The organism is Salisediminibacterium halotolerans (assembly GCF_003814815.1).
Taxonomy (GTDB): Bacteria; Bacillota; Bacilli; order Bacillales; family Salisediminibacteriaceae; genus Salisediminibacterium; species Salisediminibacterium halotolerans.
Map to the genome: position 1 here is coordinate 399,393 of NZ_RKQQ01000003.1, position 98,992 is coordinate 498,384.

General features: G+C 46.5%; 92 protein-coding genes, 1 other RNA gene and 2 riboswitches (1 of these 95 running past the window's edge). Of the genes, 44 read left to right on the plus strand and 49 right to left on the minus strand.

Features of this window, described 5'->3' with window-relative positions:
- Positions 1–54, minus strand: the 5' portion of a protein-coding gene (locus EDD67_RS13885) for a hypothetical protein (protein WP_154718751.1). The gene continues 120 nt to the left of window position 1, outside the view; only the first 54 of its 174 coding nucleotides appear in the window; it begins with the start codon at positions 52–54; its stop codon lies beyond the left edge, outside the window.
- Between the two features lie 201 nt (positions 55–255).
- Between EDD67_RS13885 and EDD67_RS07745 the strand changes: the two genes are divergently transcribed.
- From EDD67_RS07745 to EDD67_RS13890, 3 genes are all read left to right on the plus strand, one after another.
- Positions 256–1,155 (plus strand): chemotaxis protein, encoded by a 900-nt coding sequence (locus tag EDD67_RS07745; RefSeq protein ID WP_277872120.1) that lies wholly within the window; start codon positions 256–258, stop codon positions 1,153–1,155.
- 128 nt (positions 1,156–1,283) lie between these two features.
- Positions 1,284–1,409 (plus strand): protein YhfH, encoded by a 126-nt coding sequence (yhfH, locus tag EDD67_RS07750; RefSeq protein ID WP_371859255.1) that lies wholly within the window; start codon positions 1,284–1,286, stop codon positions 1,407–1,409.
- A gap of 100 nt (positions 1,410–1,509) precedes the next feature.
- Positions 1,510–1,659, plus strand: coding sequence for a hypothetical protein (locus EDD67_RS13890; protein ID WP_154718750.1), 150 nt, complete (start codon positions 1,510–1,512; stop codon positions 1,657–1,659).
- A 321-nt stretch (positions 1,660–1,980) separates the two neighbouring features.
- On the opposite strand, the gene EDD67_RS07755 is transcribed toward EDD67_RS13890, so the two are convergent.
- Both EDD67_RS07755 and EDD67_RS07760 read right to left on the minus strand, forming a co-directional pair.
- Positions 1,981–4,275 (minus strand): thiamine pyrophosphate-dependent enzyme, encoded by a 2,295-nt coding sequence (locus EDD67_RS07755; RefSeq protein ID WP_121439567.1) that lies wholly within the window; start codon positions 4,273–4,275, stop codon positions 1,981–1,983.
- Complete coding sequence (locus tag EDD67_RS07760; protein ID WP_093072260.1) at positions 4,275–5,288, minus strand: 2-oxoacid:acceptor oxidoreductase family protein; 1,014 nt, start codon at positions 5,286–5,288, stop codon at positions 4,275–4,277. Before EDD67_RS07760 ends, EDD67_RS07755 begins: the two co-directional genes overlap by 1 nt.
- Before the next feature lie 282 nt (positions 5,289–5,570).
- On the opposite strand from EDD67_RS07760, the gene EDD67_RS07765 reads away from it, so the two are divergent.
- From EDD67_RS07765 to EDD67_RS07775, 3 genes are all read left to right on the plus strand, one after another.
- The gene (locus tag EDD67_RS07765) at positions 5,571–6,212 is read left to right on the plus strand and encodes an HD domain-containing protein (protein ID WP_121439566.1); all 642 of its coding nucleotides are present in this window, start codon (positions 5,571–5,573) and stop codon (positions 6,210–6,212) included.
- A gap of 65 nt (positions 6,213–6,277) precedes the next feature.
- Positions 6,278–6,799 carry a type 1 glutamine amidotransferase domain-containing protein gene (locus EDD67_RS07770; RefSeq protein WP_121439565.1) on the plus strand — a complete coding sequence of 174 codons (522 nt, stop codon included), beginning with the start codon at positions 6,278–6,280 and terminating at the stop codon, positions 6,797–6,799.
- Between the two features lie 109 nt (positions 6,800–6,908).
- Complete coding sequence (locus EDD67_RS07775; RefSeq protein WP_121439564.1) at positions 6,909–7,856, plus strand: alpha/beta hydrolase; 948 nt, start codon at positions 6,909–6,911, stop codon at positions 7,854–7,856.
- Here EDD67_RS07775 and EDD67_RS07780 read toward each other — a convergent pair.
- On the minus strand, positions 7,811–9,073 hold the full coding sequence (locus tag EDD67_RS07780; RefSeq protein ID WP_277872123.1) for an MFS transporter: 1,263 nt from the start codon (positions 9,071–9,073) through the stop codon (positions 7,811–7,813). The two genes, EDD67_RS07775 and EDD67_RS07780, sit on opposite strands and share 46 nt — an antisense overlap.
- Complete coding sequence (locus tag EDD67_RS07785; RefSeq protein ID WP_121439562.1) at positions 9,019–9,417, minus strand: hypothetical protein; 399 nt, start codon at positions 9,415–9,417, stop codon at positions 9,019–9,021. The genes EDD67_RS07780 and EDD67_RS07785 overlap by 55 nt, the downstream gene beginning before the upstream one ends.
- 146 nt (positions 9,418–9,563) lie before the next feature.
- Here EDD67_RS07785 and EDD67_RS07790 point away from each other — a divergent pair, with 146 nt between their 5' ends.
- The 10 genes from EDD67_RS07790 to moaA all read left to right on the plus strand — a co-directional run bounded on the left by EDD67_RS07790 (position 9,564) and on the right by moaA (position 20,250).
- Positions 9,564–11,849 (plus strand): DEAD/DEAH box helicase, encoded by a 2,286-nt coding sequence (locus tag EDD67_RS07790; protein ID WP_121439561.1) that lies wholly within the window; start codon positions 9,564–9,566, stop codon positions 11,847–11,849.
- A 21-nt stretch (positions 11,850–11,870) separates the two neighbouring features.
- The gene (locus EDD67_RS07795) at positions 11,871–13,145 is read left to right on the plus strand and encodes a ribonuclease H-like domain-containing protein (protein WP_121439560.1); all 1,275 of its coding nucleotides are present in this window, start codon (positions 11,871–11,873) and stop codon (positions 13,143–13,145) included.
- A gap of 26 nt (positions 13,146–13,171) precedes the next feature.
- Entirely contained in the window at positions 13,172–15,085 is a 1,914-nt protein-coding gene (locus EDD67_RS07800; protein WP_121439559.1) for a DUF294 nucleotidyltransferase-like domain-containing protein, read from the plus strand.
- 1 nt (position 15,086) lies between these two features.
- Positions 15,087–15,824, plus strand: a complete 738-nt coding sequence (locus tag EDD67_RS07805; protein WP_121439558.1) for a 3'-5' exonuclease — start codon at positions 15,087–15,089, stop codon at positions 15,822–15,824.
- Positions 15,825–16,067: 243 nt separating this feature from the next.
- Positions 16,068–16,631 (plus strand): SLOG family protein, encoded by a 564-nt coding sequence (locus EDD67_RS07810; protein ID WP_121439557.1) that lies wholly within the window; start codon positions 16,068–16,070, stop codon positions 16,629–16,631.
- Between the two features lie 62 nt (positions 16,632–16,693).
- Positions 16,694–17,026: a cell division regulator GpsB gene (gpsB, locus tag EDD67_RS07815; protein WP_093072249.1), complete on the plus strand. Its 333-nt coding sequence runs from the start codon at positions 16,694–16,696 to the stop codon at positions 17,024–17,026.
- Positions 17,027–17,038: 12 nt separating this feature from the next.
- On the plus strand, positions 17,039–17,446 hold the full coding sequence (locus tag EDD67_RS07820; protein ID WP_307723711.1) for a reverse transcriptase-like protein: 408 nt from the start codon (positions 17,039–17,041) through the stop codon (positions 17,444–17,446).
- A 51-nt stretch (positions 17,447–17,497) separates the two neighbouring features.
- An RNA gene (rnpB, locus tag EDD67_RS07825) (RNase P RNA component class B) lies at positions 17,498–17,873 on the plus strand.
- Positions 17,874–17,968: 95 nt separating this feature from the next.
- Complete coding sequence (locus EDD67_RS07830; RefSeq protein WP_121439833.1) at positions 17,969–19,117, plus strand: THUMP domain-containing class I SAM-dependent RNA methyltransferase; 1,149 nt, start codon at positions 17,969–17,971, stop codon at positions 19,115–19,117.
- A gap of 113 nt (positions 19,118–19,230) precedes the next feature.
- Positions 19,231–20,250, plus strand: coding sequence for a GTP 3',8-cyclase MoaA (moaA, locus tag EDD67_RS07835; protein ID WP_121439556.1), 1,020 nt, complete (start codon positions 19,231–19,233; stop codon positions 20,248–20,250).
- Between the two features lie 97 nt (positions 20,251–20,347).
- Here moaA and EDD67_RS07840 read toward each other — a convergent pair whose 3' ends face one another.
- Positions 20,348–20,653: an iron-sulfur cluster biosynthesis family protein gene (locus tag EDD67_RS07840; RefSeq protein ID WP_093072247.1), complete on the minus strand. Its 306-nt coding sequence runs from the start codon at positions 20,651–20,653 to the stop codon at positions 20,348–20,350.
- A 122-nt stretch (positions 20,654–20,775) separates the two neighbouring features.
- Between EDD67_RS07840 and EDD67_RS07845 the strand changes: the two genes are divergently transcribed.
- From EDD67_RS07845 to parC, 7 genes are all read left to right on the plus strand, one after another.
- Positions 20,776–22,296, plus strand: a complete 1,521-nt coding sequence (locus tag EDD67_RS07845; RefSeq protein ID WP_121439555.1) for a carboxypeptidase M32 — start codon at positions 20,776–20,778, stop codon at positions 22,294–22,296.
- A 111-nt stretch (positions 22,297–22,407) separates the two neighbouring features.
- Complete coding sequence (locus EDD67_RS07850) at positions 22,408–23,397, plus strand: ABC transporter ATP-binding protein (protein ID WP_121439554.1); 990 nt, start codon at positions 22,408–22,410, stop codon at positions 23,395–23,397.
- Positions 23,394–24,944 carry an ABC transporter permease/substrate-binding protein gene (locus EDD67_RS07855; RefSeq protein ID WP_121439553.1) on the plus strand — a complete coding sequence of 517 codons (1,551 nt, stop codon included), beginning with the start codon at positions 23,394–23,396 and terminating at the stop codon, positions 24,942–24,944. The genes EDD67_RS07850 and EDD67_RS07855 overlap by 4 nt, the downstream gene beginning before the upstream one ends.
- 24 nt (positions 24,945–24,968) lie before the next feature.
- Entirely contained in the window at positions 24,969–25,397 is a 429-nt protein-coding gene (locus EDD67_RS07860) for a universal stress protein (protein WP_093072243.1), read from the plus strand.
- Positions 25,398–25,411: 14 nt separating this feature from the next.
- On the plus strand, positions 25,412–25,822 hold the full coding sequence (locus tag EDD67_RS07865; RefSeq protein ID WP_093072242.1) for a CoA-binding protein: 411 nt from the start codon (positions 25,412–25,414) through the stop codon (positions 25,820–25,822).
- A 170-nt stretch (positions 25,823–25,992) separates the two neighbouring features.
- The gene (gene parE / locus EDD67_RS07870) at positions 25,993–27,969 is read left to right on the plus strand and encodes a DNA topoisomerase IV subunit B (protein ID WP_121439552.1); all 1,977 of its coding nucleotides are present in this window, start codon (positions 25,993–25,995) and stop codon (positions 27,967–27,969) included.
- 3 nt (positions 27,970–27,972) lie between these two features.
- Positions 27,973–30,456, plus strand: a complete 2,484-nt coding sequence (gene parC / locus EDD67_RS07875; RefSeq protein ID WP_121439551.1) for a DNA topoisomerase IV subunit A — start codon at positions 27,973–27,975, stop codon at positions 30,454–30,456.
- Between the two features lie 229 nt (positions 30,457–30,685).
- Here the strand turns inward: parC and EDD67_RS07880 are convergent, their stop codons facing one another.
- From EDD67_RS07880 to EDD67_RS07890, 3 genes are all read right to left on the minus strand, one after another.
- Complete coding sequence (locus EDD67_RS07880) at positions 30,686–31,087, minus strand: DUF2203 domain-containing protein (protein ID WP_158638194.1); 402 nt, start codon at positions 31,085–31,087, stop codon at positions 30,686–30,688.
- 82 nt (positions 31,088–31,169) lie between these two features.
- On the minus strand, positions 31,170–31,904 hold the full coding sequence (locus EDD67_RS07885) for a Cof-type HAD-IIB family hydrolase (protein WP_121439549.1): 735 nt from the start codon (positions 31,902–31,904) through the stop codon (positions 31,170–31,172).
- Between the two features lie 18 nt (positions 31,905–31,922).
- A complete protein-coding gene (locus EDD67_RS07890; protein ID WP_093072237.1) occupies positions 31,923–32,135 on the minus strand; it encodes a hypothetical protein in 213 nt (70 codons plus the stop codon).
- A gap of 254 nt (positions 32,136–32,389) precedes the next feature.
- Here EDD67_RS07890 and EDD67_RS07895 point away from each other — a divergent pair, with 254 nt between their 5' ends.
- Positions 32,390–32,713, plus strand: a complete 324-nt coding sequence (locus EDD67_RS07895) for a hypothetical protein (protein ID WP_121439548.1) — start codon at positions 32,390–32,392, stop codon at positions 32,711–32,713.
- On the opposite strand, the gene EDD67_RS07900 is transcribed toward EDD67_RS07895, so the two are convergent.
- The gene (locus tag EDD67_RS07900) at positions 32,710–33,090 is read right to left on the minus strand and encodes a hypothetical protein (RefSeq protein ID WP_121439547.1); all 381 of its coding nucleotides are present in this window, start codon (positions 33,088–33,090) and stop codon (positions 32,710–32,712) included. The two genes, EDD67_RS07895 and EDD67_RS07900, sit on opposite strands and share 4 nt — an antisense overlap.
- Before the next feature lie 25 nt (positions 33,091–33,115).
- Positions 33,116–33,628: a flavodoxin domain-containing protein gene (locus tag EDD67_RS07905; protein ID WP_162843797.1), complete on the minus strand. Its 513-nt coding sequence runs from the start codon at positions 33,626–33,628 to the stop codon at positions 33,116–33,118.
- Between the two features lie 175 nt (positions 33,629–33,803).
- Here EDD67_RS07905 and EDD67_RS07910 point away from each other — a divergent pair, with 175 nt between their 5' ends.
- Positions 33,804–34,025, plus strand: coding sequence for a hypothetical protein (locus EDD67_RS07910; protein WP_123875819.1), 222 nt, complete (start codon positions 33,804–33,806; stop codon positions 34,023–34,025).
- Between the two features lie 211 nt (positions 34,026–34,236).
- Here the strand turns inward: EDD67_RS07910 and EDD67_RS14115 are convergent, their stop codons facing one another.
- The 5 genes from EDD67_RS14115 to ilvA all read right to left on the minus strand — a co-directional run bounded on the left by EDD67_RS14115 (position 34,237) and on the right by ilvA (position 37,700).
- The gene (locus EDD67_RS14115) at positions 34,237–34,530 is read right to left on the minus strand and encodes a DUF2187 family protein (protein ID WP_121438652.1); all 294 of its coding nucleotides are present in this window, start codon (positions 34,528–34,530) and stop codon (positions 34,237–34,239) included.
- 93 nt (positions 34,531–34,623) lie between these two features.
- On the minus strand, positions 34,624–34,959 hold the full coding sequence (locus EDD67_RS07920) for a retropepsin-like aspartic protease (RefSeq protein ID WP_093072233.1): 336 nt from the start codon (positions 34,957–34,959) through the stop codon (positions 34,624–34,626).
- On the minus strand, positions 34,956–35,402 hold the full coding sequence (locus EDD67_RS07925; protein WP_121438651.1) for an MOSC domain-containing protein: 447 nt from the start codon (positions 35,400–35,402) through the stop codon (positions 34,956–34,958). The genes EDD67_RS07920 and EDD67_RS07925 overlap by 4 nt, the downstream gene beginning before the upstream one ends.
- A gap of 70 nt (positions 35,403–35,472) precedes the next feature.
- Positions 35,473–36,327, minus strand: a complete 855-nt coding sequence (locus EDD67_RS07930) for a CvfB family protein (RefSeq protein WP_121438650.1) — start codon at positions 36,325–36,327, stop codon at positions 35,473–35,475.
- Positions 36,328–36,437: 110 nt separating this feature from the next.
- A complete protein-coding gene (gene ilvA / locus EDD67_RS07935) occupies positions 36,438–37,700 on the minus strand; it encodes a threonine ammonia-lyase IlvA (RefSeq protein WP_121438649.1) in 1,263 nt (420 codons plus the stop codon).
- A 152-nt stretch (positions 37,701–37,852) separates the two neighbouring features.
- Here ilvA and EDD67_RS07940 point away from each other — a divergent pair, with 152 nt between their 5' ends.
- Together EDD67_RS07940 and EDD67_RS07945 are read left to right on the plus strand one after the other, a co-directional pair.
- The gene (locus tag EDD67_RS07940) at positions 37,853–38,503 is read left to right on the plus strand and encodes an MtnX-like HAD-IB family phosphatase (protein WP_121438648.1); all 651 of its coding nucleotides are present in this window, start codon (positions 37,853–37,855) and stop codon (positions 38,501–38,503) included.
- Entirely contained in the window at positions 38,503–39,576 is a 1,074-nt protein-coding gene (locus EDD67_RS07945; protein ID WP_121438647.1) for an iron-containing alcohol dehydrogenase family protein, read from the plus strand. The genes EDD67_RS07940 and EDD67_RS07945 overlap by 1 nt, the downstream gene beginning before the upstream one ends.
- Here the strand turns inward: EDD67_RS07945 and EDD67_RS07950 are convergent.
- Genes EDD67_RS07950 through EDD67_RS07960 form a run of 3 tightly spaced genes read right to left on the minus strand, consistent with a single transcriptional unit; the run spans position 39,562 to position 42,489 of the window.
- Positions 39,562–40,293: an exonuclease domain-containing protein gene (locus EDD67_RS07950; RefSeq protein ID WP_121438646.1), complete on the minus strand. Its 732-nt coding sequence runs from the start codon at positions 40,291–40,293 to the stop codon at positions 39,562–39,564. The two genes, EDD67_RS07945 and EDD67_RS07950, sit on opposite strands and share 15 nt — an antisense overlap.
- A 5-nt stretch (positions 40,294–40,298) precedes the next feature.
- Positions 40,299–41,222: a DUF294 nucleotidyltransferase-like domain-containing protein gene (locus EDD67_RS07955; protein ID WP_121438645.1), complete on the minus strand. Its 924-nt coding sequence runs from the start codon at positions 41,220–41,222 to the stop codon at positions 40,299–40,301.
- Position 41,223: 1 nt separating this feature from the next.
- Positions 41,224–42,489, minus strand: a complete 1,266-nt coding sequence (locus EDD67_RS07960; RefSeq protein ID WP_093072225.1) for an ammonium transporter — start codon at positions 42,487–42,489, stop codon at positions 41,224–41,226.
- Positions 42,490–42,707: 218 nt separating this feature from the next.
- On the opposite strand from EDD67_RS07960, the gene EDD67_RS13900 reads away from it, so the two are divergent.
- Complete coding sequence (locus tag EDD67_RS13900) at positions 42,708–42,860, plus strand: hypothetical protein (protein ID WP_154718730.1); 153 nt, start codon at positions 42,708–42,710, stop codon at positions 42,858–42,860.
- 253 nt (positions 42,861–43,113) lie between these two features.
- On the opposite strand, the gene EDD67_RS07965 is transcribed toward EDD67_RS13900, so the two are convergent.
- Positions 43,114–44,028 carry a DMT family transporter gene (locus tag EDD67_RS07965; RefSeq protein WP_121438644.1) on the minus strand — a complete coding sequence of 305 codons (915 nt, stop codon included), beginning with the start codon at positions 44,026–44,028 and terminating at the stop codon, positions 43,114–43,116.
- Positions 44,029–44,197: 169 nt separating this feature from the next.
- Between EDD67_RS07965 and EDD67_RS07970 the strand changes: the two genes are divergently transcribed.
- The gene (locus EDD67_RS07970) at positions 44,198–45,283 is read left to right on the plus strand and encodes an acyltransferase family protein (protein ID WP_093072223.1); all 1,086 of its coding nucleotides are present in this window, start codon (positions 44,198–44,200) and stop codon (positions 45,281–45,283) included.
- Positions 45,284–45,313: 30 nt separating this feature from the next.
- Here the strand turns inward: EDD67_RS07970 and EDD67_RS07975 are convergent, their stop codons facing one another.
- On the minus strand, positions 45,314–46,390 hold the full coding sequence (locus EDD67_RS07975; protein ID WP_242005907.1) for a serine hydrolase domain-containing protein: 1,077 nt from the start codon (positions 46,388–46,390) through the stop codon (positions 45,314–45,316).
- A gap of 195 nt (positions 46,391–46,585) precedes the next feature.
- Positions 46,586–46,664: riboswitch (glycine riboswitch) on the plus strand.
- 84 nt (positions 46,665–46,748) lie between these two features.
- Between EDD67_RS07975 and EDD67_RS07980 the strand changes: the two genes are divergently transcribed.
- The 8 genes from EDD67_RS07980 (at position 46,749) to EDD67_RS08015 (ending at position 55,622) form a co-directional block, all read left to right on the plus strand.
- Positions 46,749–47,024: an ACT domain-containing protein gene (locus EDD67_RS07980; protein ID WP_121438643.1), complete on the plus strand. Its 276-nt coding sequence runs from the start codon at positions 46,749–46,751 to the stop codon at positions 47,022–47,024.
- Between the two features lie 18 nt (positions 47,025–47,042).
- The gene (locus EDD67_RS07985) at positions 47,043–48,404 is read left to right on the plus strand and encodes a PFL family protein (protein WP_093072221.1); all 1,362 of its coding nucleotides are present in this window, start codon (positions 47,043–47,045) and stop codon (positions 48,402–48,404) included.
- 318 nt (positions 48,405–48,722) lie between these two features.
- Entirely contained in the window at positions 48,723–49,841 is a 1,119-nt protein-coding gene (gene proB, locus EDD67_RS07990) for a glutamate 5-kinase (protein WP_093072220.1), read from the plus strand.
- Positions 49,838–51,085: a glutamate-5-semialdehyde dehydrogenase gene (locus EDD67_RS07995; protein ID WP_121438642.1), complete on the plus strand. Its 1,248-nt coding sequence runs from the start codon at positions 49,838–49,840 to the stop codon at positions 51,083–51,085. Before proB ends, EDD67_RS07995 begins: the two co-directional genes overlap by 4 nt.
- Positions 51,086–51,157: 72 nt before the next feature.
- Positions 51,158–53,005, plus strand: coding sequence for a translational GTPase TypA (gene typA, locus EDD67_RS08000; protein WP_121438641.1), 1,848 nt, complete (start codon positions 51,158–51,160; stop codon positions 53,003–53,005).
- A gap of 312 nt (positions 53,006–53,317) precedes the next feature.
- On the plus strand, positions 53,318–53,824 hold the full coding sequence (ectA, locus tag EDD67_RS08005) for a diaminobutyrate acetyltransferase (RefSeq protein WP_121438640.1): 507 nt from the start codon (positions 53,318–53,320) through the stop codon (positions 53,822–53,824).
- 74 nt (positions 53,825–53,898) lie between these two features.
- Positions 53,899–55,197, plus strand: coding sequence for a diaminobutyrate--2-oxoglutarate transaminase (gene ectB, locus EDD67_RS08010; protein WP_093072216.1), 1,299 nt, complete (start codon positions 53,899–53,901; stop codon positions 55,195–55,197).
- A gap of 32 nt (positions 55,198–55,229) precedes the next feature.
- Positions 55,230–55,622: an ectoine synthase gene (locus EDD67_RS08015; RefSeq protein ID WP_093072215.1), complete on the plus strand. Its 393-nt coding sequence runs from the start codon at positions 55,230–55,232 to the stop codon at positions 55,620–55,622.
- Positions 55,623–56,029: 407 nt separating this feature from the next.
- Here EDD67_RS08015 and EDD67_RS08020 read toward each other — a convergent pair whose 3' ends face one another.
- A complete protein-coding gene (locus EDD67_RS08020; RefSeq protein ID WP_123875821.1) occupies positions 56,030–56,335 on the minus strand; it encodes a hypothetical protein in 306 nt (101 codons plus the stop codon).
- 107 nt (positions 56,336–56,442) lie between these two features.
- Between EDD67_RS08020 and EDD67_RS08025 the strand changes: the two genes are divergently transcribed.
- Positions 56,443–57,477 carry an AbrB family transcriptional regulator gene (locus tag EDD67_RS08025; protein ID WP_280524549.1) on the plus strand — a complete coding sequence of 345 codons (1,035 nt, stop codon included), beginning with the start codon at positions 56,443–56,445 and terminating at the stop codon, positions 57,475–57,477.
- 10 nt (positions 57,478–57,487) lie between these two features.
- The gene (locus tag EDD67_RS08030; protein WP_121438638.1) at positions 57,488–57,883 is read left to right on the plus strand and encodes a thiol-disulfide oxidoreductase DCC family protein; all 396 of its coding nucleotides are present in this window, start codon (positions 57,488–57,490) and stop codon (positions 57,881–57,883) included.
- An 18-nt stretch (positions 57,884–57,901) separates the two neighbouring features.
- On the opposite strand, the gene EDD67_RS13905 is transcribed toward EDD67_RS08030, so the two are convergent.
- From EDD67_RS13905 to EDD67_RS08040, 3 genes are read right to left on the minus strand one after another with little or no spacing between them, the layout of a single operon-like run.
- On the minus strand, positions 57,902–58,057 hold the full coding sequence (locus EDD67_RS13905; protein ID WP_154718729.1) for a hypothetical protein: 156 nt from the start codon (positions 58,055–58,057) through the stop codon (positions 57,902–57,904).
- A gap of 26 nt (positions 58,058–58,083) precedes the next feature.
- Entirely contained in the window at positions 58,084–58,977 is an 894-nt protein-coding gene (locus EDD67_RS08035) for a 5'-3' exonuclease (protein ID WP_121438637.1), read from the minus strand.
- The gene (locus EDD67_RS08040; protein WP_158638122.1) at positions 58,974–59,471 is read right to left on the minus strand and encodes a DNA-deoxyinosine glycosylase; all 498 of its coding nucleotides are present in this window, start codon (positions 59,469–59,471) and stop codon (positions 58,974–58,976) included. The genes EDD67_RS08035 and EDD67_RS08040 overlap by 4 nt, the downstream gene beginning before the upstream one ends.
- Positions 59,472–59,634: 163 nt before the next feature.
- Here EDD67_RS08040 and EDD67_RS08045 point away from each other — a divergent pair, with 163 nt between their 5' ends.
- Positions 59,635–60,333 (plus strand): hypothetical protein, encoded by a 699-nt coding sequence (locus EDD67_RS08045; protein WP_093072209.1) that lies wholly within the window; start codon positions 59,635–59,637, stop codon positions 60,331–60,333.
- A gap of 90 nt (positions 60,334–60,423) precedes the next feature.
- Here the strand turns inward: EDD67_RS08045 and EDD67_RS08050 are convergent, their stop codons facing one another.
- The 14 genes from EDD67_RS08050 to msrA form a co-directional block, all read right to left on the minus strand.
- A complete protein-coding gene (locus tag EDD67_RS08050) occupies positions 60,424–61,494 on the minus strand; it encodes a branched-chain amino acid aminotransferase (RefSeq protein ID WP_121438635.1) in 1,071 nt (356 codons plus the stop codon).
- 144 nt (positions 61,495–61,638) lie between these two features.
- Positions 61,639–63,024, minus strand: coding sequence for an argininosuccinate lyase (gene argH / locus EDD67_RS08055; RefSeq protein ID WP_121438634.1), 1,386 nt, complete (start codon positions 63,022–63,024; stop codon positions 61,639–61,641).
- A gap of 66 nt (positions 63,025–63,090) precedes the next feature.
- A complete protein-coding gene (locus tag EDD67_RS08060; RefSeq protein ID WP_093072206.1) occupies positions 63,091–64,314 on the minus strand; it encodes an argininosuccinate synthase in 1,224 nt (407 codons plus the stop codon).
- Between the two features lie 76 nt (positions 64,315–64,390).
- Positions 64,391–65,314 (minus strand): ornithine carbamoyltransferase, encoded by a 924-nt coding sequence (gene argF, locus EDD67_RS08065; protein WP_121438633.1) that lies wholly within the window; start codon positions 65,312–65,314, stop codon positions 64,391–64,393.
- Positions 65,307–68,561, minus strand: a complete 3,255-nt coding sequence (gene carB, locus EDD67_RS08070) for a carbamoyl-phosphate synthase (glutamine-hydrolyzing) large subunit (protein WP_121438632.1) — start codon at positions 68,559–68,561, stop codon at positions 65,307–65,309. The genes argF and carB overlap by 8 nt, the downstream gene beginning before the upstream one ends.
- Positions 68,540–69,637 carry a carbamoyl phosphate synthase small subunit gene (locus EDD67_RS08075; RefSeq protein ID WP_121438631.1) on the minus strand — a complete coding sequence of 366 codons (1,098 nt, stop codon included), beginning with the start codon at positions 69,635–69,637 and terminating at the stop codon, positions 68,540–68,542. Before EDD67_RS08075 ends, carB begins: the two co-directional genes overlap by 22 nt.
- Entirely contained in the window at positions 69,634–70,833 is a 1,200-nt protein-coding gene (locus EDD67_RS08080; RefSeq protein WP_244922840.1) for an aspartate aminotransferase family protein, read from the minus strand. Before EDD67_RS08080 ends, EDD67_RS08075 begins: the two co-directional genes overlap by 4 nt.
- Entirely contained in the window at positions 70,826–71,626 is an 801-nt protein-coding gene (argB, locus tag EDD67_RS08085; RefSeq protein WP_121438629.1) for an acetylglutamate kinase, read from the minus strand. The genes EDD67_RS08080 and argB overlap by 8 nt, the downstream gene beginning before the upstream one ends.
- A 14-nt stretch (positions 71,627–71,640) precedes the next feature.
- Positions 71,641–72,867 carry a bifunctional glutamate N-acetyltransferase/amino-acid acetyltransferase ArgJ gene (gene argJ, locus EDD67_RS08090; protein ID WP_121438656.1) on the minus strand — a complete coding sequence of 409 codons (1,227 nt, stop codon included), beginning with the start codon at positions 72,865–72,867 and terminating at the stop codon, positions 71,641–71,643.
- Between the two features lie 32 nt (positions 72,868–72,899).
- A complete protein-coding gene (argC, locus tag EDD67_RS08095) occupies positions 72,900–73,937 on the minus strand; it encodes an N-acetyl-gamma-glutamyl-phosphate reductase (RefSeq protein ID WP_121438628.1) in 1,038 nt (345 codons plus the stop codon).
- A 144-nt stretch (positions 73,938–74,081) separates the two neighbouring features.
- Complete coding sequence (gene cls / locus EDD67_RS08100) at positions 74,082–75,530, minus strand: cardiolipin synthase (protein ID WP_121438627.1); 1,449 nt, start codon at positions 75,528–75,530, stop codon at positions 74,082–74,084.
- 70 nt (positions 75,531–75,600) lie between these two features.
- On the minus strand, positions 75,601–76,569 hold the full coding sequence (locus EDD67_RS08105; RefSeq protein ID WP_121438626.1) for a ring-cleaving dioxygenase: 969 nt from the start codon (positions 76,567–76,569) through the stop codon (positions 75,601–75,603).
- Between the two features lie 84 nt (positions 76,570–76,653).
- Complete coding sequence (locus tag EDD67_RS08110) at positions 76,654–77,595, minus strand: serine hydrolase domain-containing protein (RefSeq protein ID WP_158638121.1); 942 nt, start codon at positions 77,593–77,595, stop codon at positions 76,654–76,656.
- A gap of 13 nt (positions 77,596–77,608) precedes the next feature.
- On the minus strand, positions 77,609–78,124 hold the full coding sequence (gene msrA, locus EDD67_RS08115) for a peptide-methionine (S)-S-oxide reductase MsrA (protein WP_121438655.1): 516 nt from the start codon (positions 78,122–78,124) through the stop codon (positions 77,609–77,611).
- 258 nt (positions 78,125–78,382) lie between these two features.
- Here msrA and EDD67_RS08120 point away from each other — a divergent pair, with 258 nt between their 5' ends.
- Positions 78,383–78,676: a hypothetical protein gene (locus tag EDD67_RS08120; protein ID WP_121438624.1), complete on the plus strand. Its 294-nt coding sequence runs from the start codon at positions 78,383–78,385 to the stop codon at positions 78,674–78,676.
- A gap of 80 nt (positions 78,677–78,756) precedes the next feature.
- Here the strand turns inward: EDD67_RS08120 and EDD67_RS08125 are convergent, their stop codons facing one another.
- Entirely contained in the window at positions 78,757–79,179 is a 423-nt protein-coding gene (locus tag EDD67_RS08125; RefSeq protein WP_093072195.1) for an organic hydroperoxide resistance protein, read from the minus strand.
- Positions 79,180–79,310: 131 nt separating this feature from the next.
- Here EDD67_RS08125 and EDD67_RS08130 point away from each other — a divergent pair, with 131 nt between their 5' ends.
- A complete protein-coding gene (locus tag EDD67_RS08130; protein ID WP_158638120.1) occupies positions 79,311–80,159 on the plus strand; it encodes an alpha/beta hydrolase in 849 nt (282 codons plus the stop codon).
- A 19-nt stretch (positions 80,160–80,178) separates the two neighbouring features.
- Here the strand turns inward: EDD67_RS08130 and EDD67_RS08135 are convergent, their stop codons facing one another.
- The 4 genes from EDD67_RS08135 to EDD67_RS08150 form a co-directional block, all read right to left on the minus strand.
- A complete protein-coding gene (locus EDD67_RS08135) occupies positions 80,179–81,255 on the minus strand; it encodes a C45 family autoproteolytic acyltransferase/hydrolase (protein WP_121438622.1) in 1,077 nt (358 codons plus the stop codon).
- A gap of 72 nt (positions 81,256–81,327) precedes the next feature.
- The gene (locus tag EDD67_RS08140) at positions 81,328–82,221 is read right to left on the minus strand and encodes a hypothetical protein (RefSeq protein WP_121438621.1); all 894 of its coding nucleotides are present in this window, start codon (positions 82,219–82,221) and stop codon (positions 81,328–81,330) included.
- An 89-nt stretch (positions 82,222–82,310) separates the two neighbouring features.
- On the minus strand, positions 82,311–84,926 hold the full coding sequence (adhE, locus tag EDD67_RS08145) for a bifunctional acetaldehyde-CoA/alcohol dehydrogenase (protein WP_121438620.1): 2,616 nt from the start codon (positions 84,924–84,926) through the stop codon (positions 82,311–82,313).
- 180 nt (positions 84,927–85,106) lie between these two features.
- Positions 85,107–86,018, minus strand: a complete 912-nt coding sequence (locus EDD67_RS08150) for a hypothetical protein (RefSeq protein WP_121438619.1) — start codon at positions 86,016–86,018, stop codon at positions 85,107–85,109.
- A gap of 145 nt (positions 86,019–86,163) precedes the next feature.
- Here EDD67_RS08150 and EDD67_RS08155 point away from each other — a divergent pair, with 145 nt between their 5' ends.
- Positions 86,164–87,765 (plus strand): ABC-F family ATP-binding cassette domain-containing protein, encoded by a 1,602-nt coding sequence (locus EDD67_RS08155; RefSeq protein WP_121438618.1) that lies wholly within the window; start codon positions 86,164–86,166, stop codon positions 87,763–87,765.
- A gap of 57 nt (positions 87,766–87,822) precedes the next feature.
- Here EDD67_RS08155 and EDD67_RS08160 read toward each other — a convergent pair whose 3' ends face one another.
- From EDD67_RS08160 to EDD67_RS08180, 5 genes are all read right to left on the minus strand, one after another.
- Positions 87,823–88,137, minus strand: coding sequence for a DUF952 domain-containing protein (locus EDD67_RS08160; RefSeq protein WP_158638119.1), 315 nt, complete (start codon positions 88,135–88,137; stop codon positions 87,823–87,825).
- Between the two features lie 193 nt (positions 88,138–88,330).
- Positions 88,331–92,059 (minus strand): helicase-exonuclease AddAB subunit AddA, encoded by a 3,729-nt coding sequence (gene addA / locus EDD67_RS08165; RefSeq protein WP_242005905.1) that lies wholly within the window; start codon positions 92,057–92,059, stop codon positions 88,331–88,333.
- Entirely contained in the window at positions 92,056–95,538 is a 3,483-nt protein-coding gene (addB, locus tag EDD67_RS08170; RefSeq protein WP_158638118.1) for a helicase-exonuclease AddAB subunit AddB, read from the minus strand. The genes addA and addB overlap by 4 nt, the downstream gene beginning before the upstream one ends.
- A gap of 110 nt (positions 95,539–95,648) precedes the next feature.
- Positions 95,649–96,320, minus strand: a complete 672-nt coding sequence (locus tag EDD67_RS08175; RefSeq protein WP_121438615.1) for a TVP38/TMEM64 family protein — start codon at positions 96,318–96,320, stop codon at positions 95,649–95,651.
- A 55-nt stretch (positions 96,321–96,375) separates the two neighbouring features.
- On the minus strand, positions 96,376–97,497 hold the full coding sequence (locus tag EDD67_RS08180) for an NAD(P)/FAD-dependent oxidoreductase (protein ID WP_093072185.1): 1,122 nt from the start codon (positions 97,495–97,497) through the stop codon (positions 96,376–96,378).
- A gap of 149 nt (positions 97,498–97,646) precedes the next feature.
- Positions 97,647–97,826: riboswitch (Lysine riboswitch) on the plus strand.
- Positions 97,827–97,939: 113 nt separating this feature from the next.
- Between EDD67_RS08180 and dapA the strand changes: the two genes are divergently transcribed.
- Positions 97,940–98,821 (plus strand): 4-hydroxy-tetrahydrodipicolinate synthase, encoded by an 882-nt coding sequence (gene dapA / locus EDD67_RS08185; protein ID WP_121438614.1) that lies wholly within the window; start codon positions 97,940–97,942, stop codon positions 98,819–98,821.
- The last annotated feature ends 171 nt before the right edge of the window (positions 98,822–98,992 follow it).

Genomic DNA, 98,992 nt, shown 5'->3' on the forward strand with positions numbered 1-98,992 from the left:
AGCTAAAACCAAGATCATCGTAAACAGTCCGGGAAAACCCCATTGCTTTAACATGAAAATCCCCCAATCCAGCATAACTGTTATCATTAACATTATATAAATAATAAAAAAAAGAAGCAATTAAAATTTGTCGATTTTGTGAAAATGCCGCAAAATTTTACGGAAATGTAATCGCATATACGCGCATTACATGGTACTCTGTACTCAGGATAAAAGACAGGTGAAAGAAAAGTCACCGCTAGGAGTGAGTGTGAAGTGAGCAGAGACGAAAAAGGGATATTGTTAGAAAGCGGCACGAATGAATTAGAAGTGATCATGTTTACGGTCGGAAGCGGGACCTTCGGAATTAATGTTATGAAAGTCCGAGAAATTTTACAGCCTGTCGATGTTACACTCATGCCGCATATGCACCCGCATGTGCAAGGGATTATCCGCCTGCGTGAAGAAATCATTCCTGTGATTGATTTGGCTAAGGCGATCGGTTTTTCCCAACCGGAACAATCGTCTGCGGATAAATTGATTGTTGCGGAGATGAACCAAATGAAAGTGGCCCTGCATGTCCATTCAGTATCGCGTATTCACCGGATTTCTTGGGAACAAATTGAAAAAACCGGAACACTCGGGCAAGGGCTTGACGATGTAACGATCGGCGTTATTAAAATGGAAGCTAATATGATTTTGATGCTGGACTACGAAAAAATTGTTTATGATATTTTGCCTGAAAACGGGATGAAGTCAGCAGCGGTTGATACGAGCCGAGCCGCAAAGCGAAAAAATAAAACCATTTTGCTGGCGGAAGATTCATCCATTTTACGTGAATTGCTTAAGAACACATTGACCGAAGCCGGTTATGAAAAGTTAATGTTTACTCAAGACGGCAAAGAAGCGCTTGAGACGCTTGATTCAAGTCATGACAAGGGGGAGATCGATGCGGTCATTACAGATATTGAGATGCCGCTGATGGATGGTCATCATTTAACTAAATTGTTAAAAGAGGAACGCGGCCGCCGGGAGCTGCCCGTATTGATTTTTTCATCTCTTATTACAGGTGATTTGTATCATAAAGGGGAACGCGTCGGCGCTGATGCTCAGATCAGCAAGCCGGAAATCGCCAATCTCGTCGAAGAGCTTGATAGACTGTTGGCGGTGAAGTAAGAGAAGTAAGAACTGTATTTTTACAGTTCTTTTTTTATTGTCGAGATTGTTGCAAAACAATGTTGTGTATTAACTATTGTTATAGTACAATGTAAACAACAAATTAAAGGAGGGCGAAAAAGATGTTAATGTCGAGCGTCGAATTTTTTCAAAAATTGCCTGCAAAACAATGCAGCACGTGCGGAGAAAAGATTGAAGAAATGCATGAATGCTATTCGAACGAATGCGAAAAGTGCTCATCTGCGAAGCTGTAAGCAGCAGCTGACAGAAGCAGGATCATCTTTTTTGCCGCTGACGTGAGAAAAGAGCTGTGATCATCCTAATGATCACAGCTCTTAGAGTGTGGACAAAGTCATGACATCAATCGATATCCTATTAAAAGGAACGGATGACGACGCAACGTCCGTCTTCTTTCACCTGAAGGTATCACTGCGACATCGGCTCAAAAAGACTTCGCCGTGTCTTACTAGTCCGCGGGCGAGCGCCGAGCCGCTTCGGGCTTAGCCCTGCAGGGTCTCGCTTGTCTCCCTATCCCGCAGGATTAAGCCGGGATGCTGGGTCATCCTGCTTGTTTCAAACAGCGCAGTGTCAATTTTGTTCTGCTAAGTAAGAAAGCCACGCAACCGCTTTCTCCGACGCCTCCGGGAAAGCAAGAGACGAAGATCCGCATTCGGCGATCTAAGACCGCCGAATGCTAGCTGAGTCCTTGCCCGGGGCAAGCGGAGGTTAGCGGTTGCGTGGCTTACGTCAAAATAATCGTTATCCTACAACTTGAGAGCTGTGATCATCCCAATGATCACAGCTCTTTTTGGGTTTCTGTGCAGTCTAAATAAGAGGTGTTTCGTGTTTTGTCTTCAGGATTTTCCAGCGGCGCTCTACTTCTTCTTCAAATGAGCTGAGCAACTTGTTGTTTTCCTCTTTGAGCAAGTGTTTGGTTTTACCCATATAGCCGAGCCATTCGGACAAATCAACACGTTTTTTCTTTGCTTCAGGGTCATACGTGATCAAAGTTTCGCCGCGTTCGATTTCATAAAGAGGGAAGAAACACGATTCAACCGCAGCTTTCATGATTTTTTCACCGTCGCGGTCGTTGCTCTTCCAGTTAAGCGGACAAGTGATCAGCAGCTTGCCGTAAACGAGTCCCTCGTTTTGCGCATACCATTGTGCTTTCGCTGCTTTTTTGATGAGATCTTGCGGGTACGCTTCAGTGCCGGTGAAAACATACGGAATATTTGTCGCAGCCATAATTTGCGCTGTATCTTTATGGTGGAACGCTTTGCCTTGTTTTTCTTTGCCGACGCCGGTAGTGCTTGTCATATGGCCGATCGGTGTCGAGTAGGACATTTGTGATCCGGTGTTCATATACCCTTCATTATCATACTCTAAAATGATCATCTTGTGGTTTCTCAAGGCAGTACCGATCGCTGATCCCATCCCGATATCCATGCCGCCGTCGCCGGTCACCATGACAAAGGTGAAGTCGTCATCAATATCTACTTCGCCGCGGTCTTTCATTTCAAAGAAAGCTTCAACGGTTCCTGAAAGAGTCGCCGGACCGCTTTGGAAAAGGTTGTGAATAAACGGCTGTTTATGCGAACTGTACGGGTAGGCCGTCGTGACGACGTAGCCGCAGCCGGTGTGAAACAAGATGACAGCATCCCCTTCAATCCCCTTGAAAAACAGCTCGAGTCCGGGGAAAATTCCGCAGCCCGGGCAGGCGCCGTGACCCGATGCGAACCGTTTCGGTTTCGTCGTTAATTGACGCAAAGGCGGCACTTTAACTTTCAGTTTGTTCGTTTCTTCATCTTCCGTGACTTTGATTAAACCGGAGTTGTAAACATCTTTTGTTTGCGGTTCGATGACCGGCTGCAGTTTCAGTTCTTCTTTGCCGGGGACGATGCCGTAGTAATCAAACGGTTTTTCTATTTCTCCGGTTGCCGCGGCGTCGATGGCGAGCTGGAAGAAGGCTTCCGCGTCATCGGCGTAAAAATCTTTGCCGCCGAGGCCGAATACACGGCTTAACACTAACGTGTTATTGTCCGGGTCTTCTTGCAGCGCAGATTTAATTTCGTGCGTCAGATTGGCGCCGTTTGCGCCGTATGAATCGGCGCGCTCACCGACAAGCACCGCTTTGACATTTTTCAATGCCTGGCGGATATCTTCAGACGGGAACGGACGGATGACGTTTGGACTGATAACGCCGGCTTTAACACCTTCGTTTCGAAGGCGGTCGACCACGTCTTTTGCCGATTCCGCCGCAGAGTTTAATAAGAACAAGGCTACTTCTGCGTCTTCCATGCCGTATTGATCAAGAATGCTGTAGCTGCGTCCGGAAATTTCTTCGTATTCTTCGGCGACTTCTTTATAAACATCGTAAGCACGATAAAGAGCTTCCGACTGCTGAAAATGATTGTTCAGCAAATCGTCGCCGTTCATGTGCGCGCCGATCGTTACCGGCTGTTCTTTATTAATCGACGTCGGATATCCTTCCGGAGCTTCGCCGACAAACGCTTGGACCGGTTCGCGGTCTTTGAATAAATCGACTTTTCGCTTTTGGTGAGATGTGAAAAAGCCGTCGTAAGCGACTATAACCGGAAGGCGAACATCGCTGTGTTCAGCAATCTTCAGCGCCATAATATTTAAATCGTAAACTTCCTGCGGCGTGCGGGCTGTTAAGATGACCCAGCCGGTATTTAAACCGTAGTATAGATCAGAATGATCGCCGCGGATATCGAGCGGTCCGCTGACAGCGCGGGTGACGAGGTTTAACACCATCGGAAAGCGCAAGCCGGACTGTGCGGGGAGCTGTTCGATCATATACAAAAAACCGTTCGCGCTTGTGGCGTTAAAGACCCTTGCGCCGGTGGTGGCAGCGCCGAAACAAATACCGGCCGATCCGTGCTCGCCGTCGGCGGCAATCAATTCAATGTCATGCATGCCTTTCGAAGCCATCATGTCCAAATATTGAGCGACTTCCGTTGACGGTGTGATCGGAAAGTATCCCATCACGTGATAGTTAATTTGCGCTGCGGCCATCGCAGCCATCTCGTTTCCGGATTCAAACGTTTGAACTTGTTCCGGCTTTGTTTTTTTCGTGACATTCTTTTCAGTCATCGCCATTATTTCATACCTCCTGATACGAGCGGAAAGTTATGCTTTACACGGTGTTCATCGGCATAGCCTTTTTCTTCAACCATATCGGCGAGCGCGTCGGTCGGGCAGGCGTCGACACATTTGAGGCAGCCTTTGCAGTACTGGTAATCAATCCCTTTTAAAAACATTTGCGGTCGGCCTTTTTTATCTTCTCCTTGTTCCCAAACAAAGCAGTAATCGGGACAAACCGTATCGCACTGAGCGCAATGAATACAGCTGTCGGCACGATACTCCGGCAAATAGCCTGTGCGCGAACCGCTCAAATCTTTTTCGATACTGTTTGCTTGAGCGCTGATAATGCCGCCGATTTCCTGGGTTTCATAACCTAGACGCGGCTGCGGCCGGGTGAAAGATTTATTTACAGCTTCTGCTGGAACATCGAACGTTTTAAACTGTACTTCATTGTATCCGCGGTCAAACGTACGCAAATTCGGTTCGACAAGGTGCGGATATTTTTTTTCAAATGTCGTGCGGATGACACCGCGCATATGCTCAGCATCGAGGAAATCGAGAATGCGGTAAAGCGCCCCGAGCATGGCGGTATTCACTTTCGTTTTTTCTTCGTTGGCGATTTTTAACGCGTCAACTTGAGCGACCGTTCCGTACTCAAGCCCTAAATCCTGCTTGATCGTTTCAAAATCGCTTTCTGTATTAACGAGTACGACGCCGTCAGCTTTGAGACCGCTTACAACATCGACCATTTTATATAATGCTTCGTGAAAAACACCGATCACATGAGGTTCTTCAATCGGTGAATGATCGCGGATTTCTACATCCGGATCGCAGTAACGTACAAACGATTTGACAGGGGATCCTTTTTTCTCTGAACCGTATGAAGAGAAATTGGATCCATTTAATCCGTGGCCGATTACCCCCGCTTCCGCCAGCATTTTTCCTGCGAGATTGGCTCCGAGTCCGCCGATCGATTCGAGACGGATTTCAAAAAAGCCAAGCTCATTTTTCTTTGGTAAAATTGACATGTGACAATCCCCTTTCAAAGTAATTGCATAACTCCCTTATCCGAAGTATAGAAAATATTCGCATAGAAAGATATGATTTGCGTCACACTTTCACAAAATGTTTAAATTTAATTACTGCTACACTTTTTTTAAAAGATCGAAAAATCCCGTCTTGCTCTGCTTTTCACAAAGTGACAGATATATGGTACAGATAATCATTGAAAATAGTACAGCATGGTACAGTTTATTTTTTTCGAATGAAAATTCATCTTGGTTAATGCTTAATAGAAAGAGGAGATAAAAATGCACGTTTTGATTGACCGAGCAGAACAGTTAGCCCGGCGATTTTTTACCGAAGATGCCAGCGGGCATGATTGGCACCATACCGACCGGGTCCGCCGCCAAGCTGTAAAACTTGCTGAGCGTGAAGGAGCGGACCGGAATATTTGCGAAATCGCTGCGTTACTGCATGATGTGGCTGATGAAAAGTTTTACAATGAAAAAGGAGCAGGCATAAAGCGGGTAGAGCACTTTTTGGCGGATGCAAATACAGACAGCGAGACAGTATGTCATATTCTTGCAGTGATTGATACGGTTTCATTTAAAGGCGGGAACAATCAATCTCCAGACACGCTGGAGGCAAAAGTTGTTCAAGATGCAGACCGGCTGGATGCGATCGGCGCAATCGGAACGGCGCGCTGCTTTATGTTTGCCGGCAATCGCGGAGAAGCGATGTATGTACCGGATGCGTCGGCAAGAACGAACATGAGCGAAGATGAATATCGCCGTAACAGCATTTCTGCGATCCATCATTTTTATGAAAAGCTTCTCTATTTAAAAGATCATATGAAAACGGAGAGCGGTTTCGAAATTGCTGAAGAGCGGCACCGTTTTTTAGAAGTGTTTCTCGAGCAGTTTTTTTCGGAGTGGGACGGGGCGAAATGATTAAAGATCATTAAGAAAGGGAAGAGCAGAAAAAGAAACGAATGAAGGAAAGGGGCGAGTGTTCTATGAAGTTAGCCGGTAAAAAGGTGCTGACAGTTATTGAAAATGATTTTGAGGATTCAGAATTGATCTACCCGCACTACCGTTTGCAAGAAGAAGGAGCCGCTGCGCATATTGCCGGGAAAGAAGCAAATAAGACGTATGTAGGTAAAAACGGCGTGCCGGTTATGTCTGACTATGCGTTTGAACAAATCAACATCGAAGATTACGATATTCTGCTCGTGCCAGGCGGATGGGCCCCCGATAAATTACGGCGTTATGACGAGGTTTTATCTTTTGTGAAATATATGAATGATCACAATCGCGTCATCGGTCAAATTTGCCATGCCGGTTGGGTGCTCATTTCAGCCGGGATTTTACAAGGGAAGAAAACAACGAGTACGCCGGGGATTAAAGACGATATGATCAACGCCGGATCCGAGTGGGTCAATGAAGCGGTCGTTACCGACGGCAAACTCGTTTCAAGCCGTCGCCCGCCGGATCTTCCCGCTTACGGAAAAGCGCTTATCGAAGCCGCATCTAAATAATGGATTCAAGCACCCGTGATATTCGCGGGTGCTTTTTTTCTTTTGTATTATATGGCGATAAGATAGAATACAAGTAGTAATAACGATCGGTAAAAACGGGGGAATTGATATGAATAAGGAACATTCTTGGCTCGACGATTTACGTGATGTGATGCCGGATTTATCGCAAAATAATCCGCATAACCGGATCGCCTCGCTTCATTATTACTTAACGTACTACGGGTTCGACAGAAATAACTTGTCCTCCTACCGTGCCGGGTTAGTGACGTCGCGGCGGTACAAGGTTTTTACCCAGCATTTTCAACCGGCGAATCCGGAGGCGGCAGTCTTGTTAATCCATGGGTTTCTTGATCATTCAGGCGGTTTGAGCAAAACCGTGAATGCTTTTTTAGAACAAAACTGTGAAGTGATTTTATTTGACCTGCCCGGACACGGTTTATCAGATGGATTGAACGGTGAAGTGATCAGTTTTGATGATTATCTCGATGCGCTCCGGGACGTATACGAAACAGTGAAGATAAACGTTTTTTGCGATCAATTTATCGGTGCCGGGCACAGCACAGGTGCTGCGATTCTTTATCATGCTTCAAGCATTCGGATGCTGCCGTTTTCGTCGTTGATTTTAGTTTCTCCGCTTTATTTTCCGCACCGCTGGACGTGGACACGGGGCTTCATTCACTATACGACGAAACTTTTACGACGGACGAAACGGGTGTTTAAGCGAAATTCCGAAGACCGATCGTACCGGGCATTTATTAAAGAAGACCCTTTGCAAGTTCAATGGATCGGCACTCATTGGCTGAAAGCGATGGAAGCATGGCAAATGCGGATGCATTACAGCCCGGTTCTCCGCATACCGGTTTATTTAATTCAAGGCGGGCGCGATAATACGGTCGATGAAAAAGAAAATATCCGCTTTTACCGGCAAAAATGTCCGAATATGCAAATCTGTTATATCCCGGGGGGAAGACATCAGCTCCTCAATGAACAGCGCGTGATCCGCGCCGATGTTCATGAACGGATGATTGAATTTCTTCGCCAGCCGTCTGTTCGGTGATGTAAAGAAAAGAGCAGAAAAGCGAACGACAAGATCATCACCGATGCAAATAAAAACGGCAGGCCGAACCATTCGGTGACAGCCCCGGAGAGAAAAGATCCGGACACCACGCCTAAAGAAAATGCTGAATAAAAAATACCGTAAGCTTTTCCCCGGTCGACAGCAGACGAGGCGTCTGCAACCATACGGTTCATCGATGGAAAAACGAAGGCGAATCCGCTTCCGTATACAACCATAGCCAAAATAATGACGATGAGCAGCTGAAAATAGCTGAGCATGATCATTGATGCGCCGATCATTATCATCCCTGCAATCATAAGGGGGACGGGATGGACGCGGTCAAACACTCTGTTAAGCGGCGTCAAAAAAACAATCAGCGCAACAACGCCGTAAACGCTCAAGAGAGCGCCTGTAAAAGCCGAAGAATAACCGGCCCCTTCGATTTTTAACGGCAGGGCAAACGCGAGCGTGCCGTTGCTGATCATGAGCGCAAAAGCCGTCAGCGCAGCTTTGAAAATCGCCGGCTCTTTTAAAACCGGTCCGAAATCTTGCAAGGAAACCTTGCCGCGCTCGGGCGGAGAAAATGATTCATGCAAATAACGCGAAGCGAAAAAAACGGTGACGGCAAACAGAACGGCCGTAAAAATAAACACGTATTCCGTTTCAGCTGAAGCAGCAATGCCCCCGCCTAGAGCAGGGCCGATAATGGCAGCAATGCCGATCGCCGCGCCGGTATAAGCCATTTTACGACCGCGGTTTTCCGGAACCGTTTTATCGCCGACATAGGCGAAAGCGGCCGGGATTAAAATTCCTCCGGCCAGGCCGTGAAGAAAGCGTATCGAAAAAAGCTGTTCGCCGCTGCCTGCGAGCGGATAAAGCAAAAGAACAGCTGCTGCAGCAGTCATTGCTGTCAGCAGCATTTTTTTTCTTCCGAAGCGGTCGATCCAGTATCCGCCGAACACATTGCCGGCCATATTGGCCAGCGAGTAGACAGCGATAATGCTTCCGGTCAATACATTCGATGCGCCTAACTCTTGAGCATAAGGCGTGATGATCGGCAGTTGTATAAAAGTATCCATAAAAGCAACTAAAATCAGCACATATAAAATCGTTGTCATGGTGTCTCCTTTCGCGGGAGCAGCCCAATCGCTAAAAACGTGTGTTAAAGACTGCTCATTGTTATGTGAACAATAACGGTTAACGTAAAAAACAGCGATGCGCGCTGGTGATTCCTGCGCCGGAACCCGTTAGCTTTGCGGCTGCGCAAATATCCGCTCAACAGCGTCAAAATCAAAAAAGCACCGGCAACGACGCCTGTTGTATAAACCGGTTTGGACGCAAAGAAGCTTCCGCCGTCGGTAACAGTGTAGATATGTAAGATGATAGCAAATGAACCGGCAATCCCGACAGCAGAATGACTTTTCATGATTTGACGGGTATAACGCGCGACATAAATCCGCACCCGGCGTGAAGAGCTTTTGCGTATGATGTAAAAGAGTGCGTACATAGATAAATTCAACGCAAATAATAAGGCAGCCGCGTACCCGGTGATAAGACTCATGATCAATCCTCCTTCAAACATGAATATGCATAGTTTAGCAAAAATTTTTTTGCAGCGGTTGCGGAATTTTGTTTTTTGCGTAATTGTTCACCTCTTCATATCCAAACACATATTCGGTATAATAAAACGAAGAAGGAGTGAGCGTTATGTTTGGTAAAAAGACGCTGCAAGATCTCATTACACAACTCGCTGCCGATGAGAATGTTGCGCAGTGGCACGAAATCCCGGAACGTCCCGCGTCATTTGCAGATTTTCCGGCAGACATGCACGAAAAGATAAAAACGGGTCTCAAGCATCGCGGGATTCGGCAAATTTACGCCCACCAGCGCTCATCATTTGATGCAGCGCTGAAAGGTCAAAGCATTGTTACGGTGACGCCGACAGCATCCGGGAAAACGTATTGTTACAACCTTCCTGTCGCGGAGCGTTTTTTACGGAACCCAAATGCCCGAGCGCTGTATATTTTCCCGACAAAAGCGTTGGCACAGGATCAAAAATCCGAATTGAATGAACTGGTTGAGGATATGGATATACAATTAAACAGCTATACATACGACGGGGATACACCGGCGAATGTCCGGCAGGCCGTCCGTAAATCCGGTCACGTCGTGATCACCAATCCGGATATGCTTCATGCTGCCATCTTGCCTCACCACACAAAATGGATATCGCTGTTTGAAAACCTTGAAACGGTTGTGATTGATGAACTTCATACGTACCGGGGAGTGTTTGGCTCCCATGTTGCGAATGTGATCCGCCGGTTAAAACGGATTTGTGCGTATTACGGAAGCCGTCCGACGTTTGTCTGCACGTCCGCGACGATTGCCAATCCGGTTGAGCTCGCTTCTGAGCTGACCGGTGAAGATGTTCAGCTCGTTAACAACAACGGCGCCCCGAGCGGGAAGAAGCATTTTGTTATGTATAACCCGCCCGTTGTACATGAGCAGCTGAATATCCGCCGCAGCGCCACAAAAGTTGTCAATCAGCTTGCGGCCGCCTTTTTAAAAGAAAACATTCAAACGATTGTGTTTGCCAGAAGCCGAGTGCGGGTCGAGGTGATTTTAAGCCATCTGCAAGAGCTCGTGAAAGACGAGATTGACCAAAAGCGGATTCGCGGTTACCGGGGCGGTTATTTACCGAAGCAGCGCCGGGAAATTGAGCGGAATTTACGCAATGCTGAAACGATCGGCGTCGTCAGCACAAATGCGCTTGAACTCGGTGTCGATATCGGCCAGCTGCAAGTTTGTGTCATGACAGGTTATCCCGGGTCGATAGCTTCGAGCTGGCAGCAGGCCGGCCGCGCCGGCCGGCGTCAGGATGAATCTGTTGTCATTATGGTTGCGAGTTCATCCCCGGTGGACCAATACATTTTACAGCACCCGGAATATTTTTTTGATCACACGCCGGAAACGGCCCGGATTAATATAAATAACCTCGTTATTCTCGTCGATCACTTAAAATGCGCAGCCTATGAACTTCCGTTTAAACAAGGCGAAACTTTCGGCACAGAAGATGTCAGTGAAATTCTCGAATACTTAACGGAAGAGCGGGTTCTTCATCAATACCGCGGCCAGTGGCATTGGATGAATGATGCCTTCCCTGCGCACAACATCAGTCTGCGCTCGGCCGCTCAGGAAAATGTCGTGATTATTGATCAGACGGTGACCGAACATCACCGGGTTATCGGTGAAATGGACACATTCAGCGCGTTAACTTTATTGCATGATGAAGCGATTTATTTGCATGAAGGGACACAGCACCAAGTCGAGCACTTAGACTGGGATGAGAAAAAAGCTTACGTGCGCGAAGTCGATGTCGACTATTACACCGACGCGAATTTGGCTGTGGAACTGAAAGTGCTCGAGATCGACGAGGAGAAAGCGGCCGGGAGCCATGCCGCCTCTTACGGGGACGTCATGGTCACGGCGATGGCGACGATCTTTAAAAAAATCAAGCTCGACAGCTTTGAAAATATCGGTTCAGGGCCGATTCATTTGCCCGAGCAAGAGCTGCATTCAAACGGAATTGCTCTGACATTTGCGCCTGATTTTTTTTCCGGGCTGTCTGAAGAAGCGCAAGAACATATCCTGAGCGGGGTTGCCCACGTATGGCAGCACGTCGCTTGCGTGCACGTGATGTGTGATAAAAACGATCTTCACGCTGTCGCCCAAGTGAAAGCGACGCATTCAGAAAAGCCGACAGTCTTTTTATACGACCGTTACCCCGGGGGCATCGGTTTGAGTGAACGTATTTTTCACCAGTTAAACGATATTTTGCATGAGTGTTTGAATTTTGTTTGGTCGTGCCCGTGTGAAGGGGGCTGCCCATCTTGTTCCGGAACAGATGCCCTCGTGCATGATGAAACAGAAGTGAAGACGTGGATATTAAAGGCTTACAGTACGCTTGTTTCGTATGACCATGCTGCTGATTAGGTAAAGGCGGGTGAAGAACAGATGAGTATGAAAGCCAAGCTGCAGCGGATGAAAACGCACTTAGCCGCTGAAGATGATGCTGACGGCGAAGAATCCGTCTCAGGAAATACGGAAAAATCATCACCTCAAACGAGAACTGACAGAGCGGCAGAAGATGCTTTTAAACAACTCGGTTTTATCCCGTTTTCAGCTGCCGGCGAAGTATCGTTTCGCAAGAAAGTGTTTTACCCGGAACAAGCAGAACCGGGAGAGAAAACGGCGTATGAACGGCTCAATGACATGCGGTCATTTTGGTCGCAGCACAGCTCATCTCATGCACTCAGTTTCGGGAACGTTCCGGTGCAAAACCTGCTGTTTTTTGATACGGAAACGACCGGCCTTTCACAAGGAGCGGGAAATCGGATTTTTTTAATCGGATACGCCCGTGTATTTCCTGACGGCACGGAAGTGACGCAGCATATTTTGCGCGGGCCGGCAGATGAGACTGCTTTTTTAACGGGTTTTCTGGATGATTTTCATGCTGATGATGTCATTGTGAGCTATAACGGTAAATCGTTTGACTGGCCGCAAGTTAAATCCCGCCATGCTTTTATGTACCGGACACTTCCGGAACTTCCGCAAACCGCTCATATTGATCTGCTCCATGCTGCGCGCAGGCTGTGGAAACATGAACTTCCGTCCTGCCGGCTCGCTGTCGTTGAAGAATATAAATTAAACAATCCGCGAATGTCTGATATCCCGGGCCGTTTAGCGCCGATTCTATATTTTGATTATTTGCATGAAAACGATCCTTTTCAGCTGCAAGGGGTTATTTCCCACCATGACCAGGATGTGCGTTCGTTGATCACGCTCTATGATCATATGAGCCGTCTGCTGTTCTTCCCGGAAAAGTCTTTGCCGTCGGCAGAAGAACACTTGCAAATCGGGCGCTGGTTTGTGAAAGAGAGCTGGCTCAGCAATGCTGAAGATCATCTGTTTTCAGCTGCTGAAAAAGGCGGCCGTTACGCTGCCGGCGCTTACCGCGAACTCGGGTATTTGTACAAAAAATTAAAACGGCCGGAACAGGCAAAAACGATGTTCATTCAAGCGATTGAAAAAACACGCGAACCGCGAGCTGATCTTTGGGCGGAAGCAGCGAAAATCGCTGAACATTCAGACAAAGATCTGCAAAATGCGTTATACTTAGCGAGAGAAGGTTTAAAAGAAGCCGAAAAAACCCGGATTCATAAGGAAAAATTCCGGGACGATTTTGAAAAACGCATAGACAGGCTTGAAGAAAAAGTGAAGCGGCTGTAAAAGTTTGATCGCGGAGGTGGAGCGGGTTGAAAACGGTCAAATCTTACGAACATGTTATTCGGACGACGTTCCCATTTGATCATTTAACAGATGAACAGTTTGACCGTCTGATCAGCAAATCTAAACGTCAGACGTATCGAAAAAATCAGTTTTTATTTTATGAGGAAGATGAAGAAACCGATGTGTTTTTTTTGTTAAAAGGGCTTGCGAAAAACGTTTTGCATCGGGACGACGGCAAACAAATTTCTGTTCGCTACTATTATCCGGGGGATTTAATCGGGCTGATGATTTTGCTCAGCGAAGGGCAGCTAAATTTTTCGGTTCAGGCGCTTGAGGATTGTGAAACGGTGCTGTTGCCGAAAAAAACACTGCTGCAGCTGATGAGAGACAATAAATCTTTTTCCAACATTGTTTTGACAGACATCGGCGAACGAATGAAGTCGCTTTACGATGAGATCAAGCATGAAAGGCAAACGGGCGGCGAAGCTGTAACACCGCTTTTCCGCTCGCGCGTAAGAGATGTCATGTCAAAACCGACGACAGTGCCTGCTCTCGCCTCTGTATCGGAAGCGGCGAAAGTTCTTGTTCATTCCGATGCCGAGTCGCTTGTCGTCATCGGCAATAACGGAACCGTTGCCGGTGTGTTGACAGACAAGCAAGTGATTGAGTGCTTTTTAACCGGACGAGGCGGCGAGGCTGTTAAAGACTGGATGATGACCGGCGGAGGAGAAATTGAAGACCGCGCTTTTATATACGAAGCACTCGCTTATTTTCGTGAGAGCCGTACAGACTGTTTGCCGGTCATTAATGAAGGCGATTTAGTCGGCATCTTTACCGCAAAATCATTTCTGCACGTGCGTGAGTCGAAATATTTATACTTATCCGGAGATTTATACAAGGCAACGACCCGGAAAAAATTAGCTTCTTTGTCACCAAAAGCGCTTCCGGATTTTCTTGAATTTACGGAACTTTTGCTCCGCGAGCGGACGTATCCGCGTGAAGTCAGTGAATTTATATCCAATTATAATGATCAAATCCACCGTCAGGCGCTTTTCATTGCGCAAAAAGAGATGCAAGCTGAGGGGTACGGCAAACCGCCGCTCAGTTACTGTTTTATCGTCATGGGAAGCCAAGGGCGGCTGGAGCAAGCATTCAGCTCAGATCAGGACAACGGACTGATCTTGGAAGATTACGCTCATTTGGCTGACCGGCGTGAAATAGAAGAGTATTTTCACCTGTTTGCGGCAAAAGTGAATGAAATATTAGCGGAATCAGGCTTTCCGGAGTGCAGCGGCGGTATTATGGCGCGGGAGCGTAAATGGTGCCGCGGTTACAGTGAATGGAAAGCTGAAGTCTTTCGCTGGATGAAAGAAGCGGACGCTGAAGATGTCCGTAATTTTACGATTTTTATCGACTTTCGGCCGATTGCGGGCGATTATCAGTTGGCGCAGCGTCTTCGTGAAGCAGTGACGGAGCCGCTTCAATACAGCCGGATTCTGCAGGCGATGCTGATGAAAGACACCCTGAGGTTCCGGGTGCCGCTTCAGCCGCTGGGGCGAGTGAAACTTAAGGGAAAAATGAAAGAATTGGATCTAAAAAAACACGCATTAATGCAAATTGTTAATGCGGTAAGAATTTATGCGATTCGATACGGAATCACGGAAGTCAATACGACAGCGAGACTGAAAGCGCTGAAAGAGGCCGGTGTTTTTCATCCCCGGGATGCAGCCAATGCGGAAACGGCTGTCGATATTCTTATGTCCTTTCGATTTGGCGAACACGTTCGGCAAATTCGGCAAGGCAATCCGCTCTCAAACCGGCTTTATTATTCAAACCGGACAGCGGAAGAAAAGAAACAATTAAAAGAAGCGCTGACGATTGCGAAGCGTTTACAGCAAATGACGGAATTAAGCTTTCAAAAAAATCGCGGGGTGACCTAACGTGGAAGTGTCAATTTGGCCGGCAATCCGGTTTGTGCTGTTCGATTATTTCCGGTTTGTCACACACCGAAACCAGTGGCATATGAATGAAAGTCATGAGCGCGAAAAAGTGATGCATCGAATACGAAATTTTCAGCCTCCGGTTCTCCAGAGCAGCGAAACGCTTGAACAGCTGACATTCACCGTTTTTGACTTGGAAACGACCGGATTTTTCACGGAATTCGGAGATGAAATCATTTCGATCGGTGCAGTCAAGATGGATCTGACAGGCGATCATCCTCCGCTTTATTTTTACGACATTATCTGCCCGTCAAAATCTGTTTCGAAGCAAATAACAGGACTGACAGGCCTGACAAATGAAAAGCTCAGCACAGCGGAACGGTTTCCGTCTGTTATCGCAAGGTTTTTAGCTTTTATTGACGATACTGTTCTCGTGGCTTATCCGGCTTCGTTTGATGTGCCGTTTCTCGTAAATGAATTAAAAAAATGGAAACTTCCTCGTGTATCGCCGCTGTATTTAGATGCGCGAAAGATGGCAGAAGATTTATTTCCCGGACATAACAACGATTTATCCGATTGGGCGGAGCGGATGAACATGGACAAAGATTTCCGCCATCATGCATTAAAGGATGCATGTGTAACATCATTTGTATTTGAGGCGATTTACAGTGAACTCGACAGCCGCGGATTAACGCTCTGGGGTGATTTGTCAGCAGCATGGAAAGGCGGAACTTCCTGATTGCTCTTCCGCTCCGCTTCCGTTATAGTTAAGGGAGGTACGACTTACTTATAAAAGCAGGAGCGTGATGGGAAGATGGTTAAAGTTGTTCTTGCGATGTTTTTTGTGATTATCGCCTCAACGTTTATATTATTTCAGTAACCGCTAATACAATAATGCCGCCTTCCAAATGACCGGACGCGAATAAGCGATTCGGTCATCTTTCAGGCTAAACGGCGATCAACCGGTCAAAGGATGAAGACAATGTATAAGTCAGCCGCAGTTACAGGATATAAACCGCATGAAATCGGGGTCTTTAACGAACAACATGAGCAGCTCCCTTATTTGAAACGCGCCTTGCAAAAAGCGCTTACAGCCCGTATTGAAGAGTGGGATCTTTCCTGGATTGTTATTACCGGTCAGCCCGGTGTCGAGCTTTGGGCCGGTGAAGCAGCGCTGGAATTAAAAAAAAACGAGTTTCCAGATTTGAAACTGGCCGTTCTCGCACCTTTTTATCATCAGGAAGAACGTTTTCCTGAACCGGTCAAAGTGCTGTATCAAAAAGTATGGGACGGTGCAGATTTTAAAGATTACATTACGAAGCGTCCGTATGAAAACCCGTCGCAGCTGCGGATGAAAAATGAATTTATCGCAGAGAAAACAGATGCAGCCCTTGTATTATATGATGAAGAGATCGAGGGGACGCCGAAATTTTTTCTCGCTGCAGCAAAAAAACAGGCGGGAAAAACGGATTATCCGCTCGTTTACGTTACGCCTGATGATATCGAAGACTTGATCCGGGAAGAGCATATTGACGGGGCTGATTGACATTTCATTGCGATTTTGAAAGAATATAGCTGAAGAGAGACTTCCGATTGAGGTGAATCGATATGGATAAAAAACAAATAGCGAACCTTTCACGTAATGATATATATGAAAAAGAATTTAAATCAAGCATGCGCGGATACAACCAAGATGATGTCGACCAATTTTTAGATGAGGTTATTAAAGATTACGAAGCATTTGAGAACCGGATTAAATCTTTGGAACAAGAAAACGAGAGTTTAAAAGAGGAATTAGCAGCAGCGCGAGAAAAGGTAAAACAACAGCCGCCAAAAGAGCAATCTGAAAATCAGCCGTCGCCCGGAAATACGAATTATGACATTTTGCGCCGTGTGTCAAATTTAGAGAAACATGTCTTCGGCAGCAAACTTTATGAATAAGGGCCGAAAGAAATGATTACTGAAGTTTATTTTGACGGGGCCAGCGCCGGCAATCCGGGTCTGTCTGCGGCCGGAATTTTCATAAAATCGGACGGGCATATGCTGCGTTACAGTTATCCGCTGGGAACGATGAGCAATCATGAAGCCGAATTTGCTGCTGCCAAAAAAGCGCTGGAACTTTGTATGAGTCACGGCTACAAAGTCGTGTCTTTGAAGACGGATTCCCAGCTTGTTTGTGATGCGATCGATAACCGATTTGTGAAACAGACAGTGTATGCGGCTTATTTAGAGCCGATTTTGGAAATGATCGATGGGGAATTTGATCATGTGTTTATTAAGTGGATAGCCTCCGCGCAAAACAAAGAAGCGGATGCGCTCTCGAAACGTGAACTTTTCAAAAACAGGCAAAACAACATTTGATTCTCGCCGTACAGTTATGATACGATTAACTTTGGTTAATAGGGACCGTTTGTGTTCGGGTGATCGCTGTACAGCCTGGCTGTATAGAGGAAAGTCCATGCTCACACAGTCTGAGATGATTGTAGTGTTCGCGCCTGACGAAACAATAAGTCAGGGTAGCTGATTTTTCAGCTAACGGCAGGAGAAGAACCTACGTGCGTTTGGCGCATATGGATCTTCACCTTGAAAGTGCCACAGTGACGAAGTCTGATTGGAAACAATCAGAGTGGAACGAGGTAAACCCCGCGAGTGAGAAACCCAAAACATGGTAGGGGAACTTCTGCGAAGGAATTCAACGGAGCAGAAGGCAGCTCTGTATAAGAGCTGCAGACAGATGATTACCGCTTTTTGTGCGCTGCATAAAAAGAACAGAACATGGCTTACAGAACACAGACGGTCCTGATGAACTGCCAAGAAAGCTCCACGATCAAGTCGTGGAGCTTTTTTCCATAGATGATGATGAAAAGCGGAAGGATGACGAAGATGCAAACCTTTAGATTGATCGCAACGGCAGCAATGGGCTTAGAAGCGCTGACAGCGGAGGAAATAAAGCAATTAGGCTACAAAGATATTCAAGTTGATAATGGCAAAATATATTTTACCGGCGGAGCAGACGCGATCGCCCGCGCCAATTTATGGCTTCGCACAGCAGACCGGGTGAAATTGGTTGTCGGAGAATTTTATGCTTATTCCTTCGAGGAGCTGTTTGAAAAGACGAAAGCTTTGCCTTGGAACGAATTTATCGCACAAACGGATACCTTTCCCGTCGCCGGACGGTCGGTAAAATCGAAGTTATACAGTGTTCCGGATTGTCAGGCGATTACAAAAAAAGCGATCGTGGAACAAATGAAAGACGCTTACCATCTGACGTGGTTTGATGAAAGCGGGCCGAAGCATCAAATCGAAGTTGCTATTCATAAAGATCTCGTTACCCTGACGATCGATACGAGCGGGGAAGGCTTGCATAAACGCGGTTACCGCACCTTGCACAATGAAGCGCCGCTAAAAGAAACGCTCGCGGCTGCGATGATCAAACTGACGAACTGGCATCCGGACAGACCGCTTGTTGATTTGTTTACGGGATCGGGCACGATTCCGATTGAGGCGGCGCTTATCGGGCAAAATATTGCTCCGGGGATAAACCGCTCTTTTGCGTTTGAGAACTGGGCGTGGTTCGATCAAACCGAATTGACGAAAGCGCTAGATGAAGCGGAGGAAAAGGCCGATTATGAACAAGAGCTGAATATTCTCGGCACAGATATCGAACATCCGATGATTGAACTGGCTGAAAACAATGCAAAAGAAGCGGGTTTATTCGGTTTGATTACCTTCAAACAAATGCAGGCGAAAGATTTCCGGCCGAAAGAAGACTACGGAGTCATTGTATCAAATCCGCCGTACGGAGAACGATTGAATGATCAGCAATATGTTGAAGAAACTTACCGCGAGCTGGGCCGCAACCTGCGAAATTTCCCGACCTGGTCCGTCTATATGATTACCAGCCATGAAAAATTTGAACTGCTTTACGGTCAAAAAGCGACGAAGCGGCGTAAATTGTACAACGGCAATATTAAAACAACGTATTATCAATATTGGGGCGAACGGCCGCCGCGTTCGTCAAAGCAGCAATAAACAGAAAGTTTCGACTTTTCACTGTAAACATGTTGCAAAAACGTGAATATTAGAAATTTCGCTTGTCGCATACAGCTGTCCGCCTTTATAATAAAGGCAGGGAGGCTGATTTCATGGATCCAGCAATCACAGACCGTTTAGGCAGGCCGTTAAGAGATTTGCGTATATCTGTAACAGATCGTTGCAACTTTCGCTGCAGCTATTGTATGCCCCCGGAAATCTTCAATAAAAATTTTAAATTTTTACCGAAAGATGAGATTCTTTCGTTTGAAGAAATCGAGCGGCTGGCGAAAATATTTGTTCGAGAAGCAGGGGTGCGAAAATTGCGTATCACCGGCGGAGAACCGCTGATGCGCGCAGATTTGCCGCGTTTAATTGAAATGCTTTCCCGGATTGACGGGGTGGAAGATATTGCGATGACCACAAACGGTTCGCTCCTTCCTCAGCACGCGGAATCATTGCAAAAAGCAGGCCTGAATCGTGTGACCGTCAGTTTGGATTCACTCGATGATCTGACGTTTCGGAAAATTAATGCACGCGATGTCGGGGTCGAACAAATTTTCCGGGGTATTCAGGCTGCTGAAGACGCTGGTCTCGGCGTGAAAATGAACATGGTCGTTAAACGAGGGATGAACGAGCAAGATATTTTACCGATGGCGAGGCATTTTAAAGACAGCAATGTCATACTCCGTTTCATTGAATATATGGATGTCGGTAATTCAAACGGCTGGAAACTGGATCATGTCGTCAGCAAAAAGGAAATTATTTCGATAATCAATCAGGAAATGCCGATCGAGCCGAAAGACCCGAATTATACCGGAGAAGTAGCTGACAGATTCGTATTTAAAGAAAACGGACATGAGCTCGGTGTGATCTCTTCTGTAACAGACGCATTTTGCTCATCATGTTCGCGTATTCGTCTGTCGGCGAGCGGACAGCTGATCACCTGCCTGTTTTCGTCAAAAGGACATGACGTCCGCGATATCGTCCGATCAAACGCAACAGATGCTGAAGTGACTGCTAAAATTGCGCAAATATGGCATGCGCGCGATGACCGTTATTCGGAAGAGCGGTTAAACAATACGGACAAACAAGAAATTAAGAAAGTGGAGATGTCGCATATCGGCGGTTAACTATCCGCCGTTATCCGGCCCTTAAACAAACTGGCACCTGACGATGTCACGTGTTTTTAAGCAGCGGTTATCTTTTTTAAGATGACCGCTGCTTTATTTATTTCGGGTTTGTCACGTCATCAATTCGCGGGTTGTTGTATGTGACGGCGTCAAAATCAGCGTCATAATCGATCGTCATCCCGTCAAAATACCATGCGTCATCTTCAGCGATATAAAAAATAATCCCTTGTTCTTCATGTTTATAGACAGCAGAGTGATCCGGCCGGCCGCGGCTCAGACCGGCAGAAAAACCGCCGGATCCGACGCCGCCGACGCGGACATACAAGGTGAGCGTATCATTATCCGCTAAGTTCAGTTCTTGTTTATAAAATTGAACAGCTTCATTTGTAATGGTTAAATTCATCGTCTCAGTCCGCTCCTTTCTGGTGTTCTTTTTCAGTATAACATGAGCAAGAAGAGATGAATCAGCTGAAAAAAACGTGTAAAATAACGGCTGTACATATTTTTAGCGAGGAGTTGACCAACATGATGAAGACTGGCGAAATAGAGAACGAATTTTTAGAGTTTGTAAAAACGATCAGTCATTACGAAGAAGCGGTAAGTTTACTGGAATGGGATTTGCGGACGGGCGCACCGAAAAAGGGCACAGAGCAGCGCGCTGAAGTGCTCGGCACCTTATCATCGGAAATCTTCAACCTGTCTGTTTCCGAGCAAATGCGCAGCTTTATTGACCGCTTATCGGCTGAAGAAGTTTGGAATGACCTCAGCGAAAAAGCGCAAAGCACGGTGAAAGAATGCAAAAAAACACTGGAAAAATTCGCAAAGATTCCGCCTGAGGAGTATAAAGCGTTTGTCGTTTTAACATCGCAAGCTGAATCGGCTTGGGAAGAAGCGAAAGAAACGGCTGATTTTCAGGCCTTTCAACCATATTTAGAAAAAATTGTCGCGTACAACCGTAAATATGCAGATTGGATCGGTTATCAAGCGAATCGTTATGACGCGTTGCTTGATGATTTTGAACCCGGTTTGACAGTCGCAAAAGTCGATCGGGTATTCAACCGTTTAAAAGAGCAACTGGTGCCGCTCGTGCAAGAAATTAACGCTGCTTCCTCTAATCCGGAGACAGGTTTTTTATTTCATCACTTTCCGGCCGAAAACCAGCGGATTTTCAGCGAAAAAGTTCTCCAAGCGATGCAGTACGATTTTGACGCCGGCCGGCTTGATACTACAGTGCATCCTTTTGCGATCGGGTTGAATGTCAATGATGTCCGCGTAACGACGAAATACGATGAAAAAGATTTTCGCACCGCGGTTTTTGGAACGATTCATGAAGGCGGGCATGCTTTATACGAACAAAACGTTTCCGAATCGTTTGCAGGCACACCGCTCGCAACCGGAACATCGATGGCTGTGCATGAATCGCAATCTTTGTTTTGGGAAAATTTTGTCGGCCGGAGCCGCTATTTTTGGGAATCGTTTTACCCGGAGTTAAAAGCTCAGGCAGATGGGCAATTTGACGACGTATCGCTTGATGATTTTTACCGCGGGGTGAATACCGCCGGGCCGTCGCTCATACGAATAGAAGCGGATGAACTGACGTATTCATTGCACATCATTGTTCGCTATGAACTGGAAAAAGCGTTAATTAACGAAGAAATTGAAGTTGCCGACCTCCCCGAAGCGTGGAACAATAAAATGGAAGAGCTTCTCGGCGTCCGTCCGTCTCATGACGGCGAAGGAGTACTGCAAGATGTCCATTGGGCCGGCGGGATGTTCGGCTACTTCCCGTCATACGCGCTGGGATACGTCTATGCTGCCCAATTAAAAGAAGCTATGGCTAAAGAATTGCCGCATTTTGACGAGCTGTTGGCGAAGGGACAATTAGCTCCGGTTAAAGACTGGCTGACAAAAACGATTCACCAGCACGGAAAAAGCAAAGATCCAGCAGAATTGATGACTGCAGCGGCCGGAGAAACGATGAATCCGGAACCGCTTCTGAACTATTTAACAGACAAATACCGCAGCGTTTATAACCTGCAGCCGTAAGCTGAAACAGCCGGATCTATTGATTCCGGCTGTTTTTATTTTCGGGTTTAACGGCTACCGATTAGGTGAATGGAACAATAAATTAATTTTGCTGAAAATAGAGGTGTTGAAATGATAGCATTCGATCGTGTAGAGAAAACTTTTAAAGACGGGACAGCGGCTGTCAACGGCATCAATTTCCACGTGAATGAAGGTGAATTTTTTGTCTTGATCGGCCCGAGCGGGAGCGGCAAAACGACCGCGCTGAAAATGATTAACCGGTTGATTGACCCGACAGCCGGTCATATTTATGTTGAGGGAACTTCTGTTTTTGAGCACAACTTAAAAGATTTGCGCTACAAAATCGGTTACGTGCTCCAGCAGATTGCCTTGTTTCCGCATATGACGATTAAAGAAAATATCGGCCTTATTCCGGAAATGAAAAAATGGCCGCAAGAGAAAATTGATGAGCGGATTGATGAATTGATGACGATGGTGGGTTTAGAGCCAAAGACGTATAAAAACCGGCGCCCGGCGGAACTGTCCGGCGGTCAGCAGCAGCGCGTCGGAGTGATCCGTGCGCTCGCAGGCGATCCGGATATTCTGTTAATGGACGAACCTTTCAGTGCCCTTGATCCGATTACGCGTGAACAGCTGCAAAACGATCTCGTGAATTTGCAAAAAAATATTAAAAAAACGATTGTATTTGTCACGCATGATATTAACGAAGCTATGCTTCTCGGCTCGCGCATATGTGTGATGAACAAGGGTGAAATCGCCCAAATTGATACTCCGGATAATTTGATCCGTCATCCGCAGACAGAATTTGTCCGTTCGTTTATCGGCGACCGCCGCAATGCTTGGGAAGATCCTCTGATCAAAGTTTTGCGCACGATTGAAGGCGAATCGGATAATCCGTCTGATCCGCAGCCTGACCGTGCGGCGCTCAACAGCGAACTGACTCTTTCAGAAGCGGTTAAAAGGCTCGATCAATCGTTCGAGCCGAGTCTGCCTGTTTATTATCAAGACGGCTATCTCGGTGAACTTTCATATAAACGCGCCTTAACCTATTTACGCTCAGCGCAAACAGCGGATAAGCGGGTAGGGGGGACGATTTTATGACAGCGAATATATTACTCGATTTTACCGCGTTTTCTATTGAGCGCCGGGAACAGCTGTATATAACCCTTTGGGAACATGTGCAGATGTCGTTGACCGCGTTGTTAATTGCGGTTTTTATTGCCGTGCCGGCCGGTATATTGCTGAATCATTATCAAAAAGGTGCTGAACCGGTGATCGGAACGACTGCGGTACTGCAAACGATCCCGAGTCTTGCTTTATTAGGGTTTTTAATCCCGTTTATCGGGATTGGAACAGCCCCTGCGATTGTGGCGCTGACCGCTTATGCCTTGATGCCTGTTTTGCGGAATACATATACAGGCATTCGAGAAGTCGACCCGGCTTTGATGGAAGCCTCGCGAAGTATGGGGATGGATTCACGGCAGCAGCTGCTAAAAGTGCAGCTCCCGTTAGCGATGCCGATGATGATGGCCGGTATCCGGACGAGCATGGTGTTAATTGTCGGGACAGCAACATTGGCCGCACTGATCGGCGCCGGCGGACTCGGCGATCTGATTATGCTCGGGATAAACCGGGCCGACAACTTCTATATCCTTCTCGGCGCGATTCCCGCCGCACTGTTAGCGCTGTTCTTCGACGCCGTTTTACGCTTTGCTGAAAAACGCTCGCTGGGAACATCGTTAAAACCGATGGTTGCTGTCGTGGTGATCGCGCTGCTTGTTGTCGTTTCACCGCGGCTGTATCAGGCGCTCCCGTTTGCCGACGAAGAAGCAGATATCGTCCTCGCCGGAAAAATCGGCGCAGAACCAGAAATTATTCTCAATATGTATCAAGAGCTGATCGAATCTGACACGGACTACAGTGTTGATATCGAGCCCGGGTTCGGCACGACGGATTTCACATTCGAAGCCGCTCTGGCGGGAGAAGTAGACGGTTATTTGGAATTTACCGGAACAGCGATTGCGGATTTTTTAAATGAAGACCCGGTCAGCAATGATGAACAAGAAGCATATGAACAGGCGCGGGAGGGGATGAAAGAGGAGTACGGGCTTGAATTTCTCGAACCGATGGATTATCAAAACACGTATGCTTTAGCGATTACCGAAGAGATCGCTGAAGAAGAGGACCTAAATGCAATCAGTGATTTGCGAGGCATTGCTTCCGAGCTGACTGCCGGCTTTACATTCGAATTTATCGACCGAAATGACGGTTACCCGGCAATTCAAGATGTGTACGGCATTGAATTTGGCGATGTCGAAGGGATGGATCCTGGCCTTCGTTCAGAAGCGCTCGTCAGCGAAGACGTGCAAGTCATTGATGCCTATTCAACAGATGCTTATATGATCCGTTACGATCTGCTTGCATTGGAAGATGATGAAAATGTATTTCCGCCGTTTAACGGGGCGCCGCTTTTAAGGCAGGAAGTGCTGCAAGATTATCCGCAAATTGAGGACAGTTTGAACCGGCTCGGAGGCATGATTACCGAAGAGGAAATGATGGAAATGAATTACCGGGTTGATGAAGAAGATGAGGATGCTGCGGAAGTAGCCGAAGAGTTTTTAATCGCTGAAGGGCTGATTGACGGCTAAAACCGCTTACAAGGAGGGGAAGATATGTTCAAACATATTGTATTGGCTGCGGACGGATCGGCGCATTCAATTAAAGCGGCGGAAAAAGCTGCAGGGATCGCGCAATTGACTGCGGGTTCGGCGGTGACGCTGCTTCATGTTGTCGATGATTTGCCGACGGCAGCTGATGTTGCTGACGAGCAGCTGCGTCCGCGTGATATTCCTGATCACCGTAAACAGCGGCTATTTCCGGTTGAGGAAGTGCTTATAAATGCAGGAGTGACGTATGAAACGAAGCACATTTACGGTGATCCCGCAATGGCGATAGTAAAAGAGGCCGAAGCGGAAACTCCTGATCTGCTTATTATCGGAAGCCGCGGTCTCAATCCTGTTCAGCAGATGGTTCTCGGCAGTGTGAGTCAAAAAGTTGTTAAACGGGCGACGTGTCCGGTTATGATTGTAAAAGATAATTGACAGGAGCTGATATAATGCAAAACCCGGATAGAGAGACGATTCGGTCAATTTTAGCAAACGCGCAAACGATAGCCGTCGTCGGCTTGTCGGATAAACCGCACCGCACGTCTTATCAAATTGCGCAGGAAATGCAGGCGAAAGGGTATAAAATCATTCCGGTAAACCCGGGCATAGTCGAAGTTTTAGGCGAAAAAGCTGTTGCCTCTTTGAGCGATCTGCCGGAAACGCCGGACATTATCAACGTTTTTCGGCGAAGTGAGTTTCTTCCGGAGCTTGCAGAGGAGGCGGTGAAAACGGATGCGCCGGTATTTTGGGGTCAGCTCGGCGTTGAAAGCGAGCAAGCTTATGCAATATTAACAGCTGCTGATAAAACTGTAGTGATGGATCGATGCATTAAAGTTGACCACGGCGCACTTCTCAGTTAATAAAACCAGCAGAAAACGTCCGCGTTTTCTGCTGGTTTTATATGTGACAGCAAAAGAACAAATGTTCTGTTTTGTGGAAAAGAAATGATTCCCCCCGTTACAAAGATAATCAAGTTGTGCTAAGGTATAGTGTGAACGGTACGCACTGGACGGGAAAGGGGAAAGCACCATTGTCAAAGGAAAATGAATTTAATTATAACGATGATGCGATACAAGTATTAGAGGGGCTGGACGCGGTCAGAAAGCGTCCGGGAATGTATATAGGAAGCACAGATCACCGCGGATTGCACCATTTAGTGTTTGAAATTGTCGACAATTCGGTCGATGAAATCCTCGCCGGTTTCGGCAACACGATTACCGTGACGGTTCATAAAGATAACAGCATCAGCGTTGAAGACGCCGGGCGCGGATTTCCGACCGGCATTCATCACACCGGCAAACCGACAGCGGAAGTGATTTTGACGGTATTGCATGCCGGCGGAAAGTTCGGCCAAGGAGGCTATAAAACGAGCGGCGGTTTGCACGGTGTCGGTGCTTCAGTTGTAAACGCGCTGTCTGAATGGCTGGAAGTGACGATCCGCCGTGACGGAAGCAAGTACCGTCAACGCTTTGAAAACGGGGGACGCCCGGTGACAACGCTTGAAAAAATCGGCGCGTCGAAAAAAACCGGAACGGCGATTCATTTCAAGCCGGATGAGACGATTTTTTCGCAGACTGCGTTTCATTACGACACACTTGCCGAACGCCTGCGCGAAGCCGCGTTTTTAATTAAAGGTGCGCAAATTGAACTGATTGATAAGCGTTCTCCCGAGGAGCCGGAACACGATGTATTTCAATTTGACACCGGCCTTGAAGCTTTCGTCGATTATTTAAACGAAGATAAAGAGACGCTTCATCCGGTGATTTCTTTTCAAAGTGAACACGACGAAATCGAAGTCGATGCGGCTTTTCAATACAATGACGGTTTTACGGAAAACTTGCTTTCTTTTGTTAACAATGTCCGGACAAAAGACGGCGGCACACATGAACTGGGAGCTAAAACGGCGATCACCCGTGTGTTCAATGAACACGCCCGCAAGCTCCAGCTCCTGCGCGACAAAGATAAAAATCTTGACGGAAGCGATATCCGTGAAGGGTTTACCGGGATTGTTTCTGTACGAGTTCCGGAAGATAAACTGCAATTTGAAGGTCAGACGAAATCGAAACTCGGTACGTCGGAGGCGCGCTCAGCCGTCGATCAGGTTGTTGCGGAAAAACTGTCATTTTTCCTCGAGGAAAATGCGGAAATCAGCCACTTGCTGATCCGAAAAGCAATAAAAGCTTCCCAGGCGAGAGAAGCGGCGCGTAAAGCGCGTGAAGATGCGCGCAACGGGAAGAAGAATAAACGTAAAGACGCGATGCTGAGCGGAAAGCTCACACCTGCCCAATCTAAAAACGCCAAAAACAACGAATTGTATCTCGTTGAGGGTGATTCTGCCGGCGGCTCTGCCAAGCAAGGACGGGACCGGAAGTTTCAGGCCGTTTTGCCGCTGCGCGGAAAGGTAATTAATACAGAAAAAGCTAAATTGGACGATATCATGAAAAACGAAGAGATCCGGACGATTATTTATGCCTTGGGTGCTGATGTCGGCCCAGATTTTGACTTGGCGAATACGAATTACGATAAAGTTGTAATTATGACGGACGCAGATACGGACGGCGCACACATTCAAGTTTTGCTATTAACATTTTTCTACCGCTATATGCGTCCGCTTATTGAAGCCGGCAAAGTTTACATTGCATTGCCGCCGCTATATAAAGTCAGCCGTAAAAGCGGGAAAAAAGAAGTAGTTGAATATGCATGGGATGAAGACGGGCTGCAAGAGGCGATTGATAAAGTCGGTAAAGGCTACATTCTCCAACGTTATAAAGGTCTCGGCGAAATGGATGCGACGCAGCTGTGGGAGACGACGATGAATCCGGAATCCCGTACGCTCGTACGCGTGACGATTGACGACATTGCCCGCGCAGAACGGCATGTGTCAACGCTTATGGGCGATAAAGTTGAACCCCGCAGGAAATGGATTGAACGTAACGTCGCTTTCAGTCTTGACGATGAGACCAATATACTCGACAACGATCATTTATTTATTACGGAGGAGGACTAATCGTTGGAACAAAAAGAACGGTATCTCGATCTCCCGCTCGAAGATGTGCTGGGAGATCGATTCGGACGATACAGCAAATATATTATTCAAGACCGGGCTCTCCCGGATGCGCGCGACGGATTGAAACCGGTCCAGCGGAGAATTTTGTATGCGATGCATATGGACAATAACACAGCGGATAAACCGTTTCGAAAATCAGCGAAAACGGTCGGCAACGTGATCGGCAATTATCATCCGCACGGCGATTCGTCTGTATATGAAGCGATGATCAGACAAAGCCAGGACTGGAAAATGCGCCATATGTTAGTTGAAATGCACGGCAATAACGGTTCGGTTGACGGCGATCCTCCGGCAGCAATGCGTTACACAGAAGCGCGCCTGTCCAAACTCGCTGCGGAAATGCTTAAAAATATCGAAAAAAACACTGTGGATTTTATGCCGAACTTTGATGATTCAATTGAAGAACCGGTTGTATTGCCGGGGAGCTATCCGAACTTGCTTGTCAACGGCTCAACAGGAATCTCAAGCGGGTACGCGACAGACATTCCGCCGCATAACTTAAACGAAGTCATCGATGCGGCTGTCTACCAAATGGATCACCCTGACTGCACAGTCCAAGATTTAATGTCGTTTATGAAAGGGCCGGATTTCCCGACCGGCGGTATCATTCAAGGCATTGAAGGGCTGCAAAACGCTTATGAGAACGGAAAAGGGAAAATTGTGCTCCGCGGAAAAGCAGACATTGAAACAGTGCGCGGGGGCAAGGAACGGATTGTGATCACGGAGATTCCCTATGATGTCAACAAAGCGAATCTCGTAAAAAAAATGGATGAACTGCGGATTGATAAAAAAGTTGACGGCATTGCCGAAGTGCGCGATGATACGGATCGCACCGGGATGCAAATCATGATTGAATTGAAAAAAGATGCTGATGCGCAAGGCATTTTGCATTATTTGTATAAAAATACCGATTTACAAATCACCTATCACTTCAACATGGTAGCGATTTATAACAAGACGCCGAAACAGCTTAATTTAAAGCAAATGATCGCTTCGTATATTGAGCATCAAAAAGATGTATTCACAAGACGGAGTCATTACGATTTGACGAAAGCGAAAGACCGCGCCCACATTGTCGAAGGGTTAATTAAAGCGATTTCTGTACTGGACGAAGTCATTCAAACGATTCGTTCATCGGAAAATAAAAAGGATGCCAAAGAGCGTCTTAAGGCGCAGTTTCAATTCAGCGATCAGCAAGCTGAAGCGATCGTGAACTTGCAGCTTTACCGTCTGACGAATACAGACGTTGTATCACTGGAAAAAGAAGCGTCTGAGCTGAATCAGCAAATTGAGGCGCTCGAAGCGGTTTTAGCAGATGAGAACCTTTTGCTAAAAGAAATAAAAAAAGAAGTGAAACACGTGAAAAAAACTTACGGCGAAGTGCGGCGTACGGCGATCGAAGAAGAGGTGGAGGATTTAAAAATCAACCTCGAAGTCGTTGTGCCAGCTGAAGATGTGCGCGTTACGGTCACCGAAGAAGGCTATGTGAAGCGGTCAAGTTTGCGTTCTTACAATGCATCAAACGGAGGACTGCCGGGGATGAAAGAAAGCGACCGGCTCCTTTTTTCCGGCGAAATGAACACGACGGATACGCTGCTGCTGTTCACCCGAAAAGGGAATTACCTGTTTACACCGGTGCATGTATGTCCTGAAATTCGCTGGAAAGACAACGGCCAGCATGTCGGCAATTTGATTTCTATGGACCCTGAAGACCGGATTATTCAAGCTGTGCCGGTCCGCGAATTCACAAGTTCGGATTACATCACGTTTGCGACGAAAAACGGGATGATTAAAAGAACGCAGTTGAACGATTACTACGCGCAGCGCTACTCGAAAGCGTTGCAAGCTGTGAAATTAAAAAGCGGCGATGAGGTGACCGGGGTTGAGAAGACGTCCGGTGACGACAACATCTTCTTAGCAACCCGAAATGGTTACGGTTTATGGTTCGATGAGGAAGAGGTCAGTGTGACCGGGCAGCGGACAACCGGTGTTAAAGCGATTAATTTAAAAGAAGAAGACTTTGTGCAGTCTTTTGTTGTTTTTGCAAAAGATGAATATCCCGCTTTATTTCTCGTTACACAGCGCGGAGCTTACAAAAAAATGCCGTTAAAAGCGTTTGAAAAAAGCAGTCGGGCTAATCGCGGCTTGATTATGTTGAAGGAACTGAAAAAAAAGCCGCATAAAACAGCAGCTGTCATTAAAGCTCATCCGGGTGACCGATTTATGCTTTACAGTTCGCACGGCGCTGAGTTTGAAGTGCAGGCTGATCAAGTGCGTACAAATGACAGATACACGAATGGATCATTTATGTATGACAGTGACGAACACGGTGAAGTCGTTGATGTAAGACGGATTGCTGCAGACAATCATCATGACGAAAAGCAAACGCCATCCAAACCGGATTCAGATCATACAACATTGTTTTAATGAATTTTGCAGCGGCGGTCATGATAAGATGGCCGCTGTTTTTTTAATTTCTGTCTCAAAATTAAAGCTTACTTTTGATAAAGAGATGAAAATCGAAGCGCATTTATTGGTTCCGATAATTTATGTTATGTAAACTAGATAATAAAAACAGAAACCGGCAGTATTTAACCTAACCGGTTTCCCTCTTCTTTATCGGCTGTCCGTTTTCAAATCGATTCTTTTTATCGGATCATTCTTGAATCGGTTTACGTCCGGCGAACCCGTCTTCAGGTCCGTGGTAATGCGTGATCTCTTTTTCTCCGTATTTCCAGCATAAAAGCACATTTTCTCCGTTCAGTTCTGCAGGAAAATCAACCAGGCCGACGTCGACATCTTTAATCTCCACACCGTACTGTTCAACATTATTGACATGCATTCGTGCTTGCATTTCAATAAATTCAAGTTTGCTTTCAGCCATGAATACATCAGGCTGATCGGTACTGACTTTACTGCTGTCAATCGACTTTTGTTTGTTCAGGATGTTGACGGTATCTTGGAAATCTTGATTAAGTCTTTGCAATTCAGCGATTTCTGTTTCTAAAACAGGTATAAGTGCATTCGCCTCTTCCAGTGTAAATGTTTTTTTATCCATCGGGGCGTCCACCTCCATTTCCTTTCGGTCATTATGACAAATCATCGCTTCGAAACAAAAGAATTTGCTTAAATTTTATAACCTATTGCAAATATTTCCGGATCGCAACGGCAAGGCCGGCCTCATTGTTGGAAAATGTCTGCCAGTCGGCAGCTTCTTTGACAACTTGTTGAGAATTGCCCATCGCCACACCGACGCCGGCATCTTTAATCATCCGTACATCATTTAAACTGTCGCCGGCGGCAAAGACGTGTTTCATATCAAGGTTCAAGTGCGATGTAAGTTTCTGCAGCGCGTTTGCTTTGTTTACACCGGCAGCATTAATTTCTAAATTCGTTGTGCTTGAATTGGTTATTTCAAGCTCGGTAAAGGTGATTAACTTATCGTGAATCATCGTGCGAAGTTGGTCATCTTCCGTATCGAAACCGAATTTCAACCAGGTATGGTTGTAAAGATCCGCCGGCATGTCCGTTTTATAAACTGCTTCTGTACTCGCGGCCCAAAAACGTACCCCGGTATCAGCTTGCAGTTCTTTCATAAATGCAACCAGGTCTGATTTCAGCGGGGTTCGTTCCAAGAGTGATCCGTCGCTGAGCCATATTTCGCTTCCGTTGCCGGTGATCATATGAGAATTAAGCTGCAATTTTTCCGCAAACGGCTCGGCAGACATTTTCGAACGGCCGGTGCAAAGAATAACATCAATTCCTTGTTCGCGTGCTTCAAAAATTGCTTGTTGGTTTTCGTTTGGTATCGACAGATCATCTGCAAGCAGCGTTCCGTCAATATCGAGAGCCATTAATTGAATCGTTTTCGTCATGTCAGTATCTCCTCTCCATCAGCCGTAAATAAAGTACAACACAGTTAAAACCAGGGCGGGAACAAACGTTACGACATAAATAAATGATAAAATTTTAAAGTGTGCATTCGATTTATTCTCATACTCTTTATCTTCTGGGTTCATCCCGATGCGAATCGTAACGACTAGCGCGATAATACAAAGAATACCGCCGGCGATCAGGTATGGTGTTAAATAATGGTGTACTCCCAAGGTGACTCACCGCCTCTATTAATGTCCGGCTTATGAACGTGCAAAATGTTAAAAACTTTATTAATCAATCTATACCCGAAAGGCAGATTGATTAAATCTGTCTTTCTTACCCTTCTATTATGACATATTTGAAAACAGTGTCATAACAAAACAGCTGACCGAGGGTCAGCTGTTAAACGTTATCAATCTTTTTTAAATTTGCTGAAATAAGGTATACTATGCAGTGAAAACGAACGTGTTTAGGGGGGATTTAAGTGCGCGACCGTCTAATATTAACGGCAATCGCCGGCTCTGCCTTTTTATTTTTGATTTTTCAGTTTGATCTTCGCAGCGATTTACCGTATTTAACCGCTGTGCTTATTTTATTTGCGCTGTCATTTGCAATTTTTATCGCTTTTATGAACGAATTCAGCCGCCGATGGCAGCTGCGGCTCTGGATTGTAAATGGAACTGCGGCTTTATTCGTGCCGATCATCGAAGGGATGATCTATATTTGGGTAACAGCGATTATCTGGCTCCTTCTTATAGGATCAATGTCGGCTTTTTACATTTTGCAAAGCGATCAAGATAAAAGTTAACTCCCGCTGAAAAAAGCCGGAATTTCGCTTTGCCGTCCGCGCTGATAGTCTTTAGGAGAGAGAAGTTGTTTCGTCAAATCTGTCAGCTTTGTAACGCCGTTCTCCCGGCATTTCTCCGCCATTTCACCGTACCCTCCGGCGTTTTCGACCTCTTTATGAATATCAATTTGAATGTAACGGATAGCGGTTTGGGAAGCCAAAAACGCGCGCGGGTGATCGTCGATTAAAATAATTTGTTTGTCAGCTATGATTGCCGGAAAGGGCTTTTCCGTAAGTCCGTCTTCGTTAACTCCTTTCATAAGCCATTCCCCGACATCTTTTTGATTCAAATAGAGCGCACTCGGCTGAATAGATTCGATTTCTACCGTCCGGATCATCTCACTTCCGCCTTTCATATGGCAATTACCGCATCTTTTCTGGATCGTTCTTTTTCGTTTCGCTGACCATCGTAATGAATTGATCAATCGCTTCGTAGTTCATCGAATGAACATTTTCAATCGAGCCGGACACTTTTTTCGCAATCATCTTTTCGAATATATTCATTTCTTCAAATAACAGTTCGCCGCCAAAAAAACCGTGAGCAACGGCATGCTCGCGAAGCGTTTCCGGAAACGAGCGTTCAAATTGAAGCTGAGCTTCGATATCTTCATACAGGCAGCATAAAAATAGACCGAGTGTTTTCGACATCAATGCCGGCTCTTCTTTGTAAAGGAAATTGCGCATTTTACGCGGAATCGCTCCCATATGAATCGAAGCGCCGATGATCACTTTATCGAATAAATCCAAGTCCGGAACGCTGTTTTGTTTTATATTAATAAGCACTGTTTCTTCCTCATTTTTTACCTGATCGCGTATCAACATTGCTGCTTTTTCGGTTGTGCCATGTGTTGAACTGTAAACAATCAGCACAGACATTGCCATCAACTCCGTTTCCAATAGAATGTCTTCTACTTCTATTATTAAACGCAATAACAGCACTGTCTATGTGAATATGTGAAAATTTTTTAACTATGCAAAGAAATGTTGGAATTTGGTCACCGATATGAAAAAAAACTCCATTCACATGGAGGGGCAGAGTGTTGACAAAGTCATGACATCGTTAGATGTCATCTTAAAAGGAACGGATGACGACGCATCGTCCGGATTCTTTCACCTGAAGGTATCACTGCGACATCGGCTCAATAAGACTTCGCCGTGTCTTACTAGTCCGCGGGCGAGCGCCGAGCCGTTTCGGGCTGATGCCCTGCAGGGTCTCGTCTGTCTCGCTATCCCGCAGGAGAAAGCCGGGATGCTGGGTCATCCTCTTTTTTGAAGCGAGTGTATTCATAAAAAAAGAAGCCATGCATCCACTCCTCCGACGCCTCCGGGAAAGCAAGAGACGAAGATCCGGATTCGGCGGTCTCGGGCCGCCGAATACTAGCTGAGTCCTTGCCCGGGGCAAGCGGAGGGTAGTGGATTCATGGCTGACATCAAAATATAGTTTGTCTACAGTCTGACCCTCCATTCGCATGGAGGGAGAGCGTTTAAATGATTTTGTATTCCGTATGGCGCAAGACAGTCCGCGGCTTTGATCCGTCGACATCTTTTTCATCGAGTTCAATCGAGATTGAATTCGAATATTGGGAGATGACTTTGGCTGTTTTACCGGTGTACTCTCCTTTTGTTACTTCGATTGCGTCGCCGGAATTGAGGATCGGGCTTTCAGGAATGGCTTCCTCTTCCTTTTCAAATTCTTCTTCTTCTTTTTCCTCTTCCTCTTCTGCCTCTTCTACCTCTTCTTCTTTTCCTTCTTCGCGCTGATTTTCTTCTTCAGTCATGTTACATCCTCCTCATCGTTCATTGCATTGTTCTATTTTGCGATAGTAACTTCTTCAATAAGAATCGTCAAGTATTTACACCGCAAGCAGTTTTTACGTACGCGAACTGGAGATCGTCATCGCGTCAAGATTAATTTTCGCTCCGGTTTTTTTAAGAAAATCCAGGCCGATCACACCGTCTTTATGTGTATCTTCAATATACACCGTAAACGGGCTGACTTTTAGCGGCCCGATACTGATGGAGTTTAACTGCACATCTTTACCCTTCATCTCTGACGGGATGCCGAGCTTATTTGCGAGCGCCGGAGAAATAGTTGTATAAAGCGCGCACGTATCAATCGTCATGTTTTCGGCTATATGGATTTCCCCTTCATAATGGAAACGCATTTCTGTCAGCAGTTTTTTTTCTTCATAGCGAATGCTTTTCATCGAGATCCCTCCTCAAAAGTCGCGGTATCGTGAATATGAACCGTTCCGCTGTTTAAGATGACACCATATAAACCGCCGCGTTCATGATCAACCATCGCCTGTTTTAAACCGGGGAGCGCTTCGTCCATTCGTTCACATGGTTTTGTCTCACCGAGCAGTTTAATCTGAACTTCGCCGAGACGGAGTATTTGTCCTCTCTTGCCTTGCAAGGAGACATTTTCAGTCATGACATTGGCTCGTCTTGTTTCCGGCGGCAGACGGCTGCCGAAGCGATCCATTAAATCTTGCCATACCTCCTGCTCAATCACGGTTACTTGCCGTTTCCCGCGCTGATCTGCATTATGAACAATTCCTTGATCCGCTAGAAACTCAGCGGATTTAACCGCATCCATCGGTCCGCGTTTCATCCGTTTCACCCACAGACCGGCAACCTTTCCGCTCATCGCTGTTCCCCCGCTTTCAAATTGGTTCATTACTTACGTTTAATTGAAACCGAGCCGCGGTGCAGAACGGCTATTTTAAAAACGTGAATCCGTCTTGCTGTTCGACTTTGTCTTCTTTAAGGAGTTTGCCGATTGCCCGCTTAAACGCCCCTTTGCTCATGCCGAGCGAACGGTCGATTAAGTCCGGAGGCGACTGGTCGGTTAACGGCATTTTCCCGCCTCGCCCTTCTAAGTAAGAGATGATTTTTTCTGCATCCGAGGCTTGCCTTTCTGTACGAATCGGACGAAGGGTCACGTTGACGGTTCCGTCCGTTTTTCGCTCGATAACGCGTCCGGAGACCGCTTCGCCTAAGCGGAGAACCCCGTTTGCTTCACTTTCGTGAATAAACCCGCGTATGCCTTGTTCCGAAAAAAATACCGCGCCTTCATCGAGAATCCGGTATATCTGTCCTGAAATCGCCTGGCCGTTGATATCATCTTGCGCAATATCGCGTTCTTGAAGAATGATCTCTTCAGTGACCGGCTTGGCGACGAGTCTCTCCATTCTGTCGTATCCGAGCGTGACAAACAGACTGTCGCCGGCTTTCGGCCATTGCTGGCGCATTTCCGGCAAATCATCTTTTGATAAAAGTATGTCTTTGGTAATGCCGATATCAACAAATACTCCGGCACGCGGGTGAACGTGGACGACGTCAGCCCAATCATATGTGTCGAGGGTGACGCCGGGTATCTGCATCGTTGCGTTTAAATTCCCTTGTTTATCTTCGTATAAAAAGACCGATACGTCCTCCCCTTTTTTGACAGGTTCGATCGCGTCGTTTGTATGAAGCAATATTTTAATCCCTTCATGGCGAAGAACGTAACCTGTTTCGATTATTTTCTCTACACGGCATTCCGTGATCATTCCTGCTTTAGCTGTTTGCATGGAATCCTCCTGTTTTCTTCGATTAATTGCTACAGTCTACTATACAATGATATTGAAAAATACGAAAGAAAAAGCCGGAAAACAACTGGTTTTCCGGCATCATCTCATGATCAAATCAGCAAGTTAAACAGTTTTTGATCTTTGTTGATTTCTGTATAGTCGAAGCCGTTCTCCATCATCCGCTGCACGAGCGGCAAGTAATCGTCGCGGTCCTTTAATTCAATGCCGACGAGCACCGGCCCTTTGTCGCGGTTGTTTTTCTTCGTGTACTCAAACCGCGTGATGTCGTCGTGTTCGCCGAGAACTTTTGACATGAATTCCCTTAGCGCACCGGCGCGCTGCGGAAAATTGACGATGAAATAATGCTTATAGCCGTCGTAAATCAGCGACCGTTCTTTAATTTCCTGCATGCGGTCAATATCGTTATTACCGCCGCTGATCACACAAACGATTGTTTTTCCTTTGATTTCATCTTTGTACTGATCGAGGGCGGCGATCGGAAGCGCACCTGCAGGCTCTGCGACAATGGCGTTTTCATTGTATAAACTGAGGATCGTTGAACATACTTTGCCTTCCGGAACAACGCGGATGTCATCGACCACTTTCTGTGCGATATCAAACGTAATATCCCCGACCGTTTTTACCGACGCGCCGTCCACGAATTTATCGACTTGGTTGAGGCTGACAACATTGCCTTCTTCAAGTGATGTCTTCATCCCGGGTGCACCGGCAGGCTCTACGCCGACAACCTTCGTTGCCGGACTGATACTTTTGAAATACGAGCCGACGCCGCTTATTAAACCGCCTCCGCCAATACTCATAAAAATATGCGAGACAGGTTCTTCGATATTTTCGAGAATCTCCATCCCGATTGTCCCTTGGCCGGCGATCGTCCGCCGGTCGTTGAACGGATGGATAAACGACATCCCTTCTTCTTCGCGTGCGTTCATCGCTTCTTTGTATGCATCATCGAACGTATCGCCTGTCAAAATAACTTCAACGAACGGTTCGCCGAAAAATGTCACTCGCGACACTTTTTGCCGCGGCGTGGTTGTCGGCATAAAAATTTTCCCGCGCACACCGAGCGCTTTGCACGCGTAGGCAAAACCTTGCGCGTGATTGCCGGCGCTTGCGCAGACGACGCCGTTTTGCAAGTCTTTTTCCGGCAAGCTTTGAACTAAGTGATACGCTCCGCGCAGTTTAAACGAGCGGACAACTTGTAAGTCTTCGCGTTTTAAATAGATGTTCGCCCCGTATTTTTCTGACAAAAGCGCATCTTTTTGCAACGGTGTGTTGACGACAACATCTTTTAATTTTTGGTGAGCAACAAGAATATCTTTCACCGGGATTGTTTCGTGTACGGTTCGCTCCATGATGCATGTTCCTTTCCGATTAATCTACCGAATTTTATGACTAATCTTAACACACTGCGCCCCTTCTGCAAACCGTCATTTTCGAAGGTTGCCGTTTATTGGTATAATACATGTGTACACTTACACTTACGTTGATTGAAGGAGGAAGTTATATGACTAAAAAGTGGGCGTTTGTTTCCGATTTTGACGGAACGATCTCAAAAAAAGATTTCTATTGGATTGTGATCGAGTCGTATTATCCTGAGGGTGAGGAATTGTATAAACAATGGAAAAACGGCGAGATGAAAGATATCGAGTTTCTATCGACGGTATTTCAAGCGACCGAGCTTTCCGTTGAAGAACTGAACGCACTCATTCATAAAATCCCGCTCGATGAAGGGGTGTTTCCGTTTATCGATGCGGTTAAACAAGCCGGCGGTGACTTTATCATTCTCAGCGCCGGAACGGATTACTATATTCATGAGCTGATTCGTTACTATGATCTGCCGACGATCCCGGTATTTTCAAACCGCGGTTCTTTTGAAAACGGCGGAATACAGATTTATCTCGACCATTCAGATCCGTTTTACTCCGAGCGCTACGGGATTGATAAAAAAACGGTTATTGAAGCTTTGCAAAAAGATTACGAGTTCGTTTTTTATTACGGCGACAGCGAACCGGATTCACACCCGGCGCGTTCAGCTGACCGGATGTTTGCCAAAGATAAACTTGTGTCGATTTTGGATGAACAAAACGTCGGCTATGAACAGACAGAAACGTTTGCTGACGTTCATGAGCGGCTGAAATCTGAAGGGTGGGTATAATGATGAATGACGGCTTAAGCATTCCGATTCCTGATATTATGGACATTGAACCAGGTTCGTTGGCCTCGTTTTATACAAAACTGAAAGCGCGCGGAATGACGAAAGTCGGAATTTTATTCGACGAGTTTGCCGATGAGCATTACCGCAGCAGGCTGTTAGCTGCTGCTCCGGACGGGGTTGATGTTGAGGCGGTCAAGTACAGAAATGAGCAGACCATTCATGATCTCATCAGCCGAGCATTTGAAATAGACAGGTATGATGCGATTTGCGCGATGGGCGGCGGCGCAGTGATTGATGCAGGAAAATACATCGCATTTTCCCGCCGGACGCCGTTTATCAGTATTCCGATTTCGCCGTCCAATGACGGCTTTGCATCAAGCAACTGTTCACTTTACGTGGACGGGAAAAAGACGACGGTTCCGGCCCGTGTGCCGTACGGGATTGTTGCAGATCCCGCTATTATTGAAACAGCGCCGCGCCCGCTCGTTCTTGCCGGAGTCGGCGATTTAATGTCGAACATCACCGCGCTATACGATTGGGAGTATGAAGCAGAGATCGGCGCAGCCACGGTCCATGCTTTTGCATCGATGCTCAGCAAAAAAGCTGTCAACAGTTTCATTCGAACGCCGATGGATGATTTATACAGCGAGGTTTTTTTGAAAGAACTGATCAGTTCGCTTGCAATGGGCGGTGTATCTACCGTTATCAGCGGCAACAGTTCCCCGATCAGCGGAGCTGAACATATGATTTCCCACGCATTGGACAGGACAGCAAATAAGCCGCAAATGCACGGTGTTCAAGTCGGCATCGCCTCTTATCTTATGGCGCTTGTTCATGAACACCGGGCTGAACGAATGGTGAAAGTGTTTGAACGGACAGGCTTTTTTGATTACGTACAGACCTTGCCTTTAAACCGGGACGAATGGCTTTATGCGATTGAGATTGCGCCGGAGATGAAGCCGAAACGGCACACCTATTTGCATGAAGAGCGTCACCGCAACCGAGCGAAAGAGTTGCTGCATACCGATCCGGTGCTCAATCGTATATTTGCCGAATCGTCAGCGCTGGAATGAAGCGATGTACCGGTAAACGTCACCGAGTGATCGAAACCCGTCTTTTTTGAGCCGCTCGACGGAACAGCACCAAAGGCTGGCAGCCATTTTTGCATCTTCAAGGGCGTGATGACGGCCGTTCAGCGGAATTTGAAAAAAGCGGCAGCAGTCTTCCAAGTCTTTAAGCTGTTTTAAATCGCTGATTAAGGACGTTAACAAAACTGTATCGACGATCCGGTGCGGGAACCCGGTTTTATAAACCGACCACGTTGCCTGCTGCAAAAATGCTTTTTCATGGGCTGCATGATGAGCAGCGAGCGTTTCTTCTTTCGTAAACGAATAAAACGAATGAAGCGCATGTTTCTTTTCCGGTGCACTTTGCAGTTCTCGTTCCGAAAGGCCGGTTAACTGCTGAATCTCTTCACTGATCGGCCGGTCATGCTGGATGAGTGTATAAAATGTTTCGTTTTCGAGCGGCCGATTGTTGCGGATCTTTTGTGCGCCGATCGATAAAATCTGATCCCCTTTTAACGGATAAAAGCCTGTCGTTTCTATATCTACAACGGTAATATGAAGGTCATCAAACGGTACGTCCAGCGTTTTTCGCTGACGGATCTCTTTTTTTAAATGACGCAAATAGGCGATTTTTTTCGGATCCTGGCTGCCGGAACCGGGGTATATCGTTTGATCGATCAAGGAACCGGATATGTTTTTCATCCAATCAAATAACGGATTCACGTGCGTCACCTCTTTTTACATTCATGTAAAAGCTGCTGTTCGGTTTTGCGCATGAAACGCGCGCCGTCTGTCATCCATTTTTTAACGAGCGCTGTTTCCGATTTTGTGAAATAGCCCGGGTTAATAAAATGAATACCTTCTGTTTTATCGCGCCGGCAATATTTGAGCCGCAGCTCCAGTGCTTTTTCAAACCAGCCGGGAACTTGCGGCGTGTTACTATGTTTACCCTGCAATGCCCCGAGTCGCTCGATCGTTGACGTCGGCTGCAGATTTTCCCGGAAGGCCCATAGTCTGGCGGCGTGAACAACGGGGTAAAGCACTTGTTCTTTGAAATTAAAGGTCCCTTGATACTCCCCGTTAGACACCGTGAGGATTTGTCCGATCGCATTGATTCCGCGCTGGCGGTGAGCGGTATTTTCAATCAGTCGTTTCATCGCGTTCGACCCCGGGGCAATCTGCTGAAATAAGCTGTTTTTAATATCATCCAGCAGCCATTTTGCGCCATACAAAGCCCGGGCATCACTGAAAATCAATAAATACCGCAGACTGCTCCAGCTGTTTTCTTCGAGCCATTCGTCAATTTGCGAAAACCAAGCGTGGTAACTTTGACACCAAGCGGCGTGATTGCTCATCACTTTTCCTTCACAGCGCGGATAACCGGCTTTTTCTAATTGATGCGTAATTTGTTCGCCGAGGTATTGGAAATATGCCTGTTCTTCGTCTTTCCCCCAAAAAATGATGCCGTGATCTTGGTCGCTTCGAACTGATTGTTCCTTCCTTCCTCCGCTTCCGGTCAAGAAAAACACAAAAGGAGCGGGGGCTCGGCCCCACGCTCGTTCTGTGATCGTCACCGCACACTCGCAAGCATTGTATGCCTGCTGATCGTGCCATTGATTTAATTGATGCTGTGACAACGTTTCATTTAGCATGTTATGCTCCAAATTTTTCGTCTTCACGAATATTTTCCGGGTAACCGTAACTGCCGTGTTCGCTGATATCAAGCCCCATCAGCTCTTCTTCCTCACTGACACGGATTCCGCCGAGTACGGCGCTCATTGCTTTAAGAATAATGAAGGCTGCGACGAAAGCGTAAATTCCGGAAACGGCAACGCCGGTAAATTGAACCCCTAGTTGAGCCAATCCGCCGCCGTAGAGAAGCCCGGCTTGGCCGCCGTTCATTTCTGCCAAGGCCGGTGTCGCGAAGAAGCCGGTTGACAATGTACCCCAAATACCGGCAACACCGTGCACGGAGAGTGCGAAAATCGGATCGTCGATCTTCATTTTATCAAAGAAAAGCATGCTCAAATATACGAGAACACCGGCGATCAACCCGATCACAACAGCTGCCCAAGTGGCGACAAAAGCGGTTGAAGCTGTAATCGCAACGAGTCCGGCCAGGGCTCCGTTAAGCATCGTCGGCACATCGGCTTTACCGGTAAGAGCCATCACCGTAAGCATGGCTGCCAATGCCCCGGCCGCTGCTGCGAGCTGCGTTGTTAAGGAAACGTAACCGAAAAAGGCACCTTCTACGCCAAGCGTGCTCCCGCCGTTAAAACCGAACCAGCCGACCCATAAAAGCAGCACACCGAGCGCGGTGTATACTTGGTTGTGTCCGGCTAAGTTGTTCGCTGAACCGTCTTTGTTGTATTTGCCGATCCGCGGTTTTAATACGATCGTTGCAGCAAGTGCGGCCATTGCGCCGGTTAAGTGCACGACGGTTGATCCGGCAAAATCTTGCTTACCGAGTCCGGCCAACCAGCCGTCGCCCCAGATCCAGTGCGCTACGACCGGATACACAGCTGCTGAGAACAAAACGGCAAATACGATGTAAGCAGAAAGTTTCGCCCGCTCAGCAAACCCGCCAAACGCAATTGTTAAGGCAATTGCAGCGAAGGCAAGCTGAAACATAAAATCAACCGACCCCGCTAAACCGTCGACCTCAGATGTAAAATCACCGTAAAAGAAATCTGATAAACCTATGAATAAGTTCCCTTCGCCGTAAATAAATCCGTAACCGACGGCCCAAAACACAAGTGAAGCAATTCCGACTGTGAAAATCGTTTTCCCGGCAATATGCCCGGCATTTTTCATGCGCGTTGAGCCGGCTTCGAGAAGAATGAATCCCCCTTGCATGAGTAATACGAGCACAAAACAGATAATGATAAAGACATTGTTCATCAAAAAGATTTCATCCATTTGAGATTCACGCTCCTTTTAAAAATTTGTCAGTTTTTTCAACTGATCTGATTCTCAGTATACTGTCAAAATTTTCTGACACACTATTTTCGTCAGGTTATCTGACAGACTTTTTGCCGAGCATTTTTTGTTGCACCAAAAAAAGCGTGCAGTTAACTGCACGCTTCAGAGTGTTGACAAAGTCATGACATCGATAGAAGTCATATTAAAAGGAACGGATGACTGCGCATCGTCCGGCTTATGTCCTGCGGGCGAGCGCCGAGCCGCTTCGGGCTGACGCCCTGCAGGGTCTCGTCTGTCTCGCTATCCCGCGGGAAAAAGCCGGGATGCTGGGTCATCCTCCTTCTTTGAATCGAGTGTATTCATCATAAAGGAAGCCGCGCATCCACTCCTCCGACGCCTCCGGGAAAGCAAGAGACGAAGATCCGTATTTGGCGGCCTGAGGCCGCCAAATACTAGCTGAGTCCTTGCCCGGGGCAAGCGGAGGGTAGTGGCTGCGTGGCTTACGTCAAAATAATAATTTGTCTATAAGCTGAAGCGTGCAGTTAACTGCACGCTCTCTTAACACGGTCAGGCATCTTCTGTTACGTTCAGCACGGTTGCTGAGGTGTGTACATGCGGTTTTTATTGCGGCGAATATTTTTTCGTCCGTAAATATTGCTGCTCGATATACCCGGTCCCTAACAGGACACCAAAGACAATTAAGATGAAGCCGCCGATTTGCGTTAAATAAATTTGTTCACCTAAAAAGAAAAAGGACCCGATCAAGGCAAAAAACGGCACTAAGTTATTGAATACAGCCGATTTACCGGCCCCGATTTTTTGAATCGCGGCATTAAACAAGATGTGCCCCATGCCTGTTGCTAAAATTGCTGAAGAGAAAAAGACTGACCATACCAAGGTTCCGGCAGTTAAAAACGGCTCAGCAGTAACCGGTTCGACAGCGAAACTGATACCGACTAAACTGATTGAACCGATTAACAGCATCATCGCTGTTAATTGACGCGACGACAACGTCCCTGTCACTTTTCGGATAATGATAAACGATATTGCTTGCGCAAACATCGAGAGGAACACGAGGAGATCCCCTGATGATACGGCGCCGGCTGGATCGCCCGGGTTGATCACGACAAGCGCGACACCGCCGAATCCGAGCAAGATCCCGGTGAAACGGGATTTCGTGACATTCTCATTTAAGAAGATCATCGCAAGCACCGCGGTCGTGATCGGAATTAAACCGAGAATAAGCGATCCGTTTGAAGCTGTCGTGTACTGCAAGCCAACAGCTAGCAATGAGTGATGAGCAACTTGACCGAATAAAGCGCCGGCGATGATAAATATCAGTTCTGTCCGGGTCACTTTCCGCAAATCTTTCAGAAAATATAAAACGATCAATGCCGCCAGTCCGGCTGTACCGATTCGAAGTCCTTGCATCATGACCGGGTCGAAATGTTCAACGAGAAATTTTACAGCGACAACATTCATCCCCCAAATGAACATGACGGTGATTAAAATGAAATATGTACCTGTTTGCTTCATTGTCGACCTTCTTTCATGATTAGAATGGATTGGCAAAACGTTTAAACCACAGTTTTACATACTAAGCCGAGAAACTCTCCTCGTCAATCTTGAACGGAAGTGATAGAATGATACATTGTGATTATTGCAATACTCTGCTTTAAGCTCGGAAAGAAATTGGGTGAACCATATGAAAAGTCCGCAAATGATCAAAGAAATATTCGTATTGCGGAGTCTTGGCTGTATAGGAATCGTTCTGTTGCACAGCATATACATTGCGCTTTCAGCTCATTCGCCGGAGGAACTCGGAACGGTCGTTTATACTTTGCTCGACTCCTTACAGGTGTTTTTGTACTACGGAACGCCGATGTTTGTTTTTATCTCTGAATTTGTTATTTCCTATTCTTATCGTTCACGCCGCCTGCCGGGAAATTTTTTGCAAAAGCGGCTGAAGTTTATTATGATCCCGTATATCACGATGGGCCTTTTGTATTCGATTCCTTTTTTTCAACTCGGCGTAGAATTTTGGGGGACGAAAGCTTTGATGAATATTTTCGTCGGGGATTATCACGGTTATTTTGTGTTAATCATTTTTCAGTTTTATCTCGTTCATTACTTTTTTAACAGTTATTTGAAGCGATGGTCGCCGAGAGTAGTGATCTCAGCGGCACTCGCTGTAAATGTACTGTATTTGGCTGTGTTTAACTACACAGCACCGCCTGACTTTCTCCCCCACGGCGATTACATTTGGGACCGTTTTTTCTGGGTGCCGATGTTCGGATGGGTGTTTTATTTTGTGATCGGCTTTTACTCTGGGTACTATTATGAATCGTTTATCGACTCGCTGACAAAATACCGCTTTGTTATTTTCGCCGGTCCGCTCGTTTCAACAGCATTTTTAATGTTTATGTATCACAGCGGGATTTTGACCGAACACAGTTCAAAACGAATTGATATTCTTTTGCATACGACAGCGATCAGTCTGTTTCTGTTTTATATCATGTCGTTTTTACCGAGACCGCCCCGGGTGCTCGTTTTTATCAGCCGCTACTCATTCGGGATCTTTCTCTTTCATTATGCGTTCATATTCATTATGGACTACGTTTATCAGCAATTTTTCCCGTACGATCTGCTGCTGATGTATATTCCGGTTCTGTTTATATTCAGTCTGTTCAGTTCGATTTTTGTGATCTTCTTGTTAAATAAAACGCCATACGGGTTTTTATTTGTCGGAAAAATCGGGATCCCTTATGATACCGGCAAAAAAGCTGCTTAAATAAAAGGCTCCGGCATTTGCTCCGGAGCCTTAGCGATCTTCTTGGATCTGTGAATCGAGAATCAGCTGCAGCAGCTGCAGGCGCTGCAAGTTATTGACGCTGTCTTGCGCCACGGTGAATGCTTCCTGATTTGAGTCGACCCGATGCACAAATACGAGGTCGCGTTCAGGAATTACCTCAATCGACTGGCCGTAGCGGCCGATCGCGGAGAACATGTCCAAATCGCTGAACGGCGGTTCGACAGCTGTCCACCATAAGTATCCGTAATCCATTAAATCATTTGAGGGCACTTCTGCTTGCGGGGAAGTGCTTTTTTCCACCCAGTCTTGCGGGACAATTTGTTCCCCTTCCCATTTGCCTTCCTGCAAATACAACTGGCCAAATCGAGCAAAGTCGCGCGCCGACATGCGAAATAAATAGGACGGATGAAGCGAGCGGCGGTTTTCATAACGGTAGTTCGTGTTGCCGAGCTCAAAATCTTCCATTCCGAGCGGTTCGGCGATGCGGTCGGCAAAATCTTCAAACAAGTCCCGCTCGGTTTCTTGGTTATAAATCGTCCCGAGCACATTAAAATCCCAGTTGTTATAATAGTAGTACGTTCCGGGCAAAAATGATTCCCTTGCCGGCCGGGCTTGCCTCATCCCCCACGACTCTTCCCCGGCAGGCAAATACACCCCTGACGTAGAAGAGAGCAAATGTGAGAGCCGGGCGCGTTTTTCTAAATTTGTCAGCGGCGGGTCTTCCTCTATTTCAAAATCAAACAGTGTCTCGTGCAGCTCAAAGGTGCCCTTTTCAAGTTCGATGCCGTACAGCGCGCTCAAAAAGCTTTTCCGCACGGAATGGGCGTTCGTGTTTCTCGTTACATCTCCCCAAGAAAGCAGCACGTCGCCGTCATAAATGACCATGAGCGCGGTAGAATTGATTGATTCATAATAATTTCTCGCCTGCAAAAGCGCATCCGGGTTCCAACCTGCTTCTTCAAAACTTTCATGGCGGTCCCATGTTGTTTCCTCTTCGTTTTCGAGTGTGAAATATTCATACATAAACAGAAACGTCAAAACGGATAAAACGCCTGCTGTAAATACGATCCACTTATCAAGCACCATTGATCATTCCTTGCAGTCAGCGTATGTAGTCTCGTTCACTATAACACGGAGTTTGTGTCCCGGTCACGGACAAACAGCATTTGCACGTTGGATGTTAACGCCCGAAAGCCGTTGACCGGCGTGCGAAAAGCTGATAGTATCTAATTGATTCAAGTTAATACAACGGGCAGTGAAGGCGTGGATAAAACTATTGCTGGAGCCGCTTCTGGAGAGACCGTTCCGCAGACGGCGCCGAAGGATTCATGATCTCAGGCAAACGGACAGAAGAAGCAGTGCAGCTTTGCACAGTTTTCTTGCGGGATTGGATGGTTATCCAATCTTTTTTTAATGGATTCAACTACGGAAAGGAAGATGTATGATGGAACAGCAACGGGCGGTTATTACAGTCGTCGGGAAAGATCAGGTCGGTATAATTGCGAAAGTGACCACGGCGTTGGCCGATAATCAATTAAACGTTCTCGATATCAGTCAGACAATTTTGCAGGATTTCTTTACGATGATGATGATCGTCGATTTAAGCCGAGCGGCTGATTTAGAGAAACTCCAGGCTGATCTTGAAAAGATCGAGCAGGATATGCAGCTGCAAATTGATATGCAGCGTGAAGATATTTTTCAATCGATGCACCGGATTTAGGATTAGGGAGTGAAAACTATGAATATTGCGTTTACAGAAATCCAGGAAACGATTCGGATGGTCCAGATGGAAAGCTTAGACGTTCGGACTGTTACTATGGGCATCAGTTTGAGAGATTGCATCGATGCTGATGCTGAAAAAATGAATGAAAAAGTTTATCAAAAAATCGTCGGTTATGCCGGTGAGTTGCGGGAAACGGCGGAACAAGTCGAAAAAGAATACGGCATTCCGATTATCAATAAACGCATTGCGATTACCCCGGCTGCTGAATTGCTCGGCCAAGCAAGCACTGACGATGCTGTTATGCTCGCGAAAACTCTCGATCAAGCGGCAACGGATATCGGTGTCGATTTTATCGGCGGGTTCTCCGCCCTCGTTCATAAAGGAACAACCCGCGGCGATAATGTATTGCTTAAAAGTTTAGCCGAAGCGCTGAGTGAGACGGAACGCGTTTGCGCTTCTGTTTCTGTTGCGACCACTGCGACAGGCATCAATATGGACGCTGTACGGGAAATGGGCGAAATCATTCACGATGCAGCAGTACGCACGCAAGATCAAAACGGCATTGCCAACGCGAAACTCGTTGTTTTTTGCAATCCGGTTGAAGACAACCCGTTTATGGCCGGTGCGTTTCACGGCTCCGGCGAAGGTGAAGCGGTGATTAATGTCGGCGTCAGCGGTCCCGGTGTGGTCTTGAATGCCTTGAAAAAACATCCTGATGCTGACTTGGGCGAAGTGTCCGAAGTGATTAAACGTACGGTGTTTAAAATTACCCGCGCGGGTGAGCTGATGGGCCGCGTCGTTGCCGACCGGCTCGAGCTGCCGTTTGGTATTATGGATCTCTCGCTTGCTCCGACAAACGCGATGAATGACAGCGTTGCGGAAATTCTCGAAGAAATCGGCCTTGAGCGCGTCGGGACGCACGGAACGATCGCGGCACTGGCATTGATGAACGATGCGGTTAAAAAAGGCGGCGCCATGGCCAGTTCGTATGTCGGCGGGTTAAGCGGCGCATTCATCCCCGTGAGCGAAGATAACGGGATGATCAAAGGCTTGGAAGACGGCGCTTTAAGTTTAAACAAGCTCGAAGCGATGACGTGCGTTTGTTCCGTCGGTCTCGACATGATCGCTGTTTCAGGCGATGCGACTCCCGCCTCGCTGTCCGGATTGATTGCTGATGAAATGGCGATCGGCATGATCAATAAAAAAACGACCGCGGTTCGAATTATTCCTGTTCCCGGCAAAAATGAAGGGGATTTAGTTGAATTCGGCGGGCTGCTCGGCCGCGCTCCTGTGATCGGCATCAGCCCGTTTAATTCAGATAAAATGATCGCCCGCGGCGGCAGGATTCCCGCCCCGCTTCAGTCATTAATTAATTAAAAGCTTTATCTTGACAACGTGCTTTGAATCATCGATAATACTTTGTTACAGAGGAAAATAAATGAGTGACCGTGAAGATCAGTAATCAGACACTGGACAGACAGAGAAGGAAATTCATCGGCTGAAAAATTTCCTGCTGTACAAGACTGATGAACCTGCTTCCTTTTTGTGAAGTTACACGTGCCGTGAGCGTTAATCGCGAATGAGAGGTTCCGCTTAACGGAAAAAGCGGTTCAAACAAGGTGGTACCGCGGAGCTGACAGACTTCGTCCTTATTTAAGGACGAAGTCTGTTTTTGTATATCCGGAGGTGAAACAAATGGCGAAAAAACGCATTGTGATTAAAATCGGCAGCAGTTCGCTGACAACGAATCAAGGAAAGCTGTCGGAAAAACAGATGGAGCATGTGACACAAATGATTGCTGCCTCTTATCGGGACAATTACGAAGTGATTGTCATTTCTTCAGGAGCTGTCTCAGCCGGATTCGGCGAAATGGGTTATCCGGTCCGACCGCAAACGTTAAAAGGAAAACAAGCCGCCGCCTCAGTCGGTCAAACCGTTTTAATGCGCCATTATCAAGACCGTCTCAACGCAAACGGCGTAGTTTCCGCCCAGTTATTGCTGACGAGAGCTGATTTTACGGACGAAGAGCGTTATCATCATATGTTTAATACGTTTGATGAGCTGTTTAAGCGCGGAGTCGTCCCGATTATTAACGAAAATGATGCAACCGCTGTCGATGAACTGACATTTGGTGACAATGATATGCTCGCATCGCTTGTCAGCGGCTTTATCCATGCGGACCAGCTGATTATTTGGACAGATGTTGACGGCATATACAACGGCAACCCGTTGACCGATGCGCACGCCGAAAAAATTTATTCACTGACTGGACTCCCAGCTGAGTTAATCGACGGGATCGATAATTCGAGTTCTTCCTCTGTCGGCACCGGCGGGATGAAATCAAAGTTATCTGCAGCAGACAGGGCTTTGTCTATGGGAGTTCCTGTTTTTATCGGCAACGGTATTCATCAGCATGCAGTTCACGACGTCATTGCCGGTCAAGGAAACGGCACCTATTTATACCCTACGACAGATCGGCCGATGAAAACAAAAAAACAGTGGATTGCCTTCCACTCCGACATTAAAGGGAGCCTCACCGTTGATAACGGGGCGGCCGAAGCGCTGGTGGAAAACTATCACAGCCTCCTACCCGTCGGTATTATCAGTGTGCAAGGAGAATTTATTGAAGGTGACGTGATCACTGTGTACGACAGTGACGGCAACCTGCTCGGAAACGGCAAAGCGGGCATTTCAAAAAACGAATTGGCGACGATGATAGCTTCAGGCTCATCACCTGCCTCCAAAACGCGCACGGCGATTCACCGTGATGACTGGATTACGATTAAAGAAGAGAAGAAAGGAGAATCTTTATGAGTTCAGAAGTGAAGCAAAAGACCGATCAGGCACAAGCTTCCGTTGTCGCCATGTCAAAAGCATCGACAGATATAAAACATGAAGCGCTTGAAAACTTGGCGAGCTGTTTGGATAAAAACCGCAGCGAGGTTTTAGCGGCAAACACCGAAGATGTCGAGCGTGGCAAAAGCAACGGCTTATCTGCAGCCTTAATCGATCGTTTAACACTGACAGATCAGCGCCTTGATGATATTATAGACGCGATTTATCACCTTGTTGATTTGCCCGATCCGATCGGGACGGTTAAATCCGAAAACAAACGCCCAAACGGGTTGACAATCCAAGAGAAAACCGTGCCGCTCGGGGTGATCGGAATGATTTATGAAGCGCGTCCAAATGTTACGGTCGATGCCGCGAGTCTCGCGATAAAAACCGGCAATACAATTTTACTGCGCGGCAGCTCCTCCACCCTCTCCTCGAACCGAGTATTGACCGAAATTATTCAGACTGGTTTAGAAAAAGCGGGCTTGCCCGCCCATGCAGTGCAGTTGATTGAAGATACGGAGCGAACGGCGCTTAAGGAAATGTTTACGATGCACGGCGATATTGATGTCTTGATCCCTCGCGGGGGCGCAGCTTTAATCAATCAAGTAGTGAATGAATCTTCTGTCCCGGTTATTGAGACAGGAGCAGGCAACTGTCATGTTTACATCGATGAATCTGCTGATCGTGACATGGCGGTGCAAATCACCGTGAATGCAAAAACGCAGCGCCCGTCAGTTTGTAACGCGTGCGAAACGGTAGTCGTACATGAAAGTTGGGCCGCCCATCACCTTCCGCGCTTGATCGAATCGCTAGAAGAACACGGTGTGACTATTGTCGGCGACGAACAAAGCCGTTCTTATTCCGAAGCGATCTTACCGGCATCCGAAGAAGATTTCGCAGCCGAATTTCTCGATTTAAAATTGGCTGTAAAAGTTGCAGCGGATTTATCTGATGCGGTCGAGCATATTCGCCGCTACAGCACGAAGCATTCTGAAGCGATTGTTTCGCAGAACAGCGAAAACGTGGAAACATTTTTTGCAAGTATCGATGCGGCGACACTGTATCATAACGCGTCAACGCGTTTTACAGACGGCTTTGAATTCGGTTTCGGGGCAGAGATCGGTATCAGTACGCAAAAGCTTCATGCCCGCGGACCGATGGGGCTGCCGGCATTAACAACGATCCAATATCACGTGTTGGGCGACGGACAGATAAAATAACCCCTCCCGTATTTCATGTGTTTATGGTATAATTGTTAGGTTGAATCAGTTTAAATAAGAAGGAGCTTTTGCATGACTAAACGAACAGACATCCGAAACATTGCGATTATTGCCCACGTCGACCACGGTAAAACAACATTGGTGGATGAAATGCTTAAACAATCGGGCACGTTCCGTAAACATGAGCAAGTTTCCGAGCGCGCAATGGATTCGATTGATATTGAAAAAGAACGAGGCATTACGATTTTAGCTAAAAATACGGCGGTGGATTATGAAGGTACTAGGATCAACATTCTCGACACCCCGGGTCACGCCGATTTTGGCGGTGAAGTTGAGCGGATTTTGAAAATGGTTGACGGTGTTTTGCTCGTCGTCGATGCGTTTGAAGGCTGCATGCCGCAAACGCGGTTTGTGTTGAAAAAAGCGATGGAACAAAAACTGCGCCCTGTCGTTGTCGTTAATAAGATCGATCGGCCGATGGCGCGTCCGGCAGAAGTGATTGATGAAGTTGTTGATTTGCTGATTGATCTCGGCGCGGATGAAGATCAGCTCGATTTTCCCGTCATTTATACATCAGCGATCAACGGCACGTCCAGCTTGGACCCTGCTCCGGAAAATCAAGTCGCTTCGATGAAAGACGTTTTTGAATCGGTGATTGAAAATGTGCCGGCGCCTGTATACAACGCCGATGAACCGCTCCAGTTTCAGGTGACGATGCTCGATTATAACGAGTACCTCGGACGAATCGGTGTCGGCCGCGTCTTCCGCGGAAAAGTTAAAGTCGGCGACCAAGTGTCTTTATATAAGCGGGACGGTTCAACGAAATCGTTTCGTATTACTAAGCTGTTTGGTTTTCTCGGCTTAAAACGAATGGAAATTGAAGAAGCTGAAGCCGGAGATTTGATTGCGATCGCCGGGATTGAAGACATTATGGTCGGCGAAACAATCTGTCCGGCCGATCATATGGACCCCCTTCCCCTCGTGCGCATCGATGAGCCTACGCTGCAAATGACGTTCCTCGTTAATAACAGTCCGTTTGCAGGACGCGAGGGCGATTATATTACAAGCCGCAAAATCGAGTCCCGTTTAATGACGCAAGTGGAAACAGACGTCAGTTTAGAAGTTGAAAATACCGACTCGCCGGATGTTTGGAAAGTTTCCGGACGCGGTGAACTGCATTTATCCATTTTGATTGAAAATCTTCGACGCGAAGGTTTTGAACTGCAAGTATCCAAGCCGGAAGTTATCATACGCGAAATTGACGGCAAAAAGTGCGAACCTTACGAAATGGCGCAAGTGGATGTGCCTGATGATTACACCGGAGCGGTGATGGAATCGCTCGGTGAACGAAAAGGCGAAATGCTTAATATGACGAATAAAGGCGACGGCCAAGTGCGCATGGATTTTCTTATCCCTTCCCGCGGCTTAATCGGTTATACGACTGAATTTATGGCGCTGACGAAAGGTTACGGGATTTTAAACCACAGCTTCGACCGCTTCTTGCCGCTCGCTGAAGGATATACCGGCGGCCGCCGCCAGGGCGCGCTTATTTCAATGGAAAACGGCAAAGTGACGCCTTACGGCATGATGCAAGTGGAAGACCGCGGTGAATTGTTCACCGAACCGGGTACGGAAGTTTACGAAGGTATGATTGTCGGCGAACACGCCCGCGAAAATGATTTGACCGTCAATTTGACGAAAATGAAGCAGCAGACAAACGTACGGTCTGCTACGAAAGACCAAACAGTGACGATGAAAAAACCGAGAATTATGACGCTTGAAGAAGCGCTCGAGTTTCTTAATGAAGATGAGTACTGCGAAGTGACACCTCAGTCCATCCGCCTGCGGAAAAAAGTGCTCGACAAAAGCACGCGTGAACGCGAAGAGAAACGCAAAAAACTGGCAATGAAACAAGACTGATCCCTCCACCCCCCAAGTCCCGGCTGTTTATTCAGCCGGGGCTTTTTTGATCTCATATGTGGGAATTATATCCAAAAATAATTTGCATTTGCTTGTATTCTTTACAATAAGCGAGCAATAAATAAGATGAACGTTCTCAGCATTACTGAAGATGACATTTATCAGAAAATACGGTCAGAACCGATATAAACGCATTTGCTCATTTGATCATTTCTCACTATCATTAACGTATGCGAGTCAAACAAAGAACCGTTTTTTCAGCGTTCTTACTTGACTGCTAAATCGAATAACAATGTAAGGTGGGTTTTCAACATGAGCGAACGTTCGGCAGCAATGCTTGATTCGTTAACATTCGGGAAACCGACAAAATTTGACGGAAAGAAAATGTGGACCTTAGTTAAAGAGTCCACGCTCGATTTAAACTCAGCTTACAAGTATTTAATGATGGCTGAATACTTTTCCGAAACTTGTGTGATTGTAAAAGAAAAAGATGATGTTGTCGGCTTTATTACCGGCTTCATCGAGCCGGATGCACCGGATACTGTCTTTGTTTGGCAGATTGGTGTAGCCCCCTCACAGCAAGGTAAAGGGCTGGCTTCGAAAATGCTGAGTGAATTAATCACCCGTCCAGCGTGCCGGGACGTCCGGTATGTAGAAGCAACCGTTACCGCTGATAATGAGGCGTCCAAGGCTTTGTTTACGCGGTTCGCTAAGAAAAACGGTATGGATTTGAACGTGTTTGAAACGTTCCCCGAAGATGCTTTCCCGGACGGGCATGATGCTGAATTCACATACCGGATCGGACCTATATCCGAGTAAAGACGTGAGTTTACAAGGTTTTGACGGCCGGGCACTACTATAAAACAGACAGTATATTGGAGGAGATTATAGCGATGAATAATGAAAAACTTAACGTTATTGAAGAGCTTGAATCATCGGTAAGAAGTTATGTGCGAAGTTTTCCGACGGTGTTTACAAAAGCGCGCGGACATAAAATGTGGGACGAAAACGGCAAAGAATATATCGATTTTTTCTCCGGAGCGGGAGCGTTAAACTACGGCCATAATGAACCGAACATGAAAAAACGTCTCGTCGAGTATATTCTTGATGACGGGATCACTCACTCGCTTGATATGGCGTCAGATGCAAAGGTTGAGTTCCTTGAGAAATTCAATGACGTCATTTTAAAACCGCGGGAAATGAATTACAAAGTTATGTTCCCTGGACCGACAGGAACGAACAGTGTAGAAAGCGCGCTGAAGATTGCCCGCAAAGCGACGGGACGAACAGATGTCATCAGTTTTACAAACGGTTTTCACGGAATGACGATCGGTTCCCTTTCCGTAACCGGAAACTCGATGAAGCGTCAAGGGGCCGGGATTCCGCTGCAGTATTCTCCTACGATGCCTTACGATGATTTCGTCGGCAGCGAAGACGACACACTCGATTATTTAGAGCGCTTTTTAGAGGATAACGGAAGCGGCGTGTCGATTCCGGCTGCAATGATTTTTGAAACCGTTCAAGGCGAAGGCGGTATTAATGCCGCGCGGTTTGAATGGATGAAGAAGCTGTCTGATATTTGTGAGCGCTGGGGCATCTTGTTGATTGTCGATGATGTGCAAGCCGGTGTCGGGCGCACAGGGACATTCTTTTCCTTTGAACCGGCAGGGATTAAACCGGACATTGTCTGCCTGTCAAAATCGATCGGCGGTTACGGTTCGCCTTTCGCGTTGACGTTAATCGATCCGAAGCTGGATGAACTTTGGGTTCCCGGCGAGCATAACGGCACCTTCCGCGGCAACAACCATGCGTTTGTAACTGCGGCAGAATCATTAAAATACTGGGAAGATCCTAAATTCGAAAAAAGCATTCAAACAAAATCAGAGCTGATTACGAAACGGCTTGAAAAACTGATTCAAGACTATCCCGCAATGAAAGGTCATTTGAAAGGCCGCGGATTTATGCAGGGCGTATCTTCAGACGTCGACGGTTTCAGTGAAAAAGTCGCCGAAAAAGCGTTTTGCCACGGTCTGATTATGGAGACGGCCGGCGGACATGATGAAGTGTTCAAGCTGTTCCCGCCGATCAATATTGATGAAGAAGGTTTAACTGCAGGATTGGACTTGATTGAAAAAGCGGTTCAATCGGCGATTACAGCGATGGAACTCGATAAAACCCCGGTTGGACAATAAAATCCGTATTACTGTACTCAGGAGGAGAAATTATGAAAACAGTTCGTTTAGAAGATGTAATCGGAACAGAAAATGAAGTTAAAGGCGAGAATTGGACAAGCAGACGCCTGATTTTAAAGAAAGACAACATGGGCTATTCCGTTCATGATACAACGATCAAGGCCGGAACGGAAACGCACCTTTGGTATAAACACCACCTCGAATCTGTCTACTGTATTGAAGGCGACGGCGAAGTCGAAACATTAGCGGATAACAAAGTTCATAAAATTACGGCGAATACGATTTATGCGCTTGATCAGCACGATGAACATCTGCTTCGCGCGAATACAGATATGCGAATGGTCTGTGTGTTTAACCCGCCGGTCACCGGTCAAGAAATTCATGACGAAGACGGCGCTTATCAACTCGTAGACGATGACTCGTAAATACCTAAACCGGCTGCTTTTGCAGCCGGTTTTAGACTGTAGACAAACTATATTTTTATATCAGCCATGAATCCACTACCCTCCGCTTGCCCCGGGCAAGGACTCAGCTAGTATTCGGCGGTCTGAGGCCGCCGAATCCGGATCTTCGTCGCTTGCTTTCGAGGCTGCTGAAAAAGTGCTGGATAAACAAAGTCGGCGTTTATTTATGAGCCGCATAGAATAAAGAATATTATGAGCCCTCCGCAAACTCGCTTGCCGCGGGCAACGCCTCAGCCTCCTCAGAAGCGAAATCGCTTCTTGTGGGGTCTTCGGCAGTTGCTTTTCCCGCAGGCGTCGAGTTTGCTCCAGTCTCATAAAACTTCTCAATCTATAAGGGAGAATAAATATGCAGTCACCCAATTGATCATCTACTTTTTCAGCAGCCTCCTTGCTTTCCCGGAGGCGTCGGAGGAGTGGATGGATGGCTTCTTTTTTATGAATACACTCGTTTTGAATAAAAGAGGATGACCCAGCATCCCGGCTTTTTCCTGCGGGATAGCGAGACAGACGAGACCCTGCAGGGCATCAGCCCGAAGCGGCTCGGCGCTCGCCCGCGGACTAGTAAGACACGGCGAAGTCTTTTTGAGCCGATGTCGCAGTGATACCTTCAGGTGAAAGAAGCCGGACGATGCGTCGTCATCTGTTCTATTTAACATGACATCTAACGATGGCATGACTTTGTCAACACTAAACCGGCTGCTTTTGCAGCCAGTTTTTTTGCTGCGATCATCTTTATGATACAATGAATAAAACCAAAACCGACAGAAAGCGATGGAATTTGATGCGACTCTTTTTGACCGTTCTTTTAGGAAGTGCCGGCGGAACAATATTTATGTATTTGAATACGCCAATTCCCTGGATGCTCGGGCCGTTAACAGCGGTGATGCTTGTCCAATCGCTCAGTTCTTTTCAGACGTTTTGGCCGGTTACGATCAAAAACAACGGTCTCATCGTTCTCGGTGTATCTTTCGGCCTCTATTTTAATGCAGAATCGCTCGCCGCAATCGGTCCTTACCTTCTTCCTTACGTAACGTTAGCAATCGCAATCATTGCCGTCAGTATTTTGCAAAGCCTAATCGTTACGAAATGGATTAATATCGACCGCTTATCAAGTGTTTTCGGCGCAATTCCCGGCGGATTGACAGAAATGGTCATCGCCGGAGAATCACTCGGGGCCAAACCTTCGTACGTCATTGTATTTCAAACGATCCGATTGCTGTTAGTGCTCTTTGCTGTTCCGTTTTTCGTCGTGCATATGTTTTCGTCCGACGCTGCGGTGACGGCTGATACCCTTACAGATGAAGGCGGCGCGTTTGCAGCGCTCGACGCGGCTTGGCTGTTACTTCCGGTTTTAGCGGCCTGGAAATTTCACCGCCTCCTTCCTGCCGGCTGGATTGTCATTCCGATGCTTGTGACAGCTGTTCTTGCTGTCAGCCCGGCTGCGCTTCCGTCGATGCCTGAGCCGATCTTTCTCGCGGCCCAAGCTGCTGTCGGAATCTCCCTCGGAAAACAAATTTTACTGCAAGATATTAAAAAAGCCGGAAACTACGGGTTTGTTTACGCCGGTTTAGCTGTCAGTTTGATCATTGTCTCCTTTGGGTTCGGCTTTCTCCTCGCACGCTGGACGGCGATGGATCTGCCTACGGCTTTATTGAGTACGGCGCCGGGAGGATTAGTTGAAATGGTTTTAACAGCTTCAATGGTCGGCGCGGATCCTTCTGTTGTCACATCGCTGCAGCTGTTGAGAATTTTATTGATTATTCTGGTTATCCCCGCCTTTTTGAAATGGCTGTTTAAACGGATGATTCAGGTTTAGGAGGAATTACGTGAAAGATATTATTCTTTTTGACGGCGTTTGCAATTTATGTCATCGCGGCGTTCAATTTATCATTAAGCGGGACCGTCATGACAGATTTCGATTTGCTTCACTGCAGAGCGAAACGGCCAGCCGATATTTGCCGAAAAAAACCGAATCCGCTTTTGGGGATTCGATTGTTTTGATTGAAGCATCCGGAGAAATTTCGACCGCTTCGACAGCTGTGATAAAAATTTCCCGCCGGCTCTATCGTATTTATTTTTTAACAGCGGTGTTTTTGCTCGTGCCAAAACCGTTCCGGGATGCGTGCTACCGGATCATTGCCCGCAACCGCTACCGCTGGTTCGGAAAAAAGGATGCCTGCCCGCTCCCCTCTCCCGAGCAACGGAACAAATTTCTTGATTAACTGTTGAGTGCGGCTGTTTTACCGCGGTTTTCTTCGCAAAGCTTTGCGTTCTGCCTGCGGTACGCATTGAAAACAAACGTGCACCGTTTCATCGCGCTCATTCAAATAGACGGTTGTCTCACGTGTTTTTTTGCCGCAGATGGCACATGACTTGCCGAAAATTTTTTTAAACATACGAGAAGCCTCCTTTCGATATTCCGTCAGCTTCGCCGCGGCGTCAAAATCCCCCGTTCTGCTGCTTTTTCCTGCAATTCTTGCTGACTTTTTCCGAGTTGAACGGATTCTGCCGGGAGCGATCTCACAGCGTCTAAATCGGTTATAATCGTGGCCAGTTCATAACTGATGTTCACTTTTTCTTCGCCTTCGATCAGTTTTTTCTTATAACGTTTAAAACGTTCATCTAATTCCCCTTGCGCAAGGACCTGATAGAGGGTTTGCAAATCACCGTATGTCTGAATAAGCGGGTAAGCTGATTTTTCGCCGACACCGGGACACCCGGGAATGTTATCGGATGGGTCGCCTAACAACGCTTTAACGTCAACCCATTGCGAAGGTTCCAATTGAAATTCTTGGCGAAACAGTTCAGGCCGGTAAATCACTTCTTCTTTCTTTTTTGCAATCACTTGAGCGACATTTTCATTGATCAGTTGAAGCATATCTTTATCGTTGCTGTAAATCCATACATTGCCGTTTACGCGGCTAGGCCAGTGCCGGCTCCAGGTGCCGATAACATCATCAGCTTCGTACCCGGGAGCATCCATTTGATGAATCCCGGCTTGCATGAGCAATTCTTTGATCAGTTCGTATTGATCGACAAGCGGTTCCGGTAAATCTGATCGTTGCGCTTTATAAAAATCGTACTTCTGCGTTCGTAAAATATCGCTTCGTTTCCCGTCCCAGGCAATAGACAGATCGGTGACTGCATATGTGTCAATCAACTGCTGCAGTTTTTGCAAAAAGACGCGGGCAGCATTAATGTACTCTCCGCGGCTGTTTTTCGGCAGCTCATCGATATTTCGCCCGTAAGAAGTAGCAAAATATCCTCGGCTCAGCAAGTTGAAGCCGTCAATCAGTAAAAAATTCTTTTCGTTCATAGCGTCCTCCCTACCTCGATATAGTGCGAGAAAAACTCCCGCCAGAGCATGGTTTTTTCTGCGAATGATTTAACGTTTTTCCCCGGCACCGGACTCGTAGACGGCAATTGTTTGCGCTCGAACGGCAGCACTTCGTGAATGTTTTCCCATTTACGCAAAGAGTCAGTTGCTTTTGTCCCGTTCAGTGCGAGAGCGCACAGCTTTTCCGGGTAACTTAATAAATTTTCAAGCGGATTGTATTGTTCATTTGTTATGCGCTGATCGGCGCTCCCTCTCCGATCGCAAGAAGCGATCACATCCCAAAGACCGACTCCGCGGTCAGTCAAGCGGGCAAGTTTCGTTTGATAGTTCATAGAAGGAAAAGGTTCTTGAAAAATTTCCGCCATTATGTACCAAAAGTGGTTGCGCGGATGCCCGTAATATTGCTGATATTCAATCGATCGTTCACTCGGCATTGAGCCGAGCACAACGATGCGTGTATTTTTTTTCAACACTGGTTTCAATCCGTAGCGATACGTTATCATCATCTCCTTTTCGAACAGCTGCACCAGTATTTCAGTTTAGCATAATTTATGCTTAAACAGAATAAATTGCATGTTAGAGACTGAACATGTAAGATAAACTATGCGTATTAAAACTGAAGGAGATTTGACGTATATGCTCGGACCGTTTTTTATCGGAATTGTTTTTATTATTATTCATCTGCTTGCAAACAGCATTTTGCCGACCGAGCGGCTGAAAAGAATTCGTTGGTTTTCATTCTCCGGCGGTTTAGCCGTGTCGTATGTCTTTGTGTATATTTTACCGACACTGCATACCGTTCAACAAGATATTGATGACCCGTTCGCGATGGAGTCGGAAATTTATTTCATCGGACTGCTTGGAGTATTAATGTTTTTTGGCAGTCAGCTGTTTGTCAGACAAAAAACCGAGTATACGATGTCGTCTTTTTGGCTGCAAATCAGTTTCTACTCGGTATACAATATGATGGTCGCCTACGTTGTTCTTTCGACAGAAGTGACCGGTATTCAGGCTGTCTTTTACAGTTTTGCCATCGGGATGCACTTTATTGCTGTTGCGCATGATATGTGGCGGGAATTCTCCGATTTGTACAATAAAGTCGGCCGTTATATTTTAGCGCTGGGGATTGTTGCCGGCTGGCTTATTGCTTTGTTTATCGATTTCGTTCCGCTTATGCAGGCATTTATTATCGCGTTTATTTCCGGGGCGATGATTTTAAACGTATTTAAATATGAATTGCCCAATGATAATGAATCGCATTTTCCGACGTTCGCTTTTGGCGTTGTTGTCTACACACTGATTACGATGTCGTTGAAATTTTTCTTTGAATGGTAAAGCGCCGCAGGTAATGCGCGTGACCATGGCAAAAAAAGCTGCCTCATCGGCCGGATTTTTCCGGCTGGAGGCAGCTTTTTTAATGCCGTGCTACACTTCTGTAACCCAGTTGAAATGGTCTTTGACAGTCCCGGTTTGAATCCCGGTGAGAGTGTCATAAAGTGCTTTGGTTAATTCGCCGGTTTCGCCGTCTTGTACCTGATATTGCGTCTCGTCGATCGTAAACGCGCCGATCGGCGAGACAACAGCTGCGGTTCCGGCCCCGAAAGCTTCTTCCAACTTGCCTTGACGGTGCGACTCAATGACTTCGTCAATCGTAATTTTCCGCTCAGTGACGGGCACGCCCCACGATTGCAGCAATTCGATGATCGATTTTCTTGTAACCCCTTCCAAGATGCTTCCGCTCAGCGACGGAGTGATGACTTCGCCGTTAATCTTAAAGAAAATATTCATACTGCCGACTTCTTCAACGTATTTTTTTTCAACTGCATCGAGCCAAAGTACTTGGGCATGACCGGAATTCGAAGCTTTTTCCTGAGCATTGTAGCCGGCGGAATAATTGCCGCCGGTTTTAGCCATGCCGGTTCCCCCTTGAGCAGCACGGGTATATTCTTTTTCGACTTTAATTTTCACCGGATTGATCCCTTCCGGGTAATAAGAGCCGACCGGCGATAATATGACAAACAGCTGATAGGAATGGGACGGGTGCACGCCTAAGTTGGGCTCGGTTCCGATAATAAACGGGCGGATGTACAGCGATGTGCCCGGTTCGCCGGGAACCCAGTCTTTTTCAATTTCGATCAGCTGTTTAATGTATTCGAGCATTTCTTCTTCGTTAAAAGAGGGGATACTCATCCGTTCATTCGACCGGTTCATCCGCTTCATGTTTTCTTCAGGGCGAAAAAGTAAAATTTCGTTGTCGGCGCTGCGGTAGGCTTTGAGCCCTTCAAACACCGATTGGCCGTAATGAAAAATCATTGACGCCGGGTCGAGCGAGATCTTTTCGTATGGCCGAACTTGCGGCTGATGCCAGCCGTTTTCCTCCGTATAGTGCATTGTAAACATGTGATCTGTGAACATGCGTCCAAAGATTAACTCGTTAGGATCCGGCTTTTCTTTTTTTGTCGGTGCTTCAATCCACTCTAATTTTTTAACTGTCATACGTCTGCGTCACTCCTCTAATTTCTTTGCGCGCCTCGGTTTTTGCTTGCAAACCGATCTTCCGTATTGCTTTAACGCGTTAGTGTGCACCCATTCTATCATATCTTGTTTTGCACAGACAGCTTTTTTAACCGAATTTACCGATTATTCCGTCTTTTTTTCCAGCGTCCGGCCCGCTTGTTTCAGTTGCTCTTTGACAGCTGTTTCTGAAGTGCCGCCTTCGCTCGTGCGTGCATTCATCACTGACCGAGGCTCGAGCACAGAAAAGATATCTTCTTCAAATGACGTGTGAAATGCTTGAAATTCTTCTAATGTTAAGTCGAGCAAGTATTTGTTTTCGTTAAGACCGTAAAGAACAATTTTTCCGATCACTTCATGAGCTTCACGGAAAGGCAGCCCTTTATTAACGAGGTAATCAGCGATATCCGTCGCGTTGGAGTAATCCGTATGAACCGCGCGCTGCATCGTTTCTCGGTTTACCGTCATCGAAGCAATCATCGGCGCGAGCATATCAAGAGCGGTTTCAACGGTGTGTACCGTATCAAACATACCTTCTTTATCTTCTTGCATATCTTTGTTATAAGCGAGGGGAAGCCCTTTAAGCACCGTCAACAATCCGACGAGATTGCCGTTAACTCTCCCTGTTCGCGCGCGCAGCAGTTCCGGAACATCGGGATTTTTCTTTTGCGGCATAATACTTGAACCTGTGCAAAAGGAGTCATCCAGTTCGATAAAACTGAACTCTTCGCTCATCCAGATCACAAATTCTTCAGACAGCCGGGAAATATGTGTCATGATCAAACTTGCCGCCGACATGAATTCGACGATGAAGTCGCGGTCGCTGACCGCATCCATGCTGTTAGGGTAGACAGCTTCAAATCCAAGCCGCCGCGCCGTATCTTCCCGGTCGATCGGAAATGTTGTGCCGGCGAGGGCACCTGCTCCGAGCGGAGACCAGCTGATCCGTTTTAAACTGTCATTTAACCGGCCGTAATCGCGTTCGAACATCCAAAAGTAAGCGAGCATATGATGGGCAAACGAAATCGGCTGCGCCCGCTGCAAATGAGTATACCCCGGCAAAATGGTGTCGGTATGCTCGCCGGAAAGATCATAGATTGCCTGTTGCACATCGGCGAGTTTTGTCATGATCTGTTCAGTTTTGTTCAGTAAATAGAGATGCATATCTGTCGCGACCTGATCATTTCGGCTTCTTCCGGTGTGAAGTTTTCCGCCGACGGCGCCGATTTCATCAATCAAGTGTTTCTCAATATTCATATGAATATCTTCGTGTTCGGGCGAAAATGACAGTTGTCCGTCGCGCAGTTTTTTCTGGACAGTAAACAGACCCTGTTCAATTTGCGCTGCCTCATGTTTTGTTAAAATCCCTTGTGATTCGAGCATGTAAACATGCGCCAGGCTGCCTTCAATGTCTTGTTCTGCGAGCTTGTAATCAAACCCGATTGATGCCGTTTCTTTCTCAACAATTTTATTCGTTTCTTTCGTAAACCGGCCGCCCCACAATTTTGACACGGTTTGCTCCCCCCTTATCGAATTGAAGAAAAGGTGCAGATTGCTCTACACCTTTTCCATCGCTCATTATTTGCTTGGATTTGCCGCTTCCGGTTCCTTTTTGTGAACTTCTGAATACGTTTTCGTCGTCAGTCCCCACAGTTTAATAAATCCTTCGGCAGCGTAGTGATCAAAAGCGTCCCCTTTAGAATACGTCGCGAGCTCTTCGTTGTAAAGGCTGTTTTCGGAATGACGCGCGACGACCATGTGCGTGCCTTTCCAAAGCTTCACTTTGATTTTCCCGTTGACATCTTTTTGTGTCTCATCAATAAATGCTTCCAACGCGTTTTTGATCGGCGAATACCAAAGGCCGTCATAGACGAGCTGGGTCATTTTTTGATCGATGTTGACTTTATACTGGGTTACTTCTTTTGGCAATGTTAAAAATTCGAGTTCTTTGTGCGCATTGATTAAAATCAGCGCAGCCGGTGTTTCATAAACTTCACGCGCTTTAATGCCGACGAGTCGATTTTCGATATGGTCGATCCGGCCGATCCCGTGTTTGCCGCCGATAACATTCAACTCTTTGATCAGTTCGGCTAAGGACATCGACTGTCCGTTTAACGCTGTCGGTTCGCCGTTAACAAAGTCGATTTCAACGTATTCCGGCTCGTCAGGAGCATCAGCGATTGATGCCGTCCAATCAAACGCTTCTTCCGGCGCTTCGTTCCAAGTATTTTCGAGTACGCCGGCTTCGCAGGCTCTGCCCCAAATATTAGCATCGATCGAATACGGCTTTTCCAAGTTTACAGGAATTTCAATGTTTTTTTCCTTCGCGTAAGCAATTTCTTCCTCGCGGTTCATCCCCCATTCACGCACCGGCGCGATGACTTCTAAGTCCGGGTTGAGCGCTTGAATCGATACCTCAAAGCGAACCTGGTCATTGCCTTTGCCTGTGCAGCCGTGGGCGACCGCTACAGCGCCCTCTTGTTCGGCAACTTCTACGAGGAGCTTTGAAATTAGCGGCCGTGACAGCGCAGACGACAGCGGATATTTTCCTTCATACATCGTGTTGGCTTTCAATGCCGGCATTAAATAATTTTTTGCTAAAAGTTCTTTCGCATCGATAATGACGGCTTTTGATGCGCCGACTTCATAAGCTTTCTCTTTCAGTTGATTTAAATCTTTGCCTTCGCCGATCTCAAGACCGAGCGCAATCACATCATAATCGTATTGCTCCTGTAAATATTTTATGCATACAGATGTATCAAGGCCACCTGAATAAGCTAAAACGACTTTTCCCTTACTCATTAACAATCTCTCCTCTGATCAGTATTTTTATCTATACTAACGTATTTTTATACATCTGTCTACAAAAAAATTAAATTTACAGCAACTTTTTTAATAATGCTTTTTGCGCGTGCATCCGGTTCTCTGCCTCTTCAAATACGAATGAGCGCGGCCCGTCAATAATCGAGGCGCTGACTTCTTCTCCTCTGTGGGCAGGCAAGCAATGCAAAAACATGTAATTCGGGGCAGCGGAAGAAACGAGAGCGACGTTCACTTGATACTCGGCAAACTTTTCTATCCGTTCGGCTTCTTCCGTTTCATTGCCCATACTGGCCCATACATCGGTAAGAATGACGTCAGCATCGGTAATTGCAGCGGCAGGATCATGCGAAAACTGAAAGGAGCCGCCGTTTGTTTCATGAAGACTGTGCACTTTGTTTGTAATATCCGCTGACGGTTCGTACCCTTCCGGACTGGCGACGTGCATATTCATACCCATTAATGCAGCGCCTTCCATCAAAGAGTGCGTCATATTATTGTAGCCGTCACCGATAAAACACATCGTTAATCCCGTTAAGTCTCCTTTTTCTTCGCGTATCGTCATGAGATCGGCGAGCACTTGGCAAGGGTGGTGCTCATCGGTTAAGCCGTTAATGATCGGCACCTCGGCATAATGAGCAAATTCCTCTATTCCGCTGTGTGCAAACGTACGGATCATCAATCCGTCGACGTAACGGGAGAGCACATTGGCTGTGTCATGAATCGACTCGCCGCGGCCGAGCTGAATGTCGCGGTGACTGAGAAACAGGGCATGACCGCCTAACTGCATCATGCCTGCTTCAAAAGACACACGGGTACGCGTGGATGATTTTTCAAAAATCATTCCGAGCGTTTTGCCGGAGAGATCATCATGGTTGATCCCGCTTTTGCGTTCATGCTTTAACTTGATCGCTTCATCAATCAGTTCCAGCGTTTCTTCCTTTGTAAAATCCGTCACAGTTAAATAATCACGTTTAGTCATTTAAATTCACCTCGGGGTCGGCTGTTATCGATGCTGCTAAATAGCGGTGCAATGCTTGCGGCCGTTCATTGACATCATCGGCAATTAAAACATCAGACATCGCTTTAAACGTATCGAGACTGGTGAAATACGGAACATCAAAACGGACGGCCAGTTCACGAATAAAAAACCCTGTTTTTTCTTTTTGTCTGCCTTGACTGGCAATGTTTAAGACGATGTGCGGCGGATATTCTTTAAAGAGCGTGCTTAATTCTTTTTTCGTACGGTAAATATGATCGGCCGGATACCCTTGTACACTGAGCCACTCGGCGGTTCCTTCTGTGGCAAAAATCGTCACCGGACTGTTCAAGAGCGCTTGAATATACGGTTTAGCGTCATCCTTCATCCGGTCGCTCAAGGATAAAAATACCCGCCATTTATCCTCTTCCGGATCTTTTTTCGGTTTCATTGCATGGAACGCTTTAGCCATTGCCCGTTCTTTCGACGTTGACAAACCGATTAATTCCCCGGTTGATTTCATTTCAGGACCGAGCACATGATCGACGCCCTTTAGTTTCGGTGCGGAAAATACCGGCGCTTTGACCGTATAAAAATTCGGCTCCTTCATCAAGTCCGTCTCTTTGACCGTCTCGTTCAGCGGTATCCCCAGCTGAGACTGGACAGCATGCTCAATCATCTTCACGCCGGTAACTTTGCTCATGATCGGCACCGTCCGGGACGAGCGCGGGTTGACTTCTAAAACGTAAATGGTTCCTTGATGAAGCACGAATTGAATGTTCATCATCCCGATGACATCCGCTTCTTTTGCAATCGTGCGGCTGATTTCGGTAATTTTATTTTTTTCAGCCGCTGTTAACGATACCGATGGAAAAATCGTTACGCTGTCGCCGGAATGTACACCCGCTTTTTCCAAGTGTTCGAAAATTCCCGGTATCACGATATCATTGCCGTCGGAAATAACATCGACTTCACACTCTTTACCGGGGACGTACTGATCGACCAACAGCGGCCAGCAACGGTCGGCAGTGTCTTCTTGAATACGTTCGGAGTAAGCGATCAGTTCATCATCATCGTAGCAAATAAACATCGATTGCCCGCCGATGACGTAAGAAGGCCTGATTAACACAGGGTACCCGAGCTTTTTAGCTTCAGCGAGCAGTTGGTTCGATTCGTAAGCGATCGAGCCGGTAATGTGGTCAATGCCGTATTCGTTCAGCATTTGATAAAACTGATCGCGGTCTTCTAACCGGTCGATGTTCGCCGGTGATGTGCCGAGGACATGAAATCCGAGTTTTTTGAGCGAATCGGCAAGATTGATCGCTGTTTGCCCGCCGAACTGAACAATGACGCCGTCGATATTTTCCGTCCGGGCAACGGAATAAACGTCTTCCAGCGCAAGCGGCTCGAAATAAAGACGGTCGGCGACGGTATAATCAGTGCTGACCGTTTCAGGATTGTTGTTAATCACGATCGCTTCATGCCCGAGCTTTTTGACAGCTTCTGCAGCGTGCACAGAGCAATAATCAAACTCAATCCCTTGGCCGATTCGGATCGGACCGGATCCGAGCACAAGAATCCGCTTTTTGTTCCCTTCTCTTACAGCTTCATCTCTGCCTTGCCATGTTGAATAATAATAAGGAGTTTCGGCATCAAATTCTCCGGCGCATGTATCAACGAGTTTATAAGCCGGATTCAAGCCGAACGATTCATAAATTTCCCGCAAATGGGCAAAAGACATGTCGAGCGTGTCAGCAATCCACTCGTCACTGATGTTTAAGCGTTTGATCTTTTTCAATGTTTCTTCGGTTAAAATCGTATGCTGCTTGTGTCGAATCTCTTCTTCCATCATTACGATATTGTTCACTTTTCGTAAAAACCAGCGGTCAATCTCAGTGATTTGATGCAAATCATCTTCAGAGTTTCCGCGCCGGATCGCCTCACTGATAACGAAAAGGCGCTGATCGTTCGGTTTTTTAAGGTGTTCTTCGATCCACGCATCGTCTTTTAGCTTCATGCCGGGGAGCTGAACTGACAATGTATTTTGTTCCAGTGAACGGACGGCTTTGTTCAGCGCACCTTCGAAAGTCCGGTCGATCGCCATTACTTCTCCGGTTGCTTTCATTTGCGTCCCAAGCTCACGGTCTGCTTCGGGAAATTTATCAAATGGAAAGCGGGGAAGCTTAACGACAATGTAATCCAGCGCCGGTTCAAAAGAAGCGTATGTGCTTCCGGTAATCGGATTAATAATTTCATCAAGCGCATAGCCGAGGGCACACTTTGCCGCGATTCTTGCAATCGGATAGCCGGTTGCTTTACTTGCAAGCGCAGACGAGCGGCTCACACGCGGATTCACTTCAATAATGACATAATTTCCGGTTGCAGGCTCAACGGCAAATTGAATATTGCATCCCCCGACGACATTTAAAGCGCGGATGACATTTAATGAAGCGCTCCGCAGAATTTGGTATTCATTGTCTGTCAATGTTTGCGAAGGAGCTGTGACGATCGAATCGCCGGTATGAACACCGACCGGATCCATATTTTCCATGTTGCAGACGATCGTGCACGTATCGTTATGATCGCGCATCACTTCGTATTCAACTTCTTTCCAGCCTTTGATGCTTTTCTCGACGAGCACTTGATGAATCGGGCTTAAGTGCAGGGCGTGTTTTAACATTGAGCGCAGTTCCTCTTCATTGTAGCAAAACCCTCCGCCGGCGCCGCCGAGGGTATACGCCGGACGAAGAATGACCGGATAACCGATTTGTTCAACGAATCTGATGCCTTCGTCGACGCTTTCTACGATATGGGACTCAGCAATCGGCTCGTTTACCTCGATCATTAATTCACGGAAAAGGTCGCGATCTTCCCCGCGCCGAATCGCTTCAACGGATGTGCCGAGCAGCTTAACATTGTATTTTTCAAACAGACCGCTGTTGTAACAGTCAACGGTTACATTGAGTCCTGTTTGCCCGCCGAGTGTTCCGATCATGCCGTCAGGTTTTTCTTGTTGAAAAATGTACTCGACAGATTGAGCGGTCAAAGGTTCAAAGTATACACTATCGGCAATCGTGTCATCAGTCATGATCGTCGCCGGGTTGTTGTTGAGCAGAACAACCTCAATCCCTTCTTCTTTGAGGGCGAGACAAGCTTGAGTTCCGGCGTAATCAAACTCAGCAGCCTGGCCGATAACGATCGGTCCAGATCCGACGACTAACACTTTTTTTATGCTTCCATGCTCTCCCATAACGAAAGTCCTCCCATATTTACTGTATCGATAAATTGATTAAAAATGTAAGCTGTGTCGTTCGGTCCCGGGTGGGCTTCCGGGTGGAATTGAACGCCGATCATCGGCAAATGCTTGTGCTTAAATCCTTCGACTGTGCCGTCGTTAACATTTTTTAAGAAAAAGAAAAAATCATCGGAGTTGATCGAATTAAACTCGACTTCGTAGCCGTGATTTTGCGAGGTCATCCACACTTTTCCGGTTTCGATATCTTTGACGGGGTGGTTTCCGCCGCGGTGGCCAAACTTCATTTTCTTCGTTTTTGCTCCGTGTGCGAGTGCTGTGACTTGATGACCAAGGCAAATACCGAGCGTCGGATAAGTTAAGCTGAGCTCTTTTATATCTGAAAAGATCGGAGTCAGTTCCATCGGATCTCCCGGTCCGTTGCTTAAAACAATCCCGTCCGGGGCGAGCCGGTGAATCTCATTCGCCGGAGTGTCAAAGGGAACGACAGTAACGGCGGCATCCTGCTGCAACAGCGCATTTAAAATCGAGTGCTTATGGCCAAAATCAAGCAGCACGATATGCGGTCCGTCTGCTGAATCGTAGGAAGTATGATCAACTTCGGCTGCTTGTTTCACATAGCGGCCGTCTTTCGGCGGTTTTTTGAGTGATTCGGGTTTAACGAGTTCGGGGTTTTTGGTTAACACCGCGGTCACTGTGCCATGACGACGAATTTGCATGACAATCTCCCGCGTGTCGACGCCTTCTAATCCGGGGATGCCTTGCCGGACCAGTTCATCCTCAAAGGTGGACTTTGCCCCGGCGTGATTCGGTTCTTTGCAAAGCTCATTCATAATCACTGCCGAAGCCTGAATTTGGTTGCTTTCCGCATCGTTTTTCTGCCAACCGTAGTTGCCGATAAGCGGATACGTAAACGTTAATATTTGCCCTGTATAAGAAGGGTCTGTCACCATCTCTTGATAACCGGTCATGCTTGTATTAAACACGAGCTCGCCGGAAATATCTGTATCGGCGCCAATCCAGTTTCCTGTAAAAACATCGCCTGTTTCCAACACTAAATAGCCCATTGTCATTGTACATCCTCCGTTTCATGCAAATTTTGCAAAGACTGCGCGAATTTTTCCAAGAAGAAATCGGCTTCCTCGAGATCCGTATTTAACGGCGGCAGCACGCGCACAACTTTTTCACCTGCTGGAAGCGCAAGCACGTTACGCTCCCGCAAATCTGCTAACAGCGGCTTAACGGGCTGAGTTAATTCAATGCCGATCATCAGCCCCGCTCCGCGAACGTCCTCTATGACGGAATGTGTGAGTTTAAATTCGTTCAGCTTATCAAATATTTTTTCGCTGACTTTTTGGACGTTGGTTAAAATATCCGTTGAGAATAAAGTCTCTGCAGAAGCCAAAGCCGCACTCATAACCAGCGGATTTCCGCCGAATGTGCTCCCGTGACTCCCTTGAGAAAAAGATGCAGCGAAAGTATCCTTTGCAATCATTGCCCCGACCGGAAGGCCGGAACCAAGCCCTTTCGCGACGGTAACGATATCCGGTTTAATCCCGTACTGTTCGAATAAAAACGGGGTGCCTGTCCGGCCCATGCCGGTTTGTACTTCATCGACGATCACCGGTATGCCGAGAGATTGTGCTTTCGTTACAAGATTTTTCACCCAACCGGAATCGGCGGGACGGACCCCTCCTTCACCTTGGATCAATTCGAGCATAACTGCCTGAAGCGGCGCATTGTTTAAAATATCGAAACTTTCAACGCTGTTGAACGGCTGATAGACGAAACCGGGTGTTAAAGGCTCGAATCCGTTATGAATCTTCGGCTGAGCAGTGGCGGCCATCGTTGTTCCGGTCCGGCCGTGAAAGGAGTCTTCAAAGGTTAAAACAGACGTTCTGTTGTATTCCCCGAGGTCGTTCCAATATTTTTTAACGAGTTTAAGCGCTGCTTCATTCGCTTCTGCGCCGCTGTTAGCAAAGAAAACCCGGTCCATGCCAGCCGTCTTTGCCAACAGTTTGGCGAGTTCCTCTTGTTTCGGGATATGAAAAAGATTTGACGTGTGCCAAATTTTCGCAAGCTGTGATTCGAGCGCTTCAGCGACGGCTTGCGGACGGTGGCCGAGATTGCAAACGCTGATCCCTGATGTGTAATCAAGATAGCTCGCTCCGTCGCTTGCAACAACCCAGCTCCCTTCGCCGGACGCCAATTCTAGCGGAAATCTGCTGTACGTATTCATGACATAAGAAACGCTGTTGCTGTCAAACATGATAGACATTGTCCTCCTTAATAAATTTTGTGCCGACATTTGCTGCATTTTGGTAGTCAGACAAACTCGATGGCTGTTTGCCGTTAAGGATAATCACTTCGTTGACGCCTTTTTCAATACTCGTTAAGGCAGCTTGAACTTTCGGAATCATCCCCCCGTAAATAATGCCTTGATCAATAAGTGTTTCAGACGACGAGGCGGTCAATACGCTGTGATGGATCCAGCCTTCTTCGGTTTCTTCCATGACACCGTCGACGTCGGTCAAGTAAATTAACGGTGCATCGAGTTTAGCCGCAATCGCACTCGCAGCTGTATCAGCGTTAATATTGTATGCTTCGTGCTGTTCATCTGACCCAAGCGGTGAAATGACCGGTACCCATGAGGCTTGTAAAAGCGAATGTAACAACGCAGGATTGACAAATGTAATGTCGCCGACGTAACCGAGTGCTTGTTTGTCTAACGGTTGGACAGAGAGAATATCGCCGTCTGTTCCGCTTATCCCGAGTGCATGAACGCCGCAATGTTGAAGTTTGCGGGCAAGCTGCTTATTTACTGTTCCGCTCAAGACCATTTCGGCCACGTTTAATGTTTCGGCGTCAGTGACACGCAGTCCGTCTGTAAAACTGGTCGGAACATCCAATTTTTCGAGCATTTCACTGACGTGCGGGCCTCCGCCGTGGACGATCAACGGATCAATTGCTTCATTTGCACAAAAAGAAGCAATATTCTCGCACAGTTCATCCGGAATCGGGTCCAATAAACTGCCGCCTAGTTTAATTACAATCGGATTCAATCTTCATCCCTCCATTACGTCCGGTAAGAGGCGTTGATCGTGACGTACTGATACGTTAAGTCGCATCCCCAGGCTTTCGCTGATTCGTCACCATCATGCAGATCCACCGTGATTTCAATAGTTTTATTTATTAAATAGTCCGTGGCTTTTTCTTCATCAAAAGCGAGCGGGAGACCGCCGCTGACAACCTGCACCGGGCCGAGAAAAACATCAACAAGATCCGGATTTACCGGTTCGTTGCTGTAACCGACAGCGCATACGACCCTTCCCCAGTTCGGGTCTGCACCATAGACGGCAGTTTTAACAAGGTTGGAAGAAATGACGGATTTCGCAATTTTTCTTGCTGCCGTCACAGAATGTGCATTCGTGACATTCACTTCAATCAATTTTGTCGCCCCTTCGCCGTCTTCAGCGATTTTTTGCGCCAGCTTCTCACTTAATAGCGTCAGAGCTTGGATAAAGACCGGATAGTCTGGATGATCTTCTGTCAGTGTCTCGTTTCCTGCCCGCTGGTTTGCCAGCACTAAGACTGAATCATTCGTGCTTGAATCACCGTCGACTGTAATCATATTAAAGGTTTGATCCGTAACGCTTCGGAGCGCTTTAAGAAGCGGTTCGTGTTCAATAACGGCATCTGTCGTTACAAACCCGAGCATCGTTGCCATATTCGGTTCGATCATGCCGGATCCTTTCGCGGCTCCGCCGAGCGTAACGGTTTTGCCGTCGATTTCACACTGGACCGCAGCGTGTTTTGTGACGGTATCTGTTGTTAAAATCGCATGTTCGAATGCATCGACCTGATAGGCGGATTGTTCGGACATCTGCTCAATTCCCGTTTTAATTTTGTCCATCGGGAGCTGTTCGCCGATCAGTCCGGTTGAATAAACGGCAACATGGTGAGCGGCGACATTCATTTTTTCTGCTGTTTCCTCTTGCATGATCTTTGCATTTTTATAGCCGATATGGCCCGTGCATGCATTGGCGATCGCTGAATTACATACGATTGTTTGAATTTTTTGATCGACTTCAATCGCTTCCTGAGTTACTTTTAACGGCGCGGCTTGAAAGGTGTTTGTCGTATAAACACCGGCTGCAACGGCAGGAATATCGGAATGCAGCCAGCCGAAATCCAGTTTCTTCTTTCGTAATCCTGTATGCACACCGCCGGCTGTAAAGCCGGAAGGTGTTGTGACGTGTCCCTGTTCAAGGCAGCGGATCGATTTATTCATAGTATTTGTCATGTTCATCTTCTTTCCTCCTTCATAGTTGCGCTTTACGGATAAATCGGAATCTGCTGCAAGCCGCATGTTTCCTCTAAACCGAGCATTAGATTGGCGTTTTGTATGGCTTGTCCGGAAGCTCCCTTCATCAAATTATCCAGCGCCGAGAAGACAGCTACCCGCTTAGTGCGTTGATCAACGTGTATGCCGATATCGCAATAATTGCTTCCGAGCACAAATTTTGTCGCCGGCATCTGCTCATACGGATGGATCCGGACAAACGGATGACCGCGGTAAAACTCCCGGTATTTATCAATCCATTCCTCTGTAGTTCGGCTCTTGTCTGTTTGCCCCGCGTACATGCTGCAAAGCAACCCGCGTGTCATTGGAATTAAATGCGTCGACATTTGAATCGTCCACTCTGCTTCCGATGACTGCATTAAATAGCGTTCGATTTCCGGGATATGCTGATGTTTGCCGATTTTATAAGGCATCGTGTTCTCATTCGTTTCAGAAAAATGGGTTTTAGCCGACGGAGTTCGGCCGGCGCCGGACAGCCCGGTTTTTCCGTCAACTGTCACGGAATCCGGATTGATCCAGCTGCTGTTGGCTGCAGGCAGCAATCCGAGTAAAGCTGACGTGGCAAAACATCCCGGATTGCTGCAAAGTGCGGCTTCCTGCAGCTTATCCCGATTGAGTTCAGGAAGTCCGTATTCAGCTTCGGTTAAAAATTCATCTGCTGCGGCAGTTTGCTGATACCAGTTTTCATAGTCTGATTTGTGCAGGCGAAAATCCCCCGATAAATCGACAACATAAACGCCTGCTTTGATCAGCGCCGGTGCATCATTTTTAGCAATGCCGGCCGGTGTAGCAAAGAAAACAATGTCTAATGTTTTTAAAGTTTCAAATTGAAAAGAACTGAAAGGCTCAAAAGTAAATCCATTCATATGCGGATACATGTCAGCTATATGTTCGCCCTCATGAGACTGCGAAACAAGCGATGTAATTTCAATGTGCGGGTGAAACTGCAATAACCGCACGAGTTCTAAAGCTCCATATCCTGTACTTCCGACAATGCCAGCATGTATCAAAAAATCGCCTCTTTCTTTAGCGGAAATGTTTTTTTAATTATACGAAATCGTAAATATAAATGCAACATTTTTATGTAATTCCATTTATCTTTATACATGCATGTGCAAAAAAAAGAGAGCCGCAGCTCTCAAAGAGATTATTTCTTACAGTATTGGCGAGAGAAGACGAAACAAGGATTCTTTAATCCGGATTAAAGGCGGACGCCGTTTGTACATAGCCAATGTCAATTCATTTGATTGCTGCATATCGTTTTCAAAAGCAGCTGTTAATTTTTGCGTTGTCTCTTCATCATAAATAAATGCATTCATTTCAAAATTCAGTTTAAAGCTACGCATATCAATGTTTGCAGTGCCGACAGAATTGATTTTTCCGTCAATCAGCATCGTTTTCGAGTGAATAAAACCATTTTCATAGATATACACTCTCGCTCCGGTTTCTAAAACCTTGCCGATATGAGAATAGGTCGCCCAGTAAACAAAAGGGTGATCCGGTTTGTTCGGAATCATAATGCGGACATCTTTTCCCGCTAAACAAGCGATTTGTATCGCATCTAATAAACTTTTATCCGGAATAAAATACGGTGTTTGAATATAAATCGTTTCTTCCGCTTCAAACACCATTTTCATCAAACCGTTTTTAATCTGTTCGTGGTGGCTGTCAGGACCGCTGGAGACCATTTGAACCGCTGCGTCGCCTTCGCGCTGTTTCGGCGGGAAGTAATTTTCGCTGTACGCAATCGGTTCGTGTTTCGATGCTAGATTCCAGTCGAGTATAAAGCGTGTTTGCATCGGGTCGACCGCTTCTCCTTTGATGCGCAAATGAGTGTCGCGCCAATATCCGAATTTTTTAGAGTTGCCTAAATATTCATCGCCGACATTAAATCCGCCGATGTATCCGATCTCGCCGTCAATGATCGATAATTTTCGGTGATTGCGGTAATTAAGCCGAATATTAATCTTCGGAAACGTGGCTGGAAAAAACACACCGATTTTTCCGCCGGCATCGGTAATCGGGCGAAAATGGCGCCGGCGCATTTTGCGCGATCCGAGCTCGTCATACAATAAACAAACTTCCAGTCCTTCAGCAGCTTTTTTGCGTAATTCTTCTATCATTCGCAAGCCGAGATCATCATAACGAAAAATGTAATATTGAATATGAATATGATGTTTCGCGCTGCGAATATCTTCGATAAGCTGATCAAACTTCTCGGCGCCGTCATTAAAAATTTCAATTTGATTTCCTTTAGTCAGCACCGCTTCGTTATTGATCAAATGCATATAAATAAGATCGCGGTAGCGGTCGACAATCGCGTTGCCGAATGAAAAGGTCCGGTCGCGTATTTGCCCGATTTGTTGATTGATCCGATCAACAAGCCCGATTTGATAAATCCCTTCCCAATCGAACATCCGGCGCCGGGTTAAATTTTGTCCTAAAAATAAGTAGATAATAAAACCGATGACAGGAATAAAGAATAAAATCATCACCCATGCCCAGGTTGCAGCCGGATCTTTTCTTTCAATAAATATAATAACACCAGCAAAAAAGATATTCACAATAAATAAAATCACTAAAAAAATTGAGGTAAAATCCATATGTCCTCCTCTGAACAATGTTCCACATTTTGTATTTTACCTTTTTTGGACGATTCTGTACACAGAAGGATTACGAAAAAGAAAGCGGCGCAAGATTGTTTTCAATTTCTTTGCGGCGGGGTTCCAGAAACGGCGGGAGCGCTAAGTTCTTTCCTAATTCATCAAATGATTCATCCGTTTCAAAACCGGGTCCGTCGGTTGCCAGTTCAAACAAGATACCGTTTGGATCGCGGAAATACAGCGATTTAAAGTAATAACGCTCAACAAATCCTGAATGAGAGAACCCTCGTTTATCGATAACATCAATCCAATGCCGCAAAGATTGTTCGTCTTCAACTCGCAAAGCAACATGATGGACGCTGCCGCGCCCCGGTTTTTCCGTTTGTTCTTGAGGTGAAGGTTCAAGGTGAATTTCGGCGCCGGCTCCGCCGTTGCCGCAAGAAAACACTTCGACCGTGCGGCCGTTCTCTTCGTACGAACCAGTCTTCACAAAGCCGAGTGTCTCTCTTAATAACTCAGCGGTTTTAGCTGCTTGTTTAACCGTCAATCTGACCGGTCCTAAGCCAGTGATGCCGAACTCTTGAGGAACAGGACTTTCGCTCCAAGGTATTCCGCCAGGATCACCGCTGTTTGTTTGATCGGAAATCAGCTGTATCCTCTGCCCTTCAAAATCTTCAAACGCTAATTGGCAGCGGCCGCAGACGGTCTCGGGCTGTGAAACGTTGACATTATATGAGCTGAGCCGCTTATACCAATAATCAACAGCTTGATCAGAAGCTACGCGCAGACCGGTGCGGCTGATGCTGCCGGAGCCGCGGTACGTTTGACCGGCGTTCGGGATTTCGAAAAATGTAAAATCCGTTCCCGGCCGCCCGCGTTCATCTGCGTAAAAAAGATGGTACATGGAAACGGAATCTTGATTCACGGTCTTTTTCACAAGCCTCATTCCCAGTATTTCCGTGTAAAAATGCAGATTTTTCGCTGCATTTGCTGTAATTGCAGAAACGTGATGAATCCCTTTGATTTGCGTCATATGCATTCCGCCTCTCTTACTTACTTTTATATAGTGTGAAGCAAAAATACCTGAAAAGGAAAGATGAAGATGGAGGCTGAAAATCGGGTTTTATTTGATTTCCGGCACAATATAGCGGAGAAACCATTGAAACGGATGCAAGCTTTTGCGCTGCGGTAAAACCGATGTAATCACAGCAGTCACACCGCTTACCGGTTCAAGAATCAAAAATTTCCCCCCGCGTCCAGCTGCATAAACCAATCTTGGCTGTTTCCCGTTGCCGCCCTCATTAATCCACCAATGAAAGCCGTACGATTGCCCGGGTTTGTCCGTATTTGTATGGGAATGAAAGGCTGTTTCCAGCCATGATTCCGGAATCACTTCAGTATCATTCCGCCTGCCCCTGTTCATCAAAACAGACCCGTATCTCATTAAGTCGGCGGCGGATAAATACAGCCCGTAACCTCCGAGCGTGATCCCGTTATGATCAGTCTCCCAACTGTAATCTGTTATCCCGAGAGGCTGAAATAAGTATTGATCAGCAAACGCCTGAAGAGACATATTCGTCCGCGCTTCGATTACTGCACTTAAAAGCTGTGAATCGGCATTGTTATAGATCATTTTTTCGCCGGGCTCACCGCTCGGCACCCCGGACCAAATCGCTGATAAGGGCAGTTCCTCTTCTGTGTACGCTTCCCACTGTTTCCTGCTTAAACCGCTCGTCATTGTTAATAGATGCCGAACAGTCAGCTCAGAAGGGGCGTTTGCTGCATTGGCCAGAATCTCAGATACCGGTTCATCAAGTGAACGGAGTCTGCCTTGTTCTAAAGCGATTCCGACGAGCGAACTTAAAACAGATTTTGTCACTGAATTAATTTTATGCTTTTGATCTATGATTCCGCGGTGGTTTTCATACTGGTAGCCGACAATACCACGGCGGCAAAGCGTAAACGTTTCGACCCCGCTTTTTTTGAGTTGGTCTTCCAGCGCTTCAAACCGTTCCGTCGGAATGCCGATATCTTCTGGTGAACCTTGCTGAAATGAATGGATCATACAAGTCGCTCCTTTATTGCCAATATTCATAAATAAAATCATCTCTGCCGGAATCACGGCGTTCCTGCTCATAAGCTTCAGGTTTTTTTTGGTGAAATTTTTGATGGTGTTCTTCCGCCTCATAAAACGGAGCTGCCGGTAGGATTTGCGTTACAATCGGGTTTTGAAACCGTCCGCTCGCTTTAAGCTCGGATTTCGACTGTTCGGCTTTTTGTTTTTGGTCTTTGTCGTGATAAAAAATCGCTGTCCGGTATTGCGAGCCGCGGTCAAAAAATTGACCGCCGTCATCTGTCGGATCAATTTGCGGCCAATACAAATTGAGCAGCTTTTCATACGGAAACACGTTTTCATCATATGTAATTTGCACGGCTTCGTAATGACCAGTCTCACCCGTTTTAACGTCTTCATACACAGGAGCTTCGGTCTTCCCGCCTGTATAACCGGAGCGTATATCGAGAATCCCTTCCATCTCATCAAACGGCTTTACCATACACCAAAAGCAGCCGCCGGCAAACGTAGCTTTTTTAATCGATTGACACGCCATGTAAATCTCTCCCTTTAAAAATACTGTGTTCATCTTACAAAATATTTTACAGATTAGCTAGCAAACTGCATTAAAAAACCGCTCAGAAGAGCGGTTTTCAGACTGTAGACAAACTATATTTTTATGTCAGCCATGAATCCACTACCCTCCGCTTGCTCCGGGCAAGGACTCAGCTAGCATTCGGCGGTCTGAGGCCGCCGAATCCGGATCTTCGTCTCTTGCTTTCCCGGAGGCGTCGGAGGAGTGGATGAATGGCTTCTTTTTTATCAATACACTCGCTTCAAAAAAGAGGATGACCCAGCATCCCGGCTTTCTCCAAGCGGCGATGGAAACACGGCGAGGTCTTGTCGAGCCGATGTTGCTCAGGTGCCTGTGGTAGATACCGAGATAGACGAGACCCTGCAGGGCATCAGCCCGAAGCGGCTCGGCGCTCGCCCGCGGACTAGTAAGACACGGCGAAGTCTTTTTGAGCCGATGTCGCAGTGGTACCTTCAGGTGAAAGAAGCCGGACGATGCGTCGTCATCCGTTCCTTTTAATTAGGACATCTAACGATGTCATGACTTTGTCAACACTCTGAAAACCGCTCAGAAGAGCGGTTTTTTTAGTCCATTTTATTTTATTTCGCAGTCACGTGCAGATCAACGTCGATGTTGCCGCGCGTCGCTTTCGAATAAGGACAGAAATCGTGCGCTTTTTGTGCGAGTGATTCCGCCTCTTCTTGGGAAACGCCTTTAATTTCAACATGCATTGTTACGCCGATTTTAAAGCCGTTGTCTGTCGGATCTTTAATTAAGCTTACTTCTGACGTTAACGTAGACTCAATGTCTTTTTTTTCGTTTGAAGCCATTAAGTTTAGCGCGCCGTCATAACAAGCTGCGTATCCTGCTGCAAAAAGCTGTTCCGGATTAGTCTTATCGCTTGGAATGTTGTCACCTTTCGGCATTGATAAATCAAGGTCAATGACTCCGTTGTCCGACTTCACGTGTCCTTCGCGTCCGCCCGTTGCCGTTGCTGATGTTGTCAATACTTTATCTGCCATGTGATCACTCCTTAGTAATATTGTTTCAAAAGTTACTATTCACGTTTCTGTCATAATTTAAACATCATATTCGCGTCCGGCAGTCTCACTTGATATAATAAAGCAACGATTCAGAAAAGGACGCGATGCGATTGATCACTTCAACATTTACGTTTTCAGACAGTGCAGTTATACCGTATTACGAGATCGAAAGCCAGGAGCGCGATAAGACGAAGACAGTCATCGTCGGTATTCACGGCTTGATGTCAGATCTCGATTACTGGAAGCGTCTGGCTGACAATTTAACGGTTTTAGCTTCGGTTGATGTTCATCTGCCGATCTTGCGCGGATACACTAACGCCGAAACTAAAAAAGGCGACATTCCGAATGCCGGTCAATATGACAACGATCTCGTAGAAATATTACAAGAATTAGAACACGAATACGAGCGTATCGTTTTGATTGGCCACTCGACCGGCGCAGCCAACGTTTGCCGGATTCTAAACGCCGGTCGTCTTCCAGTTAAGACGGAAAAAATCATTCTCGCTGCACCGTTTCTTCATCCTGCTCTGCCGGTTAACCGGGAGATCTCCAATCAGGAAAACGGTTCGGACAGCTGGGCCGTTTATTCAAAACGCGCAAAATTTTATCACATTTGGGCAAATATCAATCCATTTTTTCAAGGCCGCGCCCCTGTCGTGAAGGTTCCTGTCCGTGATGTCCCGTACGATGCTTCCTCGCAAGTTTACCCGTACGAATTAAGTTACCGTTTAGTCATGAGCCGGTTTATCGATTTAAAACATACCAATTGGCAATTGTTTGCGAAATCATCTGTTTTTATCGGCAGCGCTGACGAAGTCATCGACTCTGAAAAACTTAAGCAATTATGGAAAGATAAAACCGGAACAGACATGCACACAGTAGACAGCGAGGATCACAATTCCTTATTAACATCACCGCCGTTTATGCAACACATCCTGGAATCCGTTCGCCTCTTGTAAAGTTGCGGACGGATTCTTCTCAGTGCAGCGTGTGTGTTTCCGCTTGGATATGTTCTGTTTCCGGAAGTGTATCAGGGATCCGCCCGCGGATTTTCCGTAAAAACAGTTGCTCCCCTTCCAGCCACGCCTTAAAATCAATCGTTATCGGGGCAGCATCCGGGCCGATGCCGACTGTTGCCTGCAAGTTTTTTGTATCGTATACAGCTGTATGGATTGTTCCGGCCCAGCTGCGATAGTTGGTTTTTGCGATGCCGTTTTGCAGCTGGTTCAGCTGTTCGAACATGGTATTTCTATCGGACTGAGCCGTTACCGTTGCGTTTAACAGATCAAGACGACCGATTGATTCTGTTAAATAATTCCGGTTTTCAATCAGTTTGTTCTCCGATTGAAAATGGTTCGTACATGTCAGCCGCTGCTTGCCGGAACGTTCATCAGTCCCTTTAGCCGAAGCTTCGACAACAGCGCTTTTGCCTGTCCGGTCAGTAAGCGAGTAGTTAAATGCGAACCTGTGCGGCAATTCATGTAAAAGCGCCGTTGCTTCATCGACAGAACGGCATGAATCGAGGATCAGCCGTGCAATCGTTGTACAGATAAACCCGTCGCCCGGGCGGAGCCGATTTACAAAATGATAGCCGACAGCTAAGCCATGTTCGTTCATCCCGTCCATTCTCCCCGCCATTCGCTGCGCAAAACCGATATGAGCAGCTCCTTGACCTGAAGAAGGCTGCCATAATACGAAGCGGCCGTCGTATGTTTTCGGGTGGTAATCATAATTTCGCCCGTACACACCGTTTGCCATAAAAGAACTGCATCCTGATGTAACCCAGCTTTGCTGATAACCGGCATACTCGTGCAAAACATTTTCCAACGACCACTTCAGCCCGTCCGCCATTCCGTTTAGCTCTGCCCACAATGACGGCGAAAAGGCGGTGATCCAATTTTTTGCTTCTTTGCTGTCTACGGTGTATTGACGGATCGATTTTTTTCGGCGTTTTAAGTGTTTGTCTTTTAATAGCGATGATACATGCTGCCCTTGTTTTACGCCAAAGTCATAAGGATCTCCCCGTCCGTGAATCACATCTGTTTCAATCAGCATCTAAACCCAGCTCCCTAAGTTAAAAATCGTTGTTTGCTGCTTTTCAGCGTTTTAAACCGGTTGACATGCCTGTCAGTTCTTATGATAAAGGAGCTTAATCCGTTGGACAGAGAGACTGTCAAGCTCTTCCTTGATCCGAAACTGTTCGGCCTCTAACCGGGTCAACCCGTCATGGATGAGATCGATTTTGCTGTCGATCGTTTTTAACCCTTCCGTTAAGCGGCCGTGACAGATCCAATCTGTTATTGTCCGAGCAAAAAAGTGTGCTGAAACATCGAGCAAATGGCTGAAGTCGGCCTCGATCATTTCGCTCTCATGCAAAAATGCCAATTCAGTTTGCCAATACAAGAGTAAAGTCTCCGCATGAAGACAAGACAAAGCTGCGTTATCCAACGGAAGAAGCTTGGCGGCCGATGTGGCCAGTTGCTGATTTAACTGTTCCGTAAGCACGGTGTCGTTTAAATGATCTGCCATTTCTTTAGTTTCATATAATGAAGCGAGGACTTCCTCGCTGAAAATAATCAGATCTTCCAATGTTTGCATAAAGCTGAGCATATGTGCTTCGTTAACCGTTACGTCATACAGCTCGTTTGTCCAGACTGCAGATGTGTCGGCAATCAGTTCGTCTTTACGCTCCTCTAAATTTGTGTATTTGTGATCCAATGTTTCTTTAACGGGCGCAGCTTGCATGAATCCGGCCGCATCGTGGTGTAATTTGCGGATTTTTTCCTGCCAATACCAGCGGTTTACGGCTGCGGTCAATTTCGGCGATTCATCAGTTTCCTGCAACGAAAGCTGACAAGTCAGCACGGACGGATCGTGTGGACTCTCAGGATTGAAAATCCCGTCTCCGGTATCTATCCCGTCATCAATCGTCTGTTTTGCGGCGGCTGATAAGCGGTTATATTTCAGCATTCTCCGTGTCTTTTCAGTCAGGTCTACAATCTCTTCGTTTAAACTCTGCATCTTTGTCCTCCTCCGTTAACGAAAAAAAAGACTTGGCGCTCTTAACGCCAAGTCTATCATGAGCTGTTCTGTCTCGGGTAGTATCCTGTTTATGCTTTTGTATGAACGCCGTGATAAGCGTTGCGGTAAATATCGGCAAGTTCGGATACAAGAGGCATCTTCGGATTGCTGATCGTACATTGATCTTCAAAAGCTAAATCTGCCAATCGCTCCACGTTGTTTTCAAACGTTTCGTGATCTACGCCGCACTCTGCAATGCTCATCGGAATACCGACTTCTTCAGCAAGCTTAATGACAGCTTGGACTAAGCTTTCTACGCCCTGATCAGTTGTATTCGCTTTTAAACCGAGCATTTTTGCTAAAGCCGCATAACGCTGATCCGCTTTGAAACTTTCGTATTTTGGGAAAGATGCAAATTTCGTCGGTTTTTTCGCGTTGTATCTGATCACATGCGGCATCAAAATCGTATTTGAGCGGCCGTGAGCGATCTTGTATTCGGCGCCGAGTTTGTGAGCTAAACTGTGGTTAATGCCGAGAAACGCGTTTGCAAAGGCCATACCCGCAATCGTCGAAGCGTTGTGCATTTTCTCCCGAGCTTCTTCGTCATTGCCGTTATGATAAGCGCGCGGCAAATATTCAAACACGAGCTGCACTGCTTTTTCTGCCAGCGCATCGGTGTAATCATTCGCCATTACAGATACGTAAGCTTCGATGGCGTGTGTAAGCACATCCAACCCTGTATCTGCCGTTACGGATGGAGGAACCGTTTTAACGTAAACCGGGTCAATAATCGCGACATCGGGTGTCAGTTCATAATCAGCAAGCGGATATTTTACATTGTTCTCTTTATCTGTAATCACGGAGAACGATGTTACTTCAGAGCCGGTTCCGGAAGTGGTCGGAATCGCGACAAACTGCGCTTTATTGCCAAGTTTAGGGTATTTAAACACGCGCTTGCGAATATCCATAAACTTTTGTTTCAAACCGTGAAAATCCAGGTCCGGGTGTTCGTAGAAAAGCCACATCCCTTTCGCCGCGTCCATAGCTGACCCGCCGCCTAACGTGATAATCACATCCGGTTCAAAGTTTTGCATCATTTTTGCCCCGTTCATGACTGTTTCAATCGACGGGTCTGCTTCTACTTTGGAAAATACTTCGTACTGTACAGATTTTTCGCGTTTGTTCAAATAGTAGAGTACATTGTCTACATAACCTGTATTTACCATGACTTCATCGGTTACAATCATCGCCCGCGAAATGTCAGGCATTTTTTCCAGGTATTGCGTCGCGTTTTTCTCGAAGTAAATTTTAGGCGGAACTTTAAACCACTGCATATTGTTACGACGTTTACCGATTTTTTTAAAGTTTAACAAGTTGAAGGTCGTGACATTTTGTGATACAGAGTTATGACCGTGTGAGCCGCAACCGAGAGTAAGTGAAGGAATGTATTCGTTATAAATATCGCCGATCGCTCCTTGTGATGATGGACTGTTTGAGATGATTCGTCCCGCTTTCATGCGTAAACCGAAAGCTTCTATTAATTGATCATTTTGCGAGTGAATAACCGCTGAGTGGCCGAGTCCGCCGAAATAAAGCATTTCTTCCGCCCGCTTAAAGCCTTCTTCATAGTTTTTAACGCGATAACAAGCTAGAACCGGACTCATTTTTTCGCGTGATAGCGGTTCATCTGCGCCGACAGTTTCCAACTCGGCGATCAAAATTTTCGTATCTTCCGGCACAGTTATTCCGGCCATCTCTGCGATTACCGGAGCCGGTTTGCCGACGATTTCCGGACGGACCGCCCCTTTTTCGATATTGATGACCGTATTTTCAACTTTCTTCTTTTCATCTTTGGAGAGAAAATAACAGCTGTTAGCTTTTAATTCATTTTTCGTTTCTTTAAACACCGGATCATCAATAATGACCGCCTGTTCCGACGCACAGATCATCCCGTTATCAAATGTCTTCGACAAGATTAAGTCATTGACCGCCTGTTTGATATTCGCCGTTCTTTCGATAAAGCAAGGAACATTACCCGGACCGACGCCAAGTGCCGGTTTCCCGGTACTGTAGGCGGATTTAACCATTCCAGACCCGCCGGTCGCGAGAACTACTGCTGTGCCTTGATGGTTCATCAGCAGCTGCGTCGCATCGATCGACGGCGTCGGGATCCACTGAATGCAATGTTCCGGAGCGCCGGCTTTTACGGCAGCATCATACATGATTTCCGCAGCTTTTGAACTGCATTGTTGAGCGGACGGATGAAAGGCAAAAATGATTGGATTGCGTGTTTTAATTGCAATCAGCATTTTAAACATTGCCGTCGATGTTGGGTTTGTTACGGGGGTCACCCCGGCAATTACACCGACAGGATCGGCAATTTCAACGATCTCTTCGAATTTGTTTTCATTGACGACTCCGACAGTTTTGTCGTACTTGATGGCATGATAAATGTATTCTGTTGCAAAAATATTTTTAGTGATTTTGTCTTCATATACCCCGCGCCCTGTTTCTTCATGTGCAAGCTTGGCAAGCGGCATATGCTGATCGAGCCCGGCAAGCGCCATTTTATGAACGATCGCATCAACCGTTTCTTGATCGAAATTCATAAATGATTCCGACGCTTTTTGTCCATTTTCAACTAGCCGGTCAATCATTTCCCGCGTCTCTTCTTTTTGCGTAACATCCGTTTCATTGACAGCCATGTTTCGTCACCCTCCATTTGTGAATGTTTTCACTTGATTCGTTAAAAATAAATGACCACCGTTTGTGATCTTTCGAATTGATTATAACTCGATAATGCGCTGTTTTCTATGTCAAATTTGTGAAAAGATTCACATTGATGAGTGTATCCGTTTTCAATGTGGCGGTTTTGTGACGGCCGTTCAGCTCTTGACGGCCGCCCCTTGCAGCAGCGTGACGGCTGCCATTTTTTGAATAAATGTTCTCATTTCGTTTATGGAGTAATCTTGCAATGACATCATATCAAACGTATCGAGTTCCCATTTTTTTAAAATCCATTCGATTCGTTCGCGGTCATTCGTTTCAATCCGTTTTTCGTCATACGGGATATTAACGAACAGCTGACCTTCCCTTCTGTCGAGCGCTTCCATCAGCGGCAAAGTAGTCAAAAAAAGCGTTTCTGCGCGGTTTTCAATTCCGATCAGTTCTAAATGGACGGTGTGCGGGCACTTTAATTTTCGTTCCCCTTGTTTATAGACGATTCGCAGCTGCCCTTCATCGTAAAGCTCACCGCGAAAATAAACGTGAAAATGCCGCTGCTGCTCGGCTTCTGTCGCGGATAATTCCTTTTTGACGACCCGGTCGGAAAACAATAAAGTGAAGTCTGACCAGGCGGTGTTTAAGTCCTGATGAAGCAAATCTTCGCCGAACATGATCAGTTCATCTTCATACGTTCGGCCGGAGGATCGATCCTGAGCGGCCTGGCTGAGCATTGGCTGAACAGAGGCAAGTTCATAAATATTAAAGCAAGAGAACTCAAACTGTTCCAACAGCGCTCGGTAGTTATCAGCGAATTCCGGTGAACAGACAACCCGATGAAGGATTGCTTCATCATCGAGTTCGGCTGCTACATAATCAAATAAAACACCTAAATACACCCTTGTCAGGGGCTTTTCAAAAAAGTAAACCCGCCAGTTGTTTTTTTGCTGGTCTTCATAATCCAGTGTCGTTAAATTATCAGCAAAAAAAGATTGTGAGCGGATGTATGTTAAATCTTCCCCGAGGAGACTGGGGAATTGCTTAAATTTCGTTAACAGATCTGTCGTTGTCTGCATCTTGATTCCTCCGCTGTTAATTATTGGTTCATTATTATGTAACCATATATTCCTTCGTTTAAACAAACTATTTCTGAAGGTCGTAATTTTTCTTCGCAGATGATATAATGCTTGAGGATTTCATTAAAAGAGGATGATGTATATTATGTTAGATGTAAACAAAGTCGGACTGCGTTTTGGCGATCAAAAACTTTTTGAAGATGTGAATATAAAATTTACTCCGGGCAATTGTTACGGCTTGATCGGTGCAAACGGCGCAGGCAAGTCAACTTTTCTGAAAATTTTATCCGGCGAGATCGAACCGCAGGACGGCAACGTTCATTTAGCGAAAGATCACCGCATGGCTGTTTTAAAACAGGATCACTTTCAATATGAGAACGATGTCGTTCTCGATGTTGTCATGATGGGACATGAACGAATGTACGAAGTCATGCAGGAGAAGAATGAGATTTATATGAAACCCGATTTCTCCGACGAGGACGGAATGAAAGCAGCGGAACTTGAAGCTGAATTTGCTGAGATGAACGGGTATGAAGCGGAATCAGATGCTGCCGTCCTTTTAAAGGGGTTGGGCGTTTCTGAAGATTTGCATTCGAAAACACTGTCTGAACTGACCGGTTCAGACAAAGTGAAAGTTTTGCTTGCGCAAGCTTTATTTGGCAACCCGGATGTGCTTCTTTTGGATGAGCCGACCAATAACTTAGATATTCAAGCGATTCAATGGCTGGAGGAATTTTTAATCAATTTTGAGAACACGGTTATTGTCGTTTCCCACGACCGGCATTTTCTTAACCATGTTTGCACGCACATTGCAGATATTGATTACGGAAAGATTCAGCTCTATGTCGGAAACTATGATTTCTGGTATGAATCCAGTCAGCTCGCGATGAAAATGGCGCAAGAACAAAACAAGAAAAAAGAAGAGAAGATTAAAGATTTAAAGGAATTTATCGCCCGCTTCAGTGCGAATGCATCGAAATCAAAACAGGCGACATCACGCAAAAAACTGCTTGATAAAATTGAACTGGATGATATTCAGCCGTCTTCAAGGAAGTACCCGTATATCGCGTTTAAACCGGAACGCGAGATCGGTAATGATGTACTCGAAGTGAAAAACTTATCGAAAACGGTAAACGGTGAAAAAGTGCTCGATAATGTCAGTTTCACGATCGACCGTGATGACAAAGTGGCACTTGTCGGACCAAAAGAAATTGCGAAAACGACGTTAATGCAAATTTTAATGGGCGAAGTTGAACCTGATGAGGGGACGTATAAATGGGGCATTACAACGAGCCAAACGTATTTCCCTAAAGACAACTCGCCGTACTTTGAAGGCAAAGATGTGACACTTGTCGATTGGCTTCGCGAATATTCGCCTGAAGATCAAACAGAAACGTTTATTCGCGGGTTCCTCGGGCGAATGCTCTTTTCCGGTGAAGAAGCGAAGAAAAAAGCGCCGGTGTTATCCGGCGGCGAAAAAGTGCGCTGTATGCTGTCAAAAATGATGCTTTCTGAAGCGAATGTGATGCTTTTGGATGAGCCGACGAACCATTTGGATCTAGAAGCGATTACAGCGTTAAATAACGGGTTGATTCAATTCAAAGGTGTATTGATCTTTGCAAGTCACGACTTGCAATTCAATGAGTCGATCGCCAACCGCATTATCGAACTAAAAGAAACCGGCGTTTATGACAAAAAAATCTCATATAATGAGTACTTGCAAGAAAAACTGCAAACATCCTCATAAAATTAAGCCCCGATCAACTAATGATCGGGGCTTTTCTTTGTTGCAGCGGAAGTACGGTTAAGAAGCTGGGCAAGGTTCAATCAGTTCAGTGTCTTTTACAGCATCACTGTTTATATAGCCGTATACATGCGGAAACATCATACCGCGCTCAGACACATCTTCATAAATGATTACGCTCTCTATCTGCTGCGGATCGATTTTCAATACATACAATGAACGGCTGTTTTCAAAACCGAGATCTTTAATTAACAGTTCGAGCTGGCCCGGTTCTGCACAAGGAATATAGCCGAGTTCATCGAAATTTTCCGGCCAATACTCATCTTCTTCGCGGACTGACAGCCATTCCTCCGGCTTCATCACATAATATATCATCGGTAGTCCCTCCCTGCAGATCATTTCTGTAAATACAGTATAACGCGTTTTCCTGCCTTTGGAAGGGTTATCCCGTGACAATTCACCGAACGTATACGGCAAGTTTTACTAATATGACGGCAACCGTTAACTGTATTTTTGACTGATGATCATCAACACGCTGCGGTTAATCTCCTTCTTTATAAACTGGTCCTTATTTCATCGGGACTGTGCTGCCGATATCGAATAAATACAAGTAGGCCTCAGCAACCGTTTCATTCCAGCTGCTTTCCAGCGCCTCGCAGTACAAATCAATTTGAAACTTATATTTGTTAAAAAAGTGATCTTGAATGGCTTCGTTTGACCAAGTGTCAAATTTACCGCGGATACGGTCGGTTTTATAATCAACTACACAAAGCGTGCCGTCCTCTTCGCGGAACACCGCATCGATCATCCCTTGTACAAACACGCGTTCCTCTAAAGAGCCTTCCCAGTTGCTGTATGCCCGATGAGCTGGAAGCAGATAACTGAAAGGAATTTCTCTTTCGACTTGAGAGGCACATTTCATCCGCCGGCCGATTGCAGAACTGAAAAAAGCCGATATATCATGCGGTGCAATTTGCGCAGCTTCTGCTTCGAGCATTTGGTCTTTTTTCATCCATTCGTTTAGTTGCTCTTGCACCTGCTCGGGTTCGGTTTTAGTTAAATTGATTCTCTCCATCGCTTCATGGATGACGGTGCCGATTTCCGCCGCGGATAATTTATCTTTTTGCAGGAACGCGGGTCTTTCGGCAAAATCCGTTTCAAACGTACGAATAAATTCTTCGCTGCTGTAATCAGCTTCCCGGTCTTTTTTCAGCTCGGTCACCGTCTGCTTAGCTTGAAAAACAGTCGCATCGTGAAACGGATACGACCAGTTCAAGCGGTCGCGTATTGTCTCTTCCAACGCTTCATCTGCTCCCGGTACCGGCTTAAATGAAGCCAACGCCTGCTCGATGATATGGTTTTTTGCTTCGCCTTCGGACTGTTTGACAGCCAAGTCCGAACTTTTTATTGCCCGGACTGTCCAAATGGAGGGATCTTCCGCCCAAGCGGCGGCAAGATCTGTTTTTGCCGTTTCATATGCTGATTGCAGATCGCGGAATGCGCGGTGACGGTAAAGTGAGAGGCCAAGCCAATCAATAAATGACGTGCTTTTTTCACGGTCCGCTTCCGGCAGCACCCAATCGTCGGCGTCTTTCGCCTGCGACCACTTTTCAACTTTTTTCTGCAGATCACTGACAGTTCCGATCAGAAATAACTTTTCTTTCGCCCGTGTCATCGCCACATACATTACCCGCATTTCTTCAGCACTCATTTCGTTTTTAACCCGGTTTTTCAGCACTTGCTGCGGGATGCTCGGGTAGGCGGTCCGAAGATCAGGATCAATCATTTTCGAAGCAAATCCGAGTTCTTTATGCATTAAATAAGGCTGATTAACATCGCTCATATTGAATGGTTTCCCTAACCCCGTAAACATGACGACCGGAAATTCGAGCCCCTTACTTTTATGAACAGTCATTAGCCGAACGACGTCTTCTTGTTCCCCGACAGCACGGGCTGCGCCAAGATCATCTCCTCTTTCTTCCATCCGTTCAATGAAACGAAGGAAACGAAACAAGCCGCGAAAAGACGTCTCTTCGTACCCTTTCGCCCGGTCATAGAGCGCTTGCAGATTGGCTTGCCGCTGTTTTCCTCCCGGCATCCCTCCGGCGTAAGCTACATAGCCGGTTTCTTCATAGATCTGCCAGATCAAGCGTGATAATGAACCGGACCGGGCACAGTTGCGCCAATGTTCAAGACGTTGTTTAAAAGCGGTTAATGTGTGGTGTAAACTTGGATCCTTTCCATCTGTCCCCTCAAGGACACGAATTACAGCACTGTAAAATGACCCGTTTTTATCGTAAAGCCGCACAGCAGCTAACTGTTCTTCATTCAGGCCGACGACCGGGGAGCGTAAAACGGCAGCCAGCGGGATATCCTGATAAGGATTATCGATAATTTTCAGCAAGGAAAGCATCGTCTGAACTTCTGTGGCATGAAAATAGCCGGAAGATAAATCAGCATAGGCCGGAATTCCTGATTGCCGCAGCTCATCGAGAATCGTTTCTGCCCAGGGCATTGAACGCATAAGAATCACAATGTCCCGGTATTGAACGGGACGGGTTGCGCCGAGTGATTTGTCGAACACCGGACGCTTACTCTCGATTATCCCCTGAATCTCCGCCGCGATTGCCTTTGCCTCCACTTCTGATTTTGCTAATTCTTCGGCGTCATCATCTGACTCATCAGCTTGCTTTTGAGACGAATTCGCTTCGTCTACAAGAACGACGGACGTTTCTGCATCGATGCTTTCATCATAATCGGTATTGCCGATTTTCAGTTCAGCAGCGTCGTCGTAGGCGATATCGCCTACGCTTTCATCCATAAGCTGCCGAAAAACGTAGTTTGTACTTTGCAGCACTTCTTTTCGGCTCCGGAAATTTTTAGCTAAGTCAATTCTTAAACCAGCACCGCTTCCGTCCGGCGAATAACTTTTATATTTTTCGATAAAAATCGACGGTTCCGCGAGCCTGAAACGATAGATCGACTGCTTGACATCACCGACCATAAAGCGGTTATCTCCAGCAGATATAAGGGTGAGAATCGTTTCTTGCACAGCGTTGGTATCCTGATATTCGTCAATCAAAAGCTCATGAAAATAGCGGCTGTACTGACGGGCAATATCCGACGGCGCAAATTCTTTTCGTTCTTCAGTCAGAATACGGAGCGTTAAATGCTCAAGGTCGGAAAAATCGAGAATTCCCCGCGCTTTTTTTTCCTGGAAAAAACGCTGCTGAAATTCAATTGTTAATTCCATCAGTTTTCTAATCGAGGAGCTCATTTCCTGTAAATCCGTCAGCAATATTTCTTCCGGCGCTGTGAAGTAACTTTTTTTCACCTCGCCGATCACATCTTTGTAGGCATTACGGTTGTTTTGCGCGGCTTTTTTTAAGTTTTCATCAACTTCGTCTTTTTTTGTGATCGAAGGGACTTTTGCTGCAAACGGAATGGTTTCAACCGCTTCAGCTAATCGGCGGTAGTCAGTTTCAGCGAGTGCGGCGGCAATGCCTTTGTACTCTGCTATGATGACATCTAAATATTTCTGCGGTCCGCTCGGCGCTTCTGCTGCTTCCCATGCTTTAGCTGCCAGGTCTGAAGCTTGAGCAAGCGACTTTTTAATCGCCTGAATCATTTCGTTATACCAAGGCAGCGAAGTGATCTCTGCCGCAGAAATTGTCTCGTACTTCTCGGCATTTTCTCGCAGCCACTTTTCAGGACGGGGATGACTGCGCGAAAACCGGTCGAGCTGCAGGACGATTCGGCGCAGTTCTTCATCTGAGCGGTCGCCGGAGTAACGGTCAACGAGGTCGAAAAAAGAGCTGTTATTGGCTTCATACTCTTCTTCGAACAAACTATCAAGCACTTCTTCTTTTAACAGTTCGCTTTCAATTTCATCGGTAATCCGAAATTGCGGATCAATATCGACTAAGTAATAATACTGGCGCACGACATTCATGCAAAAAGAATGGAGTGTCGAAATCGGCGCTCGCTGTAAGAGTGTCAGTTGGCGCCGTAAGTGGACGGAGTCCGGGTGTTGTTTTATTTTGTCTTCCAAAACTTTTCCGATTCGGTGGCGCATTTCGGCGGCAGCAGCGTTAGTAAACGTCACAACGAGCATGCGGTCAATATCAGCCGGATGATGGGCTTCGGTGACTTTACGAATAATTCTTTCGACTAAAACGGCGGTTTTTCCACTTCCGGCAGCAGCAGCTACAAGGATATTATTTCCTTCTGCGCTGATCGCATCCCATTGTTCATCCGTCCATGGCGACGAATCTGGTTTTGCTTTCCGCTGAATCATCGGTTTCCTCCTTTGGGATCATTTTCTAAGACAGTAAGAATATCGTCATTATCTTTGCTGCGCAAATAGCGGTAATCATTTTCTTCTAATGAAGGATCAAATTGACAAAAAGATTTATAACTGCAGTATGTGCAAGGAACTTTTTGTTTTTTCTTAAACGGCGTTAATGACGTGTCGCCGGCTGTGATTGCTGAAGCAGCGTACTTTACCTGTTCTCGTAAAAACATGCGGAGCCGTTCGTAGTCGTTATCATTAATCACCCGCGACCGTTTTCCGAGCTTTCCGTCTTTATTTTTTGTTACAGGGACGATCTCTGAAGACTGACCGTTGTCGAGTGATTTATCCATTTCTTCGATAACCGACGGATCGGACGAGAGCAATCCTTTCATTTTAAACTGTTCCATCATTTTAGCTTCAATCTCGTCAGCTGACAGTTTAGTGTCAGCTGTGACAATCGGGTTATGCACATGAAAATATAGCACGCCTGCAGGGGTGACCTCTGTTTGAAACCACTTACCGCCGTGTGTCAGCAGAACATCCAGATACAAAAGCATCTGCATGGAGAGTCCGTAATAAATATCATCGAGCCGCAAATCTTGTGCGCTTGATTTGTAATCAATAATCCGCACGTATATGCCGTCTTCGCGCTCGGCACGGTCGACCCGGTCAATTCGGCCGATCAGCTCTACTTTAACCCCATTATCCAACGTTACCGTCAGAGGCGGCAGTTCGCCTCCGGGACCAAAATCAACTTCAAGTCCGGCTGGTGAAAAACCGGATTTTTGCGCTTGCTTTGCTAAGACGATCGAAGCGCGTGTGACAACTTCTTCAAGTTTTTTTTGCACATACATATGCCGGTGTGAACTGCGAAAAATTTCACGCTGGATTTTAGGCGCCAAATTCTCAACAATCTGCTTAGATCTGACAGCTGCTTCGCCCTCGGTTAAATCTTTGAAATCGATCGCTTCTGCATTCAACGACTCGGCCATTTCCTTTAATGCCGCATGAAAAAGTTGGCCGATGTCAGGAGCTTCCAGTTTGAATGTTTCCCGTTCTTTTAACTTCAGGCCGTAATTGGCATATTGCTGAAACGGACAAGAATAATATTGTTCCATTCGCGACACACTCGTTTTTAATTGCTCGCCGTACAGCTGTTTTGATGTCGCTGCCTGCAGCGAAACCGGCACATTCCGGTAAAACAGGCTCTTTAATGCTGTTTCAGCCTGAACATCAGGCGGGTTTTGCACGGCAAAATAGTTGTATGCCGCCCACCAGATCGATGAAACCGGGTATCCTTGTTTCCATTGCTGAAGCTGTGCTGTCATATGAGAGACCGTTTTTTTCTTTGTTGTGACAAACGCCAGTTCTTCATCTTCTGTCAACACATCCAAAGAAGAATCAAAAACCGTTTCTGCTTGCAAAGCGGGAAACATTTCATACAAATGGTTTAAAATCATCGATGGCTGAAGCGTCCGGCCTTCTTGATCGGCGAGTGCATAACTGATATAAAGCCTGTCTTTTGCGGAAGTTTGCGCCAAATATACGAGAAACGATTCGTTCATGAGTTGTCTTTCAGCCCCCGGGGCCAACACCCAGCCTTGTTTTTCCAAGACCGTTCGTTCGTCTTCAGAAATCATGCTCGTTTCATCGGGAGACGCAGGGATAATCCCTTCATTGGCGCCCATTAAAAACGTGCAGTCCACAGCACTTAACCGCGAAGTTTCCATGTTGGCCACGACGACTTGATCGAAGGCCGGCGGAATAATTGAAAATGTCATGCCCTCTAAACCGGCTTCAATCATTTGCGTGAACAGTTGTAGAGAAATCGGTTTGTTATCAGCGGTTTCGACAACTTGATCTAACAGCTGAACGATTTCCCGCCAAACTTGATCGTGCTGTCGCGCCTCTTGCGGTTTGCCCTCGGATTCCGCCCGCTCTCTCAAGCGCGACAGTTTAAGCGGTGCATCGACATCTTCAAGCAGCTGAAATAGCGAAGCGGCAAAGTCTTGCATCGTCTGCGAATTTTTGATCCGGTCTTGAAAACGGACGAAAGGTGCGGTTAGCTTATCTTTAAGTCTGTTAATTTCTTCTTCCATTTCGATTTCAGCTCCGGCAGCTTCAAGGTCGCGCTCTACTGTCGTACCGAACTGCCGATAAATCCAGCGTTTTCCCGAATACCAAGAAGAACCGCGAATACCGTAAGCAATGACGTAGTTTTCCAATCGATCAATATCCTCGCGGACAGATTCATCATCCAAATCCGTCGGTATCTCGGTTTTCAACGCGCGAAACACGGATTCATAACGCCAGTGCTGCTGGATGATTTCTAACGATGAGCGGATGAATTCGACGAGCGGGTGGTACAGAGCGGATTGTTCTTGGTCGAAAAAAAACGGCAAGCCCTCAGATTCAAACTGCGTTTCGATGTAGTGGCGATAATCGTCGATATTACGCAGAAAAATCGCAAACTGGCGGTAACGCATGCCTTCATCGCGGACAAGCCGTTTGATTTCCCGGGCACACCAGGCAACTTCCGCCCGTCTGTTCACAGCATTGATCAAGCGAATCCCGGTGTGATCGGCGGCCGGCGCGGCCGGGCGCCGGACGCTCTCGCGCTCAAGGTGCGCCAATGCTTCGGTTTTGAACCGTTTTTGTTCATCGTATTCAAATATTGCCGGATTCGGGAGATTTAAATGATCGATCATCTCTTTTAGTTCCAGAAATGTCGATTTCGTTTCATAAAATAGATCAAGCGGGTGCAGTTCTTCATCAAGCGCAGGCGGTCTGTCTGCTGTTAATACAAAAACAAGCTCGTTAACCGTTTCGAGCAGCGATGCAAGCACGGACTGCTCCAAAGGAGTGAAACTGTGAAAACCGTCAATATAAACGGAGGCAGAATGCAAATATTCACTGTGCGGCAGACGCTCAGCGAGAAGTTGAAGGTTATCTTCGCTGTCAAGATACAACTCAGCTGTTTCTTGTTCAAATTGAGACATGATCATTGCCAAATCGGACAGTTTGTCGATTAACAGCTGATCGGCCCCGTTCGGAAGCGTCTCGGTCATTGCAGTCGAGGAAATATGATGACGCTTGAGTTCTGTTATCATTTTTTCGGTTTTTTCAATAAATCCGTGGTTTTCAGATGCCTTTTCGAAGATTCGAAAGTTCTTTTTTTCTTTCTCGGTAATTTTTCGCAGCAGCATATGTATGCCGTTCTTTTTTAACGGCAAAAAACTTTTCCCGCCTGTCTCTTTAATAACCCGCTGACTCAGCCTGGAGAAACTGAGAACTTCAATACGCGTTAAGCCTTTATCGGAACGTTCAATCAACTCTTTTTCCGCCTGGAAAGTCATTTGCTCAGGAACGATTAAAACGATCGGCGGACCGTCCGGATACCGGTCACATTCGTCGATGATACGGTTATAGACACTTTCCGTTTTTCCTGTCCCGGAACGTCCGAGATGAATTTGTACTGTCAATTCAGCCACCTCTTTTAGTTATACAAGCATATGTTCGTGTCTCCTATTGTATCAAATTGACGACATTCAACAAGAACAAACGCACCCGAAACATTAACGGATGCGTTTGTTCAAATTTTTTCATCGGGCAGTAAATCGATGTCGATCTCTTTTTTCGCCAACCGTTTACGAACGATAACCGGTATCGAAAAGGCAATGATAAACGTCGAAACTGTTAAGAGGATCATATTGAGCGATAAATCAACGATCGAAGCGCCAAGAAAATTAAATGCCAGTGTTCCGGGAATGATCCCGACCATCGTAGCGCTCATATAGGTCCGGAAAGGAACGCGGGAAAGCGCAGACAAATAACTCAAAAAATCAAAGTTTATAACGGGGATAATGCGAAGCGACAAAATGTAAAAAAAACCGTTTTCTTCGATATTTTTTTGCAATTGCTCCGCCCGCCCAGTCCATTTCTTCGTTCTGAAACGGTGCCCCATTTTTCGCATCACGATAAATGAGAGAGCAGCTCCCGACAGAGAACCGATATACGTTGCCGCCGGCCCGATAAACGGACCGAACGAAAGACCGCCTGCAATAGCCATTACTGATGCAGGAAAAAGAACAAATGGCCGGATCGTGTAAAGAACGATAAAGACAAGCGGCGCTAAAATTCCAAAACTGAGCATGAACGTTTGGATTTGACCGGGTGTAAATCGTAAATAGTTTTCGCTGAAATAAATTAATCCTAAAACAAGAGGAATAAATAAAGCGATCTTGATGAGTAATCGTTTTGGCATAAACGTCCCTTCCTCAATAATACGGCGGTAATTGTAATTGGGTGATTGAAAGAGTTTACCCGTTTTTCATCGTATGTGCGATGTCATAATGTTCTTCTGTAATATTTAAACCTTGCTCCATCGCTTTTTTCGCGAGCTGTTCACCGAGAAACGGGCCGGAAGTCAAGCCGGTTGCCCCCAGGCCGTTTGCCGTATAAACATTATTTAACCCCGGAACTTTGCCGATAACCGGCAAAGAATCAGCTGTAAATGGCCTTGTCCCTACTCTTGTTTCAACTAACGAGGCGTGCTTTAAGCCCGGGGCAACCGTTAAAATCTTTGTTAAAATCTCATTGATGGCGCCGACAGTCACTTCAGTATCGTACTCTTGATCATCTTCCCGTGAAGCTCCGGCGACGATATGTCCCTTGCCGAAATGAAGCATGTAATAATCTTTCGGCGGCAGAACAACCGGCCAATCAAAGTTATTAACGTGCGGCATATGCAAATGAAGAATCTGTCCTTTTTGCGCACGGACGTACATCGGCGCTTTTATTTTTTCCGTGATCCTTGCCGCCCATGCACCGGCAGTTACCAGCAGTTTATCCGCCGTGAAGATTTCGCTGCCGACCCTGACTTGATGCACCTTATCCTTGTCTCGTAAAGGTTCGGCATGACCGTATATACGAACAGCGCCGAATTTTTCTGCAGCTTGCAGTAAACTGTTGCGCAAATCTCTGCCGTTCACGCGGGCGCCTCCGCTGACATAAAGACTGATATATTCGTCAGATACGAGCGGGAATTTTTTCTGTGTCTCCTTTGCATCGAGCTTTTCGATCGAACCGATCTCCGGCGCATCTTCCCGCCGTTTGACGGCTCTTGCTGCTGTGTCATCGACCTTGAACTGGTCGTAATGCAGGCTCACGGCTCCGGAACGGTAATAGCCTGTCTCTGTCTCGCCCATATCGTTAAGCTCTTCGATTAAAGAGGGATAAAAAGCAGCTCCTTTTCTTACAAGTTCATACCATTTCTGGTTTCTCCTTTGCGACAGCCACGGACAAATAATTCCCGCACCGGCGTCTGTTGCCTGCCCTTTATCACCGCGGTCAATAACGGTGACGCGTTTGCCCTCTTTAGCTAAGTGGTAAGCTGCCGATGCACCTAAAATGCCGGCGCCGATTACAATATAGCGTTCCATGATAAGCCGCCTTTCCACCAATACGTTGATTAAATTTTCATTTTACACAATGATTGGAGCAAATACAATTACACGCAGGCTTGAAGTTCTGATACGGGTTTGTTACAGTAGTAGCTAATTGAATAATTACTTGACTTCATTCCTATAGAAGTGAAGGTAGAGGTGCAAAACAGATCAGTCGGTCCTTGGAGTACGGGGTAACGAAGAAGAGGATTTAAAGGCTGTTTTGCCGAAGTCTGCAGTGATCTCCATCATTGCAGGCTGGTTCCGGCATTGAACAAATCCGGAACTGTCGTCCAGCAATTGCTGAACGAGGAGCTATCTGCTTATTTCGGTTTCTCAACCGCTAAACAGCGCAGAACAGCTCTGCGCTGTTTTTTTATTGCCGTATGAGAGCGGATTTTTTAGCGCATGCAATAAACTTTTAAATGAGGTGGAAAAGATGTATTTCGGATCGTTAATAACGGCGATGATCACGCCGTTTCATGAAGATGGCACACTGAACACGGATGCTTGCGAGCGTATGATTGAACATTTGATTTCCGAGGGTTCTGATGCGATTGTCATAGCCGGTACGACAGGTGAAGCTCCGACCTTATCGATTGATGAAAAATCGAGACTGTTCAGATTAGCAGCTGACAAAGCTGCCGGCCGGGCATATATTATTGCCGGCACAGGAACGAACAGCACCCAGGCTGCCGTGCAATTATCTGAACAGGCGGAAACAGCGGGTGTGGATGCGGTTATGCTGACCGCTCCCTACTATAATAAACCGAATCAAAAAGGAATGTACGAACATTTTCGAACGATTGCCGAAGCGATCGATCTTCCGGTCATGCTTTATAACATTCCCGGCCGGACCGGCGTTAATATGACAGCAGACTTAACTGTATCATTGGCAGAAATAGAAAATATCGTCTCCGTCAAAGAAGCAAGCGGAGATTTAGATCAAATGAGCAACATTATTGAGCGGACAAGTGCCGATTTTTCTGTCTACGCTGGAGATGATTCACTGACACTTCCAGCAATGGCCGTCGGCGCAGACGGGATTGTGTCGATTTCAAGCCACGTGATCGGCAGAGAAATGAAGGAAATGATCACAGCGTTTGCCGGCGGAGAACATCAACAAGCCTCCCGGCTTCACCGCCGCTTGCTTTTGTTCATGCAGCATATGTTCATTGCACCGAGTCCTGCTCCGGTAAAAGCAGCGCTTAATTTAATTGATTTCCCTGCCGGTCCGGTTCGGCTTCCGATGACTGAGCTTGATTCGCAAGACCGTGAAAATGTCCGGAACGTCACAGCTGATCTCGGCAAACTGCATTAAATATCAAACTGCCGCCTTCACTCAGAGGCGGCAGCCAGATTGTAGACTAATTATTATTTTGACGTAAGCCACACAGCCACTACCCTCCGCTTGCCCCGGGCAAGGACTCAGCTAGGATTCGGCGGTCTGAGGCCGCCGAATCCGGATCTTTGTCTCTTGCTTTCCCGGAGG

Excerpts from the sequence above, each read along its gene's own strand:
- yhfH (WP_371859255.1), top strand. The coding sequence starts at position 1,284 with ATGTCGAGCGTCGAATTTTTTCAAAAATTGCCTGCAAAACAATGCAGC.
- EDD67_RS13890 (WP_154718750.1), top strand. The coding sequence starts at position 1,510 with ATGACATCAATCGATATCCTATTAAAAGGAACGGATGACGACGCAACG.
- EDD67_RS07755 (WP_121439567.1), bottom strand. The coding sequence starts at position 4,275 with ATGGCGATGACTGAAAAGAATGTCACGAAAAAAACAAAGCCGGAACAA.
- EDD67_RS07760 (WP_093072260.1), bottom strand. The coding sequence starts at position 5,288 with ATGTCAATTTTACCAAAGAAAAATGAGCTTGGCTTTTTTGAAATCCGT.
- EDD67_RS07765 (WP_121439566.1), top strand. The coding sequence starts at position 5,571 with ATGCACGTTTTGATTGACCGAGCAGAACAGTTAGCCCGGCGATTTTTT.
- EDD67_RS07770 (WP_121439565.1), top strand. The coding sequence starts at position 6,278 with ATGAAGTTAGCCGGTAAAAAGGTGCTGACAGTTATTGAAAATGATTTT.
- EDD67_RS07775 (WP_121439564.1), top strand. The coding sequence starts at position 6,909 with ATGAATAAGGAACATTCTTGGCTCGACGATTTACGTGATGTGATGCCG.
- EDD67_RS07785 (WP_121439562.1), bottom strand. The coding sequence starts at position 9,417 with ATGAGTCTTATCACCGGGTACGCGGCTGCCTTATTATTTGCGTTGAAT.
- EDD67_RS07790 (WP_121439561.1), top strand. The coding sequence starts at position 9,564 with ATGTTTGGTAAAAAGACGCTGCAAGATCTCATTACACAACTCGCTGCC.
- EDD67_RS07795 (WP_121439560.1), top strand. The coding sequence starts at position 11,871 with ATGAGTATGAAAGCCAAGCTGCAGCGGATGAAAACGCACTTAGCCGCT.
- EDD67_RS07810 (WP_121439557.1), top strand. The coding sequence starts at position 16,068 with ATGTATAAGTCAGCCGCAGTTACAGGATATAAACCGCATGAAATCGGG.
- gpsB (WP_093072249.1), top strand. The coding sequence starts at position 16,694 with ATGGATAAAAAACAAATAGCGAACCTTTCACGTAATGATATATATGAA.
- EDD67_RS07820 (WP_307723711.1), top strand. The coding sequence starts at position 17,039 with ATGATTACTGAAGTTTATTTTGACGGGGCCAGCGCCGGCAATCCGGGT.
- EDD67_RS07830 (WP_121439833.1), top strand. The coding sequence starts at position 17,969 with ATGCAAACCTTTAGATTGATCGCAACGGCAGCAATGGGCTTAGAAGCG.
- moaA (WP_121439556.1), top strand. The coding sequence starts at position 19,231 with ATGGATCCAGCAATCACAGACCGTTTAGGCAGGCCGTTAAGAGATTTG.
- EDD67_RS07840 (WP_093072247.1), bottom strand. The coding sequence starts at position 20,653 with ATGAATTTAACCATTACAAATGAAGCTGTTCAATTTTATAAACAAGAA.
- EDD67_RS07845 (WP_121439555.1), top strand. The coding sequence starts at position 20,776 with ATGATGAAGACTGGCGAAATAGAGAACGAATTTTTAGAGTTTGTAAAA.
- EDD67_RS07850 (WP_121439554.1), top strand. The coding sequence starts at position 22,408 with ATGATAGCATTCGATCGTGTAGAGAAAACTTTTAAAGACGGGACAGCG.
- EDD67_RS07855 (WP_121439553.1), top strand. The coding sequence starts at position 23,394 with ATGACAGCGAATATATTACTCGATTTTACCGCGTTTTCTATTGAGCGC.
- EDD67_RS07860 (WP_093072243.1), top strand. The coding sequence starts at position 24,969 with ATGTTCAAACATATTGTATTGGCTGCGGACGGATCGGCGCATTCAATT.
- EDD67_RS07865 (WP_093072242.1), top strand. The coding sequence starts at position 25,412 with ATGCAAAACCCGGATAGAGAGACGATTCGGTCAATTTTAGCAAACGCG.
- EDD67_RS07880 (WP_158638194.1), bottom strand. The coding sequence starts at position 31,087 with ATGGATAAAAAAACATTTACACTGGAAGAGGCGAATGCACTTATACCT.
- EDD67_RS07885 (WP_121439549.1), bottom strand. The coding sequence starts at position 31,904 with ATGACGAAAACGATTCAATTAATGGCTCTCGATATTGACGGAACGCTG.
- EDD67_RS07900 (WP_121439547.1), bottom strand. The coding sequence starts at position 33,090 with ATGATCCGGACGGTAGAAATCGAATCTATTCAGCCGAGTGCGCTCTAT.
- EDD67_RS07905 (WP_162843797.1), bottom strand. The coding sequence starts at position 33,628 with ATGTCTGTGCTGATTGTTTACAGTTCAACACATGGCACAACCGAAAAA.
- EDD67_RS07910 (WP_123875819.1), top strand. The coding sequence starts at position 33,804 with ATGACATCGTTAGATGTCATCTTAAAAGGAACGGATGACGACGCATCG.
- EDD67_RS14115 (WP_121438652.1), bottom strand. The coding sequence starts at position 34,530 with ATGACTGAAGAAGAAAATCAGCGCGAAGAAGGAAAAGAAGAAGAGGTA.
- EDD67_RS07920 (WP_093072233.1), bottom strand. The coding sequence starts at position 34,959 with ATGAAAAGCATTCGCTATGAAGAAAAAAAACTGCTGACAGAAATGCGT.
- EDD67_RS07925 (WP_121438651.1), bottom strand. The coding sequence starts at position 35,402 with ATGAGCGGAAAGGTTGCCGGTCTGTGGGTGAAACGGATGAAACGCGGA.
- EDD67_RS07930 (WP_121438650.1), bottom strand. The coding sequence starts at position 36,327 with ATGCAAACAGCTAAAGCAGGAATGATCACGGAATGCCGTGTAGAGAAA.
- ilvA (WP_121438649.1), bottom strand. The coding sequence starts at position 37,700 with ATGGAGCGAACCGTACACGAAACAATCCCGGTGAAAGATATTCTTGTT.
- EDD67_RS07940 (WP_121438648.1), top strand. The coding sequence starts at position 37,853 with ATGACTAAAAAGTGGGCGTTTGTTTCCGATTTTGACGGAACGATCTCA.
- EDD67_RS07945 (WP_121438647.1), top strand. The coding sequence starts at position 38,503 with ATGATGAATGACGGCTTAAGCATTCCGATTCCTGATATTATGGACATT.
- EDD67_RS07955 (WP_121438645.1), bottom strand. The coding sequence starts at position 41,222 with ATGCTAAATGAAACGTTGTCACAGCATCAATTAAATCAATGGCACGAT.
- EDD67_RS07960 (WP_093072225.1), bottom strand. The coding sequence starts at position 42,489 with ATGGATGAAATCTTTTTGATGAACAATGTCTTTATCATTATCTGTTTT.
- EDD67_RS13900 (WP_154718730.1), top strand. The coding sequence starts at position 42,708 with ATGACTGCGCATCGTCCGGCTTATGTCCTGCGGGCGAGCGCCGAGCCG.
- EDD67_RS07965 (WP_121438644.1), bottom strand. The coding sequence starts at position 44,028 with ATGAAGCAAACAGGTACATATTTCATTTTAATCACCGTCATGTTCATT.
- EDD67_RS07970 (WP_093072223.1), top strand. The coding sequence starts at position 44,198 with ATGAAAAGTCCGCAAATGATCAAAGAAATATTCGTATTGCGGAGTCTT.
- EDD67_RS07975 (WP_242005907.1), bottom strand. The coding sequence starts at position 46,390 with ATGGTGCTTGATAAGTGGATCGTATTTACAGCAGGCGTTTTATCCGTT.
- EDD67_RS07980 (WP_121438643.1), top strand. The coding sequence starts at position 46,749 with ATGGAACAGCAACGGGCGGTTATTACAGTCGTCGGGAAAGATCAGGTC.
- EDD67_RS07985 (WP_093072221.1), top strand. The coding sequence starts at position 47,043 with ATGAATATTGCGTTTACAGAAATCCAGGAAACGATTCGGATGGTCCAG.
- proB (WP_093072220.1), top strand. The coding sequence starts at position 48,723 with ATGGCGAAAAAACGCATTGTGATTAAAATCGGCAGCAGTTCGCTGACA.
- EDD67_RS07995 (WP_121438642.1), top strand. The coding sequence starts at position 49,838 with ATGAGTTCAGAAGTGAAGCAAAAGACCGATCAGGCACAAGCTTCCGTT.
- typA (WP_121438641.1), top strand. The coding sequence starts at position 51,158 with ATGACTAAACGAACAGACATCCGAAACATTGCGATTATTGCCCACGTC.
- ectA (WP_121438640.1), top strand. The coding sequence starts at position 53,318 with ATGAGCGAACGTTCGGCAGCAATGCTTGATTCGTTAACATTCGGGAAA.
- ectB (WP_093072216.1), top strand. The coding sequence starts at position 53,899 with ATGAATAATGAAAAACTTAACGTTATTGAAGAGCTTGAATCATCGGTA.
- EDD67_RS08015 (WP_093072215.1), top strand. The coding sequence starts at position 55,230 with ATGAAAACAGTTCGTTTAGAAGATGTAATCGGAACAGAAAATGAAGTT.
- EDD67_RS08020 (WP_123875821.1), bottom strand. The coding sequence starts at position 56,335 with ATGCCATCGTTAGATGTCATGTTAAATAGAACAGATGACGACGCATCG.
- EDD67_RS08025 (WP_280524549.1), top strand. The coding sequence starts at position 56,443 with ATGCGACTCTTTTTGACCGTTCTTTTAGGAAGTGCCGGCGGAACAATA.
- EDD67_RS13905 (WP_154718729.1), bottom strand. The coding sequence starts at position 58,057 with ATGTTTAAAAAAATTTTCGGCAAGTCATGTGCCATCTGCGGCAAAAAA.
- EDD67_RS08035 (WP_121438637.1), bottom strand. The coding sequence starts at position 58,977 with ATGAACGAAAAGAATTTTTTACTGATTGACGGCTTCAACTTGCTGAGC.
- EDD67_RS08045 (WP_093072209.1), top strand. The coding sequence starts at position 59,635 with ATGCTCGGACCGTTTTTTATCGGAATTGTTTTTATTATTATTCATCTG.
- EDD67_RS08050 (WP_121438635.1), bottom strand. The coding sequence starts at position 61,494 with ATGACAGTTAAAAAATTAGAGTGGATTGAAGCACCGACAAAAAAAGAA.
- EDD67_RS08060 (WP_093072206.1), bottom strand. The coding sequence starts at position 64,314 with ATGAGTAAGGGAAAAGTCGTTTTAGCTTATTCAGGTGGCCTTGATACA.
- argF (WP_121438633.1), bottom strand. The coding sequence starts at position 65,314 with ATGACTAAACGTGATTATTTAACTGTGACGGATTTTACAAAGGAAGAA.
- carB (WP_121438632.1), bottom strand. The coding sequence starts at position 68,561 with ATGGGAGAGCATGGAAGCATAAAAAAAGTGTTAGTCGTCGGATCTGGA.
- EDD67_RS08075 (WP_121438631.1), bottom strand. The coding sequence starts at position 69,637 with ATGACAATGGGCTATTTAGTGTTGGAAACAGGCGATGTTTTTACAGGA.
- EDD67_RS08080 (WP_244922840.1), bottom strand. The coding sequence starts at position 70,833 with ATGTTTGACAGCAACAGCGTTTCTTATGTCATGAATACGTACAGCAGA.
- argJ (WP_121438656.1), bottom strand. The coding sequence starts at position 72,867 with ATGACAAATACTATGAATAAATCGATCCGCTGCCTTGAACAGGGACAC.
- cls (WP_121438627.1), bottom strand. The coding sequence starts at position 75,530 with ATGGATTTTACCTCAATTTTTTTAGTGATTTTATTTATTGTGAATATC.
- EDD67_RS08105 (WP_121438626.1), bottom strand. The coding sequence starts at position 76,569 with ATGCATATGACGCAAATCAAAGGGATTCATCACGTTTCTGCAATTACA.
- EDD67_RS08110 (WP_158638121.1), bottom strand. The coding sequence starts at position 77,595 with ATGATCCATTCATTTCAGCAAGGTTCACCAGAAGATATCGGCATTCCG.
- EDD67_RS08125 (WP_093072195.1), bottom strand. The coding sequence starts at position 79,179 with ATGGCAGATAAAGTATTGACAACATCAGCAACGGCAACGGGCGGACGC.
- EDD67_RS08135 (WP_121438622.1), bottom strand. The coding sequence starts at position 81,255 with ATGCTGATTGAAACAGATGTGATTCACGGACGGGGAGATCCTTATGAC.
- EDD67_RS08140 (WP_121438621.1), bottom strand. The coding sequence starts at position 82,221 with ATGCAGAGTTTAAACGAAGAGATTGTAGACCTGACTGAAAAGACACGG.
- adhE (WP_121438620.1), bottom strand. The coding sequence starts at position 84,926 with ATGGCTGTCAATGAAACGGATGTTACGCAAAAAGAAGAGACGCGGGAA.
- EDD67_RS08150 (WP_121438619.1), bottom strand. The coding sequence starts at position 86,018 with ATGCAGACAACGACAGATCTGTTAACGAAATTTAAGCAATTCCCCAGT.
- EDD67_RS08155 (WP_121438618.1), top strand. The coding sequence starts at position 86,164 with ATGTTAGATGTAAACAAAGTCGGACTGCGTTTTGGCGATCAAAAACTT.
- EDD67_RS08160 (WP_158638119.1), bottom strand. The coding sequence starts at position 88,137 with ATGATATATTATGTGATGAAGCCGGAGGAATGGCTGTCAGTCCGCGAA.
- addA (WP_242005905.1), bottom strand. The coding sequence starts at position 92,059 with ATGATTCAGCGGAAAGCAAAACCAGATTCGTCGCCATGGACGGATGAA.
- EDD67_RS08175 (WP_121438615.1), bottom strand. The coding sequence starts at position 96,320 with ATGCCAAAACGATTACTCATCAAGATCGCTTTATTTATTCCTCTTGTT.
- EDD67_RS08180 (WP_093072185.1), bottom strand. The coding sequence starts at position 97,497 with ATGGAACGCTATATTGTAATCGGCGCCGGCATTTTAGGTGCATCGGCA.
- dapA (WP_121438614.1), top strand. The coding sequence starts at position 97,940 with ATGTATTTCGGATCGTTAATAACGGCGATGATCACGCCGTTTCATGAA.